Below are 113,306 nucleotides of genomic sequence, written 5' to 3'. Positions count from 1 at the left end.
GTACATCTGCCGCCGCGCGCGAATTGATCGCGGCGGTGGAGAAATCCGGCAGGCAAGCCCGGTTTCATATACCCGCACATTGGTAGAGCATGAGAAGAATCGCAAGAGAGACGTAAGTCATCCTGTCTAAATTAACGTCTTCGACCATTTCCGCTATTTGCATCAGAGCCGTTTGGCCTGCGGCGTGACATTGAAGTGAAAACAGATGGCGCAATCGCTTGAGAGACCGTGCTGCAGGTTGGCCGGTGTTGGCCACTACAGTCTCGAAGATGCACCCGATACCATCACCGCGCAAATCACGTCGTTCCTGCAGCAAACCTGACACCGGATCCTGCGTATCGTGTCGAAACGGACCGCGCTAGGCTGAAGCCAAACGCTCCTGACTTCGCGGCAATGGAGGCACCCGTTCACGCTCGCCTATAATGGCAAGACTGACAGTGATTTCAAGGCAGGAGCCCTACTTTATGAGTCAACCACGCGGGCGTTACTCGGGATCTCGCGACAAGGGCCAGCATCAGCCACGTCAACCTTCAAAAGCGACATCCCATCGGCAGAACAAGCCTTTTGCAAAAACTCAACCGACCCGGGACCCGGTTCAGACAGCATCCATTTTCAAAACACGTTCGTTCAAATTGCTGGTCGATGCAGCAGGGGCGGAGAACATTGCGCTCGGACTCGACTCCAACCTGACACGCGTAGCCGAATTGATAAACGGCGAGCGGTTCACGCCCGAGACAGCCTTTCACATTGAAACAACGCTTGGGCTACCCGATGGTTTCTTCGATGAACCCAATCCGGTCCTCACGCCTGAAATTATTGCGCGCTTGAGGTCACCACTGGACTTCATTGACACGCACGTTGAACCGGAAGCTGCCTACGAGGAAGCATCCAGGCCAACGTCCGTCATCCAGTTCAATCACCACCCCACCCCCACTGATCATTTGCCCAGGGAACCAGAAATGCCGAAGAAAACAAGTGGCGGATCGCCAAGGGCTGCCGCAAACAGCAAGACTACGACAGCCGCGAAGCCTGCTCCGGCAACCCGGCCGCAATCAGCCCCGGCGAAAGTCAAAGCGGCCTCGAAGTCAGAGTCTCAGCAATCCCTGGCGTTGAATGACGTTGCAACAGCGGAAAACATTCGTCGCGCCAACCTGCATGTCCTGACCTCCCTCAAAGGATCGAAGGTACGGCTCGCCGAGGTGATGGAAATCAGTGACTCCAACATGGCCAATCGTTTTTATGGACAGAAACGTATTGACGATCCCGAGGCAAACCGGTTCACGGAACGCCTCGGTTTGCCGGACGGCTGGTTGGACGTTCCACGTTCGGTAGCCGATATCCCCGGGCCGGTTTCGGCGTTGCTTGTTCCCGCGTCGCGTCGTCATACGGCCGCTCAGCACGAACTGCCGCCGGCGGTTGAGCCGAAAGCGACAGCCGCGAAGAAGCATGCCGTCACGAGCGTGAAAACTGCGAACCCTCAGCACGCTTCTCCCCCAGACACCGGCGATATGAGTGCCGCCGCCTTCAAAACGAGCGCGGTCGCGGGACAGCAAGATCAGGCGCTACCGCTCGTCGCCGAACCTGCGATTCGGCAATCTGCCGATAACGATGTTCCGTACTTCGCCAATCATCAGCGGTCGACGCCCGCTCCCTCAACGCAGGTCGTCACAGAGCCGCAGGATCAAACTTCGGCGACCAGTCTGAGCGGTCTGCATGGTATCGGCCCCATAGCGGAGGCACTTATCAAGACACTCGCCGGCAAGGCGCGTACAGGTCGGTTGGACGAATTGAAAGCCCTGGAGCTTTTACAACAGGCTGTGTTGCTTTGATCTGATTTCAATGTGGCGATCGATATCGCCAGAGGGACGCCGGGAAAGCTCCCGCGTTAACCCGCGAGGAGCAGTTTTCGCCGGCGTTTCGAATAGGCTTGCGGCATCGAAAATGTTTCGATGCCCGGAGCATAAGTACCGCAGCACTCGTTCGGATTTTGTCGCGATAGGGCAATCGGAACGAGCAAAAGAGATATTATCAGGATGACTTATCGATCCATGCTCTGCACCCGTGTGCTTACGGCTGTCGAGGTATCTACGGCCCAGACCGCGAAGAAGAAGCTGTATTCGAAGCATTCAATATGCCGTTCGGTCCGAACTGAAAGCTGATCGTGGTGCCACGGCCGTCCGTGCCACCACCAAACGTACCAATGATCGGAATCCATGTCACCGCGAGTGACTGTGGTTTTGTGAACGCATAAACCAGATAAGTCGATCCATCTGGTAAAGCAGACGTCTGCGATGGCGTGCCCAGTCTGGCAACCACCTGCTGCTGCGTCGTCACCCCGGGCCGGAAGTCCGATATATCCTCAGGTTTGATCTCCCGCCCCGTCGAGCCGCAGCCTGCCAGTAAGCACGCGCAAACGATCGACAGGGTCAGCGTGGTTCGCGAGCCTTTCATACGCTATCTCCTCCGGCGAATACCTGGTTCAACTTGATGCACATTAGAGGACCTGTTAGCACACGGGTGGGTGGCACGCCGCACTCGACGCCCCGTCCATTTCGTTTTAAATACATAATAATTACATTTATATTTCAACAATTCACCGGACGTCCTGACTTAGCGTCGTGACCTTTCTCCGCTATGGTTTTGACCTCATTACATTTAGTCAGAAAGCGTAGTCCCATAACAATTTCAGCAAATCCCTACCCCGGTAGCACTACAGAGATCGAGGTGCATCGCCGTATACCGGTACAACGGCCATGGCTATTGGCCCTCTCCTTTGGCTTTGCAAAGTCTCGCAAGACCGTTGGGAGTGCCGTAAGAGAAAGCGAGATTCGAATCTTATAGCCAGATGTCGCGGATTGGACTCGTTAGCGATAGATCTCAAGGATGCGTGATGATGGAGTTCATGAAATACCTGAAAGCCGCCAAGGAAATAGCGGCTATTCCCAAAAACGATTCCGATCTACTGATCGCTCAGTATAGAGCTTTCACGTTTCAGATGCCCCTCATGTATGTGATCTTGATGATCAACACATGGGGTTTGGCGGCGACCCACATGCACATGGCGCCGTGGTGGATGACAATCTACATACCGGTTGTCATGACCGTGATCTCGGCCGTGCGAGTGATCGGCTGGCTGCGTCGTTCGAAGCAGGATGCGACCCGTGATATTGCGTTAAAGGCGCTGTCCCGCACCCAGCGACTCTCGGGCATTATTGCCCTCGCTTTCACGCTGTGGGCATTCATGCTATTTCCCTACGGCGGCGCCTACGAAAAGGCTCATGTTGCCTTTTATATGGCGATCACCGTCATAGGTGTGATTTTCTGCCTGATGCACTTGCGCTCGGCCGCTTTCACGGTTGCTTTCATCGTCAACGGCTCGTTTGTCATTTTCTTCTCCCTGTCAGGGAACCTGGTCTTTGTCGCAATCGCCATCAACACGGCCCTTGTCTCCGCGGCCATGCTTGCCATACTGCTGGTCCACTATCGTGACTTTACCGGCATGGTGAGTGCACGCGTGGAAAATTTCCGGCTTGCAAACGTTGATAGCCTGACGGGTCTGGCCAACCGTCGTGCATTTTTTTCCTACCTTGACAACGCGTATGCGAAGGCCAGATCCGATGGAACCCGCCTCGCCGTCGGCATTATCGACCTGGATGGTTTCAAACCCGTCAATGACATTTATGGTCATGCGACCGGCGATAAACTGCTTCAGACAATCGGGATGCGCCTGGGAAAGGTATGTCCGGAAAACTACTATGTCGCAAGGCTCGGTGGGGATGAGTTTTCGATTGTGGCCTCAAATTTCGGCGATACGAGCGAACTCGTGGCAACCGGAGAACTCATCTGTTCTGCGATACGAACCGCTGCGCCGCTGGGAGATACGACACTGCGAATAGGAGGATCAATAGGATTCGCCGTCTATCCAGATATGGCGAGTGACACAGTGCAACTGTTTGCGAATGCCGACTACGCGCTCTATCACGGCAAGCGCACAGGTCGTGGCAGGGTGACACTTTTTTCAGTTGATCATGACGCCAAAATTCGATCCGACGCAAAAATTGAACAGGCGCTACATCATGCGAACCTCGAAGATGAACTGACTGTCATGTTCCAACCGATCATCGATGTTTCGAGTCGATCGACAATTGCATTCGAGGCACTTGCTCGTTGGTCCAGTCCGACATTGGGTTCCGTCACGCCGGCGCAGTTCATTCCTGTTGCTGAACGAACAGGGATGATCTTGACGATCACCCAGACGCTATTGAAAAAGGCGCTTGCGCACGCCTTGCTTTGGCCTGGTCACATCCGTCTTTCGTTTAACCTGTCCGCCCACGATCTTAGCTCGCCCGAGAGCGTCCACGACATCATCAGGCAGATCGAGAGGAGCGGATTCAATCCCGCCCGGGTCGATCTAGAAATAACTGAAACCGCCTTTATCCGTGATTTTTCGCAAGTTCGTAGTGCCACGGAAACTTTGCGATCGCTGGGATGCGGCATTTCCCTGGACGACTTTGGTACAGGCTTTTCGAGCCTGACGCACCTCCATGCGCTCCCGCTCACCAAGATCAAGGTCGATCGCAGTTTTGTAACGGGTCTGAACAAGAATCCCGCGAGCTATAAGATCGTCAAGTCTCTGCTCGCGCTCAGTCGGGATATGGGCCTTGATTGCATTGTTGAAGGCGTGGAGACGATAGCCGAATTAGCTATTCTCAAAACACTCGGAGACCTGACGGTTCAGGGATATCTCTATTCCAGGCCAATCCCGGCAGACGACGTTGTCAGCTTCCTTGAGCAACCGGCGACCGCTGCTTAGTGCTTTACTCATTCACCCTTTCCCGCGCGATCAAAGCGCCTGCGCCGCCCAGCCCGCGAGCGTATCGCCGAAACCGCCCTGCACGCGCGCCGCGACGCGGGCGCTGGTGACAACGCGCGGCGCGGCGCTCCACGCAATGTTGGCGCCAATCGCAATCAACCGTTCGACGAGCACCACATCTTCCCGGCATGCGAGCGGCGGGAAACCTCCGGCTCGCCGGTACGCCGACGCGCACACGCCGAGATTCGCGCCGTGTACATGACGGTGACCGTCCCTGTCGCGATAGAGACGGCCGAAGACCTCCCTCACCGCGGGTGGATGCGCGTCCCAATCGTCGACGCAGATCGAACCGCATACCGCCTCCACACCGAGCGAAAGCTGCACCGCGAGCCAGTCCGGCGAAACGCGGCTGTCGGCGTCGGTAAAAGCCAGCCAGCGCGCGCCGGCCGCGAGCAGGAGCGCCGCTCCGGCCGCCCGCGCGATGCCGACATTGCGCGCCGTCACGGTCAGGATTTCCACGCCAGCCGCGTACGCGATCGCTTCACTGCGATCCGTACAGGAATCAAGAACCACGACAATGCGCACGGTCTCGCCGGCAAGCGCGGCATGTCCGGCGGCGACCGCAAGCGCGGCAAGACAGCAGCCCAGCAGCGCCTCTTCGTTGTGTGCGGGAATGACGACGCCGATCATACAAGCGACTCCCTTTGTGCAACGGAACGTCCGTCGCGGGTCCAGACGTCGATCAGCACATCCGCGTCCAGATAGTGCGCCACCGGCAAAACACCGCAGTGCGAAGCGAAGCAGTCGTGCACCGCCTCGGCCGAGGCCTGCCGCTCGGCAAATGCATGCCGCCAGTCGCAGGCGAAAAGGCAGCCGTCGTCGGCCAGCGAATCTCCGATGCACCCGGCGAGCCGTTGCAGATCGTCCGAGCCGAGGTAGTACGCAAACTCGCTGACGACGATCAGGTCGAACGGCGCGTCGCCCCGCGGCCATTCCCGAGGCAGCGTGCACCGCTCGACACGCGCGTGAGGCCATGGCGCAACCCGCGTACGCGCTGCCCGGACCGCGCTCTCATGCAGGTCGACCGCGAGCAAGGCGTCGCAGCGCGGTGCGAGCACAGCGCTCAACTCGCCGTTCGCGCAGCCGGGCTCGAACACGTTGCGATAGCGTTCACGTGGCAGCATCGCAGCCGTCAATGCACGCTTGCGCCGCTCGTACCAGCGCTCACGCAAGCGCCAGGGATCGTCGCCATGGGCGTAGAGAGCGTCGAAATAAGGCTGTTGTTCATGCCAGTCCGGTGTGTCGACAAGAGGCGGCAGCGCGCCAGTGCGACCAGTCAAAGCTTCCATCGTTCACCCCCAGCCGTTGATGCCGTCCCCTGTGCCACGGCCTCGCCGAGCGCCGCCAGATCGCGCTCGGCATGACTTTGCCTGATGAACACGGGCAGGTCGGCAAGCGCGCGTGCGAACGCCGCATCCCGGCAATACGGCGCCGCTCCGAGCGCGCGCCCTACCGCTGCGAGCACGATATCGACCGCGGCCTCCACGCCGAGCCGGACTCGCAACGCAGCTTCCTGCAGACCGTCGTTCGGGTTGGCATCGATAAGCCGTGCGGTCTCGCGCAAGAGCGCTGCTGCGCCTGCCAGGGCGACATCGGCCGTGCCAAGATGGGCGAGCCGATAAGGATCGGGGCGCGCCGCCGTCGCCTCGCGCAAGCGCCGCGCAAGTCCGGCTGCGGCGCCGAACCAGCAAGCAGCAATGCCCGCGCCGCCCTGCCAGAACCCGGGGCGGTGGACGTAATCATGAGGCGCGCCAATCAGCACGGCCGGTGCATTCTCGAATCGAACATCGCCGCTCGCGGTGGCCCGCATGCCCACCGCATGCCAACGCCCGGTGCTCACTGCCGTCTGCGGACCGCCTATGGGAACGGCTGCGAGTATCGGCTCGCCGTCGAGCCACGCGATGACGAGTGCGTCGGTTACGGCGTGCGCGCCGGAGCACCACGACTGCATGCCGGAAAGCTGAACAATCCGGTTTTCGACACGTACTGCTGTCACGCGCGCATCGGGTGCCTGAGCGGCCCATACGGCCCAGCGGCTACCCCGGCGCGGCGCCGGGCCGTGCAGTCCGGCGAGAATCGCAAGCGCATCCGTATGTCCCTCGAACAGTTTGACGAGACCCAGATCGCACGCCGCGACAGCAGCGAGCGAGCGCCATCGTTCGAGCGTGGCGCCGCTGCCCGGCAGCGGCAGACGATCGAAACCGCTATCGACCAACGCGGCGAAGGCCTCGCCTAGCGAGCGTGGATCGTCGGGATCAAAGCGCAGTTCGGCGAGACAGGCATCGAGTGCTTGCGGCACGCGGTTAACGGTTTCCTGCATCGCTTCTCCTTGTCGGTGGTCCCGGGCAACGCGCCCATTGCGAATTGGCATCGCAAGGGCTATTCCCGTGCCGGCCGTCGATTCCGGCGGCGGCTTTGTCGCGGGCTACCAGTGGGTCAGCAACCGCCATGCCACGGCGGCACTAGCGCCGCACAAGGTGTTTGAGCAGGACAGATGGAGTGTTGTGTTTGATGCCGGTGCGATGCTTGAGCTTCCGATACACCGGCATGGCTCCGGCTATCGCGATGGATGCGACCGGCTTCTTGACCTTGTTGTTTGCGTGCTTCGGTTCCGTGACTCGATGACGATCACCGAGTCAGCCTTGGGAAAAAAGCCGCTGCGTGTCGTCTGCGCGCAAGGTCAGCACGGCGCGCTGGTTGACGTAACCCTTGTCGGTAATCTCGCCCGCCTCGAGCGAAGGCGTGCCGGAAAGAATCACGGCCTGTGCGGCGCGTTGCGACGTGCCGCTATCCGGCTGAGACAATCGGCCGCCGTGGATCACTAACGGCCTTGCACAGCTCAGTCGCTCGCACTCTGCGGTTCATGCGCGGGCTAAAGACCCAACGCTCAGGGCTCCGGGCCGATCTCCGTCGCACCTCCTGCTGACTCGGCCAGCCACACCAGCTTCTCCATGTTCGACTGGTGCATGCTCTTCGACGTAAGCCGGACATCGACCCGATTGACGACGACCAGATCGAGCGACGGCACAACGACCGCATATTGCCCGTGGTTGCCATCGGCCCAATAGGTTGCCCGCTGCAGGGCCACCTTCGGACCACGCGGCCCACTCGCGGGCGTGCTCGTCCACCACATGTATCCGTAGCCGCCGGTCGACGTATTGGAGTACGAACGAGTTGATTCCTCGACCCAGCTTGCAGGAACAATCTGCTGGTCGCGCCAGCGGCCATTGTTCAGGTACAGCAGCGCGAAGCGAGCCAGATCGCGGGCACTCATGTCAATTGGATAGGCCGGATATCGTGTAGCCAGTCCGCCCGACTCATACCTCCCATCAGAAGGACGATAGTCCTGCATGCCGATCGGATCTGCGATTTCAGTCTTCAGTGCGTCGAAGATTCGCTGATTCGTTGCCTTCTCGTAGATTGTGCCGAGCGTGTTGAAATCCCAGTTGTTGTAATACCAGAACGTACCCGGCGAATGACTGCCGCGCGGCGGTTTCGACGCCACCATTCCTGACGTTTCATAGACCGTGGGGTGATAGACACCCGAGCGGGCCTCGAGCATCATGCGCACGCTTGCCTGCTTCTCGGTCGGCGTCAGGGACGGCTCGTTATCGTCTATACCGAGTTGTTCCAGCGTCTCGTCCGGATGTATCTGGCCTCGTTCGACCGCAATTCCAATCAGGGCGCTCATGAAGCTCTTCCTCGCCGAATAGAGATTCGACCTCCTTGAAACATCGCCCCACTCAGCAACGACCAGACCATGCTGAATGATCATGCCGGATGTCGAGCCCTGCCGTTTTGCGTAGGCTACGGCCTGGTCAAGTCCTTGCTGCGAGAAGCCCGCTGTTGCAGGGTCGACGCGAGTCCATTCGACTCCGGGAAACGGCGACTGCGCACCCTGGCCGCCCGGAGCGGGAGCAGCGGTAGGAGCAGCAGCCGATGCCGGCGGCTGACCCGGCGCGCACGCGCCAAGCATCAATGCAATCGCGATTGAACCGCACACGCCCGATAAAGACCTGGTGAAGTTGCCCGTCATTCACGCCTCGCGATAGAGATGGAAACTGCCTTTCTGGTTTATTACCCGATGCAACCGGCGCCTTTACAAGGGCTTGATGGTGTCGCTCGTCATTCCCCGTTGCTCGATTTTTTTTATCCACCAGGGACCGCGCGTTCATTACCGGCCTTATTGCGTTTGTTGCGTTTGCGTCTGCGTGGCAGCGGGCTGACCGTTGAGCCAGCCGTTGATCGCATCTAGTACCTGCGCCTCGATTCCAAGGAAACCATGCGGCGAATGCCCGCCACAATCAGCCGCCCTGTTGCCTCCGCCCTCCGTTGAATCGACGGAGATAAAGTCGAAGTGGTTCCGCTCGGCGAGCCCCTTGGCACCGTAGAACAACGCTACCGGGCAGGCGTCGTGCTGGTTCGATACGACCAGCACCCGAATCTTCGTGCCGTCTGCATCAAGGCCGGAAACACCGGCGTTGCCGCGTTGAGCGATAGACACCGGCGAGGTCAGCACGAACGCATCGGCGAGGCTTGGATCACGCTCGATGGCATTGCCAACCGAACTGGTTCCCCGGCTTGTACCGACCAGTGCGACCTTTGACGACGGGAAGCGCTGCCGCAGTGCCTTTACAACCGCTTCCGTGTCCCTCAAGGAATCCTTACCAAGACGAAAGCTGTCGTCAATCCCGTTGGCATAGTCCGACGGCGTGTCGACCAGCACGGCGGCGTCGCCTTGCATGACCCAATATCGAGCGGTACGGATAAGGAAATTACCCTTGAGCGTGGTCGCGCCATCGGCGCTCAAATGCAGGGCGCCTTCGTTGCCGCCGAACAGAACGATGACCCACGGCGGACTACCGGTCCCGGTTTCGACATAGATACCTTGGGTGACGCCATCGCGGCTCGGCGAACTCACCAGTTCGGCCGCCGGCCCTGCGGGTTCGCTGGCCCGGGAACTGGCAGCCAGCAGCGCAATTGCAATGGCAAACAAGACACGCTTCATGTTTTTCCCTGTCTCCAAACTGGCGCGGTCATCGTGCTACGTTGCTGTCTTCGTCCTTGGCTTCGTTGCTGCCTGCCTCTGCTTGCGACCCCGTCGCCAGCGCACGCTCCCGGGCGGCAAGAACACTCATGAGCGGGTTGGCGTTCGACATCTCCATGTACGTGCTGACAATATGATCGGTCGGTAATCCCAGCATACAGTCCTCAACAACCCGGTTGCCGATACGGTATGTCTGGTGGTGGCTTCGCCCGGCACCGTGAACCATGATCTGATGGATCGGCAGGCCCGCCTTCGTGGCAGCCTGTACATAGTGGTCCTGGGAGCCGAAATCCACGTCTGTATCAGACGCATCGCTGGTCACGAACATGCGGAATCCCGGCATGGGGTGAACACGCGGCAGTTGGTCCAACGGGTCCCACACGTCAGAGAGTGACGTACCCGTATAGTCGTTCGACCGTCCCGCCTCGATGGCACGGTACCTGACCGCAGTGACCCCCGACGACGACACCGCGCAGAGAACGTCCTGCCGCTCAGCGATCAGGGCTGCAACCAGGCCGCCTCCGCCTGATTGCCCGACCAGCCCGAATTCCTTGATGCCGTGGCGGGCCTTGATCTTGTCAAGCGCTGCATTCATGGCGAGGGTCTCGTACTGCGTGCGCCGCCGGTTCTGGTTACCGCTGCTGCCGTCTGTACCAGGCCGGGCGAGCGTCAGGTAAGGCGTCCCGCCACGCTTCTGCTCCAGCTGCGCCATCTCGATCTCACGACGCGGCGACCACTTCGAGTAGTCGGCCCCGGCACCTTTGGTCGAGAGAACATCACCTTCCATGAACACGATCGCGCGGTTGACAGCGCCGCTGTCAAAGTCTTTGGACGCGAAGTAGCGGATGCACTCGTGATACGACGGGCCTTCGACCCATACCGCATTCGGGGTGCCGGCACACTGCTCCGACGTCCCGGTTGAGCCGGCGGACGCTTCCCCGCCGGAAAAATAGTCGTCGAGCCCATAATCTTTGACGGTCGAAGCGCAACCGGCGAGCCATACGACAACCAAGGCAACAGCACCACATCGAGTGCTTCGGGTAAGCAGTTTTTTTACGTTCATCTTTTCTCGATTGCTCTCTGTAAGAGTTCGTTGTTCGAGTTGTCATACGCCCCGGCCGGGCCCCCTATTTCCCCGACTTTGCACGATTCATGTGTTTTTGGCTATCGCGCTGACTCCGGCATGCATGGATCCGGTCAACACCCGCGTGCAGAGCTCCAGTTTCCAAGAGTGGCAAACCGATCGCCAGGAAAATCTTTCAAATTTCCTTCGACACGATAACCCCGTCCCTGACGCTCAACTCAACCGGGATCGGGCGATCACTTTCCCTGCACGCGCACCGCAATGCGAGCCTTGCCACCATGTCAACTCCCCGTTCACCACGACGGCTTCCACACCGGCGGCGGCTTCGGTCGGCGTGTCGTAGGTTGCCCGGTCCTTGATGGCGGCGGCGTCGAATATGACGACATCGGCGTGATTACCGGTCTCGAGCGTGCCGCGTCCCGTCAAGCCGAAGTTCCTAGCCGTGAGGCCGCTCATCTTCCATACCGCGGTTTCCAATGGAAACAGTCCGATGTCGCGACCGTAGTGTCCTAGCACGCGTGGAAACGTACCCCACAAACGCGGATGCGGCTTCTCGCCCAACGCCAGCCCGTCCGATCCGATCATGGTGTCGTCGAATGCCAGGATGCGCCGCACGTCGTTCTCGTCCATGCTGAAGTAGATCGCGCTCGCCGGTTGCAAGCGTCTCGACGCCTCGGTGCGGCTAACACCCCACTCTTGCGCAATCTCCCCCAGATCACGCCCCTCCAGTTCGGGATGGGGTTCGCTCGTCGCAATGCGCACCCGTCCCTGGAGTTTCGTTTCATCGGTGTGCAGCATGGTCGAACTGGCGTCGTAGGGGTAACAATCGAGCGCCACGCACTGGCATTGCATTGCCGCACGGATCAGCGGCAAGGTCAGCGCCGACTTGCCGAAGTTCGCCTCGCGTTGCAGCTTGTGATGTGAAATCACGACCGGCACGTCGAGCGCTCGGCCGATCTCGAACGTCTCGTTGAGCGAGTCGATGCAGCCGTCCGCTTCGTTGCGCATGTGCGTCGCATAGACCGCGCCGGTGCCTGTCAACGGGCGGCATACTTCGATCACTTCCTCCATTGGCGCAGCGGCGGCGGGCGGGTAGTACGTGCCCGTGGAAATGCCAATTGCACCGGCTTCCAGCGCTTCCGTCAGCAAGCCCTGCATCGCTTCGATCTCTCCGTCACCGGCTGCCCGGTCGAGCGAGTCCATTGTCATCACGCGCAGGGTGGTGTGACCGACCATCGCGGCCACGTTGACGGACGATGGCGAGCGGCGAACCGCGTCGAGATAGTCGGAAAAACGCGAAAATGCAGCGCGCGGCGCATGTTCGTCGCCCGTCAACAAGCTCAACGGCATCGGGCGCGGCGCATCCGGGCTCAGCGGCGCGAGGCTGATGCCGCAGTTGCCGGTCACGACCGTGGTTACGCCTTGGGAGATCTTGCAGATCATCTGCGGATCAAGGAGAACGGCAGCGTCGTCGTGAGTATGCGAATCGATGAACCCCGGCGCGACGATCTTGCCGGTTGCATCGATAATCTTCGCCGCTGTACGCGCACGCAGGTCACCGATCTCCGCGATACGGCCGTTGCGGATACCCACGTCAGCGTCAAAGCGCGGACGACGCGTGCCGTCGATCACCGTACCGCCGCGAATGATGAGATCAAATAAATCGGTATCCTGATTAATCATGAAAGATAGTCCATTTCGTAGTCATTTGGCATGTGGCCGGTTGTGAATGGGCCACTTGGGCAGCTTGATCTTTTTATACGGCAACGCAGACCAGTCGGGACTCGCGGAACCGGGCGCACCAACGTAGATGATCTCGTGAGCAATGGTGGAAAACGACGCGTGAAAATGCTGCGCCGACTTCACCACCACCATCTTCTTGCTGGCCAGATCGCAGCCAAGCTGCGTGAACAGGTCGATGTTGAGCGCCTGCGCTCGGCGCGTGCACAGCACGATCTCAATGCCTTGCAATTCGACCAGCGCACAGTCGCCAAGCGGCGATGGCGTGCCTGCCTGACCGGTCATTGTCATGTCCGGGAACACGGCGCGCACCAGACACCGCCCGTCGACCGGCGTGCCCGAGAGCGGCCCGATCTTGCCACCGATCCGCAGGTCGAGCGTAGCGCCAACGCCGGCATCCAAAGCGATGCCGGCCGCAACCGGATCCCACAACGGTCCGAGCGCGGCATTGCCAATTCGGCGCGCCAGCATGCGTTGAAGGATGAAGGTCGAGTCGCCGGCTGCGCCGCTGCCCGGATTGTCGGAGCGGTCCGCCAACACGACTGTGCCGCCGGAAGATGCCAGCGCGCGGTCCAGCGCTGTGTCCATGTCGAGGTAACGCACGAGCAACGCATCACGCAGGGTGATGACCTCATCGGCGAACCTCCTTGCAATGGTTTGCGCCATGGGCGCGTCGCCATCCGCATAGACCAGGACCTTGGTGCCCATGTCCCTGACGTCCCCGGTCGCGAAGCCCTGCACGATCGAGATCGATAACACGCCGTCGTGCCCCTCCAGCGCCTGGGCGCGATCCATCAGCGAGCGGCCGGGTTCGCGCGTGGTATGAATCGGCACGACCATGCCGCAGTCCACCACCGCCGCCACCGGATCGATTTCGCCCAGCGCAATGCGGTGACAGAGATCGGCCAGTTCAAGCGCCCGCTCCAGCACATCGGTATGCGGGTACTCCTTGAACGTGATGAGCACGTTGGCATGGCCGACCATCGCTTCACTCAAGTGCGCATGCGGGTCCAGCTCCGCACCGATCACCGCGTCAGGACCCACTATCTGCCGGACCTCGCGCAACAGGTCCCCCTCGCAATCGTCGTAACCGTCGGCCACCATTGCGCCATGCAGGCCGAGCAACACGATGTCGAGAGGCAAGGCCGCGCGCAGATCGGCCAGCAGTTCGTCTCGCAAGGTCTCATACGCCAGGCGCGTGACCACGCCGCCAGGATTCGCCGACGCGACGAGCCCTTCACTGAGCGTCCAGCCATAGGTCGCGGCGCGTTGACGTGCCGCCCACAAGGGACCGCCGAAGAAGGTCATTTCGTCGGGATGCTGCCCGGCCCGGAAATAACCACGATCATGGAACGCGCCCAGGCCGGTGGGGATTGGCGCGAAGGTGTTGGTTTCCGTCGCGAGGCTGCCGGTAAACACACGCATTGGGTCTCCTTTCCTGTTCAGGTTTGCAGGCTAGGCAGAGGCGGCTCGTTGGCCGGACTCCATGTCGACGCCACCAGCACCGCCAGGATTGCGGAAACCAGCAGCAGCCAGAACGCAGCAAAAAACGAACCGTTGAATGCAGCGATCAGCGTGCCCATTGCCAACGGTGCAATCGAGCCGGCAATCTGTCCGCCAAAATTCATCAGGCCCGTGGCGCTGCCGACCAGATGTTCGGGGAAGTGCCGCAGCGGTGCCGAAAAAACCGTCGCATAGACGAAATTGAACGCCAGCGAGAATAGCGTCCAGTAGATCAGCAGCAACGAAATCACGGTGGTCGTGATCATCAATGCAAGAAATACCGCGCTCATCGAGGCCCCCATCACAAGGAACAAACGTTCCTTGCTCTTGCCGTATTTGTCCAGCAACGCGCCCACTACATTCGTGCCGGCAAATGCGATCAGGTTCGGCACAGTCACCGCCAGACTGATGTGAAGCAGGTCGATGTGGTAGGTCTTCATCAAGTACGACGGCATCCACGACTGTACGCCGACATACAACATGCTAGTGAAGAACCAGATGGCGGTCAGCTTCCACGCCATCCGGATGCGCAGCAGCGAGCGCCACAAATGCCGCGGCCGGTTCGCGACGCGCGCCCTCTGCTGTGCGACGCCGCCACGCAGCGAGAGCCACAGGATCATCGCGACGAGTAAGCCCGCACCGGCAAGGATATGAAATGCCCCGCGCCAGCCGAGATGCACAACGGTAAGCGCAATCAAGCCTGATCCGGCGGCATTGCCCAGGAACGTGGTTGAAATCAGGAACGACTTGGCACGTGCCCGCTCGGGCTTTGGAAATACCTCGGCGACCGTCACCGAACTCGCCGGCGAGAAGCTGCCCTCGCCCATGCCGAACATGAAGCGGATAGCAAGAAGCGAACCGAACGACCACGCCAGGCTCGTCGCGCCGGTGAACACCGACCACATGACGATACATAGCACCACGATAATCCGCGAGCCGAAGCGGTCGGAGAGCCAGCCACCCGCGAGCTGCATGAATGCATAACTTAGGTAGAACGCACTTAGCAACATGCCTGCTTGCCGGGTATCGAGCGCGAATTCATGACTGATCGGAATGATCGCGGTGCCCATCAGGATCCGGTCCGCGTAGCCGACTGCCCACGCGAGGAACAGCCCCGACAGACACGTCATCTTTTGCGACCGGGAAAACACGTACCCCGCAGACTCCATAAACCCTCCACTTCACGTTAGCGCTACGACGCACTCGATACCCCGGCGGCCGCTCGGCGCGCGGGACCGGCCAGCAGACCGAATATGAGGGCGCGTCCAGGATGCGTCTAATGAAAATAAAATTCCAAAATATAACCCTGTGTTATAGGAGACCCATGGGAGTCTGGGCAGTTCAGGCCAAGAGCCGTGTTCCAAACGATCAAGGCCTGTCGTAAGCTGCATGGCGATGTCAATCCAGGAGACTCAGGTGCGTTTGCGACACATAGAAATCTTCAGCGCGATCATGCTCACCGGCTCGACCAACGGCGCGGCCAAGCTCCTGCACATCTCGCAACCGGCCGTCAGCAAGATGCTGCAGCATGCCGAGCAATCCGCCGGCTTCGCGCTGTTCCTGCGCAGCAAGGGCAAGCTGGTTCCCACCCCCGAGGCATTGCGCTTGCGCGAGGAACTCGGTCCGTTCGATGAACAGCTGAAGCGGATCCGGCGCCTTGTCACGAGCCTTGCGCACGGCGCTGTCCGCCCATTGCGGGTCGCCGCTACGCCGGCGCTTGCGCACCACGCGCTGCCGCAGGTCATGGCGCGCTGGTGCCGCGCGTTTCCGCAATCCAAGTGCGAGCTGAGCGTCGCGCACACGCGCGAGATCGAACACGCGCTGCTGCTTGACGAGATCGAGCTCGGACTGACCATGCGGCCCGTCTCCCATCCCAATCTCGTCGCCACGCCGGTATGCGAAAGCGCGCTGTGCGCCATTGCGCCGGCCGGCTGGTGGCCTGACGCCCTGCTTGACCAGCCACTGACGGCAGACGATCTGGCGGGTCAGCCGCTGATCACCATCGATCCGGATGACTACCTTGGGGCCATCATCTCCACGTGGCTCGCTGATGCTGCCGAGCCGCCCGTCAGCAATCTGTCGGTGCAGACTTATTCGCTGGGCAAGTCGCTGGTGCAACAGCGCATCGGTATTGCGATAGTCGATTCGTTCACGGCGAATTATCCTGAGGATCATCCGGACATCCAGATCCGGCCGATTGCGATCGATGAGACCCTGCAGGTTTATGCGGTGACCGAGCACTCGAGACCACCACCGCAAACAGCGGAGCGGCTCATCCAGTTCCTGCGTGACGATGCGCCGGGGGCATCGACGTGAGTCATCGCGGTCTTAGGGACGGCCCCCTTGGCCTCTATAACCGATGGCTATAGCGCGAGCGCTGGTCGATATTGGACGCCGTTGGCGAGCTGCAGAACAATGTCCTCCAGCTCAACCAACCATCGACCTATCCCATGCATGTGCTCGTACTCGGAGCCGGAGTCACCGGGCTGGCGACCGCCTGGTATCTGCGGGAGGACGGCCACACCGTCACCGTCGTAGAACGCAATGAGGACGTTGCACTCGAATCCAGCTTTGCCAACGGCGGACAGCTTTCCTACAGTTATGTCGCCCCGCTCGCCGGGCCGGGAATACTGTCAAAGCTGCCGTCCTGGCTGTTACGCGGTGACTCCCCGATCCGCTTTCGACCGCGTCTCGATCCCGACCAGTGGCGTTGGCTCGCGCAATTTGTCGGCGCGTGCACGCAGCGCCAAAGCGAGTTGTCCACCCGGCGCCTGTTAGCCCTCTCGTTCCTGAGCCGTGACTTGATGCAGCAACTGCAAACCAGTGAGCCAGGCTTGCACTTCAGCCACTCGAATGCCGGCAAGCTGGTGGTGCATCGCAAACGCGCCTCGTTCGACGCCGCGTTGCGCCTGCTCGATTACCAGCGCTCGCTCGGTTGCGAACAGCAAGCCCTCGACACCCGTGAGTGTGTGGAGAAGGAACCCGCGCTGGCGCATCTCGCCGGGCAGTTGCAGGGCGGTATCTTCACGCCTGGCGAAGACAGCGGCGACTGCTACCAGTTTTGTGTCGGGATGAGCCGCCTGCTACAGGCACGCGGCGTGGAATTCCGGCTAGGCACGAAGGTTACTGCCCTGCGTCGCGTGCAGAGCAGCGACCGGCGCGTCGAAGCATTGGCTGACAACCGCGCGATCGATGCCGATCAGATCGTGCTCGCAGCCGGCGCCGCCAGTGCGGCGCTGCTCAAGCCGCTAGGCCTGCGGGCGCCGCTTTATCCGTTGAAGGGTTATAGCCTGACCACCCAGGTCGACCCGCACGGCCACGCACCGCACATCAGTATCACGGACTTCGAACGCAAAATAGTCTATGCCCGTCTCGGTGACCGGCTGAGGGTCGCCGGCATGGCCGACGTCACCGGTCGCCGCGCCGATGTCGATCCGTCCCGCGTCGCCACGCTGCGCGCCGAATCGGTTGCGGCGTTTCCCGACGCCGGCAATTTCGATGAAGCGACGGTCTGGTGCGGCCTGCGTCCGGCAACGCCGCACAGCACACCCATTATCGATTCAACATGCTACGAGAATCTCTGGCTCAACCTTGGGCAAGGCGCATTGGGATTTACACTCGCGCTCGCAAGCGGCCGGTCGATTGCCGACCTGATCGCAAGACGCCGCCCGGCGGTACCGCTCGACGGTTTTACGCTGTAAGTAAAACCACGCCGGCACGCTAGAAAATCTTGCCGGGGTTCAGAATGCGCGCAGGGTCCAGCGCTTCCTTGATTGCGCGCATTGACGCTATATCCGCCTCCGAACGCGTCAGGTGCAAGAAGTGTTTCTTCTTGGTGCCGATCCCGTGCTCCGCGGAAATGGATCCCCGGAACTCTCGCGTCACGTCATAGATGACCTGGTCAATTGCGTCGTGACCGCTCTTCGGCAGGCCCGGTACATCCACCACGATGTGGATATTTCCATCGCCAAGATGGCCATAGACCATGATCGTGGCGTCGGGCCATCGGGCACGCAGTTGTGCCTCGCAGCGTGACGCGGCGTCGCCCACTTGAGCGATGGAAAAGCTCACGTCGTAAGCCGCGTGATTGGGGATGAACCGCGGATATTCGCCGGGTGCATCGCGGATGGCCCAGAACGCCTGCGCATGCGCCTCGGTCGAAGCCAGCGCGGCGTCGGTTACTACGCCCTCATCCAGCATCGCACCCAGGAACTCTTCGAACGCGTCGCCGTGCCGGACGGGGTCTGTTCCAACGCTTTCCAGCAGGACATGGAACGGGTGCGGTGAACCAAGCGGAGCACGCAGATTATCCAGGTTGGCAAGCACGGTATCGTAATAACCCGCCCACATGACCTCGAATGCCGAGACTCCTGGAGCAAGCCCTGCCTGAGCGCGCCGCAGCAGCGTGGTGACGGCGTCGAAGCTCGGTAATCCACACCACGCCGTGGCCGTTGCCGTGGGCTTCGGTCGCAGACGCAGCACCGCGCGGGTGATGACCGCGAGCGTCCCTTCGCTGCCGATCAGCAGGTTGCGCAGATCGTAGCCGCTGTTGTCCTTGATCATCTTGTTGAGGCCGCCCACAATCGCGCCGCTCGCCAGCACGGCCTCGATGCCCAGCACCTGGTCGCGCATCATGCCGTACTTGATGACCCGGTTGCCGCCCGCGTTGGTGGCCAGATTGCCGCCAATAGAGCAACTGCCACGCGCGCCCAGGTCCAGCGGAAAATAGAAACCGGCCGCGCCGGCCGCCTCCTGCACCACCTGCAGCGGCGTGCCGGCCTGAACCGTCATGGTGCCCGACACCGCGTCGATCTCCACAATCCGGTTCATGCGATCAAGGCTCAGGGCCACCTCGTCCCCGCGCAGATTGGCGCCGCCCACGAGCCCTGTCAGGCCACCTTGGGTGACGACCGGCTGGGAGTGGCGAGTGCAAATCTCGAGCGCTGCCGCGACCTCGCCGGTGTCGCGTGGCCTGATGAGCGCCAGCGGCACCGCGCTCGGCAGTCCGCTCCAGTCGTTGACGCGGCGATCGCCAAACTCATCCGGCAGCGCTACGACCTGAGCGCCCAGCGCTTCCCGCAAGGCGCTGACTGCAACGTTCACTTCCATGTCCTGTCTCCTCGATGTACGGCTTCAACCGCGCCGCCACACTCCGTATTCTGCTCACCAAATGGTTTGGCCGCCACGCTTTCCAGTGTCAATTCAGGCGCATGGGAACCGGGGCCGTGTGCGATTCACCCTACCATCCCGCAGGCAAAGCTGCTTACGAACCCTCGCAAAGGGCTTACCCCATATTGCATTTTGTATCGTCCGGTTAGTTCGCCGGCTGCGCGACGCCCTACGTAGAAGTCCACGCCGCTTTAGCTTGACGTCTGCGGCAAGGGTCCGGACGGATCTTGCAGCACAAGCTGTCGTTATCGTTTGGTTACTCGCTGTAGCAAGTGGCGTTGGCCGAAGCTGATAAGTTCGGAACAGTCACGCTGTTCATGCGACGTATCAAGTGTGTGAACGAGTGCACCTCACTGGAACCGAAGGAGAAGTATGAAGAAGATTGCAGCTATGGTGGCCCTCGCGGCCGCGACATCGTTACTTGGCGGCTGCTGGTGGGGACCGCCACCGGGCGGTGGTGGTTGGGGCGGTCCCGGTGGACATGGTGGTGGCGGTGGAGGTGGTCCGCAAGGCGCTGTTAGCGTGCCGCACACGACTTCCGTGACCTGAACATCAATCGCGGTCGGTCCTGCCAACCGGCGGGGCCCTGTCAGTTCACCCATGCTCAATGGTCTGGCGCCACCAGCGGCAAGGATCGAAGGACCGCTCCATTGGCCATACGCCACGCGATCTGCGGCGCCTTCAACGCGCCTTCGCTACCGGGCAACACCCTTGCCATCCGACCAGCTCTCGACATACTTGACGAGTTCAGTCATGTCGCGAGACTTGCCGTCCTGCATTGCCGCGTAGTTCCATACCTGACGTGCGGTGTTGCCTAACCACATTGGCACGCCAAGCGCCTGGCACTCTTCCACGGCGAGTCCGATGTCCTTGCATACGCTGCCGATCGGGAAGCCGAAATCGAACGTGCCCGGCAACACCTGCTTCGGGAATTTATCGAGCGTCGCACCGTTCTTGCCGCTGCCCGCGTTGAACACCGACATCATCACTTCCGGGTCGAGCCCGCCCTTCACTCCTGCCACGAACGCTTCCGAGGTGATCGCAAACGCCGTTGACGAAAGCATGTTGTTCAGCAGCTTGAGCAATTGCGCCTGCCCTGCCTTCTCCCCTACGATGAACACCTTCCCGAAGATATCGAATAGTTCGCGTACCTGATCAATGGCTTCCGGTTTACCCGCGGCCATGACGGCGAGCGTGCCTTTTTGCGCGCCTGCCGCCCCACCGCTGATAGGGGCATCAACGGTTTCGATGCCTTTTTCCAGCAGTCCGGCCGCCACTTCCTGTTCCGTGCGCGAGCCTACGGTGGACAGGTCGACCAGGATCCTGATCGTCTTGCCGAATACCAATCCGTCCGCACCCAATGCAACATCCTTGAAAATAGCGGGTGTAGGAAGGCTCGTGAAGACAACCTGCGCGCTATCCGCCACTTGACGCGCACTGCCCGCCACCTGTGCGCCGATCGCCGATAACTCCGCAAGCGCCTCCTCGTTGTGATCGTAGATCACCAGGGAATGACCGTGCTCGATCAGGCGGCGTGCCATGGGACGCCCCATGACACCGACACCCACAAAACCCAACTTCATTTGTTCCGACATGATGCTTCCTCGACAGTGTTGAATGGTGTACCTGCTGCATGTGTTCGCTTATGGACTCATGGACAGGCGAGACGCATGGGCATGGACGCATCAGGAGCGCTTTCCAGCGCCCACAGCGCGTCGATCAATGGGCCAGGCCTGCACGAGGACCCGCCGTATTCGGCCAGTTCCCTGAGCTTATTCTCCAGGTCAGTGTCCGCGAGCGGCGCTTGCAGGCTGCCGCGGGCTGCGTCGATACGGCGCGACATGGTCTCGCCCGAGCGCAACACGATCGTCACCCGCGCAGCTTCGACGGAATACGCCGCGTCATCGACGAAACCAAGCCGCCTGGCAAAGGCCCGCAAGAGTGGATCAGACACCTCTGCATCGGTGAATTCGGCGAGGCCCGCGCGGCCTCTGGCAAGCGCAACCGCGACGCTGTGTTGCGCACTGACCTGCGCTTCGCGCCCAAGCGTGATGTTCGGCCGGTCCGTTCGTGCGCGCAGCAGAGGGTGCCCCCTGAGCGTGACTCGTTCGACATCGGCGAAGGAAAACCCTGGAGTCGCCGACAACTCCAGGCACGCCTCGATCACCGGATTGAGTACAACGCCGCACGGGTAAGGCTTGAAGGTATTCGATAACAGTGCCCATTCTTTGCCTGGCGTGGTGAACGCTGCGTCGACATCGGCGTCGGTGGCTTCGCTCATCACGCGCAGGAAGCCGCGCTCGCCTTCAATGGGCCGTTCAGGTCCTGCAAAACCTTCTTGCGCGAGCAACGCCGAGAGCAGCCCGTTACGGGCCGCATTGCCCACGCTGATGCTCTTCGACATGCTGCCCAGCGTTTCGACCAGCCCGGACGATTGCGCCGATGCATTGCCGAACGCCCAGGCGATGTGTGCGGCGTCAAGACTCAGGGCCTTCGAAATGGCCGCCGCCGCGCCGAACACGCCGCAGGTTGAGGTGATGTGCCAGCCGCGCTGATAGTGCCCGGGCGACAACGCGTTGCCCAACCGGCATTCGATTTCCACGCCGAGTACAAACGCAAGCAGCCACTGCTTGCCGCTCAACGGTGACTTCTCCGCAAGCGCGAACAACGGCGCCGCGACCGGCGCGGTCGGGTGAATGATGGTGGGCAAATGCGTATCGTCGAAATCAAAGACGTTCGCGCTCATTGCGTTCAGCGCGGCCGCGTTCAGGATGTCGGTCTTCTCCCCCCGTCCGACGAGCCCCGCTTCACGCCCCGAACTGAAGCGGCCGTACACGCTCACGGCTTTACTGATGCCCGGGTCCGAACAACCCGCAAGCGCTACGGCAAAGTAATTCACCAGCGCACGCTTCGCTTCATGGCGGACCTTCGGCGGAATGTCTTCCCACTGCGTCTGCGCGACGAACGCGGCCAGCGTACGCGTGATGTCTTTCATGAACGTCTCCTCCGTATCACGATGCGTTCAGCCAGCGAGCCAGTGCAGCACGACGTTGCAACCCAAGCGGGCAAGACCTTCAACCATCGCCAATCCCAATCCGTTTGACGACCCGGTAACCAGGGCAGACTTTCCTTTCATGAAAAGTAATCCTAATGAAATGAGAAAATGCCAGTCTGAGATTAGCGACGACAACCCGGGCGCGAACGCCCGAGCCATGCCTATTCGCCCGCGGTCTCCTCCAGCATCCGCATGGCCGCCTTTTCTGCATTCGCCACATGCAGGCGCGCGGCAGCCTCGGCGGCCGGCGCATCGCGCGCCTTCAGCGCCTTGAACAGCTTGTCGATTTCCTTGAGACTCGACGGCAACCGGTCGGGATGCATCAGCGAGGTCGCGCGAAGCAGATTCACCCGCGAATACAGACTGGTCAGGATCTCTTTCACCAGAGCGTTCCCGCAATTGTCGAGCAACACGTCATACAGATCCGTCTTCGCGGCCAGCACGCCAGCCTGGTCGCCCGTCGCGGCCTTCGCCTTCAGCGCCTTCGCGGCTTCGCCGAACTGCACAATGGCGGCGTCACTCGCTACCCGCGCAAACTCGCCCGCTGCAAATCCCTCCAGCAGACCGCGTATGGCGTACAACTCCGACGCCTCGCTCTTCGAAATGACCGCGACGATAGGTCCTTTGTGCGGCACGCTGGAGACCAGTTTCTCGGCTTCGAGCCGGCGTAATGCTTCCCGAATCGATGTGCGGCTCACACCCAGTGTCTCGCACAACTCGCGTTCCACCAGCCGTGCTCCCGGTGCGAAACGCCCGGACATGATGGCCTGGCGAAGGACAGTCTCGACCTGATGCCGTAATGTTTCCGGTCGTATCAAATCCATATCGGATGCCATGATTGTATTCCCGTCGGACGATTTATCAGTGACCCATGATACTCGAAGTTCCGGCTGAAACCGCCATTGCGCAAGGCTCTCCGCGGCCGGGAGTTACCCCGGCATTCCAGGTTCGAACTCGTCCAGCGCAGCCAACAGGATCGGCGCGGCGAGTACGGCGCCGTGTATCCCGATGGTGCTTACAATCTCCAGCACTTCCATGATCTCCCCGGCCGTCGCGCCATAACGAAGGGCATTGCGCATGTGCAGTTTCAGGCCCGGCACGTAGAGGTGGGTTGCGGCGGCATCGAAGGCGCAGTACATGAACTCCTTGACCTTGGGTTCCAGTACGCCCTCGCGCCACGGCACGGAGGAAAACGCCACGTAGGTTTCGAACAGGTCGGGATCGAGTTCAAGGAAACCTTCCCACGACGAATGCCAGTACCCCCGGTTCTCGATGAAACTCTCCTTCAGCGCGGCACGGCGGGAATCGAGCGGTGCCGGACCCTGGCGTTTGCCCTCTTCTTCGAGCACCTCGATCAGCACGGGCACGCCAACGTTCGCAGCATGAATGCCCACGGTGCTCGCAAGCTGGATCACTTCGACCAGTTCCGCACGCGTGGCACCCGCGCGAAGTGCAGCATTGATGTGCTGCGCCACACCCGGCGCATAGAGGTGAGTCGCAGCCGCGCAGGCAGTGATTGCGACAAACGCTTCCACCTTGTCGTCGAGATGATTCTTCTTCGACGGCACCGCCGAGAACGCCAGATACGCCTCGAAGAAGCTGGCGTCGAGACGCAGCAGGCTCTCCCAGCCATCGCTCCATGTGCCGTGCACGCGCATGAAGGCGTCCTTCGCCTGCTGCTGCCGCTGCGTCAGGAAAACAGTCATGGCCCTAGCCCACCGCGTTCCGGTATACCGCTTCCGCGACCTCTTCTTCCCACATGGTCTTTCCGAGCGAGGTCGCTGTATGAACCATATAACTGTCACGTCCGGCTCCGTGCCAATGACGCTCATTGGCGGGAATCCACACCACGTCTCCGGTGCGGATCGCCTGCGGTTCACCGCCATCGACGCATACGAAACCGCTGCCCGACGTCACCTGCAGTATCTGCCCCTGCTCATGGGTATGCCAGAAGGTACGCGCACCCGGAGAGAAGAATACGTTCGCGATGGTGACCTTGTCGGTCGTCGGCATGATCGAATCTGCCCACACCACGCCGCTGAACGTAGCCGAGCGCTGCTCGGAAACCGCACCTTCAGCCCTGCCGCGAAACACTTTCATTACTGTTCTCCTGTTGAAGAGTTCCTGGTGTCCTTGAGGCGTACACCGCCCGACACGTCACCGATTGCATCGACCACGCGGTTGCTGATCACATCGCCGTAACCCAGCGCCGTTGCCAGCCCGAAACTCGCGAGAGGCCCGGATGAATTCAGCGAAGACACGCCCAGTTCGCGCACGCGGTCGATATAAAGCACGACGTCCTTCGTCATCAACTTGCTCGTCAGGCCGCCCTCCAGGTAGTCGCCATCGACAATCTTCGGAAAGCGGTTCTGCGTGGCGAAGTTCACGCCGCTGCTGCTGTTGAGCACGTCGAGCAGCCGGTGCAGATCGAGCCCGGCCTTCTTGCCCGCGACCATCACCTCGGCGGTGGCAGACAGACTTACCGCGTTCAGGAAGTTGTTGAGCAACTTGGTCGTATGGCCCGCGCCGCTCTCGCCCATGGTGATGACCTTCGTCGCGATCGGCTTGAAGACCCACTGGATTGCGTCGATGGCAGCGGCGTCACCGCCAACCATCAGCGTGAGCGTGCCCTTTTCCGCCGCGGCCACACCGCCGGAAATGCCGGAGTCGATGTACTGCACGCCGCGCTGCTTGAACAACGCGTTGAGGCGGATAGTGGAACTCGCCGCGGCCGTGCTTAGATCGATCACCGTCTGTCCTTCCCGGCACGAGGCAATAATGCCGTCCGTGCCCTCCACCACCGCCTCGACCACCTTGCTGTCCGGCAGCGACAGCAGCACGACATCCGCTAACCGGGTCACCTCCGCGATCGACGCCGCAGCTCGCGCGCCGGCTGCCAAAGCGCGTTCGGGCTCGGCATCGAAGCCCAGCACTTCAATGCCCGCCTCGACCAGGCGCCGTGTCATACGCCCGCCCATGTTGCCCAAACCGATGAAGCCAATGCGTTGCGTGTTCATGAGTGTCTACCGTAGGTTCAAAAGTCGACATGCCTGGTTTCCGGTCCCATCAGCGCGCCGATCGTACCGATCACGCCGCCGATGCACAGCAGGACCACCGGCGTGAGCCGCAACGGCATGAACGCACCCAGCCAGTTCATATAAAACGCATAGAACGAAGGGATGATCACCGAGAGGCTGAAGCCAACGCCAAAACCGGTGGCGCGAACATCCGTCACGAACCTCTCGTTGATGTAAGTCACGATCACGCCCCACGGCGAGGTGACCAGCACCGAGAGCATCATGACCAGCAGAATGATGACGGGCAGCGACAGGCCGTCCACGTTGGAAAGCACATAGAGAATGACGGCGCCGACCGTCGCGATCAACGGACCCGCCACCACGAAGAAAGTCCGTCGGCCGATTTTCTGCCCGAGCATCCCCGAGCCGATATAGCTGAAGAACAGCACGAAATAGGACAGCAGCAAAGTAAGCGACATCTGGAAACCCGACAGGTGCAGCGTGTGCACGAGCAGGCCCGTCGGCATGAAGATCGTGATGATGTTCTGCGTGAGCCAGAAGCCTGACATCATCAGCAGGACCTGCAGCAGGTTGCGTCCGCTCTTGCCGCGCAGCAGGTCGGAAAGCGGCAGCTTCTCCGGCTTCTTTTCGCCGGTTTCGCTCTCCCAGATCTCCGACTCGGAGACTTTATGAACGTAGTACAGCGCGAGAACACCCGCCAATACCGCGCCAATGACAAACGGAATACGCCAGCCCCACTGCACGTACGGCGAATGCAGGCCGTTGAGCGGAAACACGGCGAACATCAGCATGGCGACCAGGTTGATCGTCACATAAGCAGCCGGGAAACCCGCAATGATCAGTCCGCCGACAAAGCCGCGCTGCTCCTTCTTCGAATATTCGATGGCAAGCGGCATGGCGCCGGTGTAGCCGCCGCCGAGAAAAATGCCATCTATAAATCGTAGTATCACGAGTAGCCAGTAGGCGCCGATGCCCAGCGTTTCGTAGCCGGGCAGCAGCGCAATCAGCAGCGTGACGACGCCAAACCCGGAGACTGAAAGAATCGACGCCCGGCGACGCCCTACCCGGTCCGCGACCATGCCGAAGAGCAGCGCGCCGATCGGCCGGCCCAGCAAGGTAGTGATGAAAACGAGGGACGCGAGGATCGCCTCCGTGCCGGCCGCGAGATGCGGCGGCTGGAAGAAGAACAGCACCGGAGCAAGCACGACGACCGGCAGGTAAATGTCGAACATGTCGATGAATTCGGAGAAAAACGCGCCCTTGATCGCGTTCCGGCGTTTCTCATCGACGGACTGCCCGGTTGCCGCTCTTGCGGCGCCGTGTGTCGTGACTGCTTCCATGCTCGTCTCCATTGATCTGGTATTGCATCGCTAGCGGATGCATTGTTGAATTCAGGCCCCGGGAATGCAGGACCTCAGCCCTTGGCGGTGTCGGCCTCGTAAGCCCTGATTGCGTCGGTCGCCACCCGGAAGGCCGCGAGCGCCAGCGGCGCGCCGCAATACACGGCAGCCTGCATCAGCACTGCGCGGATCTCCTCCTTCGTGACGCCGTTTTTAAGTGCGCCCTTGACGTGCACGGACAGCTCGTGATGCTGGCTCATGGCGGTCAGCATGCCAATGTTGAGCATGCTTCGCGTCTTGAACGTCAAGGTCGGATCACCCCAGATCTCGCCCCATGCGTATTCAGTGACAAGCTTCTGCATCGGGCGGTTGAAGTCGTCGGCATTCGCCCAGGACTTCTCGACGTGCGACGCGCCGAGCACTTCCTTGCGGTTCTCGAAGCCCTTGTCAAAACGTGCGTTGTCTTCCATTGCTTGTGGTCCTCTCGTGTTACGTAATTTCCGTGAACGTCAGTCGTGACCGTAGCCGACCATGGCCTTGATTTCGAGGTATTCGCGCAGGCCCGCTTCGCCCCATTCACGGCCATTTCCCGAGCGCTTGCAGCCGCCGAAAGGCGCGTTGAAATCGGGTGCCGGATAGTTCAGGTGGACACCGCCCGCACGGAGCTGACGGCCGATGGTCCGGGCACGCTCAATATCGGCGGACTGCACGTATGCCGCCAGACCGTAGTCTGTTCCGTTAGCAATCCTGATAGCTTCGTCTTCGGTGTCGTAGCCCATGATGGACAGCACCGGTCCAAAGATTTCTTCGCGCGCGATGGTCATGCCGGGCGTGACGTCCGCAAAGATTGTGGGCTTGACGTAGTAACCCTTCGATAACCCGTCCGGCCGCCCCGTTCCTCCGGTAACGAGCCGCGCGCCTTCATCAATACCCTTCTGGATCAGTACCTGCACCCGCTCGAACTGGTTGCGATTGACCAGCGGCCCGAGGTGCGTGGTCTCGCTGTCCGTTGCCCCTACGACGTAGCCCAACGCCGCCGCTTTTGCGATCTGTGCAGCGTCGTTCATCATGTGGCGCGGCACGAGCATGCGGGTGGGGATGGAACAGGATTGTCCGGAATTGGTGAAGCACGCGGCCACACCGCGCGTGACGGCGTCGTCCAGGTTCACGTCGTCGAGCAGGATGTTCGCGGACTTGCCGCCCAGTTCCTGCGCCACGCGCTTGACCGTTTCCGCCGCCATCTGTGCGACCAGAATGCCCGCACGTGTCGAGCCGGTGAACGACACCATGTCGATATCCGGATGCGACGCGATCGCCGCGCCCACGCCCGGCCCGTCGCCGTTCACGACGTTCAAAACGCCCGGAGGCACCCCGGCTTCATGCGCTACCTCGGCAAACAACAGCGCGCTCAGCGACGAGTACTCGCTCGGCTTGAGCACCATCGTGCAACCCGCAGCCAGTGCCGGCACAATCTTCACTACGATCTGGTTGATTGGCCAGTTCCACGGCGTGATGAGTCCGCAAACACCCACGGGTTCGAGACGCACGCGCGTGGTGCCGCGCTGTTCCTCGAACTCGAAATTCTCGAGCACGCCGATCAACGCATTCAGGTGTGCCGGACCGCGCGCCGCCTGCGCTTTGCGTGCAAACGCGATCGGCGCACCCATCTCGATGCGCATTGCTTCGGCGAATTCATCGTAGCGCCGCTCGTAGACCCGCACAATCCTGCGGAGCAAGTCGATGCGCTCTTGCACCGAAGTCGCCGAGTAAGCGGCAAATGCTTTGCGAGCCGCGGCCACCGCGCGATCGACATCGGCCGCGTTGCCCAACGCCAGCCGATCGATCGTGCTTTCGGTTGCCGGATCGATCAGGTCGAACCAGGCCGGCGAGACCGGATCGGTCCATTGTCCATCGATATAAAACTGTGCCGCGCGAGACATGTGCATCCTCTCCGTTTGCGGTTTATTCGTTGTCTATTCGTCGCTTATTCGTCGCTCATTCGTCGTTCGCGAGCAGCCGGTACATCTCGGTGTGATCCGTGGTGGGCGTCGAGCGTTGCGACACCTCGTCCCAGACCGCGGTACATGTCATGCCAAGCTTCATGGGATAACCCACTGCTTCCGACAACGCGCGCGCGATCTTCAGGTCCTTGTTCATCAACTGCAGTGCAAAACCGGATGCATACGTGCCCGACAGCATGAACTGCCTGACCTTGTTCTCCGAGGTATTGCTGCGTCCCGTCGATGCATTCAGCACGTCCGTCATGGAGGCCGGGTCAATCCCGAAACGCTCCGCAATATGCAGCGCTTCCACCGTTGCCATCAGGCCTGCCGCCGAGACGTAATTGTTCAGCGCCTTCGCCGCGTGCCCCGACCCCGCCGTGCCAATATGCAGGACACTCTTTCCCATGGCGTCGAGCACGGGCTTGCAGATAGCCAGCACGGCGGCGTCGCCACCGGCGAGGATGGCGAGCGTGCCCTCCTTGGCCTTTTTCACCCCGCCCGAAACGGGTGCATCGAGATAGTCGAGTTCCATCTTCTCGAGCGTCGCACCGAGCTTGCGCGAGCGTTCCGGCTCCGATGAACTCATGTCGATCACAACCGCACCCTTGCGCAACAAACGCGCCCACGCCTTCGCGTCACCATCGAGCAGCACGCTCTCCACAATCGCCGAATTCGGCAACATGGTGATCAGTACATCGAGCGACGCCGCGTTGTCCGCAGCGAGCCGCGTGGCATCGACTTTCTTCGCCAGCGCATCCGCACGGGACACATCGGCATCGTCGAGAAAGAGTTCAAAACCAGCCTTCGCCAGGCACTGCACCATGGGCGTGCCCATCATTCCCAGCCCGATAAAACCAATGCGTTGCGGTCGCGTCATCTGTCCTGCCTTCGTGATGGAGCTCAACATTGAGAGGCGGCGATTCCTCGCCGCACTCATGAGATAAGTCTATACGATTGTATGACAATCAGTCGATAGACAACTAATACGGGTTTTCCCGGCCCTTACTTCAGCGCCGAGAAAGCTGTCGGCGTAAGGAACACGTTCTCGATCCGCTCGACAATCATCTTCTCCGCCTCACTCGCCGCGCGCTTGGCGATCCAGTCGGCATCGGCCTGGAACGCGTTCCACTTGGTCTCGCGTTCGGCGAGGCTCTCCCACTTCAACAGGTAGGTAAGCGCGTGATTGCTGGGGCCGATCAGCGTGGTCCAGAAACCGATCTGTTCAATGCCATATTTTTCGAAAAAGCCCAGGGTCGTGGTGCTGAAGCGTTCCTGAAGGGCGGGCAGACGGCCCGGCAGGCAGTGATAAACGCGCATCTCTACAATCATGGTGTTGCTCTCCGTCAGGTAAGAATCAATAAGGGACGATCAACGCGGCGCCACATCCAGGCGCGCGATCCAGCCTTCCGTTTCGTGGTCGTGAGGCGCATAGACCTTGAGAACTTCGGGGTCGTGACCCGGCACGACATGATCGGGAGAGTCCGCGAGGTGCATGACGGTCCTGAAGCCCTCCAGCATGTCGCCGACGTTGTAGACGATCGGGTACGGCCGGTTCTCGCGTATGTTTGCGTAGAAGTGAGAGGCGTCGGAGGCGAGCACGACCCAGCCGCGCTCCGTGTGAACGCGCACGACCTGCAATCCGTTCGAATGGCCGCCGACCCAATGCACGCTCAAGCCGGGCGTGAGTTGCGAATCGCCGTCGTGGAACTGCACGCGACCCTCGAACACCCGGCCGACCATAGCCTTGACGTCTTCCGACTCGAAGGGGTGGCTCAGCGCGTGGTGACACATGCAGCGGCCTGTGCAATAGGCCATCTCCTTGTCCTGCACGTGATACCGCGCCTTCGGAAAGAGCGAGCGGTTACCCGCGTGGTCGTAATGCATATGCGTCAGGATGACGTCATCCACTGACTCCGGCCGGATGCCGATCTGCTTCAGACCGGCTTCGACCGGGTGGGTGACGGTGCGTCCGCGCTGTTGCGCCATGCTGTTGTCGAACCCCGTATCCACGATGAATGCGCGCGACTCGCCGACGACCGCCCACACGAAATAATCGAGCGGCATGGGGACATCGTGCGAATCGCCGCCAATGAAGTTCTCGGTGGAACGGCGCGCGTGGTGCGCATACTTCACTGCGAAGATGCGATAGTTTTCGGGAGTTGGCATGAACGGGGATTCCTTTTTGCGGGTTGCTTGGGAATGGCGTCTGCGTGGCGACTATTCGAGTGTGCTGGCTGGGCTCGTGTCGTGAATCAGCGCGGCAAGCACCGAGCCGGCAATGCAAATGTCGAATGAATCAAAGAACATGCCAGCCGCAACGAGGCCGAGCAGCCGCCGACGAAAGCGCGAGAGCGGCAACCGGTCGAGACGATACCCAATACCTGCTACGGCTAGCATCGACATGTGTCTCCTGGATTTTCCTGCGGGAGCAGCCTGTTTTTTGGATACAGGTTTTGAACTTATTATATGTCGATCATACAATCCGTCAAGAAGGTGATCCGTGACGATGGTCGGATACGGGGACAGGAGGGTACGTTCGAGCTTGTGGTGCGCGGGCTTTCAGCCGGTCGCACACGGCAGGTGACCCGACGGCACCATAAGCGTTTCTTCTCACGCGAGACTAAAACCGTCTTGGCTTAAAGTTTCCTTCGCTTCTACTGTTATGGGTAATCCCACAGCCGATGCAAGGAATTCCGTGAGTACTTCCCGAATCGCCGCTCGCGTGCGACGCATCAAACCGTCTCCGAGCACGTCCGCGGCAGACCGCGCCAACGAATTGCGTCGCCAGGGCAAGTCGATCGTCAATCTCGTGGTTGGTGAACCCGATTTCGATACCCCGAAACATATCCGCGAGGCCGCCGCTGCCGCCATGGACCGTGGCGACACCCGATACACGCTGATGGCCGGCAAGGTTGAACTTCGCGAGGCTATCGTGGCGAAGCTGGCCCGCGAAAACGGACTGTCTTACGCGTCGAACGAGATCATTGTCACGAATGGCGCGAAAAGCGCGATCTATAGCGCGTTTTCCATCACGCTCGAACCGGGCAATGAAGTCATCGTGCCGGCGCCCTACTGGGTGTCGTACCCGGACATGGTGCTTGCCTGCGACGGGACGCCGGTGACAGTCGCGTGCCCGGAAGAAAACGGCTTCAAGATCACCCCGTCACAACTCGAGGCTGCGATCACGCCGCGCACCCGCTGGCTGTTGATCAACTCGCCGAGCAACCCGACCGGGGCCAGCTACACACTGGCCGAATACCGCGAGTTAGCCGATGTGCTTGCTGCTCATCCTCATGTACTCGTCATGACGGACGATATCTATGAGCACCTCCGCTACGACGGCCAAAGCACGCCCCACTTCCTGCAGGCCGCACCAGAACTGCGCGACCGTACGCTCGCGATCAACGGTGTGTCGAAGACTTATGCCATGACAGGCTGGCGGATTGGTTACGTGGCAGGCCCGCGCGACCTGATCGTCGCACTCGACACGCTGCTGTCCCAGTCCTCGGGTAACTGCTGCTCGATCAGCCAGGCGGCTGCGACCGCCGCGCTCAATGGCGATCAAAGCTTCGTTACCGAAAGCACGGCGATCTATAAAAAACGGCGTGACGTGACGCTCGAAATGATCAACGCCATTCCGGGCTTGCGCTGCCGTCAGCCCGATGGCGCTTTCTATCTCTACATCAATTGTGCAGGGTTGCTCGGCAAGAGCACCCCTGACGGCAAGGTGATTGCCAATGACACTGACGTGGTGATGTATCTGCTCGACAGTGCCGGCGTAGCTGTCGTCGCAGGCGTGGCTTACGGCCTGTCGCCCTACTTCCGCCTTTCAATCGCAACGTCGCTCGATGTCCTCGAGGAAGGCTGCCGCCGTATTGCCACGGCGGTCAAGGCACTGGTTTAAGCGACGCTCCCGCAACCATTAATCGTTCTGGTCGATCCATGTCCACCTATAAAGCCATTCGCAAGAATCCCTCCGCATCTCGGGCCGATGCTGCGATCCTCGCGTCATTGCACGACATCCCCGTGTCGGCATTGAGCGACAACATGCATCGCAATATCGGCACGGTGGGTCTTTCGCCCTACCATCGGCCGGTCGCTCCGACCATGGCCGGAACAGCCGTCACCGTGCGCTCCCGTGGAGGCGACAACCTGACATATTTGCGGGCCCTCGAGTTTTGCCGCGCAGGCGACGTGCTGGTCATTGACGCGGGCGGCGACCTCAACAACGCGGTCATCGGCGGCATTCTCACGTTCTATGCGGCAAGCATTGGCCTGGCGGGTATCGTGATCGACGGCGCGATCCGCGATGTAGCCGAAATCCGCAGCCGCGAGTTTCCCGTCTATGCGCGGGGCGTTACGCACCGTGGTCCCTACAAGGATGGTCCGGGTGAGATCAATGTACCGGTCTCGGTCGGCGGCATGGTGGTGAATCCGGGCGATATCGTGGTCGGCGATCAGGACGGCGTGCTGGCAATTCCCCAGGAAGACGCGGCAACCGTGATCGAGAAGGCGCACGCGGTGCTGGCAGCAGAAGCGCGCACCATGCAAGCCATGAGGGAGGGCAAGTGGGACCGCGCGTTTATCGATGCGCTAGAGGAACGGTGCAACAACTAAGCAATCTCAACAAAGACAAAAAGCGCGTTGTGGACCCTGTGACCACAACGCGCTTTTTTATTCAGTAAAGATTCGATAAAGCCGCTTCGTTAAAGCGTTGCCGTCACGCCGCCATCGACATAAAGAATGTGCCCGTTGACGAAGCTCGAGGCCGCACTGGTAAGGAATATTGCCGCCCCCACCAGATCCTCGACATCCCCCCAGCGCCGCGAAGGCGTGCGTCCGATGAGCCACGCGCTAAACGTCTCGTTGTTCACGAGCGCCTCGGTCAACTCGGTCTTGAAGTAGCCCGGTCCAAGCCCGTTCACCTGAATGCCATGTTTGCCCCAGTCGATCGCCATGCCCTTGGTCAACATTTTCACCGCGCCTTTTGTCGCGGTATAGGCGGCAATATCCGGGCGTCCCAGTTCGCTTTGAACCGAGCAGATATTGACGATCTTGCCCGCGCCACGCGTGATCATGAAGCGCGCGACCGCCTGCCCGACCAGGAACACACTGTCCACGTTCGTCTTCATCAACTCTTGCCACTGCTCGTGCGAAAACTGATCCAGAGGCGCGCGACGCTGCATCCCCGCGTTATTGACAAGAATGTCGATGGGTCCGTGCTCGCGTTCAATCCTCTCGATCGCCGCCGATACCTCCGACGGGGACGTCACGTCGAAACTCAATGCATCGGCGGTCAAACCTTCACCGCGCAAACGCTCCACCGCTTCGGCAAGGCGCGCTTCATTGCGGCCATTCAAGATAACCTGCGCGCCGGCGCCGGCAAGTCCGCGCGCGAGCGCAAAGCCAATTCCCGTACTCGACCCGGTGACGAGCGCCCGCTTACCCGACAAATCAAACATCTTGAGCATCTGATTCAAAATATCTCCTGGCTATTCGTATGTTGACGCATGCTCACGTAGAGTCACGTGTGTGCACGAGCGCGAGTCCCGGCATTTTTGCCGTGCCCGATAGCGCCGAGCCATGCCGATATCTTGCCTAGTTGCAGTTCCGTCGCATCGGATGCGAGGAGCGTCAGGACGTTCGATTCGCCCTCGGGCGACTCAAGCGCCTTGAACTGGTCGGCAACTAACGCGGGCGGAAATTCATGTGCCGTCCGGGCAATCACGCGTTGCATCGCAATGCCTGGAGCCACATCGAGAAAGACAAACTTGAGGTTCTCGACACGCCGCCGCAAGCTCTCGCGGTAACTCCGTTTCAATGCGGAACAGGAAAGGACGGCCGAGTCCTTCTCGTCCGCCATTTTACCGCCAAGCAGTTCGAGCCAGGGTTCACGGTCGGCATCGTCAAGTCCAATGCCGTTGCGCATTTTCTCGCGGCTGCTCGCCGGATGATGCTCGTCTCCCTCGATGAAACGAACACCAAGCACGCGCGCGAGGGCTTGTCCGAGGGTCGATTTCCCCGAACCTGATACGCCCATCACAACAATTTTATGCTTCATGTCATGCACTTCGCACGGCACGCTCAGGACACTGGCGTGAACTTGAGCTGGTCAATGGGCGTCACCTTGTCGGTACGCGAAAGACCGTAGGGCGTTTTCGGCCCGAGCCACTTGTTGAAGATCGCGTTCATTTCGCCGCTCGTTTCAAGCGACATCAGCGCTTTGTTCACCGCGCCAAGCATGGCGGGTTCGTTCTGGCGCAAGCCAACCGCAATCGGTTCGATCAACATGGGTTCGGCAGCAATAGCGACGGCGCCATCAGACCCTTCGACCTGCTTTGCGATCTTGATCGCGGTCATCTGGTTGGTGACGAAGCCCTTCACCTTGCCTTGCTGCAGCGCCAGGAACGCGGAACTCGTGTCATGGAAGGTCACCGCCTGGCCATCCTTGATGGAGAGCGGGATCGATTGTGCTGACGTCGAGCCATCGGCCGCGCTGATTTTTTGTCCGGAGAAATCGGCGAGCTTTTTCCCGGCATCGGCCTTCTTGACGACCAGCACTTCCTTGGTCGAATAGTATGCGTCGCTGAACGACACCTGCGTAGCGCGGGTCTTGGTGTAGGCCAGGTTCGCCACCACCATGTCCACGCGACCGAGTTTCAGTTGCGGAATGCGCGCTTCAACGGCCAGCGGTTCCAGACTTACCTTGACGCCAAGCTGCTTTGCGATGGCGGTGCAGATATCCACATCCATGCCTTCGAGCTGACGCGTCTGCGCGTTCGGATACGAGAACGGTTCCACATTGGAATACACACCGCAACTCAAGGTACCGTGCGCCTCGATATCGGACAATTGGTCCGCCTGGGCAGACGCGACGCACGCGACCCACCCCGTAAACGCCAGCATGCCCGCTAATCCTGCTTTTGAACGCATCGAAAAACTCCTGACCTGGATTGAGTTGAGAAAAACCTGGCTTTGAAACCATACTGGGAGCGCACTGGCCAACGGGTGTCAGTGCGTGCGCAAGTCCGACAAGAATCTCTGGGCCCGCTCATGCTGCGGATGCAGGAAAAACGCTTCCGGCTCAGCGGTCTCTATGATCCTTCCTGCGTCCATGAACCACACACGATCCGCCACTTCGCGGGCGAAGCCCATTTCATGGGTCACGCACATCATCGTCATGCCGTCCTGCGCGAGGCTCTTCATGACGCTGAGCACTTCACCCACCATCTCGGGGTCCAGCGCGCTGGTGGGTTCATCGAAGAGCATGGCCGGCGGGTCCATTGCAAGCGCACGCGCAATTGCCACGCGTTGCTGCTGGCCGCCCGACAATTGACCCGGGAACGCCAGGGCCTTGTTGGCCAGTCCCACGCGCGACAACAGGTCTGCCGCCTTGCGTTCGGCTGCGGCGCGCTTCATGCCGCGTACGCGCATGGGCGACAGCGTGATGTTGTCGAGCACGGAGAGATGCGGGAACAGGTTGAACTGCTGAAACACGAACCCGATCTTGCTTCGAAACGCATTCAGGCCGATTCTCTTTTCGTGGATATTCTGGTTGTCGAACGAGATATTGCCCTGGTCGATTTCTTCAAGACGGTTGACCGTGCGAATCAGGGTGGATTTGCCCGATCCGGAGGGTCCGCATACCACCACGACCTCGCCCTTGCGGACCTCGGCGTTGACGTCGACGAGCGCGTGATATTCGCCATACCACTTGTTCACGCCGGAAAATTTGATCATGTCGGATCCTTTGAACGATTAAGCGCTCAGTGCTCGCTCACTGCGGTTTCAAGGAGCGGTTGCTCGGCACCGGGACGCGTCTTGTTGCGCTTTCCTGCCCGCTTGCTGGTCACGCGCCTTTCAAGGTAATGGGCCAGTTGGGTGAGCGCGTAGCAAAGAATGAAGTAACTCAACGCAAGAATCAGATAGACCGGGAATGGCTTGGTCATCAACCGGTTGTTGATCTGGTCGGCTGCGAAGGAAATTTCCTGGACATTGATGATGTAACCCAGCGATGTCTCCTTGATAGTCGAGACAAACTGCGTAACCATGCTCGGGACCACGTTATAGAGCGCCTGCGGCAGGATCACCGCGCGCATGGTCTTCAGGTAGCTCATGCCCAGCGCTCTCGACGCCTCGGTCTGCCCCTTCGGCAAAGCCTCGATGCCTGCACGAATGATCTCGCCGAGATACGCCGAGTCGTAGATCACCAGAGCGCACAGCATGGTCACGAATCCGGTCACGGGATATCCCGTCAGTACCGGAACAAGGAAATAGACCCAGAAAATAACCATGAGCAGCGGCACGCCGCGGACCGTATAGACCAGTGCCGTTGCCGGTGCACGCAATACCTTGAAGTGACTGATGCGAGCCAGTGCCACGAGGATGCCCAACGGAATGGCAATGACAAGCGCCGATAAAGACAGCAGGATTGTCACGACGATACCGCCAATGGGACCATGCGGATACTGCCCGATCAGCAGCAACGTCCAGTTGTCGCGCAAGACATCGAACATGATCACCTGACTCCCGGAATTCGGTAGTGCGCCGCGATCCTGGCGCCCGCCAGCATGATGACCAGCGAGAGGGCGAGATAGAGCACGGTCGCGACCAGATAGGATTCAAACGACAGGAACGTCTCGTTCTCGACCTTGCGCGTGACGTACGTCAGTTCCGCTGCGCCGATCGCCATCGCGAGGCTGGTGTTCTTGAACAGCACGACCGCGTGGTTCACCATCGGCGGAATCGAGTTGCGCAACGCCTGGGGAAGAATCACGTAACGCATGCCGCTGACGAAGTTCAGCCCCAGCGCGCGCGACGCTTCGTACTGTCCGTAGGAGATGGCCCGCAACCCGCTTCGAATGTCCTCGGACAAGTAAGCGCCGCTGCAAAGCCCGATCGCGACAACCGCGAAGATGAACTGGCCGTTGTACTGGTTCAGCCAGTCTTGCACGGGCATGGGCAGCAGGGTCGAGATGCCGAAGTACCAGAACAGGATCTGCACGAGCGTGGGGACGTTACGGTGATACGCCACGAAGGTCGCCACGAACAGGGTGGCCGGCCGCCGGTTGGTCAGCCGGATCAGCGTCAGGAGAATGCCCACCACGAGCGACAGGCACCACGCCAGTCCGGCCATCGCGAGCGTGAGCTCCACGCCATGCAGGAACAAGGCGCCGTAGTCGCCTTGCAGCACCGTTGCCAGGTCGAAATGAAGTCTCATGTCACGCGTCCAAAGGGTTTAGAACACCCCGATCCAGGTGCCCGGGTGGGTCGACGAGATCCTCGTTTGACTGCCCGAAGATCCTGTCGACGTTCGCCATGAATTCATACTAGCTCGCAAAAAATTGACCATGCAGACGCCTTTCATCTGGTGCTATAAGTTTGCGGAATGGTCTCCGTGACAATGCGCGAAAGCCAGGCCAGGAAAGGACGTACGCCAGTTTTTCAGCCTTCCCTGAAAGCCATTTTTCCGAGTCGCTCAAGCCGGCGCGCAGGCCTGCGGCAAAACTTGCGGATTCACTGCGGTGAGCACCTGGCCGCCGTTGATCGCGGCGATCAGGTTATCGACGCAAAGTGACGCCATGGCACGCCGTGTCCTGATGGATGCGCTGCCAATGTGCGGCGTCAGTACCACGTTCTTGCAAGCCAGCAACGCGGGATTGACCTGAGGTTCGCCCTCGAATACGTCGAGGCCCGCGGCCGCAATGGCGCCTTCGGTCAATGCCTCGGCGAGCGCGAGATCGTCAACTACGCCGCCTCGCGCGATGTTCGTCAGCGTGGCTGATGACTTCATTTGCCTGAGCTCCGCGCGGCCGATCGCGTGATGCGAACTGGCGGAATACGGCACGACCAGAATCAGATGGTCGGACTCGCGAAGCAGCACTTCCTTCTCGACATAACGCGCACCGCACTCGGCCTCTATCTCCGGCGCCAGCGGCGTGCGGTTGTGGTAGATCACGTCCATGCCGAAACCGCGCGACGCACGTTTTGCAATCTCCTGTCCAATGCGGCCCATCCCCAGGATGCCGAGTTTGGCGCCGTACACGTCACCGCCCACGAACATGTCGAAGCGACCCGTCGTGACCCATTCGCCGGCTCGCAGGAAACGCTCGGACTCGGTCATTCGACGAGCGGCGGCCATCATGAGGGCAAAGCCGAAATCCGCCGTGGTCTGTGTCAGCACGTCGGGCGTGTTGGTGACGAGCACGCCGCGCGCAGTGCACGCGTCGACATCGACGTTGTTGTAACCCACGCCAATGTTGCACACGGCCTTGAGTTCCGGACACGCGTCGAGCAAGGTTGCATCGATCCGGTCGCTTCCCGCCGTCACTGCTCCGCGCTTGCCTTGCAGACGAGCGATCAATTCCTGCTGGGTCCACAAAGTGTCCGACGGGTTATCGGTCACGTCGAAATGCTCGCTCAGTTTTTCGACGATATCGGGAAACGATGCCCGCGTGACGAGAACGGAAAAGCGCATAGGGTGATCTCCGGATGATTCAATAAGAGTTGCGAATCAGATGCGCGAATGCGCCGGCATGGACATAAGCGCCGGGCATTCGTCGCGATCCGAGGCGGCCGGCGCGGCGCGCGTTTGCTACGGCGCCGCGTACATGGGAGCGGCTTAAAGTGGCTTGGAACCGCTTAAATCTGCTTTAAGCAGCTCAATCGCGCTTGATCGTCGTCAAGCCGCCCGGCACCTGCAGGGTCGGCAGAATTTCCATGTTGCTAATGTTGACCGCGAGCGGGGCCGCAATCGCGAATGCAATGGCGTCGGCAATATCCGAGGGCAAAGGCAGTTCGAAGCCGTCAATGAATTGCTTGCGCGCCGCCTCGATGTCGCCATGCACGTGCCCGAAAATATCGGTGGCCACGCGGCCGGGGCAGATCTCGGTCACGCGCACACGCTTGCCGGTCGCATCGACGCGCAACTGGCGCGACAGCGCGTGAATGCCCGCCTTGGTCGCGTGATAGATCGAGTTGCCGCCGAAGTTGTAAATGGCCGCGATCGAGCTGATGTTCACAATATGGCCGCGGTCACGCGCCACCATGCCGGGCATGGTCAACCTGACAATGTGCAGCACCGCCTGAAGATTGACTTCAACCTGCACGTCGATATCTTCAACGCTCGCATCGAGGATCGAGCCCTTGCGCGATACGCCCGCATTGTTCACGACAATATCGAATTGCACCTGCCCGGTCAGCCTGGTCACCGCGTCGAGATCGCAAACGTCAATAGCGTGCGGGATACATCCGGTGCGCTCCGCCAGTTCGTTCAGTCGCTCCGCATTGCGTGCGAGCGCATGCACTTCGAGCCCTTCGCGGCAGAAACGCTCGACAATCGCAGCACCCATTCCGGTTGAAGCGCCAGTGACCAACGCGGTCTTGTAGTCTGAAAACGGCATGAATTACCCCTGTTCCTGATTCACTAAAAATTGGCGCTTACTTGATAAGCCTCGATAGCGGCACGATCCGGCCGCCGGAGGATTCGATCGCGCCCCGCACCGTGCGCGCGAGTTCGACTGCCCCGGGCGTGTCCCCGTGGAGCAGGATCGACTGCACGGCTATCTTCAGACGCTCGCCGGTGATGGTCGTGACCGTGCCGTCCTGCAGCAGTTGCGTGACGCGGGCAAGCACCTCTGCACGATCCTTGATCACGGCTCCTTCGAGCTTGCGCGAGACGAGGTTGCCTTCGTTGTCGTAGGCACGATCGGCAAGAAAAGTATTCGCGACCCGCATGCCGATTTTATCGGCGGCACGTTCAATCTGCGTGTTCGTCGAGACGCTGACAATGATGCGGTTATCGAACTCGGCCACGGCGCGCACGAGCGGCTCGGCCAGTTCGTACGATGCCGCCGCCATGTTGCCGAGCGCGCCATGAAAACTCATGTGCGTGAGGTGTGCGCCGGCGGCTTTCGCAATGCCCGCGAGCGCGCCCATCTGGTAAAGCACGTACTTGGCAAGCTCAAGCGGATCAGCTTGAATGGGCCTGCGCCCGAAGCCCATGAGATCGGGAAAGCCGACATGCGCGCCAAGGTCGATATCCCGCCCGAGCGTCAAACGCACGGTCCGGTCCATGATTACCGGATCGCCCGCGTGATAGCCGCATGCCACGTTCGCCGACGAGACGATCTCCATCATCGCTTCGTCTTCGCCCATCCTGTAGGGACCGAAGCCTTCGCCCAGGTCCGCGTTAAGATCGATTTCCACGCTGTCTCTCCATTTAAATATTGCCGGCCGGCGCCAGGTTCATCAGTGCGGTCCCGTATCCCACGGTCGCGCCCGGGTCGACCAGCCACGTCACGACAACCCCGTCGCACGGTGCGGCCACCGGCAGGCAAAGCTCTGCAATACGCAGCAAGCCAAGCACATCGCCTTGCCTGACTTGCGCACCCGGTTCTACGAACGGCGTTGACCGCATCGGATGGCATGTCAGCAAGACACCCGGGGACGAAGCGATGACCTGTACCTGCCTCACGCTTGGCGCGGGTTGCGGATTCGCCGCAACACCGCCCTCGCCGTCGCGCTCGCCCTCACTTTCGAGCGTCAGCCGAACCAAAGTCCCTTTGCCGCCAATTTCGATAAACCCGATGCCCGCCGTTTCGAGCCATCCGGTGATCTGTCGAAGCTCGCTGATCTGCAATTCTTTTCCCTGTGTCATCGCGCTACGGCCTGTCACCGCGATGCAGCCCGACGAGGCTGCGCAACTTTGTCATATAGCGATCGAGTTCATCCAGCGCGTCGACGGCCTCTGCGTAGCTGGTCTGCACGAAGCGCAGATTCGTGCCAATGCGCGCCTGTGCCAGCCGCCAAAGGTCCGCCTCGATGACCGTGCCGATCTTCGGGTAACCGCCCGACGGCTGGGCGTCGCGCAACTGGATAATCGGCTGGCCACTGGGGGGCACCTGGATCACACCCGGCACAATGCCGTGCGAGCGCATCTCCACCGGACGTTTTGAATTCAGCACCGGGCCGCCAAGCCGATACCCATAGCGATCGCTTTGCGGCGTAACCTTCCAGCTTTTCCGCCAGAACGCTTCAATGGAATCCTGCTCGTAGGCCTCGTACTCGGCGGCTGGCAACACGCGCACCACGGTGTCGGTGGAATCGCTCACCGGACTCGTTTCAAGCCTGCCAAGCGTCCACGAAGGGGGCATCACGCCGAACCCGGCTGAGCTCCCGGCCTTCTCGCCGTGCGCCGGTTCAACTGCCGCTGCCTGAACGACATCGCCCTTCTTGAGTTGACGTCCGAGGAAGCCGCCGAACTCGCCGCGCAGTTGCGTACTGCGCGATCCGAGCACGACCGGCACGTCGACGCCGCCCTTGAGGAGGAGGTAACACCGCGCGCCGCTCGCCGGCACGCCGATAGTCAGCACGTCGTCCTTCTTTGCCTGCAAGGTCCACCACGGCAATACCGGACGCTCGCCAAGACGCGCCGGGCAGTCGGCTCCGGTCAACGCAAACGCGGTGTCTTCCGTAAAGCGGACGCGAAACGGGAACAGCGGGATTTCGATGCCGGCGGCATCGTCCGGGTTGCCCAGCATCAGGTTACCCACGGCAAGCGCTACGCGGTCCATCGCACCCGACGTGCCCACGCCGTATCGCAGATAACCCTGGCGGCCCTGATCCTGGATCGTCGCCAGGGCGGCGTTGGAAAGTACCTCGATCATCGGACAATCCTTTCGACGCTGAAGCGGATCATGTCGCCGGGCGCCAGCATGGCCGGATTCGTGCGGGACGGGTCGAAGAACGACATGTCCGTGTGACCGATCGTGTTCCAGCCGCTCGGCCCCGCCGACGCCGAAACGCCGGTCTGTACTCCGCCTATTGATACCGCTCCGCCCGGCAACCCAAGCACCGGCACCTTGCGGCGCGGCGCGGCAATGCGCGGGTCCATGCCGCCGAGATAGCAATATCCAGGGTGACTGCCCAACGCATAGACCGTGTAAAGCGGCTCGCTATGCAACGCGACAATCTCATCCACCTGCAGGCCGGTATGCGCGACCACGTCGCTCAAATGCGGCCCGAAATTGCCGCCGTACTGAACCGGCAGCACAACGGTCTTGCCTTCGAGCGACATCTCCTCGGCTTCTGCCCAGGCGTCGTGCAGCGCGGCGGCCAGCGAGGCTGGCTGGCGCGGCGGCCGGTCGAACGTGAGCATGAGGTTCGACATGCCGGGAACAGCCTCCCGGATACCCTCCCAGGCGGCGGCGCGGCGCCCGAGCGCCCAGATGCGGCGCTGCGTCTGCAGATCGAGTTCACCGGGTGCTTCAAACAACATCGCGCTCGTCCCAAGCAGGCTGATTCGCGGTCTTTGATCGGGGTCGATCGGGGTCATCGAGCGCACTTTTCCTTGCACATGTCGTGGAGGACCGTCGGAAGTCATCGCGCCCGCAGTCGTTGCGTCGGGCGCGAGCTCAAGGATCGGACTCAATTCGTTCTCCTTGCCAGCCAGCGTTCCAGATAATGGATGTCAACACCGCCCGCGCAGAAGTCTTGATCGTCGAGTACCGCGCGATGCAGCGGCACATTCGTTCGAATGCCTTCAATGCGCATTTCCGACAACGCAATCCGCATGCGCGCGAGCGCTTCCCCGCGAGTTGCCCCGTGAGTGATGACCTTGGCAATCAGGGAGTCGTAATAGGGCGGCACCGTGAGCCCCGCGCTCATGTGGGAGTCGACGCGCACACCGTTTCCGCCCGGCAGTTCCCAATGCGAGAGGCGGCCGGGGCAAGGCATGAAGGTCGACGGGTCCTCCGCGTTGATACGGCACTCGAGCGCGTGGCCGTGCGTCAGCACATCCTCCTGAGTGATGGAGAGCGCGTGACCTTGCGCGACGCGAATCTGCTCGCGAACCACATCAATACCTGAGGTCATCTCGGTCACCGGATGTTCGACCTGCAACCGCGTGTTCATTTCGATGAAGTAAAACTCGCCGTTCTCGTAGAGGAACTCGAACGTCCCCACGCCCCGGTACCCGTTCTGCCTGCATGCTTCCACGCAGCGCTCGCCGACCTGACGAATCCGCTCTGCATCTATGCCGGGCGCCGGCGCCTCTTCCAGCACCTTCTGGTGCCGCCGCTGCATGGAGCAGTCACGCGAGCCCAGCCAGAGCGCGTTGCCGTGGGTGTCGCACAGGACCTGGATTTCGACATGGCGCGGATGCTCGAGGAACTTCTCGACATAGAGCTCGGGTTTCCCGAACGCGCGACGAGCTTCCTCGCGTGTCACGGCCACGGCGTCAAGCAGTTGTGCGGCCTCAGGCACGACGCGCATACCGCGGCCTCCTCCGCCTCCGGCCGCCTTAACGATTACCGGATAACCAATCTCCTCAGCGGCCCTCAGGATAGCCTCAGCGTCCTCAGGCAAGCCGCCTTCGGGTCCGGGAACGCACGGCACACCTGCAGCGCGCATCGCACGCTTGGCGGCCACCTTGTCGCCCATGGTGCGTATGGAGCGAGGTTCCGGACCAATGAAAGCCATGCCCGCCGCCTCGACCTGTTCGGCGAAGTCCGCGTTCTCCGATAGAAATCCATAACCCGGATGCACGGCCTCGGCGCCGCTGACATGCGCGGCGAACACGATCGCCGCGGCATTCAAATAGCTTTGCCCCGGCGCCGCGGGACCAATACAGATCGCCTGGTCGGCGAGACGTACATGGCGGGCATCCGCGTCGGCTTCGGAGTAAACCGCGACGGTTTCCAGTCCCAGCTCGCGGCAAGCGCGCTGGATTCGCAGCGCGATCTCTCCGCGATTCGCAATCAAGACCCTGTTGAACATGATCAGCGTCCGATCCGGAACAACGGCTGGGCTGACTCGACTTCATCGCCTGCATTGACAAGAATGGCCAGGACCGTGCCAGCGACCTCGGACTCGATCGAATTGAACATCTTCATCGCTTCGATCGTGCAGAGGACCTGGCCCTGCGCCACGGTGTCACCAACGCGCACGAACGGCGCTTCTCCCGGCGCCGGCGTGAGATGCACGACGCCGAACATCGGCGCCTCGATCACATGGGTGTCGCTTTCAGCAGGACCGGACGATGCAACGGGAACAGGTGCAAGAGACTCTGCTTGCGGTCCAGCGAGCGGTGTCGATGCAGTTGTAATGCCGGCCGAACCTGCGCGGCCGCCCGGTGTCTTGACGAGCCGAACCTTGTCGTCACCTTCTATCAACTCGATTTCCGCCAGCGGCGACTGCGCGAGCAGGTCGATCAAGGCCTTGATTCTTTGTAGATCCATCATTGAGTCCAGCCCGGTTATTCATGCGCCGACGCTTGAAAGCTGTGCGGCAAACCGCGACGCCCGCGAGCCACGCTCACTGGCGAATAACGATGAACTCAATGTATCCGGCGCATAACATTCGCGCCAAGACGGTTTGGCTTTGTAGCAATAAGGCGCGCTTATGGTTCGGCGCTGACAGCTGGAGCGACACCCAGCGCAAGGTCCGCAGCCAGTTCGAGCAGGATGTCCTTGACCGCCGCAGCCGGCTCCGAGAGCGGAAGATGGTCGGACAAACACACCGAAAGCGGGATCTTGATGACGGGCGAAACAATCCGGCATTGAACGACATCGCCGGTCCCCGCCACCACGCGCGCGGTCGAATCCGGCAGGATCGTGGCGCCAATGCCGGCGCTCACGGCCGCAGCCAGCGTGGTGGCCGACTCGATCTCGGCGACCACCTTGGGCACCATCTGGACGCGAGCAAACCCTTCGTCGACGTATTTTCGAAGGTAATTGTAAGGTCTGGGCAGCAGCAACGGGACGTCGCGCAAGTCGGTGACAGCAATCTGGCCGGGGCTGATGCCCATGCTGCGCGGCGCCACGAGAAAGAGCTCCTCATTCAGCAACAGCTGAAATGAGAGGCCATGGACCGGCTTGTCGCCGTACAGCACGGCCATGTCCATGCGCCCATTCATGATGAGTTCGCTGAGCGTCGTACCGAAGTTCTCGTTGATGTACAGAAGAATGTCCGGATGACGCGCCCGCACGGACGTCAGCAACGGCAGCGACAACGCGGAAGCACCGGTCCCCGGCGCGAGCCCGACCGACACGGACCCGGACAGGGTCTGGCCCGCGCTCTTCACATCGGCCTGGGCTTGCTCGTATTGCCGCAGGATCAGTTGTGCATGCCTGTAGAGCGTCGCGCCCGCCTCTGTCGCCGTTACACCACGCTTGGTCCGGACCAGGAGTTGCTGCTGGAACTCGCTTTCAAGCGTGATCAGTTGCTGGCTGAGCGCCGGCTGGGCAATGTGCAGGACCTCGGCTGCCTGCGTGAGGCTGCCTATATCCACAATCTTCACAAAGTATCTGAGTCGCCGCAAATTCACGTTCGTCGCCTGAAAAGTCATTCGATTTCCAGATGATAGGGCAAGGTCCGCCCAGCCGACACCCGTCAAAAACCCCAGTCGCGCGGGTTCGACCCTCAAGTTCGTTATCCATAAGTGGATGTTATTGCGCCAGCGCAAAGACGTCTTGGCGCTAACTTTTTCACCCGCTTAACGTTGCGCATCAACAAAAGCCAGTGGTTACCGATCGTGCGATACGGCCATGCCGAAGCATCTTCACTGCTTCGCCGTGCCGGGCTTCGGATCAACGTATGTCTCGCAGCGGCATCTTCCGGAAGTGTGGTGCGACGTGTTCGTGCCAGGAAATGCCGCGCAGAGAACGCTGATCGAGTGCGCCGGTAATACACAAAAGCGTGCCAGGAAATAGAGGGTTTGGACTTTCGACAACAGGGGAAACAAATGAAAAAGCTTTGCTTCGGTATACTAAGTACGGCATGTGCCATGAACATCGCCCATGCGCAGTCGTCGGTCACCCTTTACGGGATTATCGACGAAGCCATTCGCTTCGATAACCACCAGACCACGTCCGGCGGAAAGCTTTTCACCATGGGAAGCGGCGGCGAACTCTCGGGCAGCCGCTGGGGCCTGCAAGGGACGGAAGACCTGGGCGGTGGCCTGAAGGCGATCTTCCAGCTTGAAAACGGTTTCACGCCCAACACCGGGGTGACGCAGCAGTCGACCCCGTCAGGCGCCGTCCGGCTTTTTGGCCGCACAGCAATGGTTGGGCTGGTGTCGCCCTTCGGCACTGTCACGCTTGGCCGCCAGTACACGCTCGTGCATGAGATGGGTTACACGCACGACATCTATGCGTTCTCGAACTACACCGGGACCACGGGCTTCCAGGGTGCGGGGGAAACCGGCGGTGGGCGCCTCGACAATACGGCGCGCTATACCTCGCCGACCTGGGCCGGGTTTACGCTGCGCAGCGCCTACACGTTTGGCCAGACCGCGGGCAACGTCCATCAAAACTCTTCTCCTGCGGTCAGCCTGTCTTATGATCGCGGACCGCTCAGCGTGGGCGCCGCTTATCAGGTCATCAACGATATCGGCGGCCTGACGCCGTCGACCACGGCTTATGGCAGCACGTATTTCGGCATCACGATCCCTGACAGTTCGCAGAAGGTATTTACCGCGGGCGCGACCTATACGCTCGGCAACGCCAAGCTCTACGGCTCCTACATCTATAGCCACGTGTATCCGGCTGACTACAGGAATGATTCGTTCTCTGTTGCGGCAAGCTACTTCATCACGCCCTCGCTGCAGGTGATGCTGCCGTTTTATATCGACTTCCTGCATCACGCGAATACCAGCGGAACGCGGATCACGACCGGCCCGACGCTTGACTACCTCTTCAGCAAGCGAACCGATGTTTATGTTGGCGCGGACTACAACCACCTGACCGGCGCGTGGACCACGCTGGCAGGCAGCGCAGGTTCGAACCAACCCTTCTTCGGCCATAACTCGCTGTTCGAAGCGACGATCGGCCTGCGCCACAAGTTCTGATCGACTGATTGGCTTGCTGTCAATGCGCGCGGCTGAAGCCGTGCGCATCCAATCATAAGGCGAGCCTATCGGTCCAGATCGAATCGATCTTGTTCAAGCTGAAGACCCGGCCGTAGAGTGGTGCACACTCTACGCACCGCTCAACAAGGGGTTTTCTCCATGCATGCACTCGTGATTCACGCGCCGCTGGATTTGCGAATCGAAGATGTTCCCACTCCCGAACCGGAAGCGCATCAACTGCTGATTCGCATCCGCGCCGGCGGCATCTGCGGTTCTGATCTCCATTATTTCAATCACGGCGGCTTCGGGACCATTCGCATCAAGGAACCGATGGTGCTCGGGCACGAGGTATCAGGCGTGGTCTCCCGCGCAGGCGCAGAGGTCACCGACATGCCCGTCGGCACGCGCGTGGCGATCAGTCCCAGCCAGCCTTGCGGACAGTGCGAGTATTGCCAGCAAGGTCTGCAGAACCACTGCCTCGACATGCGCTACTACGGCAGCGCAATGCGTACGCCGCACGTCCAGGGTGCGTTTCGCCAGGAGATTGTGATTAATAGATCGCAGGCACACGTTGTGTCGGATGCGCTGAGCGATGCCGAAGCCGCCATGGCCGAACCACTGTCGGTTGCGCTTCATGCGGTACGCCGCGCGGGACCATTGCTTGGCAAGCGTGTACTGGTCACAGGATGCGGTCCGATCGGCGGGTTGATTGTCGCGGCAGCGCGACGCGCCGGCGCCGCGCATATCGTGGCGACCGACGTCAATGAATTGCCTCTTGAAAGCGCGCGTGCGGTCGGCGCCGACCAGACGTTCAACATCTTGCAGACACCCGATGCGCTCCTGCCCTTCGCCGCAGGCAAAGGCACGTTCGACGTGCTGTTCGAAGCCAGCGGCAACGCGTCGGCATTGCGTGGCGCATTCGATGCAATCCGGCCGCGTGGCATCATCGTCCAGGTAGGTCTCGGGGGCGATGTGCCGCTGCCAATGAATGTGATCGTGGCCAAGGAATTCGACTTGCGCGGCGCATTCCGGTTTCATGAGGAGTTTGCCGTCGCCGTTGAACTGCTCAACAAACAGTTGATCGATACCAAGCCGCTGATATCCGATGTCTTCTCTTATCGCGATTCGCTCAAGGCTTTTGAAACCGCGAACGACCGCTCCAAAGCGATGAAAGTCATCGTGGATTTCGCATAACCCGAGGCTCCCCCACGCTCCACCGCTGCGGAACCTGGCGAAGCTCCCGGGTGGGCGCAATGTCCGCCCCAGGCCGCAGCGGCGAACTACAATAGGCCTTTGGCATGCTGGACAAGCTGTCCGGCGCCGTCTCAAGTGCTCAACCACTGAGACGGTGAACGCCAATCGAGCCCGGGAGCGTGTGAAAAGCCATGCCAGTTTCTTTAGATCACGATCTGCATTCCCTTAGGCTGTTCCTCGTCGTGGCAGAGACAGGCAGCCTGACCAAGGCGGCCGACCAGACATCCCTCACGCTATCCGCTGTCAGCAAGCGCATTTCGGACCTGGAGAAGAGGATCGACTGCCAGTTGCTGACGCGCATGCCGCGTGGAATCGAATTGACCGCGGCCGGCCGCGGTCTGGTTGTTCACGCGCGTCAGGTGCTCGATCGCGTCAGTCGCATGGTCCACGACATGAACGACTTTGCTGTGGGTGTACGGGGACATGTACGCGTTTGGGCGAATACGTCGGCCATTATCCAGTTCATTCCGCAAGACATGCACGCGTTCCTGTCGAACACGAGCGCCGTCAAGATTTCGATTGAAGAAAAACTGAGCGGAGAGATTATCAAAGCCGTCGGCGAAGGTACTGCCGACATCGGGATTTTTGCGGACAACGTACCCGCACCGGGTATCGACAAGGAAGTTTACCGGCAGGACCGGCTTGTATTGCTGGTGCCAGTGGGTCACCCGCTCGCAGCGTCCACCGAGGTATCGTTCGTCGAAACGCTTGATTACGAATACGTGGGCTTGAGCGACGGAAGCTCGCTGCTCGCCCGGCTAACCAACGCCGCGTTCGCGTACGATCGCGTCCTGAACCTCCGTATCCAGGTCAGGAGCTTCGACGCAATCTGCCGCATGATCGAGCAGGGTCTTGGCATTGGTATCCTGCCCGAGGGCGCGGTACGAGCCGAAATCCTCGAAGCGGGTTTGAGGGCGGTGTACCTGACCGACGCCTGGTCCAGGAGAACCCTTTTCATAGGCGCCAAATCCCGCGACCTGCTCTCACCCGAGGCCAGGCGATTCTTCGACTTCATGACAACAAGCGCCTGAGCGCATTTCCGCGAGGCTTTCCTAACCGGAAAGGGTCCTTGAAAATCAATTGATTCTCAACTTGCTCGATTTGTCCCAGGATGAACGCATAAAACGTTCAATCCGGAGACAGCACAGTGGAATCGCCCCTCGATAGCGTCCGTGTCCTCGCGCTGAGCCAACCGGCCGCGGCAGGATCCTTGCCGAGTTCGGCGCTCATACGATCAAGATCAAGCCATCCGCCGCGGGAAAACCGCTACCGGGCGTTGTATCCAGGTCAATGGGGATAGTTGGCCCGACCGAGCGCCCCGCACCCGAAATAAACGCGTGAATCAATGATGTTTTATCAATTTTAATATCATTCAGTATCACGAAATTACCAGCTTGAGATTATTGCTTACCCCTCGTGCTCCCCGCCACGCAGATGACGAGTTACCACCCAATGCGCGCTCTCTAACCGGTCTTTGCGAACCGGGGAGATCGCTGTTCAAATACCTGAGGAGACGGCATGAGCAGCAACAATATAGACCTTAGCGATGGCGCACCCGTCCATTCCGCAATTCCTTTGCCCAGCGCTCACGCCACCACCGGCGCAAACGCGACGCTTACATTGGGAGACTGGATGGACAATCTGCCGGTGGGCTCACTGCATCGGTTTGTGGCAGGCGTTATCGGCATCGGCCTGTTCTTCGACATGTATGAAATCTTCCTCGTCAGCTCGATCGGCGCGGCGCTGCAAGGCGAATACGGTATCGACAAACATAGTATCGGCTTCAAGCTGCTGCTCGCCTCAGCCTTTATTGGAATGTTCCTTGGTTCATTGTGCCTGGGCACCATGGCTGACCGCATTGGCCGGCGCAAGACGTTCTTGTTCAACCTGATCTGGTATAGCGCGTTTTCCCTGATCGGCGCGTTCTCCGTGAATGCCGGGATGCTCGTAATCTGCCGCGTCCTGACCGGCATTGGCGTCGGCGCAATCTATCCCGTTGCCGACAGCTTCTTATCCGAGATCCTGCCTAAGGAACGAAGGGGACGACTGGCCGCGTGGGCATATACCACGTCGTATGTTGCGGTGCCATTGGTCGGATTCCTGGCGGTGTGGCTGAATCCGCTGCACATAGGCGTAGTGGCTGGATGGCGTGTCATTCTGGTCATTGGCAGCCTGGGCGCTGTCCTCGTCTTGCTGGTCCAGCATAAGCTGCCTGAAAGCCCACGCTGGCTCCTTTCGCAGGGCCGGGTGCAGGAAGCCCACGCGATGCTCCGCAGATTCGCGGAAAGTGCCGGCGTAACCATCTCTTCAATTTCCCCCGAAACAACGACCAACCGGAAGCCGATGACATTACGCGAGCGCATGGCGTTGCTCTGCTGCCCTCCTTACAACAAGCGCTATGTAATGCTCACCATTTTTCATCTGCTCCAGGGATTTGGCTATTATGGTTTCGGCACACTAGCCAGCACGGTGGTCAAAAGCCGAGGTTATGACGTAACCGACGGAACACTTTTCATGGCCATTTCGTTCCTTGGTTATCCATTCGGATCCTTGCTTTCCATCCCTCTGCTCAACTGGATCGAACGCCGTACGCTGGTGATCACAGCCATATTGACCATCGCTGTCTTTGGGTTGGGTTTTGCTTATTCGAGAAACTCCGCATTGATCGTATTTTTCGGATTTTTGACGACGTGCGCCTCGAATGTGTTCAGCAATGCGTACCATGTGTATCAATCCGAGATCTTCCCGGCGAGCGTGCGCTCAACGGCTATTGGCAGTACCTATTCGTTGTCGCGGATCGTCAGCGGAGTATTGCCTTTCATATTGCTTCCAGTACTGAACCAGCAGGGCGCGGGGGCAATGTTCGGCATTATTGCTACGGCATTGTTCATCGTTGCGGTTACCGTGCGGGCGCTCGGTCCTTTGACCACACGCCGCAGCCAGGACGACATCAACCCGGTCTGAGCCGACTGCCCCTCCCCTTATCCTCATAAGTAACCCCTAACCGGTTGCGACAGGCTTTCTGCATGGGAAAGGGTTCTTGAAAATCCATTGATTTTCATCTCGCACGCTTTGTCGCAAGATGAGTGCATAAATCGTTCAGTATGGAGACAGCGTAATGAAGAAGCCTCTCGACGGAGTCCGCGTGCTTGAAATGGGCCAGCTGATCGCAGGGCCGTTCGCGGGCAAGATGCTTGCCGAATTCGGCGCTCATGTGATCAAGATCGAGCCGCCGGTCACGGGGGACCCCCTGCGCAAATGGCGCCTGCTTCATGAAGGCACCTCGGTCTGGTGGGCCGCTCAATCGCGTAACAAGGAATCGGTCACGCTTGACCTGCGTTCGCCGGAAGGACAGGACGTAATACGGCGCCTGGTCGCGCAATCCGATGTTCTTATCGAAAATTTCCGACCCGGAACGCTCGAAGCCTGGGGGCTCGGATGGGACGCGCTGCACGCGTTGAATCCGGGCCTGATCATGCTGCGCGTGTCGGGATATGGCCAGACGGGGCCCTACCGTGATCGCCCGGGCTTCGGCGTGGTAGCCGAGGCCATGGGCGGTTTGCGGCACCTTAGCGGCGAACCCGGTCGTACGCCGGTCAGGGTCGGGATATCGATTGGCGACTCGTTGTCGGCGTTACATGGTGTGATCGGCATCCTGCTTGCTCTTCGGCACCGCGACCAGAACGGCGGCGATGGCCAGATGATCGACGTCGCCTTGTATGAGTCGGTCTTCAACATGATGGAGAGCCTGCTCCCTGAGTTCTCGACGTTCGGCGTCGTTCGGCAAGCGGCGGGAAGCAGCCTGCCGGGCATCGCGCCAACCAACGCCTACAAGTGCCGCGACGGCAAATACGCGCTCATTGCGGGCAATGGCGACAGCATTTTCCGCCGGCTGATGGAACTGATTGAACGCCCCGATCTCGCCGCTGACCCGGTGCTCGCGCAAAACGATGGCCGGGTAAAGAACGTCGAGCGGCTGGATGCCGCTATTGGTGAATGGACCTCGATGCACAGCCTCGACGAGGTCCTCGCGGCCTTGAACGAAGCCCGCATACCCGCGGGCAAGATCTACGACATCGCGGATATTGCCGGCGACCCGCACTATCACGCACGCGACATGATCCTGGACTCCGAACTGCCCGACGGCACACCCGTCAAACTGCCGGGAATCGTGCCGAAGCTGAGCGAGACACCCGGAACAGTCGAACGCCGCGCACCCGAGCTGGGGCAGCATACCGACGAGATCCTGGCAACCGTCGGCATTGACACCCCCACTCGTGACGCCTGGCGCGAACGTGGCATCATTTAGAAAGGACTCCATCATGTCTCAGAGAAAACGTTTGTATATCCAGGAAGTCGCCACGCGGGATGGCTTCCAGAACGAAAAGCAGTTTGTTGATACCGATGCGAAGATTGCACTGATCGACGCGTTGAGCGAATGCGGTTATGCAAAGATCGAAGTGACGTCGTTCACCTCGCCGAAAGCGATCCCCGCGTTGCGCGACGCTGAAGCCGTCATGCACGGCATCGCGCGCAAACCCGGAATTGTCTATACCGTTCTCGTGCCCAATGTGCGTGGTGCGGAGCGTGCGCTCTCCAGCGGAGTCGACGAAGTCAACCTCGTGATGTCGGTCAGCGAAAGCCATAACCGCGCGAACCTTCGCATGAGCCGCGAGCAGTCATTTGCGCAGTTGCGTGACGTGATCAACGTCGTCAAGGCTACCCCTGTAGCAATCAATGTGTCGCTTTCGACTGCAATGGGTTGCCCGATGGAAGGAGACATTGCGAAAGAAGAAGTGCTCGGCTGGATGCACCGCTTCGCCGACCTCGGCGTGCATGGCATCACCCTCTGCGACACGACCGGCATGGCGTTTCCATCGCAGGTGGGCGACTTGTGCCGCAGCGCGCGCGACTCGTTCAGTGCGCTCGAGCTGACGCTGCACTTTCACAACACGCGGAGCATGGCGCTCGCGAATACGCTCGCCGCCCTCGACGCGGGCATCGACCGTTTCGATTCATCGCTGGGCGGTCTTGGCGGTTGTCCTTATGCGCCGGGTGCAACCGGCAACGTTTGCACTGAAGAGCTCGTGCATATGCTCGAACTGGACGGCTACGACACGAGCATCGACCTTGATCGTGTGCTGGTGGCATCGGCGCAACTGCCCGGGCTGATCGGCCACGATGTCCCGAGCCAGTTGCTGAAGGCAGGACGGCGCCTTGACCTTCACCCCATGCCCCCCGCCGAGACTGTGCCCGAACAACACGCGTTTGCAAAGGAAGGTAGCTGACATGCCGTTCATCGACCATCTGGATCATCTCGTCCTGACTTGCATCGATATTGAAGCGACAAAACGTTTTTACACCCATGTGATGCAAATGCAGTTGCAGACTTTTGGTGAAGGCCGCTACGCGTTGCGCTTCGGCAATCAGAAGATCAATCTGCACGAGCGCGGCCACGAGTTCGAGCCAAAAGCCCACTTGCCCGTCCCCGGCGCGCTCGACCTGTGCTTCATTGCAGGGGTACCGCTTGACGACGTGGTCGCGCACCTGAAGCAATGCGAGTGGCCGATTCTGGAAGGCCCGGTCGAGCGAACCGGCGCAACCCAAAAAATCCTCTCCGTCTATGTTCGCGACCCCGACCTGAACCTGATCGAGATATCGGAACTGATGGGATGACAACGACTCTTGAGACCGGACCGCAATGAACGTTGTCATTCTCGACGCCGGCACGCTCCCGGTCCCGGTTACTCGTCCCGCATGGGCAACAGGCTGGGTCGAACATTCATCGACGCAACCCGGTCAGGTGGTCAATGTTTTAAGCGATGCAACCATAGCGATAACCAACAAGGTTCCGATCCAGCGTGCAGACCTGCAGCGCCTGCCCCGCTTGCGCTTCATTTGCCTCGCTGCTACAGGCTACGATTGCATCGATATTGACGCATGCCGCGAACAGGGGATCGTTGTGTCGAACGTTCCCGGATATTCGGCGCAAAGCGTCTCCGAGTGGGTTATCGCTTCCATTTTCGCTTTACGTCGCAACTTGCTTGAGTACCACGCGCTTGCCCTGGAGAAGTGGGCATCCTCTCCATCATTTTGCGTGCATGGAGCGCCTATTCTAGACATAGCCGGGACAACGCTTGGCATTGTTGGACGAGGAGCGATCGGACAAGCAACCGCGCGCCTTGCCGGAGCGATCGGAATGAACGTGATTTACGCAGAGCACCGGGGGCGTGCTGAAGCGCGTGCGGGTTTTCTTCCTTTCGACGAAGTCATGAAACGCGCCGACGTCCTGTCATTGCACTGCCCGCTCACCGACCAGACGCGGAACCTCATTGGCCGGGACGGGATAGCTTTGCTGAAGCCCGGCGCAATGCTCGTCAATAGCGCGCGTGGCGGGCTTGTGGATACCCCGGCACTGCTGGATGCCCTCGCGAGCGGCCGCCTTGGAGGGGCGGCGCTGGACGTGCTGCCCCAGGAACCTCCGGACGTCATGGACCTTGTGCTTGATCGCTTCCATCGAAACCTGATCGTGACGCCGCATATCAGTTGGGCCGCAACGAACGGCGCACAACGACTGAACAAGGGCATCGCGGAAAACCTGAACGCTTTTGATTCGGGTACGCCGATCAATGTCGTGTCCGATACGCGCCCTCCCGATCAGGAAACGAGGCTCCCCGCACGGAAAATGTAATCGCGTCTTCCGCCTGTTTGGCCTTGATCGTTCCGGAATACGTGCCGGCGCCGAGCGTGGCCGCAACCCGCTGACCGCACCCGCCGGCGCATTCGGTCTTCCGATGCAATCCTAATGCTGATCGGCCTCTTCTGGCCTGGTTTAACGTTTGCCTGTTTGCAGAAAATGATTGTTCTGGCACGTCTCGGCACAGACCCGCTACCCCCTCCCGAATCGATTTTTTTGTTGCGCAAGCATCGCTAAAGAGTTTGAAAAAGAAGTCGATATTGCATCTGTAACACATAAATATTGGCGAAGCGCTTGCGCGCCTGAGAAATAGAATTCGGGGGGCTACATTGAATCAGGAATCGTTATCCAGACTGCGGACGGTCGCCCCGGGCGAAGTCATCTACTCGGAAGGCTATATCGGAACTTCGGCTATCTATGTCATTGCCGAAGGAAAAGTCGAGATCTCGGCGAAATGCGACGACAGGCGTGTTGTCCTCGCGACCCTTGGCAAGGGGGAGTGCTTCGGAGAGTCGGCATTGTTGCCGTCCGAGCCACGCGGGTCGACGGCGAAGGCGCTTAGCTTCTGCCGGCTGAGCGTGGTCGAAGCAAAGATCGTGGAAGAAGAACTCGAGCGCGTCTCGCCGCTCCTTCGCCACTTGATGCGCACGCTGATCCGCCGGAACAAAAGAAAGGACGAGCTTCTCGCGACCTACACGAACGCTGACTTCCTGCCCGGCATAGTCTCCTACGCTCACGTGCTCAGCTTGATGGCAGGCGGTGTAAATCGGGAAGCTCGCGGCCGCCGGCTGCAATCCGATGACGTGTCAATCGCACTTACCGAAGTCTGCAAGCGGTGCCAGGCAGTTGCAGGCCATCCTCGCGTGCATGTCATGGCCATGCTCAAACGCATGGAGAAACTCAACCTCGTCATACTCGAGTCGGGCCGCCCTGACTTTCTCGGCAACGCACCGGCTCCCGCCGCGGACGACACCATCAGCCGCCAGGTTGTCACCTTCGACCCCGTGCGGATCATTGAACGTGCTCAACGAGTGGGTGACCACGATCTTGATATTTCGATCGCCAGCGAACTGGAGCTGATAGAACTGTCAGATCTCGAAGCGCTGATCGGCGTCGAGAGACAGGTGATACTCGACAAGCTCTCGCGCGCGGAAATTGCCGATGACATCTTCGCTTTCCGGCGAACCAAGGTACTGACGTACATCGAAAAGAACGGCGTAGCTTACTTCTCCAAGAAGAAGGCACGACCGGTCACCGAACTCGAATCGCTTACGGACCTCGATCTCATTGACGACCGGACGCTGTTCGATGCCGTCAGCGCGTTCGATACCTACGATCTCGCGAAACTGCTCGCCTCGACGACGGACCATACGGTTTCCGAGCGGCTGCTTTCAGTCATGACAAAGGCACGGCAGAGCGAGACGGCGTGGATCATGCGTCGTGAACTCGTGACCAATCCTCTCGAGATACAGGACATTGAAGAACGCTTCATTCAACTGGTCAAGTCGATAAAAGCCGGGCCCGCAGCCGACTCCGCCGAACAGCGTTCGGTCGGAACCTGACTCATCGAACACAGTCACCGTCGTCAAAAAGATAAACGAGAGATCGAATGGACATCCTAACGCTGTGCGGAGCGCTGGTCGGTATCGTCGCCATCGTGGCCGGATTCACCCTGGAAGGCGGCCATTTCCTGACTCTATTTCAGGTAGAAGCCATTGTCATTGTGCTGGGCGGCACGATCGGCGCCGTGATGGTCCAGAACACGTGGGCCAAATTCTCGGCAGGGGTGAAGCAACTCGGCATGGTCTTCACCAAGGCCAAGCCGATAGACCGCGAAAACCTGACCATCCTGCTCGAATGGGGTCATAAAGCGAAAGTGGAAGGGATGCTCGCATTCGAAACCATCGATCCCGAAGGCATCAGCCCCTTCGCCAAGAGAGGACTCGAGCTGATCGCCAACGGCGTGCCGACTGCCGTGATCGAGGATGCGTTGCAAAGAGAACTCGACGCGTATGAGCGCAACCAGATGGCCGCCGCGCGGATATGGCTGCAGGCCGGTGGTTATGCCCCTACCTTCGGCATCCTGGGCGCGGTGCTGGGCCTGGTTCAGGTAACGGGGCACCTTCTGGAACCTGCTCTGCTTGGCCAGGGTGTCGCGGTCGCTTTTATCACGACGCTGTACGGACTGGCTCTTGCCAATATCCTGTTGCTGCCCATCTACGGAAAAATCAAGGCAAGAATAGATAGCGAATTGCGATTCAAGAAATTGTACTTTGACGGCTTGCTTGCGATCTCCCGCAAGGAGTCTCCGCAGTTGATCGAAGCCCGGCTGGTGGCGGATATTACTTAGCGGCACATGTGAGCCAGGTCGCTTAACCCACGCCACTTTCTATCTGAAGATCATGTCCTCAGTCACGACCAAGCCTAATCCCAAGTTCGACGACGACGCCGAGATACTCGCCGAGCGATGGTTGATATCGTACTCGGATCTCGTGACCACCCTGATGGTGCTGTTCATCGCGCTATACGCAATGCAGCTGGCTCAGCATCGGGAAACCGAAAGTAAAAGTCTCACGCTTACACCGGTCGAGAAGCAAGGCGCAAGCGACGCCCATGCTCAAGCATCCCAAACTGCAGCGCTGAAACAGGTCCAGGCGTCCAGGAGAGAATTGATCGCAGCTTTAAAGGTCCTGCGCGACAAGCAGGAAATCCTCGTTCACGAAACCGCGCGCGGTGTCGAAATCGAAATCAATGCGAAGATACTTTTTCGCTCGGGTGAAGCCCATTTGATGCAGGATTCAAACGCGGTGCTGGATCAGGTGGCGACGGCGCTCAAGGAGCATTCGGCACAGCAGATCCTGGTGGAAGGACACACGGATTCCGTACCCATATCCACGGCGAAATACGAGTCCAATTGGGAGCTTTCGTCCGCGAGAGCCGGCTCGCTCGTCCGGTTCCTGGTCGATCGGGGCATTGAGCCACACCGCCTCGCGGCTATCGGCCGCGCGGACAATATCCCCGCTGTGATAGGGGACGACGCCTATGCACGCGCAGCCAATCGTCGTGTGGTGATCGTCGTGCAATACGATGTTCCGGGTACACCTCAGTAGACCCGCGCGAATAGCGACTCGACGTCAACCACCCGGCGCCGGCAACGAACCGGCTCAGGCGTTGCCGATCCGCGGCCCTGGCAGTGGGCACTCCACCGGGCGATTCGTTATGGCGTGCGGCACGAATGCATTACCCGATTCGTGGAAACCGCGTTGTCCGATCATAGGGTCGTGCGCCTCGAATCTGCGGCGAATCATCCGTGGCACGAACACCATGCCGATCACATACATCATCGGTGCGCCTGCAATGGGTTGCGAGACCAGCGCGGTAATCAATAACGGTGCGCATGCTGCGATCTTCTTCCAGTCCCTGCCGGGTCCCAGCCTGAAACCGGAAAGCAGGAGCACCTTGCAGATGAACCCGAACAGCCCGATCATCCCGAGTTCCGCAAGCAGGCAAATGCCGTCATTCCTGCCAAGGCTGGAGTAGAGGCCATTGCCAAGCGGATTACGGCGCACATCTTCAAGACCCCGTTCAATCGACATGGAGCGGTCGGACAGCGAGGAACCGTGTGTGACCGCCTTGTCTTCCAGGCCAATATAAGGTGTGTACATGGAGACGGGATAAACGAGGGCAATCATCGCCGCCGTCAGCACGACACGCCAGGCCCGAACCCGCGTGCCCGAGAACAGGAAAATGGAGCCAATGGTCATCGCAAGCAAGGCGACACCCAGTGACGAGAACGCGCAGATCGTTCCGCCTGCAAGACCGAACATGACGACTTTCGAGCGCCGCGTAAAAGCCTCATAGGCCAGGCAAAAGCAGGCCACCCCTTGATAAATCCCGGCTTCCCGGAAGAATGCGCAATAACGGTCGAGCTTCACGGCGCCCGAAACATAGTCGCCGTACAGCATGGAAAACGGGAAGTAGACGGCGCCGGTCGAGGTCTGTTGATGCAGCGTGGCTTCGGTATAGCCCTTGACGTCGATCGAGAACAGGAACAACGATTCCTTGCCACCGAGTATGGCCGACAGCGCGACGGTGATAACGCTGGAAAGTCCAAGTAGCGCGATGACCGTGCACAAGGTCCTGAAAAACTTGCGATTAGCGTCCACGTCCATGAGAAACGCGCCGTAAGCCAGCACGATTATCCCGCTGGTAATGAACTCCTTGAGCACCCAGTCGAGTTGCGACTTCTCGAAGAAGATCGAGATTGGACAGATGTACAGCCAGTAAAGGCCCAGCAAGCTGAGCAGAGTCGCAATATCCCAGCGAATGGCCGAATTGGAGTAGCGCGTTTTCTTGAAGTTGTGCAGCAGGTGCAGGCCGACAAGAGGCAGCGCCAGCGCCATGCCCAGGGGTGTGTAGGTCTCCCCGAGCGCTGTCGGACGCATCAAGAACAGGTTGAGAACAAGGCCTATGCTCACCAGGCTGGTGACGTCTGGCATGTTTATCGAGAATCGTCGCATCGACATCTTTATTTGCCGCCATCGTTGGTTTCTTGAACAGTCAGGGGATCGGGCAACGGTGTCGATCGATACGTCAGATCATTAGCTGCGAGGTACGTCGCCGGGTCCTTTGGAGAACGAATGTCTTTACGTGCCCCGAATGCTAATGAGCTTTTTAATTAATCAACGTAGGCTGGCGTACGTAGAGCGCTCGAATAATGCCCTTACGCTCTTGGCGCGGCCTTGCCGGAAAAACCAACGGCTCTCTAGCACCAGTTGTTTGCACTGAGGAACCTTGGGCTTGCCGCACTATGTGCGGCAAGCAACAGACTGCTGATTGACCAGTCGTTCCTGAACCCGAGAATCGGGCGGAGGCATATAAGGGGATAGGATCGAGGACCTGCTTACGGATCCTCTTTTCACACCGTGGCAACGCCGGCCATGTCGGGCTGGACCGTTGTCAAATGCTTTGAGTAGCTCGCTCGCCGGAACGGCGTAGGCCAATGTGCCGCGACCATCCTCTTGTCACACGTTATTTCAGGCCGCAGCCGGCTAGATCCTTACGTCTGGACCACGGTGACAAGCCGAGCGCAGCGTTCATCCACGGCGCGCGGCTTCTCGGCACATCAAGGTCCAATGCTATTCAACGCGATGCGGCAACATCCGCATGCACCGGAGCGCGCCAGCAGAGACCGATGACGACACCAAGCACGCACAGTCCGGCGATATACCAGGCCGGCGCCATGACGATTCCCTGACGCCCCACCATATACGAAGCAACAGCAGGCGCGGTGCCGCCGAAGATCGCGTAAGCGGTGTTGTACGACAGCGCAAAGCCCGTGAAGCGCACTTCCGGCGGGAAGCTCTTGACAATGATGTACGGTCCGAGCGTGATGGTGCCGATCAGGAATCCCCCTGCAATATAGAGGGGCCACACAGCACTGCTTCCGGAACCCAGTGCGAAGTAGAAGGCGCCCGTCACCGCCAGCATCGCCACGCTGCCCAGTGCGTACGCGCGGCCACCGCCAATCTTGTCTGCAGCCCAGCCTGCGACCGTGCTGCCCATGATCAACCCGAAGATGGACCACGAGTTGTTCGTGAAGACGGCTTTCGCCTCGTAGTGAAACTGCGATTGCAGGAAGGTCGGCGTGTACAGGAAATAGAGTACGAAGATCCCGGAGAAGACCCACGTGGCCAGCAGCGATACCGCAATCGCACCGCGGTGATGCCTGAGGACGACGGACAGCGGCAAACGCGGGTCGGCGGCGCGCTTGGCGCGCAAGGCCTCGAAGACAGGCGTTTCGTGCAGATAGCGGCGCAGGTACACGGAGATCAGCCCAAAGACCCCGCCGGCAATAAACGGCATGCGCCAGCCCCAGCTCTTCAGGCTCTCGGCGTCGAGATTACCCATCAAGTACTTTGCACTCAACGCGCCGAGCAGGATGCCGGTGCAAAGCCCCGACATCAGGAGGCCACACGCAAGACCCACGCGGTCACGCCGGACATGTTCCGAGCAGAAGATCCACGCGCCTGGCACTTCGCCGCCCACTGAAAGACCCTGAAGAATCCGACATAGCAGGAACAGCAGCGGCGCGACCATTCCGAGCATTGCGTAACTGGGCAGCAGACCGATCAGCAGCGTAGGAAACGCCATCAGGAACAGGCTGAGCGCGAACATCTTCTTGCGGCCGATCTTGTCGCCGAAGTGAGCGAAAAAGATCCCCCCGATCGGACGAACAAGATAGCCCGCGGCGAAGATACAGAACACCTCGAGCTGAGCAAGCCACTCCGGTGTGTGCGGGGGAAAAAACACGGTGGCCAGCAACTTGGTAAAAAATACGGCGACGATGAAATCGTAGTACTCAAGTGCCCCGCCCAGCGAGGCGAGACCCAGCGTCTTGATATCGCTCCAGGACATTGACCGCTGCCCCAGGGCCGCCTCATTCGATCTGGCAGGTGTAGTACTCATTGTTGGCTCCAAACAAGTGAAACTTCAAAGTGAAAGTTCACGCCTGGCAAATCTGTCGTCCGAGAACTTATCAGCATACTGACGATATGGACATGGGTTCAGTCGCTGACGAGCACGCTGGTCGATATCCTTGCGTGACGCTTCTTAAGTTAACTCTTAAGCTGAGGGGAAAACCTGTCTTCGACGACGGTCCGGCAACTTGGCTGTAAAATCATCAGCGCACTGACAGATAACTTTTTATCCGGAAAAAAAACCAATTGCAACAGGGGTTCCCCTAAAGCTTGCACGGACCAGAAGGTAACGAAACAATCTCACTCGCTCGGAGCTTCACGGCATCATGCAAGTGCGAGTTACACTTGACCTGAACGACAGGATTTATTGGAAAGGATGAATATGGGCACAGTTACGGAGAAGAAAGCTGCCGTCTCGAATCCAACGATCGAGACCGGTCACTTATGGCAGCGCCCGGGCTTCCTGATCCGGCGTCTCAATCAGATCCACGTCGCGCTGTTCTTCGAAAGCTGCAAGGACTTTGCAATCACTCCGGTTCAATATGGCTTGCTGACGACGCTGAGCGAGCGTCCCGGGCTCGACCAGACGTCGCTGTGTGCGGAAGTCGGCGTCGACCGCACTACCATGGCGGACGTTCTCCGGCGCCTCGAAGAGCGCGGGCTGGTCAAGCGCGAACCCAGTCCTGATGACGGACGCCAGAAAATTGCAAACATCAGCGTCAAGGGCCGACGTGTGATGAACGAAATGTACGAGAGCATGCGCGACGCGCAGGTCCGGTTCCTGGCGCCGCTGGCCCCCGAAGAGCGCATTGAATTCGTCCGCATGATGATGCAACTGGTCGAAGGCAACAATCAGTACGGCCGCACGTTGCTCAAGCATTTTGACTGAAGAGCCGGCGTGGTTTCACGGCTGAACCTGCTTCACTGCGAGATATCCCGGCGAAATGTTTCGGGAACGAAGAGCACGCCGACGATTAGCGACACCCCTGCAATCACGATCGGGTACCACAGGCCGAAATAGACGTTCCCGCTTTCGACGGCCATGGCGGAAACCACAAATGGCAACATCCAGCCGAACCAGCCCGATCCGAGATGGAACGGCAGCGACAGTGAGGTGTAGCGAATTCGCGCGGGAAAGAGCTCGACCATGAATGCCGCCATCGGGCCGTAGATCATGGCGAGATAGACAATCAGCAACCACATCAGAAAGACTACCGCAGGCGCGTTGATCTGCGACGGGTCCGCGTGCCGCATCCAGCCCGCGGCCAGCAGTGCATGCTCCAGATTCTCCCGATCGCTGCCGTGCACGGTCACGTCGCCAATGGTCGTTGTTATCGACTCCCCTGCCTGCAACGGCACCTTCTTGTACGAGACTCCCGACGCACTCAGGAACGAGCGGATGCGGTCGCATTCGGTCTTTGGCGCGGCGAACAGGGAAAAGTGACAGTCGTCCGCATGAACGGTCACCGGCGAGGTTTTCTGGAATATCTCCAGTCGTGGGTTCGCGTAATGCGTCAGCGCGTGAAAGATGGGCTGGGTGGTCAGGGCAAGCAAAAGGCAGGCGCTCATCATGATCCACTTGCGCCCGATGCGATCCGAAAGCCAGCCGAATATCAGGTAGAACGGAAAGACGCATACCAGCGCAATAGCCAGGTAAAGGTTCACTGTGTCGGGTGCAACCTTTAACGTGTTCTGCAGGAACACCATCGAATAGAAGTGGCCGGTACCGAACACAACGCCCACACCGGACGCTGTGCTGAACAGCATGATAAGCACGTACTTGAGATTTTCCCACTTGCCGAAGCCCTCGTTGATCGGAGCTTTGGACAGTTTTCCCGCCTGTTTCATCCCTTGAAAGGTCGGAGACTCCGACAGCTTCGTTCTCAGGTAGATGGATATAATCAGTAATGCGATAGAAATTAGGAACGGCAGGCGCCAGCCCCAATCCTGGAATGATGCGCTGTCCATTGCGCTTCGGCTCGCGCTGACCACCGCAATGGACGAGAGCAAACCAAGCGTCGCGGTTGTTTGCAGCGAGCTTGTGTATAAACCACGGCGGCCTGCGGGAGAAGGCTCCGCGAGGTACGTAGCCGCTCCGCCCGTTTCGCCGCCCAGTGCAAAACCCTGCAATAACCGCAGGCATACAAGCAACAGCGGCGCCAGCATGCCGATCCTGGCGAACGACGGCAGCAGCCCGACACCAACCGTAGCGACACCCATCAGCACGATGGTCGCCATGAAGGTATATTTCCGGCCGATCCTGTCGCCCAGACGGCCGAAGAACAACGCGCCGAGCGGCCGTACCAGGAACCCGGCGCCGAAGGTGGCAAGACTGGCGAGCAGCGCTGTGGTGTCGTTACCACTGGGGAAGAAAAGCGTGCTGAATGTTCCAGCCAGCGCCGCATAGATATAAAAATCGTACCATTCGAGCAACGCCCCGAACGATGAAGCGACAATAAGCGTCAATTCGTGGCGCGTGACCGTGCGCCGCGATGGTTCTGACGTCGAGATGTCCATACTCACTCCTGGCGGCTCGGTTATCATCACGATTTAATTCAGTCATGCTTATTGACTGGCTCGACGCTTGCTACAGATCTCCGAGTACTTCCAATGCTTCGTCGCGGGTCATGACGGCGGCGTACTTCTGTGCCATGTCGAACAGGTTGGCGTCGTGAGGCGCAATGGCACGGTCACCAACACAGTCGGAGAGCACGAACGGACGAAAGCCATACTGCATGGCGTCCACCACGCTCGAGCGCACGCAGCCGCTCGTCACCGCCCCGGCAACCACCAGCGTCTGCACGCCACGCAGCGCAAGCCACGCGGCCAGTGACGTACCGAAGAACGCCGAGGGCACGGTCTTGCGCACCACCAGTTCACCATCACGCGGCGTGAGTTGCGGCACGATTGCACTGTTGTGCGCATGTTCCTTGAGCGCGAGCAAACCCGGCACCTTCAGCGTGAAGATATTTTCGTCCGCATCATCGTCAGAGAACACAATGCGCGTGTGGGCGACGGGCCAACCACGTTCACGCGCGTGCGCCAGCAGCGCGACGGTGCGCTCGATGGCCGGCGCGATGTTGCCCCCGCCAAATACCTCGGGGTCCGCGAAGCCGTTCACGAAGTCAACGATGAGCAGCCCCACTGGTGCCTTCGGCTCCAGCGCCGAACCGAAACTCTGGCGCTGATAGGTATCAAGTTCATTGGACATGCCGATTCCTCACTTATCCAGCACGCGGCCGTCGCGCACCACGGCTTCATCATCAAGGAACACGTCGCAGTGACGCAGCGGGATATCGATATGACAGGCCGTCGTGCGTTTGCCGCCCGCTTCGTTGTTGGGTCCAAGGGAAAACAGGAAGTTGCCTTCGAACGCACGCGCATCCATGCCTATAGTCGCCTCGCGATCGTATAAGCCCAGTGTCGACCAGTGCGCGCGCGGCTGCAGCCCCCAACCGATGTGCGAGATGGCGTAAGCCTCGGGATCCCTGAAGGTGCCCATGTATTCCTTTAGCAGGTCCGCGTCCATGCCGCCCTCTATGCGGGCGGCAAAACCATTCTCGATCGTCAGTTCGATACGGTCCTGGACATAGCTCTTCTGCGGCAGCAGGATGTCTCCCCTGTCGATCACGATGCGCCCATAGGCACGGCCTTCATCCGGGAACGTCAGCGCAAAGCCGCTTGGCCAGTGATCCCACCGCCCCGGTTCGTCGACGAAACCGTATTCCGCAATCGCCTCGAATTCGCCTATGGGGCAGTGAAAATCTGTCCCCGCGGCCGAGACAATGTGCATTTCGCGGGCCCGGTCGATACGGGCCTGCGCGGCCAATACCCGCTCGCGATCGGCAAGGCTGGGCACCAGCCGCGTGAGCACCTCGGGCGGCTCGACCGCAAGCAGGATCCTGGTCCCGGTCTTGAGGATCTCGAGCTGCTCGGGCGAGAACAGGAGCGTCATCAGGTCCAGCACAAGGTCGCTCGCCTTGAGTGCAGCGATGGCTGCGGGGTTACCCGTGAGCGGCGTCGTGCCGAGGTACGCGAGCGAATCGCGGCTGAGCGCCTTCTCGCCGTTCACGGGTGGCAAATCCAGCCGGTTGACGATAGCGCCCATCGACTGCGTGGCGATTAGTGCCGTCGAGAGTGTCTGCGGATGAGTCGCCGCGCTCGTGAGAATGGTGACGGTCTGACCCGCCTCCAGCCGCGAGAGCGTCAACACCTGCCTCCACGCTTCGATCATCTGGTAGTCGCTGACTGGCATTGTGGTCTCCTCGAGAAATGGGCATCAGGCCCGGGCGTCGACACCAACCGGCAACGGTGCGCCCAGGAAGTCACCGAACCCGCGATAGAAACCTTCCTCGTCATCCCACGGAATCATGTGGCCGGCTTCGGGAACATGCGAATGCGCGAGCTGGGGCACAAGCGTACGGATCTCGTCGACATCTTCCGGGCGTACCACGTCGCCGCGCCCGGCGGTCATCAGCATGACGGGCACGCCGATATGCGGCAGGTCCAGATGGATATCGTCGGAATGAAAGCCCTCGAAGCTTGCGATCACTGCGCGCTCGTCGCAGGTATGCAACCACTCGGCACGCAGCTGCCTCTGCTCATGTGTCCAGGTGGGACAGAACGCGCGCATACCTTCCGCATCCGTTCCCTCACGCGCGAGGCGCATGGAATCGACGTACCAAGGCAACTGCGAAGGATACGGACGGCGCCCCGGACCCGACACCGGCGGGTCGATCATCACCACCCGCGCCAGACCGGGCCGCTGCACGCGGGCGGCGCGCACGCCAATGCGCGCGCCCATCGAATGGCCCACCACACTATAGCGCTCGAGCCCGATTGCCCGAGCGAACGCGATCAGGTCCGCAGCCTGCGCATCGAGGCTGTAGTCGAGCGTATCCGACGCCGAGGACAGGCCCCGGCCGCGGACATCGAGCACGTAGGTGTCGAAGCTTGTACCGAAGCGCTCGCCGACGAAACCCCACGTGACGGCTGGACTGGTGATACCCGGCACGATGATCACGGCGTCGCGCCCGGCACGCTCGCCGGTGTCGCCGCCGAAGCGCAGGTAGTGCTGCCGGACCCCGTTCGCGTGGACGTTGCCGCCTTGTAGGAAAGTGGATGCTCTGCTCATGCCAATTCCGGTTTTATCAAACGCAAGCACGTCAGTAAGCCCCCGATAACAGCGCGCCTGCACCCGGCACCACAGTCTCCAGTCCGAGCGCCTTGAGCATGGCGTAGGTCGTTGCAATCGACGCGGTGATGACCGGCTTGCGCGTCATGGCTTCGACCTTCGCTACCGCCGCCAGCGAGGGCATCTGCACGCACGCCGAGAGCACGATCGCGTCGGCGTTCGATGTATCCATCTGCGCCACGATGCCCGGCAACAGGCCCGGGTCGTGACGGCCCACTTCGAGATTGTCGGGAATCTCGAGGGCACGGTAATCGAGCACCTCGTATCCCTCGTTGCGAATATAGTCGACCACCAGTTCCGTGAGCGGCTTCATGTAGGGCGCCACCACCACGATGCGCTTTGCACCGGTCACCTTCAGCGCATCCACCAGTGCGCCGGCGCTGGTGATGACCGGTGCCGCCCCGCCATTCTCAACCGTGCGTGAGCGCAGCCGCTCCTGCGACACGCGGTGGTACCCATGCCCCATCGCCATGATTGCGACCAGGCACGCGTAGCCCAGCACGTCCACGCGAGCATCGCTCAACTCAAGCGCGCAGCGGTCCGACTCCGCATCCATCGCGGCCAGTTCTTCCTTGATCACCTTCTTCATGCGCATGCGGCTGGAATGAAACGTGAAACGCTCGGGACGGATCGTCTGGCGTGCGAGCAGCATGGCCGGAATCTCCGTCTCCATCGTCGTGTTCGAACTCGGCACGATCTGACCAATTCGATATTGCTTCGTCATTGCTAACTCCAGATCCATTTGATGTGATGTACTCATGCCTGTGTTGGCAGGACCCGCGTCAGAGCTTGAAAATGCGCTCTGCGTTACCGTGGCAAACCAGCTCTCTGACGTGATCGTCGAGCGGCGCCTGCTCAATGAAATCAGCGGCAATCGCTGTCGATTCATACGGGTAGTCCACCGAGAACATCACGGCCTCCGGACCCATCTCGCCAATCGCACCCAGCAGCGAAGGTGCCGAGCACACACCGGATGTGGTGATCAGGATGTTCGTTCCGATGTACCCGGACGGCGCGCGCTCGAGGCGGATACCGTGCGAATAAACAGCGAAACGGCTATCGAATCGCCAGCGCAGGTAAGGCAAGCCTTCGCCCATGTGGCCCAGGATGACCTTCAGCGCGGGGAAGCGGTCGAAGACACCGCCGAAGAGAAGCCGCAGTGCATGGCTGGCCGTTTCCACGCCCCATCCCCACGCGGCGCCCGTCAACTCCGGATGGCCGTCGAACACCTTCGGCATCACATAGGCATCCGTCGGGTGCAGGTACAGCGGTACATCGAGTTCCTGCAGACGCGCCCAGAAAACGTCGTACGCCCGGTCGTCGTAATACGTTCCCAGCGTGTGCCCATTGACCAGCGCGCCCTTGAAACCGAGCTCCTGGACAGCGCGGGTCAATTCTTCAACAGCCCCCATGGGCGTGTGCATGGGCAACGTCGCGAAACCACCGAACCGGGTCGGATGACGCGCAATCTGTGTTGCCAGAAAGTCATTACTTTCCCTGGCGCGAACCACGGCCAGGGCCGGGTCGGCCTCGCCCTGCACGCTCGGCCCCGTCTGGGAGAGGATGGTGTAATCAATCCCCGCGCGATCCATCTCGCCAATGCGCTGCTCGTCGAAATCAGCCAGGCGGGCAGCGAGATCGGCGAGCACATCAGGGGCAATGTGCTGCGTAAAGCTTTTTGAATAGCCCTGGAAACCAGGCGTTGAAAAGTGTTCTTCCAGGGCGATTTTCCGAATTCGTTTAGTCACGAGAAAACTCCAGACGTTTATTCAGCATACTGATTGTTTGAGCAGAACGTAGCGGGGCGACGAACCCCAAAACAGGCCTCGAGTTACTGCCGCAATTGCTTTATTCGCCTCGGCCAAAGAGACGTTTCACGCGCCCCCAGATAACACTCCACACCAGACTGCCGACGTTCAACCGGGTCGACGGTCCTGCGGGTGCGGGCATGTCCGCACCCGCCAGTTGCGCGGTGATCCGCGCACCAAAGTCGGCGATCATCCGACGGACAAAATCTTTAACAAGGCCCGACCGTGAGAATTGCGCCAGGGGGCCCTGCAACATGTATTCGAGCGTGACTGCTACACGCGTGTGCGCTCCGTTCCCTTCATCACTCAACGCGTAGGTCACGTCGCCATTTGCCTTCGAGCGGCTGATGTTGTCCTGCCCGGCCCCACGCATCACGGCACGGTGCGCGGCGTCATCGCGTTCGAGCCGCGCCGCGCCGGCGAAATTCGCTGACATCGGACCGAACTTGATAGCAATCTTCCCCTTCACCTTTTCCGAATCGTGTTCGATCAATTCCGCGCCCGGCAGGCATGCGGTGACAGATGGCAGGTCGCCCATGAACGCCCAGACCTGGTCGAGCGGAAACGGCACGACAAAGCTGTCGTCAATCGCGGTCCAACCCTTGCGCGCGCCGGTCTGCTGGACGTTCGCAACCGGCGATGCCGTATCTTCACGCGATGAGCGAGCGGGCTCATCCGAAGGCGCAGTGGCGACAGCGGCGAAGGTCTGAAACTGGCCTGCCGCTTGCGGCTGGGCAGCCGTTGCCGCGGCTTGTCGAACCGGGGCCGGCGAAGCGTCCGTTATCGGGCTTTCCTTCAGGTCGGCAAGCACGGCTTTGATCGCGTTGACAATGCCGACGTACCCCGTACATCGACACAGGTTCCCCGACAACTCAAGGCGAATGCGCGCTTCGTCAGCGTCAGGAAAGCGCCGCACGATATCGCGCGCGGTAATGAGCATGCCGGGCGTACAGTAGCCGCATTGCAGCCCGTGATGAACCGAGAAGGACCGGCGCAGGCGCTTCATCAGCTCATCGCCGTCGAACCCTTCGATCGTGCGGATCTTCTGATGGTCGCAGGCTACCGTGAACGTGATGCAGGAGCGAACCGGTTCGCCGTCCAGAAGGACCGTGCACGCGCCGCACACGCCATGCTCGCAACCTAGGTGAGTGCCGGTCAGGTTCTGATTGTCACGAAGAAAATCGCCCAGATGGGTGCGCGCCGCAACGTCGCCGCGGATGGCCCGGTTGTTGATGGTGAGTTCGATGACAGACATGGAAATTCCTGGAATTCCTGTTAACGCGCATTCCTGTTAACGCGCATTCCTGTTAACGCGCGGATGAACCGAAGGCTTGTGCAAGACAGCGTTCGACGGCCGCTTCGTGCATGGACCGGTCGATAGCGTCAGCATTCGGCATTGCATTCGCCACGCCCGACGCAATCGCTTCCGGCGTTGCCGCACCGGGTCCGTGTTGCGCGATTGACTGAGCGAGTGCCTCCAGCGCTGCGGGGGGACCATCAAGTGCGCCAAGCACCACACGAGCCAAACCGGTTTGCGCGTCAAACGCCGCAGCCGCGCTTGCATGAGCGAACTCGCCCGTCTTCCTGCACAGCTTGTAGTAACCCCAGCGCAAGGTGAGTCCCATCTTCGGCAGCAGGACTGCCGAGATGATCTCGCCCTCCTCCAGCAGCGTCGTAAATGCACCGAGCATGAACTCGCTGGCCCGCACCCGTCGCGTACCGCTTGCCTTCGCGAGCTCGATCCGGGCGTCGAGCGTGGAAAGCGCCAATGGCCAGTCCGCAGCAGGATCAGCGTGCGCGAGGCTGCCGCCAATGGTTCCTCTATTGCGAATTGCTCTATATGCAATACCCGCAGCGACATACTGCATAAAACCATTGCGCAAAAGCTCGTACTTGCCATCCTCGATTTCCGCGTGAGTAATGGCGGCGCCCACACGAACGAGGTCACCCGCAACGGTGACGGTGCGCAGTTCGTCGACACGCGATAGATCGATCACTTTCGACGGCCTCGCCAGACGCAGATTCAGCATCGGCCCCATCGACTGGCTGCCTGCAATTGGCTTGGCGCCAACGGCTGAATCGCCGAGCTCGCTCAACGCTTGCGGCAACGTCCCAGCCCTGACGTAATCAAACGCGGCGGCCTTCATCGAATCACCTCGTGAACTTGTTCTGCCTCTGGTTTGCTGCGCGCGGCGGCTTTGGCCGCTTCAATGGCAGTGAGCAATCGCCGCGGTGTGAGAGGTGTCTCGGAGACGAGTGCTCCAAGGGGACTGAGTGCGTCGTTCACTGCATTGAAAAGCGCGGCCGGCGGTGCGATCGCGCCCCCTTCTCCTACGCCCTTCGCCCCGAACTCGGTATAGGGCGATGGCGTCTCCATATGGATGATCGTCAACGGCGGTAGCTCAGTCGGCCCCGGCAACATGTAGTCCGCAAGCGTGGAAGTCAGAGGCTGGGCGTTGTCGTCATACAGTGTCTCTTCGTAGAACGCCGTACCAATACCCTGTGCTGTGCCACCAATCGTCTGGCCTTCGACGACCATTGGATTGATCATTCGTCCGCAATCCTCAACAATCACGTATTCCAGGATCTCGACGTGGCCGGTCTTCGTGTCGACAGCAACGGCGGCCGCATGCGTTGCATAGCTGAACGCGCCGGTATCCACCTTCGGCTTGAAACCTTGAGTCGCCTCGAGTCCCGTCAGGTCGACGCCTGCGGGCAGACGTTCGGGCCGCAGGTACCATGCGTGACCAATATCCGCCAGGGAAACACGTCCCGTCGAACCGACGACCTCACCCGCCTCGAACCGGACAGCGTCCTCCTTTTCGCCAAGGATATGCGCGCCAATTTTCATGAGCCGCGGCACCAGTTCGCGGCATGTTGCAGCAACCGCCCCGCCGGCCATGACAATGCTGCGCGACGCATACGTGCCTGTTGAGTAGGGTGTGAGCGCGGTGTCACCGTGAACCACCTTGATCTTCTGGATGGGAACGCCCAGCACTTCATTGGCGATCTGCGCCAGAGTGGTTTCCATACCCTGCCCATGGGAATGAATGCCCGCGCGCACTTCAAGACCACCGTCCGCGGTGATGCGCACCGTTGCCAGGTCGTAACCAGGAACGACCGGCAAACCCCATGACGCGAACACCGCCGTGCCATGAGCCGACTGCTCGGTGAAGGTCGCAAACCCAATTCCGACCAGCCTGCCATCCGGCTCGCCCTCTTTCTGGCGGCGGCGCCATTTTGCGACATCGAGCTGATCGGCTGCGCGCTTCAGGCTCTCCTGGAAATCGCCGCTGTCGTAGTGCTTTTTGACAACGTTCGTGTAGGGCATGTCCGCCCCGCGAACCAGATTGTCGTAACGCACTTCCCACGCCTCGCGGCCAACCGCCCGCGCAATGGCGTCCATGGTCAGCTCGATCGCGAAACAAACGCCCGTACGCGCCACGCCCCGATACGGAAGAAAGCCCGGCTTGTTGGTCGCCGCACATTGCGTACGGCAGCGGTACCCGCTGAAATCATACGGACCGGGCAGGTTGCCAAGCGCCTGCCCGGTCTCCAGTCCTATCGTAAACGGCCACGCTGAATAGGCGCCGCCATCGATCAACAGGTTGCAGTCCAGCGCCAGTAGCCGCCCGTTCTTGTCTGCATAGGCCGTCAGCTCATAATGATGCTGACGCGTGTTGGCACCCGCGATCAGGTGTTCGCGACGGTCTTCTATGAACCGGAAAGGCCGCTTGTAGGCAAGAGCCAGCCACGCAATGCAAAGCTCTTCCTGCTGCAGGACGCATTTATATCCGAACGCACCGCCCACATCGGGCGAAATCACACGGACTTGAGCATGGTCGATTCCCAGGCATTGAGACAGCACCGTGCGGATCATGTGCGGAACCTGGGTCGACGTAATCACGACCAGTTGCGCCTGGGTATGATCCCAGTACGCCAGCACCGCCTTGCCTTCCATCGGGACCATGCATTGGCGCGCCAGGTCGACCTTCTGCTTCACGACCACGGGTGCATCCTTGGCGCGTTCGTCGAAATTGACGTCGGCCTTGAGATCGAGGAAGAGATTGTCGGTCCAGTGGTCATGCACACGGACATCGGTACGCGCGCGCGCCGCAAAGGCGCTTGCAAATGCGGGCAGTTCATCCAGATCCAGCTCAATTTCTTCCGCAATATCTTCAGCCTCGGCGCGGGAATTCGCAAAGCACATGGCTACAGGCTCGCCGACAAAACGGACCTTCCCGGACGCGAGCGGAGGATGCGCCGAAGGTTTATACGTCGCCAGGCTGGAGTCCGCCACGATGTCCGTGGCGGTATGCATGTCTTCCCGCACAATGACCTGGCTTGCGAAGCGCTCCGGCTTGCCAATACGCTCGATGCGCGCGTGCGCAAGCGGGCTGCGCAAGAACGCGACTTCCTGCAGATCAGGAAACGTATAGTCGGCGACGAACCGGCCCTTCCCATGCAGATGCCGTTCATCTTCGCGCCGCCTCACACGGGCGCCGACGCCGCCGCTTTCGACGGGTGCTTCCGTCGGTTCAGTGCTGCTCATATGCCTCTCCCACATTCGTAGCCCGCGAATGACATCGTCCGATCGCTCTCGTTCAAACAGGATAGGCCAGATCGTTTGCGATCATGGCCGTGTCATAAATTGCCTGCCGTTCCTTGAGGAGCAATTCACTGCCGCTGCGTGCAAAGCGGTCAAACAGCCGGCCGGCCTGATGCAACGTCGTTGCCCCTTCGACCAGCGTCTGCAGCAACAGGTAATTGCTCTGCGCCACGATCTCTTCATCGGTCACATCCAGGATGCGCACATTGCTCACGAAATGCAGCATCTGCCGGGGCGCAAACATCTGGGTTCTGGAAATCGCGATTGCACGGTCGCGGAGCATGTTGCGGCCTTCCGCATACACCAACCCTGCCGGGAAGCCATGAACAGCATTCTCATACTCGGTCACGCGGTAAAGACAGTTCTCCGTGAAAAACTCCGGCCACTGCTCAAGGTTGCCACCGTCGAGCACGGCGCAGTATTCAGCATGGAAATATTCCACAGCTGCGCGCGCTGCGAGCGCCTTGTCGAGTGCAACCGGTTTTTTCTCAAATCCTGGCAGCATTTAGAACCCCATTACTTCACGATAGTGCTTGTACATCGCACGAATGGCAGCTTCGGAGATCAGGCTATCCGCGGTTCCGATGTTTTCGCTGTCGAGCTTGAGCACGCTGCGGTCAGTCACCGAGCGCCGAACCCCTTCCTGCACAAACTTCATTGCTTCGTTATCCTCCAGACCCAGAAAACCCGATGGTCCCATCAGGTTCCCCTGGCGAAGCCGGTGACGCGTCGTCTCTTCGGTGTCGTCTTCGTAGCCAAACATGGTCCAGAGCATGATCATGCTGTTCGGACCGTTTGGGACAATATGACGTATGCCCAGGGTATTCATTTCGCGCTGGACGATCAGGTTCGGCCAGATCGTCTGCATGGTCACCGACCACTCGGAATCGAACTCCTTCACATACTCGAGGAAGCGTTCGTCCTTGAGGACCATGCCCTCATGGAACGAACGCATTTCCTTCTTCTTGTCAGCATCCACCGCCGCATAGAGCGAATCGCTTTTCGCCGATGCCATCGTGCCGTGAATGCCACGCTTGCTGTCGGCTACCATTGCCGACCGGTTGCCCGCGACCAGCAAGCCGAACACGACGAGGAACGAATGCAGCAATGTAGCGTGGTACGGGTCCTTCAGGTTCTCGTGGTACATCTTCCAGTTGCATGGCAGCTCGTTCTTGTAAAACCCGAGAATGCGCAACTTCTTGCCGTTAAAGACGGCGTCGAAGTCTTTCAGTATTTCGGGCGTCAGGTAATCTTCGATCGGCTCCATATCGTGCGTAAATGAGGCGAAGATCACACCATTGCGCGTGGTGACGGCAAGCTTCTTCAAGCCATGGTCCTCGTTGCGGAAGTCGCGCGGCATGCCACCGAGTTTGTTCACGCCGCGTTTGAACGGGATGCCTTGCAGGTTTCCTTTCAGGTCATAGGACCACTGGTGATACGGGCAGACAAACTCGGTATTGTTGCCGCGCGTGTGCCGGCAGAACTCCGCACCACGGTGGGCGCAGCGGTTCTCGAACACGTGGATAGACCCGTCTTCCGCGCGCGAGACGACCACCGGCGTAGGCCCCACATACGAACGTTTGTAGTCTCCGCTATTGGGAATCTCGGCCTCCAATGCAACGAAATTCCAGGTAGGACCTTGAAAAATCCGTTCCACCTCGCGAGCGTATACATCGTCACTCGTATAGACCCAGTCCGGGATGGCATGAAGTCCCTCTTCCGGCCAGACCAGCTGTTCGATGGGCTTGTTCTTGACACTCGGCGTACCGAGGCCGATGACTGTCTCTGACGAATACAAAATGCGCTCCTGAATACGTTATGAATGAGCTTGCCGTTCAAGTTGCCGCAGCTTGACGCCCGGGTCCGCGAGAGCCTCGGGATCGACCTGGGTCGCCTGCTCGACAAGACGACGAATCGCCCGCAGCTCGCCACCGTTATTTACCGCGAGGGCGTAGGTGATCGCGTTATCCCGCAGGCCCATGAGCAAGGTCTTGTCGATGGAAATCTGACGCTCGATCCATTGATCCACCGGACTGTCGAGAATTCCCAGCATCTGTACGTTCCAGTCGTACTGGTCTGTCCAGAACCAGGGACTTGGCCGGTACTCCACCGACTCGCCCAACATGTTGCGGGCCGCGACGATTGCCTGATCCTGAGCGTTCTGCCACGACTCCAGACGCAGGCGCCGGCCGGATGCGCCAAACGGAAAATTCGCACAATCGCCCGCGGCGTAAAAACCGTCGGCGGAAGTCCGGCAATATGTATCGACATGTATGCCGTTACCGGTCATCAGGCCGGATGCCCTGGCGAGCGCTTCATTCGGCTCTTGCCCAATCGCCACCACAGCGAATTCAAAGCGCTCTGACACATTCGGGGCGATTGAGAGGGTTACTCCTGATGCCTCCTCCGTTGAGGAAATCAGCTTGGCGCCCAGCATGAACCTGACTCCGTTCTGTTCATGCTTGGTCCGTAGACGCTCGGAGAATTCGCGCGGCAGTGCGCGCTCCAATAACTGTTCACCGGCTTCCACCACGGTGACGTCGATTCCACGCGCCCTGGCGCTTGCCGCAAACTCCAGTCCGAGGAAACCTCCCCCTATAACGGCCACGGAACGCGCGCCGACCATGCGCGTTCGCACTCTCATCGCGTCCTGCAGCGTGCGCAGCGTGAAGACATGACGGCTGTCCGGCGTTCCGGGAAGCCTGCGCGCTCGGCCACCTGTTGTGAGCAGACATTTGTCGAACCTGATGCTTCGGCCACTTCGGAGCGTTGCCGTGCGGTGTCTCACGTCGAGCAGTTCAACGCTATCCGCAGTCCAGTCGATCTTGTTCGTCTCGTAGAAGTCGCTCGAATGGAGCCACGCACTGAAGCAGTCGCTGTCGTCGGCCGCTGTCAGCACCGTCTTCGACAATGCCGGGCGTTCATATGGCCGGTGCTGTTCATCTCCCGCCAGAACGACCGAGCCGTCGAAGCCCTGCGCCCGTAGCGTTTCGGCTGCACGGCCCCCGGCCTGTCCTGCCCCGATGATCAAGATCGTTTCCACGTTTAAATTCCTGGCTTGGGTCAAAAGACCGCTCCCTCAGATCTCGACCATCACTGCACCCTTTTCGATCTGGACCTTGTAAGTCCTGATCCCCGCGGTCACGGGTGCGCAAAGGGCGGCACCGGTCTTCACATCGAATTTCCCCTGATGAAGCGGACACTCAATGCAGCCGTCTTCCAGAAAGCCGTCGCTGAGCAACGCGAACTGGTGAGTGCAAACGTTGTGAGTTGCATAAACCTCGCCGTCTACCAGATACAACGCTATCTGTTCATTACCGATGCTCGCGGCATAAGGTTCATCCGCGTTCAGGTCTTCAAGGTTTGCTGCGAATTGGAGTGTCATCGCTTTGCGCTGGAAAATTAATCAGTGTGCTGATGAATTAATCATAGCTCCAATTCATCCTGAGTCAATATTGTCAAAATTATCGTTTACCCTTTATGGGCATCTTTACGGGTAGAGGGGGAATTCCAGGCCGGTGCTAGCGCTGGCTATTAGGGAAGGAAGAGGATATAAGCAGACAAATCAACTGAACGCGACGCCTTGGGCATCGCCTCGCCCGAGCCCCCTTATTTTCGGCGAGGAGCGCTTTGGGCAACCAGTTGCCGGCGTGATAACTCCACCCGCTGACCTTCCTTCTCCGGACCATGCGGGGAGGTCGAAATGCTCGGACGGGTGTGGAGATGTCGAGATCGCTTTCGAGTAAAAAAACACAGGGCGAAACCGACCAGCCATAGTGAGAAATAGGCCATTGCAAACAGCCGGAGCAAATCAAGAACGTGAACCACATGGCCTCCCGGACTCCCGCCCAAGTGTAATGTGCGAACCGCTGACTCCGATTTGGTGCATAGCCGTTTTGCTCTCCTTCAGCTCACGGCTATGCGGACGTTCGTGTTCCATAACGTTGCGAGTCTTGTCCAGTCGATCAGCTATGCAAGCTGTTCGGGACGAAACAGAATGCGTTTGACAACGTATTGAACCACCAGGCCACTCGGGGGTCGACACTCCACCATCTGCCCCACCCGTGCACCCAGAAGCGCGAAACCGGCGGGCGAAAGAACCGATATGAATCCCCGTTCGTAATCCGCTTCATCCGGATAGACGAGCGTCCACTGATGCGCCTGGCCGCCGGCGACAGCCACACATTCGATCCTGGTATTCACCATGACGACGTCCGACGGTACTTCGGCAGCGTCCAGCAACATGGCTGCCCCCTCAAGCTCCTCCACAAGCGTACGCTGCTCGGACGAAGCACCGGGCACGCGTGCGCAACGCTTGAGCCGCTCCATATCGAGTTCGGACAGAATAGGCATGCCCGCAGTCTTGGATCTTGCCGCGGTAGATGGTTGAAATTTATCGAATGACATAGGTACCTCGGGTGTAAATGAAAATTGAAGGGGCTAATGCAATAGCCATCAAGTTATTTGTGAAACTGTTAGTTATCCTGCACGATAGGACACTCCAAAGCGCTGATTCGGAAAGACCCGGCACATCATAGGATCGCGTCCGTCGTCTCCGGGCAATCAATAGGAAACGACTTGTTTAACGGTTTAAACCGCCGCTCGAACTAGTTCACCGCATAGCCGAACAGACGGCCACACGTGCGTTTCCAAGCGCCGGCTCCTGACAGGAACCGGCACTGTTGCTGTGATGTGGGACGTGCGAGAGGAGAAGGCCCGGCTCGCGCGTTGACTCAAGATCAGTCGTTATGCGGGAGCCAGGCTCAGGGAAGTGCGGACTTGCCCGCCGGTCGTGCGCGGCTCCGGTTGAGCATGGTGATTCTCGATTTTCCGCTCGCGCACAGACACCTTCCGGTCGGGACCGGAAGACGAAACACTGCGAGCGAATGAAGCGAAATGAGAAACACGATGGTTACCTAAGTCGGAAGTGCTTGAGAAGAACTAAAGATGCACATGACCTCATTAAAGCTTGTTTGTCAGGATATTGCAAGCTTGTGCGCTGCAAGCATGCATTTCCCCGCCGGTTAAAGCCGGTTACCGCCGGATTGAGACCATTCCGCTTGCGTCGGCAGACGTTGCCGGGATAGGAAAAATCGCAGTGCAGGGGTCTCAACCGCGATACCGAACGTCAGGGCGAAGCACATCCCGATCCCACGGCTTATCGCAACAAATTCGGTGGCAAGTATGCGCACCGGACAATCAACAGCGGCATTGGCCATAACCTTCCGCAGGAAGCGCCAAAGGTCTTCGCTGACGCAGTGATCGAGGTCGCCGATTGACCTATTGAACTGAACGCCTCCGGACCGCGGCGGCTACCAGGCCCGCCAATGGTTGGTATCACGATGTATCCGCAACGCACATGGACACACAACGTTTCACGCGCGGTGCTTTCCGGACAAAAACCAGATACATCGACGCGGTTTAATCCATTCACGCCAGGCTTTGCTTCACGGCGTCGATTCAGCTTCAACCCCTTGGCACGCAAACCGCTGTTTGCAAACAACCCACTCTCCTGAGGTAGAAACCATGAAACTCGTTCAATCGCTGATCATTGGCGCTGTCGTTGCCATTCCGGCCGTATCGTTCGCTCAATCGAACGAATCGCTTACCCGCGCCGATGTGCGTGCCCAACTGATCCAGCTGGAAAAGACCGGCTATAACCCGGCTGGCGATCAGACGCAATACCCGCAGAACATTCAAGCTGCACAAGCGCGGGTCGACGCGGCGAACGGCGTGTCAGCAACGTCGTATGGTTCGTCGACCAGCGGTACGGCTGCGGCAGGTTCACGCACGGCCGGGTCTGATGTGACCGGTCTGGGTTCGATCTACGCGCGTCCCTAAGCTCGAGCCTGGCGCCTTTACGGGCGCAACGTGAATGCGCTTTCGCAGCAAAGAACGGGGCATGGCCTTAATGACGTTAGTTCGTATTCCTATCATTAAAGCCATGTCTTTTCCGGGGATGTGTTTATTTTCCGGTTCTCACGCCATTGCCGACCACCCCAGCCTGACATTCATGTCGCAATGTATCTGGCGTGTCGGCAGACACAAAACATTGCACCCACGCCCTTCGCCCAACACAAGCCAGATACGCGCGAGCGTTCCAATAGCACCATGCCAATCAACGGAACGCCCATCGTGCACAACCTCCTTGAAACTCCTCTCGCCTTGCTGGCCGGTCTGCTCACCATTGCATCGCCGTGCATCCTCCCGGTGATGCCGATCCTGCTCGGCACGTCGGTCGACCGGCCCGACCGGGTGCGCCCGCTCTTTATCATCGCCGGCTTCATCCTGAGCTTCGCGGCGTTCGCCATGCTGCTGGGCGCTGTCTCCAGCGGTGTTCACATAGCGCAAGGCGCGCTGCGCAACACCGCCACCGCGCTGCTTGCGCTCTCCGGACTGCTGCGCGTGTGGCCGGCGCCCTACGAGTGGCTGATGGCGCGTGTGGAGCACCCGTTGCAGCGCATTGGCACAGCGATCTCGCCCGGCGTGCCGGCGGGCAGCAGCAACACCGGCGGTTTTGTCCTCGGCATGTCATTGGGCGCGGTATGGACGCCATGCGCAGGACCCGTGCTGGCATCGATCCTCGTGCTGGTCGTCAAGGCCCAGGACCTTCAATGGTCCGCGCTGCTGCTTGCGCTGTATGCAATCGGCGCCTCGATTCCGATGCTCGCCATCATCTACGGCGGACAGTACATCACCCGCCGCGTACGCGTGGTGGCACGCCATGCGCCCCGTCTGCAACAAATTTTCGGCGTGCTGGTGGTGCTGACCGCACTCGCCATCTACCTGCAATACGACGTCCTGGTCTATGCCCGGATCGCCACGTTCCTCCCCTCCCTGAAAGGACTTTGACATGATCTCCCGACTCAAGACCGCCGCTGCCGCGATGCTGCTGGCCGCCACCGCCCTGACCAGTTCCGGGGCCAGCGCCGCCCCTCTGAGGAACAGCACGCCGGCGCCGGAATTCACCGGCATCGACACGTGGCTCAACAGCAAACCGCTAAGCATCAGCCAGTTGCGCGGCAAGGTCGTGCTGGTCGATTTCTGGACCTACACATGCATTAATTGCATCAACACCCTTCCTTACGTCAGGGAGTGGAATCAGAAGTACAAGGACCAGGGGCTGGTAGTGATCGGCGTACACACCCCCGAGTACCCATTCGAGCGCAATACCGTCAACGTCAAGACAGCCATCAAGCGATTCAATATCACGTACCCGGTTGCGCAGGACAATCGTTATGCGACCTGGAGCGCTTACAACAACCAGTACTGGCCGGCGTTCTATCTGATCGACAAGAAAGGACAGGTGGTCTATAGCCACTTCGGCGAAGGCGAGTACGACGAGACCGAGGCGCAAATCAAGGCGTTGCTGGCGCAAAAGGAATGAATCCGCTGGGCATGATTCGCGTCATCTTCCCTTCGCCGATAGACATTTCCGATCGCGCCGGATCGTCCATCCTCTGCGGGACGAGTATGGCCGGCTCTCGTGAAGCTTCACTCAGCGAATTTGTATCCCAACGTATCCGGGAGCCGCATCGATACAAAGCATTGGATTTACCCGGGTTCGCCGACACAAGCCAGATACCTGTGCACGTTCCAATGCATCAACGCCGGATTTCCCGGCGAAACAAAACAAGGAGTGGACCATGACACAGCTTGAAAAAGTGCTTTATACCGGCAAGACTCACACGACGGGTGGCCGCGACGGCGCGTCCCATAGCGATGACGGCCGCCTGGACATCGCCCTTTCCGTTCCCGGCAGCAAGGGCGCCGGCACCAATCCCGAACAGTTGCTCGCCGCCGGCTGGTCCGCCTGCTTTATTGGGGCAATGGGCCACGCAGCGGCCAAATTGAAGATTGTGCTGCCGGCGGGCACCGCAGTGGACACGGAAGTGGATCTCGGCACGACCGGGGGGGCATATTTCCTTCAGGCACGCCTGAACGTCAACCTGCCCGGGCTTGACCATGAAGTCGCCCAGTCTCTCGCGGACGCCGCTCACCAGACCTGCCCGTATTCCAAGGCGACGCGCGGCAACATCGATGTCGTGATCAAGGTGGTCTGAGCCGGAAGCGCTTTCGTCGCGGCATCGTTCCTGTTGTTCGTCCAGTCCGATTCCGCGTCGAAACTCATAGGGCTGCGCGACCCACGTGTCCAGCCGGCTTGCCGCCGAGTCCGCCGGGGTCACAGCCGGCTTTTGCTATATTCGCTGTTTCCCCTGGCAACCTTTCACCCATGCGCGTCGGCCGTCCGGTTCAAGCCCTACCCCATCCAAATTGCGACTATTGCGGCGCGAAGGCAACGCTCGCGCGGCCGGGAGAGGCGGCTTATCCGTATCAGGACGACCACGGTCCGCTGTGGTTATGCGCGCCCTGCGAGGCCTGGATCGGGATATTCGCGCGCAGTACGCGCAACCTCCCTCTCGGCCGGTTGGCGAACGCCGAATTGCGGGAATGGAAAGCGAAACTCCACGCTGCGCTGGAGCCCATGGCGGAGGCCAAGGCCCGGCGCGACGGCGTGAACATCTTCGAGGCAAGGTCGAAAGGCTATAAGTGGCTCGCCGGGGAACTGAAGATGGAGCCGAAAGCCTGCAACATCAATTTGCTCGACGTGGAGCAATGCAAGGCGGCAATCGATGTAATCGAGCAATTCGAACGAAATCGCCGCGCTGCGACCCCTTCAGAATAGTCGCGACTTGTACGTTAACCTGTGGACAACTCTCCCAATGACTCCATGGCCCGTACCCTACCGTTTAACCGCAGCGCACAAGCAACGCGTGTCCGCTTGTCGAAAATGCAGCTTCTTCCCATGCCCCGGTCAGAAGCGGACAAGCTTTCGTTGCATGCTCATTGCGCACTGCAGGCGCTGCGCGATGGCCATGGATGGATGGCCGGAACCCAGTCGCTCGCAGAAGTCCTGATCCTGACGGCGTACGTTGCGGAGGCGGGATACGGACAAATCACCCGCGAAGCCTGGCTCCAGAGCGAGTTGGCGATCAACGGCGCTTTTGCAGAGGGTCAGGCCACGGGAGTCTGGAAACTGGACGACGCGAGTTGTGAGCAACTCGCCGGCGTCGTGTGCGTGCACGATGCGCAACTTCACAACACTCCGTTAGGCATCCTCGCCGCAGCGAGCGAACGGCTTGAACGCCTCAAGACCGGCGAAGTGGACCCAATGCCGAGACTAAAGCGGGCGTGAACGGGAAATCCGGCGCGCCGGGATCGCCAGGGGCGGTATAGCCGCTTTCAGCGCACCACATGCCTCACACAGGCTGTGCTGGTTCTAATCGAAGGGGCTCCAACTGCGCCAATGCCGGAAACGCCTCATCGCGGGAGATTGTCTCCATCAGATGGTCGGCAGACATCGGGCGCCCGAGCAGGAAGCCTTGCAGTGAATCACAGCCGAGACGCGTCAGGAACTCCTGCTGCGCGAGGGTCTCTACCCCCTCCGCGACAATAATCAGGTTGAGCGTCTGCCCCAGCGCCACGATGGCCGAGACAATGGCGGCATCTTCGGTATCGCGTGCAAGCTCACGAATGAACCCGCGGTCAATTTTCAGTTCACTGGCCGGCAGGCGCTTCAGGTAGAGCAGGCTTGAATAGCCTGTGCCGAAGTCATCGATGGAAATACGCACGCCAAGATCGTGCAACTCCTCCAGGATTCGCAGGCTGGCATCCACGTCATGCATCGCGGTCGATTCGGTCACTTCCAGCAGCAGGCAGTGCGGCGCCAGTGCGTGGCGCTCCAGGGTGTCCCGCACGGTCTGGATCAGGCTTACGTGCCTGAATTGCAACGCAGACAGGTTGACCGCCATGGTCCAGTCCTCGCGGCCCGCGTTGCGCCACACGCTCATCTGCCGGCACGCCTCGTCCAGCACCCATTCGCCGATCGGCACGATCAGTCCCGTTTTCTCCGCAAGCGGAATGAACTCGTCCGGCGCAATCATCCCGCGAGTGGGATGCGCCCAGCGCACCAGCGCTTCCACCCCGATCACGGGCCCGACCGGCGCGGCGAACTTCGGCTGATACTGCAATACGAGTTCATGGCGCTCGACCGCGGCACGCAGATCCTGCACAAGCTGAAGCTGCTCGTGAACGTTGGCGTTCATCGATGCTTCGAAGAAACAGTAAGAATCGCGTCCCAGTGCCTTGGCGTGGTACATGGCCGCGTCGGCGTTGATCAGCAAGTCGTTCGGACTGAGTCCATCGCCGGGATACATTGCGATCCCGATGCTGGTCGATACCCGCAGCTCCCGGCCGCCCATGTGGAACGGTTCGCGGATGGCGCTCAATACCTTGCCCGCCAGCGTCGCGGCGTCCGCGGGTTCGCCTACATCCGCCAGCAGCACGAACTCGTCTCCGCCCACGCGGGCAATGGTGTCCCGTGTCCGGACGTTCGCCCGGATGCGTTCGGCGACATCCACCAGCAATGAGTCGCCAACGTGATGCCCGTAGGCGTCGTTGATGGCCTTGAAGCCGTCCAGGTCCATGAACATCACGGCGAAGCGGCCTTGCTCCCGGTCGGCGTCCTGTGCAGCACGGTCCAGCCGGTCTTCCAGCAACACCCTGTTGGGAAGTTTGGTGAGTGCGTCGTGCAGCGCCAGGTAAGTCAGTTCCTGATTGGCCTCGGCAAGCGACATCGCCAGGGTTGCGGTACGGGTTTCCAGACGCAGGTCGAATACCGAAATGACCAGTGCAATGGCGAGGATCGCCAGCGTAACGACAATGATCACCAGCGCCATCCATCCCGTGCTCACCCCGTTTTGCACCGCGCCGCACACGCTGCCGATCGGAAACTCCGCGGCCGCCATGCCGGTGTAATGCATCGCGACAATGGCGACGCCCATGACAACGGCGGCGCCGGCACGTATTGGCCGGACCAGCGGTGAATGCCGGCGCAGGCGGAAGGCTATCCATAGCGCCGCAGCCGACGCAAGGATTGCGATGACGATGGACAACGCGAACAGCGCGGGAACGTACTGGATTCCCGGCGTCATGCGCATGGCGGCCATGCCGGTATAGTGCATCGCCGACACCCCGGCTCCCATCAATACCGCGCCGCCGAAAAGACGCGACACCGGTAATTCGTTCTGGCCTACAAGCCATAACGCAAACGCGGAAGAAGCAATCGCAATCAGCAGCGACAGCGCGGTGAGCGAAAGGTCGTAGCCGAGAGGGATCGGCAAGCTGAAAGCGAGCATGCCGACAAAATGCATCGACCAGATCCCGGTGCCCATCGCGCAAGCCCCGCCGGCCAGCCACCAATAGCCCGCCCGTCCGTGCGCAGTCGCGATACGACCCGCCATGTCCAGGCCGGTGTACGACGCAAGGATCGCCACCAGCAGCGAGAACAGGACAAGCAAATTATTGTATTCACCAGCAAGCATGGGATACCCCGTTACGGTTGATTCGAACCACTTGGGGGCGCCCCAATTCGCCTGCGCATGAAGAAGTCATCGTACGGAGAGCACAGAACAGGCGCCGTGGCCCGTTTCGGAAGCCGTGCATGCTGAGGGAAAAAGTCGCGAACGAGACGTCGGAGAATTGAAGCCTCAGGCAGAAGCCGGAGGAACGCTGGAAGGAGTGAAAGCGGTGGAGCGACAGCCATGAAATTCATACCGGTTGGTTATAGCAAACACCGCTATCAACCAGCGCGGAGTCAGCCTATTTTTGGGCGCGTAGCAAAACATCGGGACGCCGGCCTGGCGAGAACTGCGCGCGCTGTTAGTTATATCGACTCATTATGGGGAAACTTGAAAGAATTGAAGAACGGGCGCACTTTCGGCCGCGCTTGCATCCGTACTTCCATCCGCGCTTCCGTGCTCTCCCCGCAATCCTGGCCCCGGACCGAGCTGTGCTAACCGCCGCCCGGCCGATCCGGCGCACGACCCGAGAGGCACCAGCGCGCTACAGCCTCGCCCGGACGAACGGGCCCTTTTCTACAGTGTCAAAACTTCACAACACTGCATGCGTCATTGATTAAATAAAGTGACATGAGCCGCAGCAAAATGATTAAATTGTCCCGGCTGCTCCCGTGTGACCGGACTTGCACCGCACACACGGAGCTGTCTCGTTGTGCATTGGCATCTGTAAAGATCGGCCGACGAAGTGCCGGTCAAATCTAGCGAGAGCACTATGTCGCCTTGGTTAGCCGTCGCCTTAGGCGCTGGAGTTTTCAGCGCAGTCGTCAACGTGGCTTGCAATACGGTTGCTCACAAGCGCGGTTCAGCGCGCAAGGCCGCCGAACGTGTCCATGCCGGTCGTCATACCGCATTGACCGTGGCCATCACACTCGAAGAATTTGCGCATCGCTGTCAAACCGCAATCGATCGCGCAGAACGCCGTGACCTGTCCGAGCAGCCGCACGTACAGTCAGGCGATGTAGAAATACCGCCCTTCGCATTTTCCAGTGATACCTCATGGCGTGATCTCGATCCCGGAAAAGCATCGTACCTCCGGGCCTTCAGCGCCGATCAAACACACAGCGCCGAACTGATCCAGTCGAACGATCGATGCTCGAATGTCGATGAGTTCGCCGCCTATATCAAGGGCCATTGCGCCGAATTCGGACGACGAGCCTGGTTGATGGCGGTTGAACTGCGCGAAGAAAATGAACTGCAGGCGGTCACGGATCACAACTACGTGATCGAGTTCGACGCAGCACTCAGCCGATACATCGCGTGGGAACAGCGCCAAAAGGTCCGCGGCGAGAGAGTCCCGTCGCCTTTGCCGGTGCCTCAAAGTCCGCACCGTCCACGAAACAGCGGACGCGGACTCGCTGTCGGCGGTCCGGCATAAATCCTGATTCTTCGCGGGTGACCAGAGCGGCGTGTGTCTGGTGAGCATGGGTGTGCGTCCCGTATATCCTCACCTTTTGCGAGAGCCGCTTACTTCGTTGGCGTCCAGCGCCGGTTGATTCATATCTCGATCCGGCTCGAAACACGATGCCATATTCATATGGATTCCAAATTAAATAAATCATGAACAACCTACCTGGCAACCGGCTGATTGCTGCCGGTAAAGCCACGGATCTCGACAAAGTTGTCTTCCATGAGCACCCCGCCGCTGACAAACCCCTTCCACCTCTCCCGCATCCGAAATTGTCGGCGTGAATGATCCGCGCTATTGTTGCGGCAAACCATTTTTATGAGGCGAATATGCTCACGCATCCCGACAATCACCTGATCCCCGCGAAACTCGCCGCATTGCGTCCCACACAGATGACGGTCGGTTACCGCGAAGTCATCGCCAAGCGCGAGCACTGGAAGACACTCAGCAAGAAAGCGCGTACCGAGGCCATTGCTTCGCACTGGTTTCCCGCCGTGCTCGGCCCGGAGAAACTCTATTACATCGTGGACCATCATCACCTTGGACTGGCGCTGCTCGAGGAAGGGGTCAAGGAAGTAAAGGTGGCAATGCTCAAGGATCTCTCGTGGCTGGACGAAGCGATCTTCTGGCGCATGATGGAACATAACCAGTGGGTCCATCCGTTCGGTGCGGACGGTTCGCGATACGACTTCGAGCATCTACCGAAGATCGTGACCGGGCTGACGGACGATCCGTATAGAAGTCTCGCCGGCGAACTGCGCCGGGTGGGTGGCTTCGCGAAGGACGCGACGCCGTTCAGCGAATTCCTCTGGGCCGATTTCCTGCGTCCACGGATCGCGGAAAGCAAGATCCGCAAGAACTTCACGAAGGCGCTGGATCAGGCGAAAGCCGTCGCGCACACGCCTGAGGCGCGGTATCTGCCAGGCTGGTCCGGGCTGATTGAAACCCCTGTGAGCTGACCTGCCCCGGCTCCGTAGACCGTGGACGCAATTCCATTGATAAACGGAATTCTTTGCCCCTACGGCGTTCCCTCGAGCCTGGCAAATCCGCACGAATGCCCGCTGCGGAGTAAACCACTCCTACAGGATCACGACTCCACGTCGGCCAGGCTGAAAAGTTCCGTCTTGTCGTTGTACGAGAAGATCTCGCCGTAACGGCCCCAGTTGATCACCGCGTCCAGCGTTTCCTTCGCACCGCTATCCGACAGAAAGTCCTCCAGTTCCTGCTCGAAACGCACGCGCGGCGCACGGTGCCCCGGGCGCTCATTCAGGACCTTCTTGATCTGCGTAGCAAGCGGCACATGGCGCAGCAAATGCTCGGCGAACATCGTCTTTCGGTCCTGCGTGCCGAGTTCGGCGAATACGCGTGCGGGCGGCGTCAGGAAGATATCGCCTTCGCGTATTTCCGCGAAAGCGAGATGCTGCAGCACCTCCGCTACCGGGAACAGATCGTCCACTTCGAGCTGCAGGGTACGGGCAATTTCCGGCATATCCGCGCGGCCATGGTACGGAGCGGCGGCCAACGTTTCGATCAGACCGGCCATCAGGTTGGTCGATACCAGCGGCAGCAGACTGCTTAATTCGAGGCCCTTTTTCGTGGCTTCGTCAGACTGGCGCGCGGTCATCTTGGCGTAGATTTCATCGACGAGACTGCGGAATGCGGGATCCAGGCGGTTGCGCGGATGCGCGAACGGCACCTTGATCTCTGCGATCACTCGCCCCGGATTCGATGACAACACCAGGATCCGGTCGCACATGAACACCGCTTCCTCAATGTTGTGCGTGACGATCAGCATCGACTTGATCGGCATCTTGCCCTGCGTCCAGAGATCGAGCAGGTCGGTACGCAAGTTCTCGGCGGTCAGCACGTCGAGCGCGGAGAACGGTTCGTCCATCAGCAAGAGGGTGGGATCCACGACCAACGCGCGCGCAAACCCCACGCGCTGGCGCATGCCGCCCGACAACTCGCGCGGATACGCGTTCTCGAAACCGTCGAGACCGATCAGGTCGATTGCCGCCAGCGCGCGCTCACGCCGCTTCTGCGCGCCAACGCCCAGCGCCTCCAGCCCCGCCTCCACGTTCTGGAGCACGGTCAGCCACGGAAACAGCGCAAATGTCTGGAACACCATGGCGACACCCTTGGCCGGGCCGTCGAGCGGTTTGCCGAGGTAAGTCACGTCGCCGCCGGTCGGCTCGATCAACCCCGCGATGATCCGCAGCAACGTTGACTTGCCTGATCCGGAGCGGCCGAGCATGCCGACAATCTCGCCTTCAGGAAGCGTCAGGTTCACGCCGTCGAGCACCAGCTGGTCGGGCTGGGTCTTGTCGAAGCCGTGACACACGCTCTTGATATTCAGGATTTCATTCCCGGTACGCACTGGTGCCTGGACTATCTCGACGGGTACAACTTTAGGATTTAGCATCGCATTCTCTCTCACTTCAAATTCAGTCGAGCCGGAGCTTGTTTTCGGCATAGGCATACAGCGGACGCCACAGCGTGCGGTTGAACAGTGTCACGAACAGGGACATCATCGCAATGCCCAGGATGATCTTCGGAAAGTCGCCGGCGGCGGTGGTCTGCGCGATATACGCGCCAAGCCCGTGCGCGACGACCCTGGTGTCGCCCCACTGGACGAACTCCGCCACAATGCTGGCGTTCCACGCGCCGCCGGATGCGGTGATTGCGCCCGTGATGTAGTACGGGAAGATGCCCGGCAGCATGACCTTGCGCCACCATTGCCAGCCATGAATGCGAAAGTTCGCGGCCACCTCGCGGTAGTCGTTCGGATACGCGCTTGCCCCCGCGATCACGTTGAACAGGATGTACCACTGCGTGCCGAGCACGATCAGCGGAGACAGCCAGATGTCGGGGTTCAGGTGAAAGCGCACGATCACGATCACGAACACCGGGAACAACAGGTTGGCCGGGAATGCGGCAAGAAATTGTGCGAGCGGCTGGATCTTCTCCGCCAGCGCCGGCCGCAGTCCGATCAACACCCCGACAGGCACCCAGAGCAGCGTGGAGAGCAGGATCAGCAGAGCAACGCGAAGCAGCGTGATCAGGCCAAGCACGAACACGTGGCCGACTTCATCGAGCGTGACACCGGTGCGCACATACGTGACCACGCGATAGATCACATACACGGTCAGCAGGATCACCAGCGAGCCCCAGACAATGTCGCCAATGCGCGATGGTTTCAGCCTGCGCGGCATGCTGAAACGTACACCGCCGAGTGACGGCAGGCGCAGTGGTATACGTGCGGCATTCGCGAAGATCCTGCCCATGGGCACCAGCACGCGATGAATCAGCCGCGTGCGGCGGATCAGGTCCAGCAGCCAGGACTCGGGCGCATTGCCGGAGCTGGTCGTTTCCATGCGGAACTTGTCGGCCCACGCGACCAGCGGGCGGAACAGCAGTTGGTCATAGGCAAGAATCACCACGGTCATCGCGAGGATCACCCAGCCGACCGCGTGAAGATTCTTGTCGGAAATGGCCTGCGCGAGATACGCCCCGATTCCCGGCAGCGTGATCGTGTTGTTGCCGACGGTGATCGCCTCGGAGGCGACCACGAAGAACCAGCCGCCCGACATCGACATCATCATGTTCCAGATGAGGCCGGGCATCGAAAACGGCACGTCCAGCTTCCAGAACCGCTGCCACGGAGTCAGGTGAAAACCGCGCGAGACTTCATCGAGATCGCGCGGCACGGTGCGCAGCGACTGATAGAAGCTGAACGTCATGTTCCACGCCTGGCTCGTGAAGATCGCGAAGATTGCCGCGAGTTCCGCGCCCAGCACGCGCCCAGGAAACAGGGCGAGGAAGAACGTGACCGTGAACGAGATATAACCGAGCACTGGCACCGACTGGAGAATATCCAGGATCGGCACGAGCACCATGGACGCCCGCCGGCTCTTCGCGGCAAGCGTGCCGTAAACCAGTGTGAAGACCAGCGACGCAACCATGGCTGCGAGCATGCGAAGCGTAGTGCGCATTGCGTACTCGGGCAGACTCGCTGGATCAAGCGAGATGACCTGGGTTTTTAAAGTGGCGATGGGCGCCATCGTCTCGTGAAAACCGATCGCGCCCATGGCAATCAGGCAGATGATCAGCGGGAAAGCGACGAAGTCCCAGCCGTTGGGGAGCAACCGCCATGCAGAAGCATTCGCAATGCGGTTTGGGTTAAAACTGAAATTCATCGGATGTCCCACCGGTCACAGATTGACAGATTGCAAAAACATGCGGGGTCTCACTCGAACGATTACGCGACAACGCGCTCGAAAGTCCCGCCTGAAAATTGAAGCGAATCATGACCGGCTACCGGCCACGAAAGGGAACAAGGAATCCACACCTCTTAAGAACCGCCACGAAACTTAAGACAGGCGTGTCTTGAGACGGCGCCAGAAGGTGGCCAGTCTGTTTGATACGGCGGGATCGCCCTCGAGGTGGGCATGCAGCGCGGGCACGGCATGATAGTAGACACGTGCTTCTTGCAGGACAGGCGGGTGCGACAACAGCAGACCGAAGTTCATGATATTTCTCCGAGCGTTTGGCTCAACGCGGTTCGTGGCAAGCCAGCAGACCCGGAGCTCGATCGCGTGATACGCGCAGCGGAGAACGTCTACTTGCTTGCCTTGGGCATGAGTAAGGTGCAACGAGTTATGGGACAACTATCAGGGTCCGGCATGGACGCTCCTTGTTGGCGTTGATACAGATACGAATACGGTTAGCCACCACACGTCCGCTTTGGCCGGCAGGCTGCACCGGCGCGGACGGACACTGTCGCCCAAGCTCATGCTTGCGACTCAATACCATCAGACGCGCATTAATGACTGCGTCCAAAGGGTGTTTTAAAGGTGCACGGAGAGAGTTACTACGGCGCGCACCGTCTGCCTGCTGGCAAGACGGCGGCTGAAAGAAAAAGCGCGGACGTCCTGCCGGTCAGGCAGCGAAATTCTTCGAAGGTCGACTACTACAGGTGTCCAAGGCATTAGCCCGATTTGTGGAGACTGCGGAGTTTAGTCATTCAAGGAATCAGAAGTCAACCTCATTTGCCACGTCCACCGATATAAATCGAAAATCAGGCATTCAGGTGATCGGAGGGTCCCACATAGCAACAGCACTCTTTCATATGTCACGTCACGATCGACCCTGGAAAGAGTAATGAAAGAATATAAGAAGGCCAAGCAGTGTTGCGTACGCCGCCAAGTGCCGCGCGTCTTTCGAGTACGTCCGCACGGCGCAAGCCGGCATGGCGGAAGGAAGCCCGCGAGATTATGAAAAAAGGGATTTGAAGCGTTGCCAAAACGTCGCGTGTTGGTGCAGGCCCGGGGTGCCCGGCGACAACATGGTGTCGTAGAAGATACGCGACTCCTGAACGTGGGGCAGTTGGGGCAAAAGCCAACCGAAGTTCATGATATTTCTCCGGACTACGTATGATTTCTACGCACCTGGCAATCCACGTGCTCGCCTGCGCCAGCGAATCGAACGGGCGTGAACGAACGCGGCCGCGAGTTCATGCTCGCGACGCATTGCCGCGTGACCTGCACGCACCCTTCCCCGCCTTGACGGGTGCTCGCCGGAGATGCGTGAGAAAAAGGGAAGCATCAGAAAGATATCCGGCGATGCATGCCTCTCAAACGGGGGACGAGGGGAACAAACCAGGAGAATGAAGCACGGAAATGAAAGAAGGGAGTCAAACGGGAATGAGACAATCGTGCATTATTCGTATTAAGCCAATGCAGATTACTGAATTGAAAGAATAGGCTATCGTTATTCTTGAATCTTCCTAGCGCATGATTCCACCTGACTTCGCCGCACCCCTTCCCGTAAAATAGAAAGCTGACTTTCGAAATGAATACCCCCATGAAGCTTTCACGTCGCGCAGTGCTTGGCCGTAGCCTCGCCATTCCCTTGAGTCTTGGTCTGTCACCATTTATGGCTCTCCGGTCTGAAATTGCCAACGCCGCCGAATCCCCGCTGGCCATCGTGATGAATTCCGGTGAAGCCAGTGTCTCGGTCATCGACATGACGTCGCGCAAAGTCATCCGTACGCTGCCTACGCTGCGCGAACCGAGCCACTGGGCGCTTTCCCAGGACCGCAGCAAACTCTATATTGCGGACGCCAGCGGCAATGCGCTGTTTATCGTCGATCCGCATACCGGTACCGCACTCGGCCACAAGGTGATTGCCGATCCGTACCAGCTTGGCTTCACGCCGGATCACCGTTACCTCGTTGTCAACGCGCTCAGGCTCGATTATGTCGATGTCTATCGCGCCGACGACCTGACCCTCGCCAAGCGTTTCTCGCCCGGCTCCATGCCGAGCCACCTCGATTTCTCGCCGGACTCCCGCTGGAGCTTCAATTCCATGCAAGGCTCGGGAACGCTTGTTTCGTTCGACCTGACGACCATGACGATACGCTGGAAGACGAAGCTGGGTTCGACCCCGGCGGGCGTGCTCTGGCACAACGGCAAGGTGCTGGTCTGCGTCATGGGCAGCGACCATGTGGCGGAGATCGACCCGGTGACGGGCGACATACTGCGGCGAGTCAAGACGGGAGTGGGTCCGCACAATATTTTCCTCTCGCCGGACGGCAGCACGCTCTACGTGTCCAATCGTATTGGCGGGTCTCTCGTCGCCATGGATCCCACCACCTTCGCCATACAACGCACGTATCCTTTCCACGCTGCCGGACCGGACGACATCGGCATCGCACCGGATGGCAAGTTGTGGGTCACGTTGCGCTTTCGTGAACAGGTCGCGGTACTGGACCCGAAAACCGGCGCTTATGAGACCATTAACGTGGGGCGCTCGCCGCATGGCATTTTCCTCAATTCCGAATTGAGCCGTAAGGGCCTGATCACCGCGGAAACCTTGTAAAGAACACCATGCTGATATTCCTCGACAGGTTGTTCAACGCTCTGGCCGGCGAGATCGATCAGTATCTCGTTCTGCCATTGCTTTATCACTTCGGCTGGATGCAGTGGGAAGAGCTGTCGTTCGACTGGGTACTCGTGTGCGTGTACGGGATGTTCGCGGTCATCGTCACCTACGCCGTGTGCTGGCCGCTCGAGGCGCTGTTCCCGATCGAACACTGGAAAGATCGAAAAGCCGTCGTGACGGACGCGTTCTACACGGTGCTCAATCGCGTTGGTGTATTGCCCGTCGTCAGTTTCCTGCTGTTCTATCAGGTGCAGGTTTGGGTGAACGGTTTTGTGGTCGCCCAAGGCTATATTCCGCCAACGCTGGAGACTGTCGTGCCGGCGCTGCTGGGGCATCCGGTCATCACGTTCTTCGCCTACGCACTGATTCTCGATTGCGCGGACTACTGGCGCCACCGCCTGTCGCACTCATGGCGCGGCTGGTACGCGTTGCATGCGCTGCACCACGCGCAACGGCAGATGAGCTTCTGGTCCGACGACCGCAATCACCTGCTGGATGATCTTGTCGCGGCAATCTGGTTTGGCGTGGTCGGTCTGGCGATCGGTATTCCACCGCTGCAATTTCCGCTGCTGTTCCTGTTCATGCGTTTCATCGAAAGCCTGAGCCACGCGAATATCCGCGTGTCCTTTGGCTGGCTCGGCGACCGGTTGCTGGTCTCGCCGCGCTTCCACCGTCTGCATCATGGGCTGCGTGCGGCGGGCCGTAACTCCTGCAATTACGGTGCTGTTTTCCCGATCTGGGACATCGTGTTTCGCACGGCCGACTTCTCGGCGGAGTATCCCCCGACCGGAGACCGGCGCGCGCCTGAATCCATGGCGAGCGGCGGTTACATCGCGCAGCAGGTGGGTGGCTTGCGGTTTTTCCTCGATGAAGTCCGGGCGTCATCGAAAAAGGTGCAGCGCGGCTCCTGATGGAATCAGGACTGTTGCATTGCCAGGCGCTTCAGCTTCAGGCTGGAAACAGGCATGACGTTCGGCCTGTGGCGCCAGCACCTGTGTGTTCGCGAGCGCCACGCTTTGCACCACCAGCAAGCCCTTCGCCCTCCTGCTAACATTGCGGATCGCCGAGGTTTGACACGGACGCGTCAAGCCTCTCTTACATACTCCGGCCTGCCATGTCTCTGCTCAACCTGCTCGTCCCATGGGAACCTTCGTTCGGGCTCGTGGCAGTTTTCGTGATTACTGCGCTGCTGTATGCGCGAGGATCGCGCCACGTTCGTATCAGCATTGCCCGGCGCATCGCCTTTTGGGTTGGTCTCGGGCTCTTCTACATAGCGCTCCACACGCGCCTCGACTACTACGCCGAGCATGAGTTCTTTGTGCATCGGCTCCAGCATCTGGTACTGCACCATCTCGCCCCGCTGGTCCTGATGGCGTCTTATCCAGGCAGTGTGCTCCGCGCCGGCCTGCCGTTGCGTTGGCGCAGCGCGCTGCGGCGGTGGCAATACCGCAAGCCCGCGCGTGTACTAGCCGCCGTCGTGCTGAATCCGACCTTTATCTCGGCCGCGTTTGTCATCTCGGTGGTCTTCTGGCTGATTCCGTCCGTGCAGTTCGTCGCCATGCTGGACTGGCGCATCTATACGTTCATGAACTGGTCCGTCGCGGTAAGCGGGCTGCTGTACTGGTGGATGCTGCTCGATCACCGGCCGCATCCGCCAAGCCGAACCCGGCCGGGCTTGCGGGTGTTATCGCCGGTCATCACCATGACGCCTCAGATCCTGGTTGGCGCGATCATCACGTTCTCGTCGCACGACCTCTATCCGATCTTTACGCTTTGCGGCCGCGCGTTCACGTCTGTTCCGGCAACGCTCGACCAGAGCCTCGGCGGCCTGATCATGTGGGTACCGGCCGGCGTGCTTGAGGCGATCGGCGCCATGATGGCCTTGCGCCATCTGCTGCGTCTGTCCGAACTCCCCGCCCGCGTGCCGCCCAAGGCAAGGCCTCAGAAACGGCGCGCAAAGCCGGCCCTCGAAAGCTGAGGACGCGGCCAGATACGCCCGGCCGCTTCGTCAGAAATCTTCAGCTGGCGGCGGCTAAAGCAACAGGCGCGGGATGGTTTCATCCCAGCGACGCTCGCGCACCGTCTGGCCGTTCTCCTCGGCCTGCAGCGAACCCTTCACGTAGAAGTGCTCCTTGTCTGCCGACATATGCGCTTCGCTGCGCACATGGATGTCCCAGCCTTCTCGTCCCATGCGCAGTGATTGCGTCAGCGTATAGCGAGCGCTAAGCGGATCGTTACCCTGGATTGTCAGGGAGCGCTTCAGGTTGTGCTCAACAGTCGTATCGATTTCCGTGAACCGCTGCACGCCTTCCCCGAAGAGCCCGCCGATACCCTCGGTCACATACGTCCACTCGCCCGTGGTCAGGTCATAAGATGAAGTGCGTGTCATGCTGCCGCCGCGCACCTGCTCGGCCGGCGTCGCGGGACCTCGCTCGGGGGCATCAAACTCGACCGGGAGTTCATCGCCGTGCGCCTCGCGCACCGGCAAATGAAGCGCGGTGTTACCGAGCGTGACCTCGAGTGTCGCGTCTTCCGGAGCCGGCCAGATCAGGGGCCAATAGGTCGTCGCCAACGACAAACGGATCCGGTTGCCCATGCCAAATTCATGCGCGCACGCGTCGAGCGCCAGCCGTACGCGGTATCTTTCGCCAGGCGTCAAAGCGACAGGTGCGGCGGACCCGTCGCGATGCGTCAGGTTGAATACGCCATAGGAAACACGGGTTGCCGAGCCGTCCGGCATCACCTCGGAAAGGCGTGCACACAGATACGCGACGGGACGGTCACTCGATACATCGATCTCGAGTTCCGGCATGCCCAGCAACGTCAACGGTTCGGTCAGCGGTGCGCCGTCGAACACTTGAGCGAGGCCATCGTCCATACGCTGGTCGGCGGGCGACTCGCCTGCCACGCCGGTCCCCATCCATTCGCCCGCGGCCGCGCCGTGGCCCTGCGGCGTGTGGACCAGAACAGGAGCCACAGTGTCGGGCCCAGTGCGGGTCAAAACGCCATTGCCCAGGTACAAGCGCTGCACGGTGACTGCCGGGCTTGGCCAAGCCGGCTCGGAGATCCATTGGCCCGGCGTGGCGGCGTACGTGGTCTGCGGTGCGCGCGGTGTCTCCATCCATACTCGCAACGCGGGACGCTCGGACGTCGAGCCTGGACGATCGCCATGGTCCGGACGCAGCCAGCGGTTCCACCACTCCACGGCTTCCTGCAGAAAACCCACAGCAGGCCCGGGTACGCCGTCGTGCGGATAGATATGCGCCCACGGTCCGATCAGACCTTGCCGCGGCACCTGCAAGCCTGCCATCAGGCGGAACACGGCATTCGTATAACTGTCGGCCCAGCCGCCGACTGCAAATACCGGGCACTGGATAGACGACCAGTCCTCGCATATCGAGCCGTGGCGCCAGTAGTCGTCGCGATGAGGATGCTCCATCCACAACGCGGGAAAGAACGGCAGCTTGTCGAGCCGTTCGAGCCATGCGGAGCGCCATTCGTCTCCGTACAGCAATGGGTCGGGCGGACGTCCCTGATAGGCGAGCATGATGCTGCCCCACCACAGGTTGTCGTTAAGCAGGCAGCCGCCTTTGTAGTGAATGTCGTCCGCGTAACGGTCGTCGGTTGAATAGACGGTGATGATCGCTTTGAGCGCCGGCGGCCGGCGAGCGGCGATCTGCAGCGCATTGAAACCGCCCCACGACTTTCCCATCAAACCAACCGCGCCGCTGCACCACGGTTGCCGGGCGATCCATTCGATCACATCCAACCCGTCGTCCTGCTCCTGCAACACGTATTCGTCGGCCATCAAACCGTCGGACTCGCCGCTGCCGCGCATATCGACACGCACCGCCGCGAACCCGGCCGATGCGAAGTAGTGATGCATCGGTTCGTCGCGCGAACGCGTGCCGTCGCGCTTGCGATAGGGGATGTATTCGAGGATCGCGGGCACGGGAGGCACGTCGGCCGCGGTATCGGCCGGCAGCCAGATGCGCGCCGCGAGGCGTGTGCCGTCCGCAAGCGGAATCCAGACGTGCTCGATCACGCGCACGCGTGCGGCGTCCTCATTGTTGCGCTGCATACTTCAAGTCTCCCGTGAACGTGTTCGATTCAGCCGGCCGCGTGCTCTGCAAGAGGTTTTCGTCGAGCCATCCGATCCGCAACTCGGGCACCGACGCCAACAGCCGTTTTGTATAAGCGTGAGCCGGCGCATTAAACACGTCGGCCGTAGCGCCTTGAGCGATGATCTCGCCGCGCAGCATCACCGCCACACGCTGCGCAATGCGCCTTACCGTACCCAGATCATGCGTAATGAACAGGTACGACAGCCCGATCCGTTTCTGCAGCGACTCCAGCAGCGAAAGAATGCCGTCCGCCACGAGGGGATCGAGCGCGGATGTCACCTCGTCGCAGATCACCAGATCAGGTTGCGCCGCCAGCGCCCGCGCAATGCAAATGCGCTGCTTCTGCCCACCCGACAACTCGGCCGGTTTCCGGTCGATGAACGTTTCCGGCAGCTCAGTCAGGCGCAGCAATTCCAGCACGCGTTCGCGCACCTTATCTCTATGGAGCCCGAAATAAAATTCCACGGGGCGTCCGATGATCTCGCCGACGGTGTGCATTGGATTGAGGGCGACGTCGGGTGACTGGTAGACAAGCTGGATACGCCGCTTCAGGTCACGGGAGCGCTCGGCCAGTCTATGGGGCAAGGGCTCACCGTCGAACCGCAACACGCCGGTCTGCTGTTCGATCAACCCGACGATCGCTCGTGCAACAGTACTCTTGCCGCTGCCCGACTCGCCAACGAGCGCCAATGTTTCACCGCGTGCCAGTTGCAGTCCGACATCCCGCACAATCGCCTTGCCGTGGTAACCCGCGTTAAGCCCTTCGATGCCAAGCAGCGGCTCGGCAACATGAGGCGGACTGGCTCGCAGCGTGTCAGCCGCGCTGCGTTCGGCGACCAGCCGCCGCGTGTATTCGTCGCGCGGTGCGTTCAGCACAGCATCCGTCGTACCCTCCTCCACCATCCGGCCGTGCCGCAGCACCATGATCCGGTCTGCGACCTGCGCGACTACTGCGAGGTCGTGCGTGATGTAGAGCGCGGCGGCGCCGAACTCCCGCACGATCCTGCGCAACACGACCAGCACTTCGATCTGCGTGGTGACATCAAGCGCCGTAGTCGGTTCATCGAGCACAAGGATTGATGGCTTGCATGACATGGCCATGGCGACCATCGCCCGTTGCAATTGCCCGCCGGAGACCTGATGCGGATAACGCCGCCCGAAATTCTCCTGGTCTGGCAGGTCGAGCGACGCGAACAGCTCGCGCGACCATGCGCGCGCCTCATCGCGATTCATCAATTTATGCCGCAACGGCCCTTCGCAAACCTGCTCGCCAATGGTCAACGCCGGGTTGAACGCAGCGGCGGCGCTCTGAGCCACATACGCCACCTTGGTCGCGCGCAGCGCACGTTGCCGTTGAGGCGTTGCGCCCAGGATGTTCTCACCGGCGAGCCACACTTCACCGCCCGTGATCCGGCAACGGCCTCGCGCATAACCGAGCGCGGCCAGACCAATAGTCGATTTACCCGCGCCGGATTCGCCGATCAGCCCGAGCACTTCTCCCTGCTCGAGCGTGACATCGACGTTGTCGACCAATACCTGACCGCTTGGCGCCTCGACCCGCAAACCCTGCATTCTCAGGACCGGGTTCATGCGATCACCCCCGCCTGCCCAACGGCCCGCACCGACAACAACCAGTCGACGATCAGGTTGATGCCGATCGTCAGCAACGCAATTGCCGCAGCCGGAACCAACGGCGCAATACCGCCGAAATTGATCACCTGCGCGTTGTCGCGGACCATGCCGCCCCAGTCGGCATAGGGCGGCTGGATACCCAGCCCGAGGAAGCTCAGGCCCGCCACGAACAGGATCGTGAAGCCGAAGCGCATGCCAAATTCAGCCAGCAGCGGCGGGACCGCATTCGGCAGGATTTCGCGGCGGATGATCCACGCGAGCCCTTCCCCACGCAGCCGCGCCGCCTCCACATATTCCTGCACGGCAATCCCCTGTGCGACCAGTCGCGCAAGCCGGAACACGCGCGTTGAATCCAGGATTGCGATCGTGCCGATCAGCACCGGCATGGACGTACCCAGCACCGAGAGGATCATCAGCGCGAAGATCAGGACCGGCATTGCCATGAGCGTGTCGACGATCCTGGAGAGCACCTGATCGACCTTGCGCTCCAGCACCGCCGCTGCAAACCCCGTGACAATGCCGAGGGAAAAAGACAGGAGCGTAATCGCCAGCGCAAGACCGAGCGTTGTACGCCCGCCGTACAGCAGGCGCGAAAACATGTCACGCCCGATGCTGTCCGTGCCAAGCCAATGGCCTGCGCCGGGCACCATCCATACATCGCCGACCGTCTCGGTTTCGCCGTGCGGCGCAATCAGCGGCGCACACAGCGAGGCCAGCGCGATGACCGCGACAAGCGACATCCCAACCGCCGCGCTTAATGGCACTTCCTTGCCGAACAGTTTCATGGCCCCTTACCTCGCATGCCGCAAGCGCGGATTTGCCCAGACCGCAAGCACGTCGGACACGGTATTCAGCCCGACATAGGCCGTGGCAAACAGCATCCCGCAAGCCTGCACCACCGGCAGGTCACGCTTCGACACCGCGTCCACCATCAACTGCCCGACACCCGGATACACGAACACGACCTCGACCATGATGACCCCGACGATCAGGTACGCGAGATTGAACGACACCGCGTTGATGATCGGCGCAAGCGCATTGGGCAGCGCGTGGCGCACGACAATCCATGACTTGGGCAAACCCTTGAGGATCGCTGTTTCGGTATAGGCGCTGCCCATCACGGCCAGCACGGACGCTCGCGTCGTGCGCAGCATGTGCGCGGCCACGACGAACAAGAGCGTGAGCGTGGGCAACGTGGTCGCGTAGATACGCTCGGAGATGGTCATGTCGGGAGACACGGAGGCCAGGCTCGGCAGCACCGGAAACTTGACCGCGAGCAGGAGCAGCAGCACATAGCCGACGAAGAACTCCGGCATCGATACGCTCGCCAGCGACAACACGCTGGCCGCGCGATCGAAGAGACTGTCCTGCCAAATCGCGGACGCTATGCCAATCAGCACCGACAGCGGCACCGCAACCACCGCCGCATAGCCCGCGAGAAACAGCGTGTTGTACAGCCGCGGCATCAGGTCCTCGCTCACCGGACGTCCGTTCGTCAGCGAGGTCCCCAGATCGCCATGCAGGAACTGCAGCAGCCATAACCCGTAACGTTGCAGTGCCGGGTGGTCGAGACCGAGCGACACCCGCAACGCCGCGACCGTTTCCGGCGTCGCCGACTGACCGAGAATGGCGGAAGCCACATCACCGGGCAGCAGTTCGGTGCCCACGAAGATCAGCACTGAAACGAGCCACAACGTCAACACACCACCCAGCACCCGCTGCAAGACAAGCCGCTTCATTACGACTCCAGCCAGACATATTCCGCGAGCCGGCCGCCCATGAAGTTGAACAGCGGATGCGGCGTCGCGCCTTGAAGCTTGCTGCTGGTTGCATCGATATAGTCGGCGAAGAGCGGGATCATCGCGCCGCCGTTGTCGCTGACCATCAACTGCATCTCGCGGTACAACTCGCGGCGCTTGGTGTCGTCGAGCATCGCGCGGGCTTGCAGCAGCAACGCGTCAAACTTCGGATCGCGCCAATGCGTGTCGTTCCACTTGGCGTCGGACTTGTACGCAGTCGAAAGCATCTGGTCCGCCGTCGGCCGGCCGCCCCAGTAGCCCATGCAAAAAGGCGCCTGCATCCATACCTTGTCCCAATAGCTGTCTGCAGGTTGGCGGCGGATCGAAAGCTGAATGCCCGCAGGCGCGCATTCGCCCTGGAACAGCGCAGCCGAATCCACTGCGCCGGCGAAGGCCGCATCGGATGTCGACAACTCGATCTTCAGTTCCGACAGGCCAGCCTTCTTCAGATAAAACTTCGACTTGTCGGGATCGTAGGCATGCTGCGGCAGATCAGCGGCATAGAAACGGTCGGTCTTCGGAATCGGATGGTCATTGCCGATCGACCCATAACCGCGCAGGATCGTCGTCAATTGTTTCTGGCGATCAATGCCGTATTTGACAGCGAGCCGCACGTTGTTGTCGGCGAAGGAAGAGGCAGCGCAGTCCATCAGGAAGGTGAAGTGCTGGCCGCCGGCCGAGCGCACTATGTTGACCGAAGGGCTCCGCTTGAGCAGGTCGACGGTCTTGAAGTCGACCCGGTTGATTGCGTGGACCTGTCCCGAGATCAGCGCGTTCGTGCGCGCCGTGGCGTCGTTGATCACGATCAGCTCTACTGCATCCACATACGCGGCATCGGGCTTCCAGTAGTGCGGATTGCGCTTGAACAGCGAGCGTACGCCCGGCGTGAACTCGCCGAATACAAAGGGACCGGTCCCTATTGGATGACTCCAGTCCTTGAAGCCGTTCGGCACCACCAGCAGGTGATAGTCGGACAGCAGGTAAGGCAGGTCCGCATTGCCGCTTTTCAGCTTCATCGAAATCTGCAGCGGGTCGATCTTCGTGATCTCGGTCACATCCTCGAGACTCGACTTGATCGCCGACTTCGAAGCATCGCCGCGATGCTGGTTGATCGAATAGATCACGTCGTCCGCATCCAGCGTCTTGCCGTTGTGAAACAGCACGCCCTTTCTTACCTTGAGAATCCATTCCGCAGCACCGGGTTTTGCCTCCCAGCTTTCAAGCAATTCCGGCTGCACGTGCATCTTTGCATCGATCTCGACCAGGCCGTTCATGAGCATGTAAGCCTGGTTGAGCGGCACCCAATCCGGCAGCAGCGTTGGATCGATCGAGTCTGTCGTATTGCCGCCGCCCATGCCGAGCTTGAGGAGACCGCCACGCTTCGGTTGCGTCGCCGCGAGCGCGCCGGACGGCACGATCAGGCCGAGCCCCGCGCTTGCACCCAGCGCCGCAACACCTTGCAAAAACTTACGGCGGTTCAACTGGTGATCCCTGCGCGGCAAGTCAAACAAGTCCCCTTGATCGTCGAACGGCTTCATGCTTGAACTTCTCCTCATGGTGTCAACGCGTGGGATCGGGATGCACACCGGCTTGGGTCAATGCCGGCGTTCCCTGACAGGACAACGGGGCCAGAGCAGCGACCTCGCGGCGAGTATCGGTAGGCAAAACTACGCGGTCAACGCACTTTATTTTCACGCTCGCATAACAACAGGTAATATGAACGCCAGCCATCCGGACGCGAGTTGCCGCGCGAGCAACTCAAGCGGGTTCCCGAAAAAAACTGGAAGTGCGAGACATGAAAGGATACCGACGCCTGATTCCTTCGCTAAATGCATTGGTCGACTTTGAAGCCGTTGCGCGGCTCAAGAGCTTCACCCTTGCAGCCGACGAACTCGGTGTCACACAGGCTGCCGTCAGCCGCCAGATCCGCTTTCTTGAAGACGCCATGAAGCTGCAGTTGTTTCATCGGCTGCACCGCTCGATCGCGCTCACGAAAGAAGGCGAAGACCTGTTTTTTGTCACGTCGGAATCGCTCCAGAAGATCGCGGGCACCTTCGACAGCCTCAGCAGCAACACGCGCGAACAGGAGTTCGCGATCCTGGCAACCGCCGCGTTTTCGCAATTCCGCATCTTGCCGAGGCTGCCGCTGCTCAAGCGCTCGCAGCCGCAACTCAAGCTACGCCTTACTACGCAGATGTTCACCGCGGACCTGCGCCACAACGAAGTCGATATTGCGATCCGCTATGGGTCAGGCAACTGGCGCGACGGTCACTCAACACTGCTCTTCAATGAGGACGTGGTGCCGGTTTGTTCGCCATCATGGCTCGAGGCGCATGGCGGTCCTCAGTCGGCGCAGGACTTGAGCGATGCCCCGCTCATTGCCTACGACTCCACGTCGGAGGGCTGGATGGGCTGGGAAGACTGGTTCGACGCAGTGGGCATCAAACGCAGCCGGCTGAACTATGTCCTGCGTTTCAGCCTGTACACCGATGCGATCCAGGCCGCGTTGCAGGGTCAGGGCGTCGTGCTCGGCTGGCGGCGAATGCTGGGCGACCTGCTGCGTTCGGGACAACTGGTGCCGCTCGGCGACGCCTGCGTGAAGATGACCGACGCGTATTACGCCGTCGTGCCGCACGGACACGCGGTTACGCCCGCGGTAGATGCCGTCATCGAATGGCTTCGCGAGGAAACGGTGGCGTGAAGCGAAGGCGTTTCGGCAACCTTCCGCAACCACCGCTCCCATTACTTATTGTTATGCGAGCGGGAAAATAAAGCGCGTTGACGGTTGGAATTGGCCTATCGATACTCCGTTCACTCCGCGACTCAGGTCGCGCCTGGCAACGTAGGGAATCTGATAAGGACCAGCGGATGTCGAGCATCGATGGCACTACGCACGGCGCTTTGTTTCGCAGTCGGGCTGCAGGTCACGGCATGCCCGGCGCGCTGTTCGGCCGGCAGGACGTCTTTGAGAACGACGTCGATATCTTCTTCCACAAGCATTGGATCATGGCGGGCGTCACCGCTGATATCCGCGAGCCCGGTGATGTCTCGGCAGTCGATATCGGCCGCGCCTCGATCATCATTCTCCGCGACGACGACAACGTCATTCGAGCGTACCGGAACGTGTGCCGTCATCGCGGCGCGCGTCTGCGCGAGCAAGGCAAGGGCTCCGTGGGCATGCTTGTGTGCCCCTACCATCAGTGGACCTACGGCCTCGACGGCGGTCTTAAACATGCCACGCACATGGGGCAGGATTTCGATCCGACCTGCCGCAGCCTGATGCCCGTCCCTATACGCGTGACAGGCGGGTTGATCTTCGTGTGCCTGAACGACGAAGCGCCCGCGGACATCGCTGCGTTCGACGAAATCATGACTCCCCGCCTCGCGCCGTTCGATCTGGCGCGCACGAGGATTGCCCACGAAACGGAGATCATTGAAAACGGCAACTGGAAGCTCGCAATCGAAAACAACCGCGAGTGTTACCACTGCGGCGCGACGCATCCCGAGCTCACTGTGTCGTTCCTCGCCGAAGATTTCGGTTTCTGCCCGGATGGGCTAAGCGAGGAATCAGAGCGCGCACTCGCTGAATATCGTGCGCGCAATGCGGCTTCGCTGGAGAGTTGGAGGAAGGATGGGCTGCTGAGCAAAGCCGTGGAGCGCCTGGATGATGTAACCACGCTGTTCCGAACGCAGCGCTTGGTCATTGCCGGCAACGGCGAGTCGCAAACAATGAATACGAAGGTTGCCAGCACCCGGCTGCTAGGCGACAACACGCGCCGCGATCTTGGCGACACCCATTTGTGGACGCACAACTCGTGGTCGCACTTCATGAGCGACCATGCGGTTGTCTCGTACCTCATCCCTCTTGCACCCGATCGAACGCTGGTGCGAACCAAATGGCTCGTTCACGAGGACGCGGTCGAGGGCGTTGACTACGTGCTGTCCGACCTTATTGAGGTATGGCAAGCGACCAATGCGCAGGACGCGCGCCTTGTTGCGATCAATCATCAGGGCACGCAGGACCCGGGCTACCGCCCAGGACCGTTCTCGCCTTTCACCGAGTCGTATCTGGAGCGGTTTTCACGCTGGTATGCGGCGCGGCTGGAGGCGCATGGTATCTGATGCCGTGTGTCGCGTTACGCTTGTGAGCCGGCGATCAACCGCGATTGCCGGCCGATATGCTTAGGGTGACGGCCGGATCAAAGTAGTCGACGAATATAATAAATTTTAATTAAGTCGCCCGTGTACACCGGCCTTTGGAAGGGACGCTCAGTGCGTCGCCAGGTCCTCCGAAAATTAGTGTGCAACGTCGATTCCTTGCGTGATCGGTTCGCGATGCCCGCGGCTTTGCCACAGGCGCAGCCATCCTTACCGAATACTTACTTCTCCTTTGCTTGCCCAACGCCACCCCATGACGTCAAGCGGCACGTTTTGCCTCGCGCTAAACTAGCGGGCTGATGCAAAGCGCGGCACGCGGCACTTGAGCAAACACAGGGATCATGGGAGACATTCGTTCAATGAACGGCGCAGACTTACCAGGCATGCTTCCCGAGATGCTGCCGCGGCTATGGGCATTCGCTCTTCGTATTTCAGGCGATCAGCATGACGCGGAGGATCTCGTCCAGCGAGCCTGCGTACGGGGGCTTGAGCGAGCGCATCAATTGCAGCCCGACACGTCCCCGCTAAGCTGGATGTTCTCAATTGTCCATTCCACCTGGATCAACGAACTGCGATCGCGCAGCGTACGCAAGCGTTCCAGCATGGAATGGGACGACGACTTCCTGGAAAACGTCGCCGACCCCGTCGACAAAGGCCCGGAAACGCAGCTTATGCATGGCCAGATCATCAGCGCCGTTGAACGGCTGCCTGAAGCGCAGCGAGTGGTCATGCTGCTGGTTGCGGTCGAAGGCTTGAGCTACCAGGAAGCGGCAGATGTGCTGGAAGTGCCCATCGGCACCGTCATGAGCCGGCTCTCGCGCGCGCGGCAAGCCGTCGGCGCGTTGTTCGGCACACCTGATCCGAAACCCAGGGCTTCGGCAACGCGCAAGGACTCCATCGCATGAAAGCCGACGACCTCATGCTCATGGCCTATGTAGACGGCGAACTGGCCCCCGACGAGAGCCACGAAGTCGAGGCGCAGATCCGCGCTTCGTCCGAAACCGCAGAGTTGGTGAGACTGCTGCAAGCGTCACGTCTCGACTACAAGGCCGCGTTCGCCCAGCAAGATTTGCCACCGGTACCCGAGTCGCTTACGCGGAAGATTGAAGCGATGGCCCGTGCACATAGCGCAAGGAACCCGGCTCCAGGTGCAAACGACCCCTCTGTCCCGACTCCCTCCGCTTCCTTACCGGTTCGATCAGGTTTGCGCACGGTTCCCACTTGGCTTGCGGCGGCGTGTGTCGCGGGTGCGTTTGTGGGAGGACTCTTTTTACGGCCCGGAACATTACCTCTCCTCAATCCGGACATGCCGAATTCCGGCAGCGCCGCCACGGCAAGCACCGGCGTCTCGCCATGGGTAACTGCAGCGGTTGGCTATCAGCAGCTTTACACGCGCGACACGGTGGCTTACGCCGACGAGAATCCGGCGGCGACGTCAAAAATAGTCGATGACATTCGTCACGATGATGGCCTCGCGTTGCGCATCCCCGATCTAAGCAGCGCCGGCCTGACTTTCAAGGCCGTGCGCCGCCTGAGTTTCAATAACAAGCCGCTGGTGCAGATTGTTTATCTGCCGGAGAAGGGACCGCCTGTCGCGCTATGCGTCACGAAGGGAGCGAAGGCGGATCAGGCGATTGCTTCACAGGTGGTCGACGCCATGCACGTGGTGACATGGCGGCAAGCGGAACTTAACTATGCATTGATCGGCAAGACTGAGGGTGTCGACTTGGACGCGCTCGGCAAGCGCATTTCCAACCGCGAGATGGATCAGTTATTTGGCGATGCGACAGCGGGGTTGTCCACGCCGGCGGGGTAAGCAATGCCTCACGTGTCGAAGCACGAAACACACGGCCTGCCGCTCAACGGTGATCGCAGATACACTTGTGACAAGCTTGATTGATCGATTGTCACCGGTTCTGGCAGCATGAATCGCGACAGTCGTTTAGCGGCACAGTGGCGGTCCGGAGTCCGGAAATCGGCGTACGAGACAAAGCGAGAATTTAATCATCAGCGAAAGTAACTGCCTGGTCTTATGAAATCGGACGATATCCTGCTAATGGCCTACGTGGATGGCGAACTGCCGCCGCACCAACGCGAGGAAGTCGAGCGCGAACTGCGCACGTCGCCCGACGTGGCAGAGCGCGTCGCGCTGTTGCAGGCATCCCGGCTGCCGTACCGCGATGCGTTCGCCGCGCAGAAGCTGCCACCGGTGCCGGCCAGCCTTAGCGCGAAGATCGAAGAGATGGCACGCGCGGCGAAGACAAAAGCAGCTCAGTCCGTCGCAGGTCCGACGGCGGGTCCGGACACCAGCGTCAACGACCCCGTCGTTCCCCGTGCACCGGGCAGTGCAGCTTCCTCAACCATCCGCTCACGGTTACGCGTTGCGCCGGCGTGGCTCGGCGTCGCTTTCCTGGCCGGCGCTTTTGCCTGTGGACTGGTGCTTCGTCTGGGCCCTGGCATGGGGCCGGCATCGAATACCGGTGCTTCGCTTGCATCGGTCGGCACGGGAGTGTCGCCGTGGGTAATGGCTGCTGCCAGCTATCAGCAGCTCTATTCCCGCGAGACCCTCGCGAACGTCGCCCCTGACACCGACCTGTCGATCAAGACCGTCAAGGAAATCCGTCAGGACGATGGTCTCGCACTGCGCGTTCCCGACCTGAGCGCAGCCGGCCTCACCTTCAAGCGGGTGCAGCGCCTGCGCTTCAACAACAAACCGCTCGTGCAAATTGTCTACCTGCCCGAGAAAGGCGCGCCCATTGCGCTGTGCGTGATGAAGGAGGTCAAGCCCGATGCCGCGGTGGCTGACCAGCGTGTCGACGCCATGACCGTTGTCACATGGCGGCAGGCCGATTTGGGCTACGCGTTGATCGGTCAGCCGCAAGGTGTCGACCTGACGGCGCTGGGCAAGCAGATATCGGCCGGCGGGACCGCCCCGCTGTTCAGCCGCGAAAACCCGTCGCCGGCAGAAGGCGCCCTGGCGTCGGCAAACGTGGCGCCCGGGTCCCGGCCGCTGGTCGTGGCTAGCGTGGAATAAATTGATCGCCAGGCTGTTCTGTTGAATGGGTCAGTGTTTTATCGGCACGTTCAACGCCTGGCGGCAGGCATGAAATCATTTGAGTGCGGTCGGATCGAATGATCCAACCGCATGGCGGCGGTGAGCCGCAAACCCTCTGCGTTACCTCTGCGCCTATCAGGCTGCTGCGCGCACGCGTTCAACCTCCGTGCCCTTCACATCATCGCGTTGCTTGAAGAGCGTGAAGTCGAAGTCGATCAGCACGAATTGACCCTCGACCCCATACGGCTTGCCTGCCGTTCCCTCTGCCTTCTTCAGCTCGGGCACCAGACCGTCGCGCGTGGCGAACGCGAAGTCATCCCACAGGTACAGATCGCCGTCGATGTTGATCTGCGTCGTCAGCTTGCGATAACCCGGCGCCGAGACAAAGAAGTGGATATGCGCCGGGCGATGACCATGACGGCCCAACTGATCGAGCAATTGCTGGGTCTTGCCTGCGGGCGGCACGCTGTAGCCCACTGGTACGACGCTCGTAAAGCTATAGTTGCCGGCGCTATCGGTACGAATGGTTCGACGCAGATTGAAGGCCGGTTGCGACGCGTCGAAGTATGAGTAGTTGCCCAGATGATTGGCGTGCCACACTTCAACCAGCGCATCCTTAACAGGCGTGCCGTCTTCGCCAGTCACCCGCCCGCGCATCACGAGCGTTTCGCCCGGATCCGTGCCGTCGTCCAGCCGCGCGTGCCCGACAGATTCGGGTGCGCCGGCTACATATAACGGCCCCTCGATCGTGCGCGGTGTACCGCCTTCTATTCCCGCCTTTGCCTCTGCCTCGTCCATCCGCAAGTCGAGGAAATGCTCGAAGCCCAAGCCCGCGGCAAGCAGTCCAAGCTCACCGCTCTTGCCTGCTTCGCCAAGGTAGTTGAGCGCAGTCCAGAATTCATCGGGTTGGACATCGAGGTCTTCGATCGTATAAAACAGGTCTCGCAGAACGCGACTCACGATCGCCTTCGTGCGCGGGTTGCCCTCGCTGGTGGCGCTGTCATCAATGGTCTTGAGCAGCGCGTCAATAGCCTGGTGGTTCATGTTCGTCTCCGTGTGTTATGTGGGGTCGGTGCGGGTTAGCGTGGATCAGTGCGGGTCAGCGCCGCAGTCGTTCGATACGTTCCCAGTCGAGCGTGATGCCCAGACCCGGGCCTTGCGGCAAGTGCAGCGAAAAGTCTTCGTAACGCAGGGGTTCCGTGAGGATTTCCTCGGTCAGCAACAGCGGACCGAACAACTCCGACCCCCACTTCAATGTGCTGAACGTGCTGAACAATTGCGCCGACGCAATCGTGCCGATCGCCCCCTCCAGCATCGTGCCGCCATACAGATCAATGGAGGCCGCGAACGCGATGGATGCGACGCTTGCCGCGCCCAGCAGTCCGCCGGACTGGGCAATCTTGACGGCGAAGACATCGGCGCAACGGTTGCTCGCCAGCGCGAATGCATCGGCCGGGCCATGCAGTGCTTCGTCAGCCATGATCGGCACGCGGGCGAGGTCGGCAAGGCGCTTCAGGCCGGCGTGGTTGGTAGCGGCTATGGGTTGCTCGACAAGACTGACACCGGCGTCGGCGAAGCGCGGCAACGCCCAGATAGTGTCCGACTCGCTCCACGCCTGGTTCACGTCCACGCGTACGTCGCCACGCTCGCCCAGTGCTTTCTTGATTGCCACGACATGCGCTACATCGTCGGCCACCGCATTGGAGCCAATTTTCAGCTTGAACACACGATGCCGCCGCCGGTCCAGCATCTGCTCCGCTTCATCGATGTCACGCCGGGTATCGCCGCTCGCCAGCGTCCATGCCACTTCGACCGAGTCCGTTACGCGGCCGCCGAACAACTCCGAAAGCGGCACGCCGATCCGTTGCGCCTGGGCGTCGAAGAGCGCCGTCTCCACCGCGCATTTCGCAAAACGATTGCCCTGGAACAGCTTGCGCAGCTTCGCCATGGCCGCGCCGGGCCGCGTTGCGTCCAGGCCTTTGAGCAAGGGTGCGAAGTAGGTGTCAATATTGACCTTGATGCTCTCGGGACTCTCCTCGCCATACGCGAGCCCGCCAATGGTCGTGCCCTCGCCGATGCCTGTTACGCCGTCCGAGCAGCGAATCCGCACCAGCACCAGGGTCTGGCAGTTCATGGTCGCGACCGACAGGCGGTGCGGCCGGATCGTTGGAACATCGACCAGCAGTGTTTCCACGCTTTCTATTCTTGCCGCTGCTGCCATTGTGCATTTCCTCCAGGAACACACATGGTAGAAACGAACACCCCCTGAAGTCCAACACCGCTTCCGACTAGTTTCATACCTTGAAGGTATGAAGGACGCCCCTCACCGCAAGTCGCGCGTGTTAGCAGGATTTGCCGGCCCGAACAGTCTCGATGGCGAAGATGCCGACCACCCCGTCCCTGCGGCAGGCCGTGACGACATTTCGACACTCGCTGAACGCTGCGTCGACCGCATTTCGGCAATTTTGCGCAGCTCTTCGCGCTGCTTAAGCGCACCTCGCCTGGGCGTTCTCCGCGCTGATTCGGCACCTCGCTGGTGGGGCGGCTGGCACGTCCCGTGCGATGGAGAAAGAGTCACCAACCGGAGGATGTCATGGATACCGACACAGCAGAAGGTACGTTGAGAGAAGCAGCAGGCAAGGTCCAAGACGCAGTAGGCGGTGTGGTTGGCGACGCGGCCACGCAAGTATCAGGGAAAGCATGCGAATTAAGCGTTAAGGCGCAGCAACTCTGTGCAGATACTACCAGCCTCTTCCGGGACAGTACGGTCGAGAATCCATTTGCGGTGTTAGGCATCGTCGCAGCTGTCAGCTTTATAGCCGGCATGATATGGGCGAACAGCAGAAATGTTCCCTCCCGGGCTTATGCGCAGAATTCGGGCGCTGATGATCGGGCGTATTAGGTCAACGAGGTCAACGAGGTCAATACCGTCGTAGTACCGGTCCGAGGGGTCCTATGAACCTCGGCGTCTTAAAACTGCACTTCGCCCACTAAAATGGGCCGCGCGGAATCGCCGGATTCACCATCATGCGGGAGCGTTAAATGTCGGTGCAGTCAAAAATCATGCGATGGCGCAATGTAGGCCGATTCTGTGCTCAGAGAGTTGCCGACTACGGTGAATCGTTCCGCATTGAACTCGCCGACACGAAAACGCGATTGCTGCACGAAGCGATTGCGCTGGTCGCATTGGCGGTCGGCGCTCTTTTCACACTTTCCTTCCTTTGCATCGCCATCATCGCGTCGGCCTGGGGGACCCCTTATTTCCTCAGGGTCGTGTGGGGCGTTGCCGCAACTTGGCTGGTTGTGACGATTGCCGCCTTCCTTGCCTTACGTGCTCAGCGACCTGGGCAATCATTTCAGACTTTGCAACGAGAACTCCACCGCGATGTTGAGTCGGTCAAGGAGGCAATCAAATGAAGCGCGGGATACACGAAAATACGGAGGCTCAAGCAGTTGTACTCGCACGCATGGCAGCAACGCGCGCGGAACTCTCGTCTGCTAGCCGGCTTTCGAAAGTAGGCGCTGGAGAAAACAGAATAGCAGGACCCGTCTCATGGGATGCCGGTCCCGTGCTCTTGCGCACGCCCAATGCGGCGCTGATCGCCCTGTTTCTTGTCGGATCGGTCATCCTCGGACCGAGGCAAATCCTGGCTACATTGTTTCGAGCGGGCCTGACCGCGTGGATCACGAGAACGGTTCGCGACCTCGCAGGCAGGTGAACTCGGAACGGCGGCACGGCGCCCCGAAACTACCCGTTCGGCTGCACCACGGAGGCGTTATGCAACGAATCTACGGCAGCACGTTTTGGACCATCGCGGGTCATCCGGCAACGTTCGTGGTGCAAACCTTGAAAGCGTTTCGCGCGAACCAAGGGATGCTGCTCGCAGGTGCGGTCGCCTACTACGCGCTGCTTTCGATCGTCCCGCTCCTCATCCTGGTCGTGATCGCGCTATCACACCTGGTCAACCAACCGGTGCTTCTTGATTCGCTGGCGCATCTGCTCGAGTGGCTGGTGCCGGGGCAAGCGAAGGCCATTGTTCGGGAGTTGACGAACTTTCTCGCTCACCGTGCGGTGATCGGTTGGGTACTCCTCTGTACCATGATTTTCTTCAGTTCGTTGGCGTTCACCGTGCTGGAAAATGCGATGTCAGTGATCTTTGTACATCGGGTGGCGATTCACCGACGACATTTCTTGATTTCCGCGCTGCTCCCCTATTGCTACAGCTTATCGCTGGGCCTGGGTGTGCTTCTCGTCACGCTCGTTTCCAGTGCCTTGCAGGCCGTCGGCGCCCGCAGCATTGACGCCTTCGGCTGGCACGTCTCTCTTGTCGGTGCCTCACGCGCATTGCTATATCTGTTCGGAGTTGCAGGAGAAATTCTGGTGTTGACGTCGATCTATCTCGTGATCCCAGTCGGTCGCCCGACGTTCAGGCACGCTCTGGCCGGCGCGATCGCGGCGACCTTACTGTGGGAAGCGACGCGTCACGTACTAGTCTGGTATTTTGCGACGCTTTCTCAGGTAAGCGTCGTATATGGATCGCTCACCACCGCGATCGTAGTTCTCTTCAGTCTTGAGGCCCTTGCGACGCTCCTGTTATTCGGTGCCCAGTTGATCGCCGAATACGAACGTCTCAGCGCCGGCTCAAAAGAAGTAGCCCCAAAACCATTCCGAACGGGCTGACAGATCGCCATTTGATATTTATGGCCGCACTTAACTACCGCCTGCGATCTGTTTATAAGAGCACAGTCGCTTCGATACCCCATGGAGTTCCCCATTAACTCGTTCAGATTGCACGTGAAATTTCACTGGGCTCCCGTTCGTCGCGGGAGTTTCAGAGGAAGGACGGGCGCATAGCGCCTCGGTACGCTATTTGCTGAGTAGTTGCCAATAACCCTTTAAAGGCCAGTTCAAAAAGAGCTCGGAAGGGCTGTTTACTTTTCCACGAAACGGTTAACCTTGGATACCTGAACAACGGATCAAGGAATGCCGGCACCTATCATCGATGACGAATTGTGGGCACTGATCGAACC

The 113,306-nt window shown here is 60.2% G+C and carries 109 protein-coding genes and 1 pseudogene (1 of these 110 running past the window's edge); 43 read left to right on the top strand and 67 right to left on the bottom strand.

Features of this window, described 5'->3' with window-relative positions; all coding sequences use genetic code 11:
* Positions 1 to 86 carry the 3' end of a LysR family transcriptional regulator gene (locus tag ABH944_RS19220; RefSeq protein ID WP_404608293.1) on the top strand. Its footprint begins 802 nt before the window's first position, so 86 of the gene's 888 nt are visible here — the last part of the coding sequence; its start codon lies off the left edge, out of view; its stop codon occupies positions 84 to 86.
* A 336-nt stretch (positions 87 to 422) separates the two neighbouring features.
* A complete protein-coding gene (locus ABH944_RS19215; protein WP_404608292.1) occupies positions 423 to 1,829 on the top strand; it encodes a hypothetical protein in 1,407 nt (468 codons plus the stop codon).
* Between the two features lie 256 nt (positions 1,830 to 2,085).
* Here the strand turns inward: ABH944_RS19215 and bamE are convergent, their stop codons facing one another.
* Positions 2,086 to 2,451 carry an outer membrane protein assembly factor BamE domain-containing protein gene (gene bamE / locus ABH944_RS19210; RefSeq protein WP_404608290.1) on the bottom strand — a complete coding sequence of 122 codons (366 nt, stop codon included), beginning with the start codon at positions 2,449 to 2,451 and terminating at the stop codon, positions 2,086 to 2,088.
* Positions 2,452 to 2,902: 451 nt separating this feature from the next.
* Between bamE and ABH944_RS19205 the strand changes: the two genes are divergently transcribed.
* Positions 2,903 to 4,813, top strand: a complete 1,911-nt coding sequence (locus ABH944_RS19205) for a putative bifunctional diguanylate cyclase/phosphodiesterase (protein ID WP_404659448.1) — start codon at positions 2,903 to 2,905, stop codon at positions 4,811 to 4,813.
* A 30-nt stretch (positions 4,814 to 4,843) separates the two neighbouring features.
* Here the strand turns inward: ABH944_RS19205 and ABH944_RS19200 are convergent, their stop codons facing one another.
* From ABH944_RS19200 to ABH944_RS19190, 3 genes are read right to left on the bottom strand one after another with little or no spacing between them, the layout of a single operon-like run.
* Positions 4,844 to 5,503 (bottom strand): glycosyltransferase family 2 protein, encoded by a 660-nt coding sequence (locus ABH944_RS19200; RefSeq protein ID WP_404608287.1) that lies wholly within the window; start codon positions 5,501 to 5,503, stop codon positions 4,844 to 4,846.
* A complete protein-coding gene (locus tag ABH944_RS19195; RefSeq protein WP_404608285.1) occupies positions 5,500 to 6,162 on the bottom strand; it encodes an SAM-dependent methyltransferase in 663 nt (220 codons plus the stop codon). Before ABH944_RS19195 ends, ABH944_RS19200 begins: the two co-directional genes overlap by 4 nt.
* A complete protein-coding gene (locus tag ABH944_RS19190; protein ID WP_404608284.1) occupies positions 6,150 to 7,193 on the bottom strand; it encodes an acyl-CoA dehydrogenase family protein in 1,044 nt (347 codons plus the stop codon). The genes ABH944_RS19195 and ABH944_RS19190 overlap by 13 nt, the downstream gene beginning before the upstream one ends.
* A gap of 67 nt (positions 7,194 to 7,260) precedes the next feature.
* On the opposite strand from ABH944_RS19190, the gene ABH944_RS19185 reads away from it, so the two are divergent.
* Positions 7,261 to 7,698 (top strand): hypothetical protein, encoded by a 438-nt coding sequence (locus ABH944_RS19185; RefSeq protein WP_404608282.1) that lies wholly within the window; start codon positions 7,261 to 7,263, stop codon positions 7,696 to 7,698.
* A 62-nt stretch (positions 7,699 to 7,760) separates the two neighbouring features.
* Here ABH944_RS19185 and ABH944_RS19180 read toward each other — a convergent pair whose 3' ends face one another.
* From ABH944_RS19180 to ABH944_RS19155, 6 genes are all read right to left on the bottom strand, one after another.
* Positions 7,761 to 8,909 carry a serine hydrolase domain-containing protein gene (locus tag ABH944_RS19180; RefSeq protein ID WP_404608281.1) on the bottom strand — a complete coding sequence of 383 codons (1,149 nt, stop codon included), beginning with the start codon at positions 8,907 to 8,909 and terminating at the stop codon, positions 7,761 to 7,763.
* Between the two features lie 147 nt (positions 8,910 to 9,056).
* On the bottom strand, positions 9,057 to 9,881 hold the full coding sequence (locus tag ABH944_RS19175; RefSeq protein WP_404608279.1) for an alpha/beta hydrolase family protein: 825 nt from the start codon (positions 9,879 to 9,881) through the stop codon (positions 9,057 to 9,059).
* Between the two features lie 28 nt (positions 9,882 to 9,909).
* Complete coding sequence (locus tag ABH944_RS19170; RefSeq protein WP_404608278.1) at positions 9,910 to 10,983, bottom strand: alpha/beta fold hydrolase; 1,074 nt, start codon at positions 10,981 to 10,983, stop codon at positions 9,910 to 9,912.
* Between the two features lie 234 nt (positions 10,984 to 11,217).
* Positions 11,218 to 12,687, bottom strand: coding sequence for an N-acyl-D-amino-acid deacylase family protein (locus ABH944_RS19165; protein ID WP_404608277.1), 1,470 nt, complete (start codon positions 12,685 to 12,687; stop codon positions 11,218 to 11,220).
* A 21-nt stretch (positions 12,688 to 12,708) separates the two neighbouring features.
* A complete protein-coding gene (locus tag ABH944_RS19160) occupies positions 12,709 to 14,169 on the bottom strand; it encodes a M81 family metallopeptidase (RefSeq protein ID WP_404608276.1) in 1,461 nt (486 codons plus the stop codon).
* Positions 14,170 to 14,186: 17 nt separating this feature from the next.
* The gene (locus ABH944_RS19155; RefSeq protein WP_404608274.1) at positions 14,187 to 15,416 is read right to left on the bottom strand and encodes an MFS transporter; all 1,230 of its coding nucleotides are present in this window, start codon (positions 15,414 to 15,416) and stop codon (positions 14,187 to 14,189) included.
* Positions 15,417 to 15,663: 247 nt separating this feature from the next.
* Between ABH944_RS19155 and ABH944_RS19150 the strand changes: the two genes are divergently transcribed.
* Together ABH944_RS19150 and ABH944_RS19145 are read left to right on the top strand one after the other, a co-directional pair.
* Entirely contained in the window at positions 15,664 to 16,563 is a 900-nt protein-coding gene (locus ABH944_RS19150; protein ID WP_404608272.1) for a LysR family transcriptional regulator, read from the top strand.
* A 134-nt stretch (positions 16,564 to 16,697) separates the two neighbouring features.
* On the top strand, positions 16,698 to 17,948 hold the full coding sequence (locus ABH944_RS19145) for a D-amino acid dehydrogenase (RefSeq protein ID WP_404608270.1): 1,251 nt from the start codon (positions 16,698 to 16,700) through the stop codon (positions 17,946 to 17,948).
* A 19-nt stretch (positions 17,949 to 17,967) separates the two neighbouring features.
* Here ABH944_RS19145 and ABH944_RS19140 read toward each other — a convergent pair whose 3' ends face one another.
* Entirely contained in the window at positions 17,968 to 19,356 is a 1,389-nt protein-coding gene (locus ABH944_RS19140) for an FAD-binding oxidoreductase (protein ID WP_404608268.1), read from the bottom strand.
* A gap of 432 nt (positions 19,357 to 19,788) precedes the next feature.
* Between ABH944_RS19140 and ABH944_RS19135 the strand changes: the two genes are divergently transcribed.
* The gene (locus ABH944_RS19135; protein WP_404608267.1) at positions 19,789 to 19,965 is read left to right on the top strand and encodes a hypothetical protein; all 177 of its coding nucleotides are present in this window, start codon (positions 19,789 to 19,791) and stop codon (positions 19,963 to 19,965) included.
* A gap of 146 nt (positions 19,966 to 20,111) precedes the next feature.
* Here ABH944_RS19135 and ABH944_RS19130 read toward each other — a convergent pair whose 3' ends face one another.
* The 13 genes from ABH944_RS19130 to ABH944_RS19070 form a co-directional block, all read right to left on the bottom strand.
* On the bottom strand, positions 20,112 to 21,011 hold the full coding sequence (locus ABH944_RS19130) for an NAD(P)-dependent oxidoreductase (RefSeq protein ID WP_404608265.1): 900 nt from the start codon (positions 21,009 to 21,011) through the stop codon (positions 20,112 to 20,114).
* 56 nt (positions 21,012 to 21,067) lie between these two features.
* Entirely contained in the window at positions 21,068 to 22,411 is a 1,344-nt protein-coding gene (locus ABH944_RS19125) for an MmgE/PrpD family protein (RefSeq protein ID WP_404608264.1), read from the bottom strand.
* 221 nt (positions 22,412 to 22,632) lie between these two features.
* The gene (locus ABH944_RS19120) at positions 22,633 to 23,307 is read right to left on the bottom strand and encodes a GntR family transcriptional regulator (protein WP_404608262.1); all 675 of its coding nucleotides are present in this window, start codon (positions 23,305 to 23,307) and stop codon (positions 22,633 to 22,635) included.
* Positions 23,308 to 23,400: 93 nt separating this feature from the next.
* On the bottom strand, positions 23,401 to 24,177 hold the full coding sequence (locus tag ABH944_RS19115; RefSeq protein ID WP_404608261.1) for a carboxymuconolactone decarboxylase family protein: 777 nt from the start codon (positions 24,175 to 24,177) through the stop codon (positions 23,401 to 23,403).
* A gap of 4 nt (positions 24,178 to 24,181) precedes the next feature.
* On the bottom strand, positions 24,182 to 24,571 hold the full coding sequence (locus tag ABH944_RS19110; RefSeq protein ID WP_097274895.1) for a cupin domain-containing protein: 390 nt from the start codon (positions 24,569 to 24,571) through the stop codon (positions 24,182 to 24,184).
* A complete protein-coding gene (locus ABH944_RS19105) occupies positions 24,571 to 25,488 on the bottom strand; it encodes an NAD(P)-dependent oxidoreductase (protein ID WP_404608259.1) in 918 nt (305 codons plus the stop codon). The genes ABH944_RS19110 and ABH944_RS19105 overlap by 1 nt, the downstream gene beginning before the upstream one ends.
* A 17-nt stretch (positions 25,489 to 25,505) precedes the next feature.
* Positions 25,506 to 26,849, bottom strand: coding sequence for an MFS transporter (locus tag ABH944_RS19100; protein ID WP_404608257.1), 1,344 nt, complete (start codon positions 26,847 to 26,849; stop codon positions 25,506 to 25,508).
* 74 nt (positions 26,850 to 26,923) lie between these two features.
* Entirely contained in the window at positions 26,924 to 27,319 is a 396-nt protein-coding gene (locus ABH944_RS19095; RefSeq protein WP_404608255.1) for a carboxymuconolactone decarboxylase family protein, read from the bottom strand.
* Between the two features lie 39 nt (positions 27,320 to 27,358).
* Complete coding sequence (locus ABH944_RS19090) at positions 27,359 to 28,789, bottom strand: aldehyde dehydrogenase family protein (protein WP_404608253.1); 1,431 nt, start codon at positions 28,787 to 28,789, stop codon at positions 27,359 to 27,361.
* A gap of 55 nt (positions 28,790 to 28,844) precedes the next feature.
* On the bottom strand, positions 28,845 to 29,729 hold the full coding sequence (locus ABH944_RS19085) for an NAD(P)-dependent oxidoreductase (RefSeq protein ID WP_404608251.1): 885 nt from the start codon (positions 29,727 to 29,729) through the stop codon (positions 28,845 to 28,847).
* Between the two features lie 125 nt (positions 29,730 to 29,854).
* Positions 29,855 to 30,181 carry an NIPSNAP family protein gene (locus ABH944_RS19080; protein WP_097274905.1) on the bottom strand — a complete coding sequence of 109 codons (327 nt, stop codon included), beginning with the start codon at positions 30,179 to 30,181 and terminating at the stop codon, positions 29,855 to 29,857.
* Between the two features lie 39 nt (positions 30,182 to 30,220).
* Positions 30,221 to 31,018 carry an N-acyl homoserine lactonase family protein gene (locus tag ABH944_RS19075; protein ID WP_404608249.1) on the bottom strand — a complete coding sequence of 266 codons (798 nt, stop codon included), beginning with the start codon at positions 31,016 to 31,018 and terminating at the stop codon, positions 30,221 to 30,223.
* Positions 31,019 to 31,069: 51 nt separating this feature from the next.
* Complete coding sequence (locus ABH944_RS19070) at positions 31,070 to 31,255, bottom strand: hypothetical protein (RefSeq protein ID WP_404608248.1); 186 nt, start codon at positions 31,253 to 31,255, stop codon at positions 31,070 to 31,072.
* Positions 31,256 to 31,547: 292 nt separating this feature from the next.
* On the opposite strand from ABH944_RS19070, the gene ABH944_RS19065 reads away from it, so the two are divergent.
* Positions 31,548 to 32,756 (top strand): aspartate transaminase, encoded by a 1,209-nt coding sequence (locus tag ABH944_RS19065; RefSeq protein ID WP_404608246.1) that lies wholly within the window; start codon positions 31,548 to 31,550, stop codon positions 32,754 to 32,756.
* 38 nt (positions 32,757 to 32,794) lie between these two features.
* Complete coding sequence (locus ABH944_RS19060; protein ID WP_404608244.1) at positions 32,795 to 33,469, top strand: RraA family protein; 675 nt, start codon at positions 32,795 to 32,797, stop codon at positions 33,467 to 33,469.
* An 89-nt stretch (positions 33,470 to 33,558) separates the two neighbouring features.
* Here ABH944_RS19060 and ABH944_RS19055 read toward each other — a convergent pair whose 3' ends face one another.
* From ABH944_RS19055 to nac, 15 genes are all read right to left on the bottom strand, one after another.
* Positions 33,559 to 34,323 (bottom strand): SDR family oxidoreductase, encoded by a 765-nt coding sequence (locus ABH944_RS19055; protein ID WP_404608459.1) that lies wholly within the window; start codon positions 34,321 to 34,323, stop codon positions 33,559 to 33,561.
* A gap of 53 nt (positions 34,324 to 34,376) precedes the next feature.
* On the bottom strand, positions 34,377 to 34,913 hold the full coding sequence (locus ABH944_RS19050) for a gluconokinase (RefSeq protein WP_404608242.1): 537 nt from the start codon (positions 34,911 to 34,913) through the stop codon (positions 34,377 to 34,379).
* A gap of 23 nt (positions 34,914 to 34,936) precedes the next feature.
* Positions 34,937 to 35,785, bottom strand: coding sequence for a transporter substrate-binding domain-containing protein (locus ABH944_RS19045; protein ID WP_404608240.1), 849 nt, complete (start codon positions 35,783 to 35,785; stop codon positions 34,937 to 34,939).
* Positions 35,786 to 35,863: 78 nt separating this feature from the next.
* A complete protein-coding gene (locus tag ABH944_RS19040; RefSeq protein WP_404608238.1) occupies positions 35,864 to 36,592 on the bottom strand; it encodes an amino acid ABC transporter ATP-binding protein in 729 nt (242 codons plus the stop codon).
* 26 nt (positions 36,593 to 36,618) lie between these two features.
* Positions 36,619 to 37,368 carry an amino acid ABC transporter permease gene (locus ABH944_RS19035; protein WP_062091165.1) on the bottom strand — a complete coding sequence of 250 codons (750 nt, stop codon included), beginning with the start codon at positions 37,366 to 37,368 and terminating at the stop codon, positions 36,619 to 36,621.
* Between the two features lie 2 nt (positions 37,369 to 37,370).
* On the bottom strand, positions 37,371 to 38,072 hold the full coding sequence (locus tag ABH944_RS19030) for an amino acid ABC transporter permease (RefSeq protein WP_062091164.1): 702 nt from the start codon (positions 38,070 to 38,072) through the stop codon (positions 37,371 to 37,373).
* Between the two features lie 258 nt (positions 38,073 to 38,330).
* A complete protein-coding gene (locus ABH944_RS19025; RefSeq protein WP_404608237.1) occupies positions 38,331 to 39,329 on the bottom strand; it encodes a 2-hydroxyacid dehydrogenase in 999 nt (332 codons plus the stop codon).
* A gap of 184 nt (positions 39,330 to 39,513) precedes the next feature.
* The gene (locus tag ABH944_RS19020) at positions 39,514 to 40,254 is read right to left on the bottom strand and encodes an SDR family oxidoreductase (RefSeq protein WP_062091162.1); all 741 of its coding nucleotides are present in this window, start codon (positions 40,252 to 40,254) and stop codon (positions 39,514 to 39,516) included.
* A 37-nt stretch (positions 40,255 to 40,291) separates the two neighbouring features.
* Positions 40,292 to 41,059, bottom strand: a complete 768-nt coding sequence (locus tag ABH944_RS19015) for a LamB/YcsF family protein (RefSeq protein ID WP_404608235.1) — start codon at positions 41,057 to 41,059, stop codon at positions 40,292 to 40,294.
* A gap of 13 nt (positions 41,060 to 41,072) precedes the next feature.
* The gene (locus ABH944_RS19010; RefSeq protein WP_404608233.1) at positions 41,073 to 41,510 is read right to left on the bottom strand and encodes an acetyl-CoA carboxylase biotin carboxyl carrier protein; all 438 of its coding nucleotides are present in this window, start codon (positions 41,508 to 41,510) and stop codon (positions 41,073 to 41,075) included.
* A 4-nt stretch (positions 41,511 to 41,514) separates the two neighbouring features.
* Entirely contained in the window at positions 41,515 to 42,519 is a 1,005-nt protein-coding gene (locus tag ABH944_RS19005; RefSeq protein ID WP_404608231.1) for a 5-oxoprolinase subunit C family protein, read from the bottom strand.
* Positions 42,516 to 43,187, bottom strand: coding sequence for a 5-oxoprolinase subunit PxpB (gene pxpB / locus ABH944_RS19000; protein WP_404608458.1), 672 nt, complete (start codon positions 43,185 to 43,187; stop codon positions 42,516 to 42,518). The genes ABH944_RS19005 and pxpB overlap by 4 nt, the downstream gene beginning before the upstream one ends.
* A 92-nt stretch (positions 43,188 to 43,279) precedes the next feature.
* Positions 43,280 to 44,629, bottom strand: coding sequence for an acetyl-CoA carboxylase biotin carboxylase subunit (gene accC / locus ABH944_RS18995; RefSeq protein ID WP_404608230.1), 1,350 nt, complete (start codon positions 44,627 to 44,629; stop codon positions 43,280 to 43,282).
* A 2-nt stretch (positions 44,630 to 44,631) separates the two neighbouring features.
* Positions 44,632 to 45,090 (bottom strand): acetyl-CoA carboxylase biotin carboxyl carrier protein, encoded by a 459-nt coding sequence (gene accB, locus ABH944_RS18990; RefSeq protein WP_404608228.1) that lies wholly within the window; start codon positions 45,088 to 45,090, stop codon positions 44,632 to 44,634.
* 161 nt (positions 45,091 to 45,251) lie between these two features.
* Positions 45,252 to 46,199, bottom strand: coding sequence for a nitrogen assimilation transcriptional regulator NAC (gene nac, locus ABH944_RS18985; RefSeq protein ID WP_404608227.1), 948 nt, complete (start codon positions 46,197 to 46,199; stop codon positions 45,252 to 45,254).
* Between the two features lie 199 nt (positions 46,200 to 46,398).
* Here nac and ABH944_RS18980 point away from each other — a divergent pair, with 199 nt between their 5' ends.
* From ABH944_RS18980 to ABH944_RS18925, 12 genes are all read left to right on the top strand, one after another.
* Positions 46,399 to 46,563 carry a hypothetical protein gene (locus ABH944_RS18980; protein WP_404659445.1) on the top strand — a complete coding sequence of 55 codons (165 nt, stop codon included), beginning with the start codon at positions 46,399 to 46,401 and terminating at the stop codon, positions 46,561 to 46,563.
* 74 nt (positions 46,564 to 46,637) lie between these two features.
* Complete coding sequence (locus tag ABH944_RS18975) at positions 46,638 to 47,699, top strand: porin (protein ID WP_404608225.1); 1,062 nt, start codon at positions 46,638 to 46,640, stop codon at positions 47,697 to 47,699.
* Between the two features lie 159 nt (positions 47,700 to 47,858).
* On the top strand, positions 47,859 to 48,893 hold the full coding sequence (locus ABH944_RS18970) for an L-idonate 5-dehydrogenase (RefSeq protein WP_404608223.1): 1,035 nt from the start codon (positions 47,859 to 47,861) through the stop codon (positions 48,891 to 48,893).
* Positions 48,894 to 49,084: 191 nt separating this feature from the next.
* Positions 49,085 to 49,984, top strand: coding sequence for a LysR family transcriptional regulator (locus ABH944_RS18965; RefSeq protein ID WP_404608221.1), 900 nt, complete (start codon positions 49,085 to 49,087; stop codon positions 49,982 to 49,984).
* 487 nt (positions 49,985 to 50,471) lie between these two features.
* Entirely contained in the window at positions 50,472 to 51,917 is a 1,446-nt protein-coding gene (locus tag ABH944_RS18960; protein WP_404608220.1) for an MFS transporter, read from the top strand.
* A gap of 154 nt (positions 51,918 to 52,071) precedes the next feature.
* Positions 52,072 to 53,262 carry a CaiB/BaiF CoA transferase family protein gene (locus ABH944_RS18955; protein WP_404608219.1) on the top strand — a complete coding sequence of 397 codons (1,191 nt, stop codon included), beginning with the start codon at positions 52,072 to 52,074 and terminating at the stop codon, positions 53,260 to 53,262.
* Positions 53,263 to 53,275: 13 nt separating this feature from the next.
* Positions 53,276 to 54,241, top strand: coding sequence for a hydroxymethylglutaryl-CoA lyase (locus tag ABH944_RS18950; RefSeq protein WP_404608217.1), 966 nt, complete (start codon positions 53,276 to 53,278; stop codon positions 54,239 to 54,241).
* Between the two features lies 1 nt (position 54,242).
* Positions 54,243 to 54,629 carry a VOC family protein gene (locus ABH944_RS18945; protein ID WP_404608215.1) on the top strand — a complete coding sequence of 129 codons (387 nt, stop codon included), beginning with the start codon at positions 54,243 to 54,245 and terminating at the stop codon, positions 54,627 to 54,629.
* A gap of 25 nt (positions 54,630 to 54,654) precedes the next feature.
* Positions 54,655 to 55,644, top strand: a complete 990-nt coding sequence (locus tag ABH944_RS18940; RefSeq protein ID WP_404608214.1) for a D-2-hydroxyacid dehydrogenase — start codon at positions 54,655 to 54,657, stop codon at positions 55,642 to 55,644.
* 335 nt (positions 55,645 to 55,979) lie between these two features.
* A complete protein-coding gene (locus tag ABH944_RS18935; RefSeq protein WP_404608212.1) occupies positions 55,980 to 57,212 on the top strand; it encodes a cyclic nucleotide-binding domain-containing protein in 1,233 nt (410 codons plus the stop codon).
* Positions 57,213 to 57,259: 47 nt separating this feature from the next.
* Positions 57,260 to 58,000: a motility protein A gene (locus ABH944_RS18930; RefSeq protein WP_404608211.1), complete on the top strand. Its 741-nt coding sequence runs from the start codon at positions 57,260 to 57,262 to the stop codon at positions 57,998 to 58,000.
* A gap of 52 nt (positions 58,001 to 58,052) precedes the next feature.
* Positions 58,053 to 58,760: an OmpA family protein gene (locus ABH944_RS18925; RefSeq protein WP_404608210.1), complete on the top strand. Its 708-nt coding sequence runs from the start codon at positions 58,053 to 58,055 to the stop codon at positions 58,758 to 58,760.
* Positions 58,761 to 58,814: 54 nt separating this feature from the next.
* Here ABH944_RS18925 and ABH944_RS18920 read toward each other — a convergent pair whose 3' ends face one another.
* Together ABH944_RS18920 and ABH944_RS18915 are read right to left on the bottom strand one after the other, a co-directional pair.
* Positions 58,815 to 60,149 carry a hypothetical protein gene (locus tag ABH944_RS18920; RefSeq protein ID WP_404608208.1) on the bottom strand — a complete coding sequence of 445 codons (1,335 nt, stop codon included), beginning with the start codon at positions 60,147 to 60,149 and terminating at the stop codon, positions 58,815 to 58,817.
* A gap of 643 nt (positions 60,150 to 60,792) precedes the next feature.
* Positions 60,793 to 62,118: an MFS transporter gene (locus tag ABH944_RS18915; protein ID WP_404608207.1), complete on the bottom strand. Its 1,326-nt coding sequence runs from the start codon at positions 62,116 to 62,118 to the stop codon at positions 60,793 to 60,795.
* 393 nt (positions 62,119 to 62,511) lie between these two features.
* Between ABH944_RS18915 and ABH944_RS18910 the strand changes: the two genes are divergently transcribed.
* Positions 62,512 to 63,018, top strand: a complete 507-nt coding sequence (locus ABH944_RS18910; RefSeq protein ID WP_404608206.1) for a MarR family winged helix-turn-helix transcriptional regulator — start codon at positions 62,512 to 62,514, stop codon at positions 63,016 to 63,018.
* A 32-nt stretch (positions 63,019 to 63,050) separates the two neighbouring features.
* Here the strand turns inward: ABH944_RS18910 and ABH944_RS18905 are convergent, their stop codons facing one another.
* The 14 genes from ABH944_RS18905 to ABH944_RS18840 form a co-directional block, all read right to left on the bottom strand.
* Positions 63,051 to 64,646, bottom strand: a complete 1,596-nt coding sequence (locus ABH944_RS18905; RefSeq protein ID WP_404608204.1) for an MFS transporter — start codon at positions 64,644 to 64,646, stop codon at positions 63,051 to 63,053.
* Between the two features lie 70 nt (positions 64,647 to 64,716).
* Complete coding sequence (locus tag ABH944_RS18900) at positions 64,717 to 65,340, bottom strand: isochorismatase family protein (RefSeq protein ID WP_404608203.1); 624 nt, start codon at positions 65,338 to 65,340, stop codon at positions 64,717 to 64,719.
* Positions 65,341 to 65,349: 9 nt separating this feature from the next.
* A complete protein-coding gene (locus ABH944_RS18895; RefSeq protein WP_404608201.1) occupies positions 65,350 to 66,384 on the bottom strand; it encodes a 2,5-dihydroxypyridine 5,6-dioxygenase NicX family protein in 1,035 nt (344 codons plus the stop codon).
* Positions 66,385 to 66,408: 24 nt separating this feature from the next.
* Positions 66,409 to 67,263, bottom strand: coding sequence for an alpha/beta fold hydrolase (locus tag ABH944_RS18890; RefSeq protein WP_404608200.1), 855 nt, complete (start codon positions 67,261 to 67,263; stop codon positions 66,409 to 66,411).
* A gap of 31 nt (positions 67,264 to 67,294) precedes the next feature.
* A complete protein-coding gene (locus ABH944_RS18885) occupies positions 67,295 to 68,047 on the bottom strand; it encodes a maleate cis-trans isomerase family protein (protein WP_404608199.1) in 753 nt (250 codons plus the stop codon).
* A 58-nt stretch (positions 68,048 to 68,105) separates the two neighbouring features.
* On the bottom strand, positions 68,106 to 69,071 hold the full coding sequence (locus ABH944_RS18880) for an amidohydrolase family protein (RefSeq protein ID WP_404608197.1): 966 nt from the start codon (positions 69,069 to 69,071) through the stop codon (positions 68,106 to 68,108).
* A gap of 100 nt (positions 69,072 to 69,171) precedes the next feature.
* Positions 69,172 to 70,386, bottom strand: coding sequence for a xanthine dehydrogenase family Fe-S subunit (locus ABH944_RS18875; RefSeq protein ID WP_404608195.1), 1,215 nt, complete (start codon positions 70,384 to 70,386; stop codon positions 69,172 to 69,174).
* A gap of 52 nt (positions 70,387 to 70,438) precedes the next feature.
* Positions 70,439 to 71,278, bottom strand: coding sequence for an FAD binding domain-containing protein (locus ABH944_RS18870; RefSeq protein WP_404608193.1), 840 nt, complete (start codon positions 71,276 to 71,278; stop codon positions 70,439 to 70,441).
* Positions 71,275 to 73,683, bottom strand: coding sequence for a xanthine dehydrogenase family protein molybdopterin-binding subunit (locus ABH944_RS18865; RefSeq protein ID WP_404608191.1), 2,409 nt, complete (start codon positions 73,681 to 73,683; stop codon positions 71,275 to 71,277). The genes ABH944_RS18870 and ABH944_RS18865 overlap by 4 nt, the downstream gene beginning before the upstream one ends.
* Positions 73,684 to 73,735: 52 nt before the next feature.
* A complete protein-coding gene (locus tag ABH944_RS18860) occupies positions 73,736 to 74,245 on the bottom strand; it encodes an aromatic-ring-hydroxylating dioxygenase subunit beta (RefSeq protein WP_404608189.1) in 510 nt (169 codons plus the stop codon).
* On the bottom strand, positions 74,246 to 75,538 hold the full coding sequence (locus tag ABH944_RS18855; protein WP_404608187.1) for an aromatic ring-hydroxylating dioxygenase subunit alpha: 1,293 nt from the start codon (positions 75,536 to 75,538) through the stop codon (positions 74,246 to 74,248).
* 18 nt (positions 75,539 to 75,556) lie between these two features.
* Positions 75,557 to 76,783 carry an NAD(P)/FAD-dependent oxidoreductase gene (locus tag ABH944_RS18850; RefSeq protein WP_404608185.1) on the bottom strand — a complete coding sequence of 409 codons (1,227 nt, stop codon included), beginning with the start codon at positions 76,781 to 76,783 and terminating at the stop codon, positions 75,557 to 75,559.
* Between the two features lie 36 nt (positions 76,784 to 76,819).
* Complete coding sequence (locus ABH944_RS18845; RefSeq protein ID WP_404608184.1) at positions 76,820 to 77,125, bottom strand: non-heme iron oxygenase ferredoxin subunit; 306 nt, start codon at positions 77,123 to 77,125, stop codon at positions 76,820 to 76,822.
* 584 nt (positions 77,126 to 77,709) lie between these two features.
* Entirely contained in the window at positions 77,710 to 78,093 is a 384-nt protein-coding gene (locus ABH944_RS18840; protein ID WP_404608182.1) for a GreA/GreB family elongation factor, read from the bottom strand.
* A gap of 779 nt (positions 78,094 to 78,872) precedes the next feature.
* Between ABH944_RS18840 and ABH944_RS18835 the strand changes: the two are divergent.
* From ABH944_RS18835 to ABH944_RS18805, 7 genes and pseudogenes are all read left to right on the top strand, one after another.
* A pseudogene (locus ABH944_RS18835) lies at positions 78,873 to 79,019 on the top strand (alpha/beta hydrolase); the annotation flags it as partial.
* Positions 79,020 to 79,266: 247 nt separating this feature from the next.
* Positions 79,267 to 79,581 (top strand): DUF4148 domain-containing protein, encoded by a 315-nt coding sequence (locus tag ABH944_RS18830; RefSeq protein WP_404608180.1) that lies wholly within the window; start codon positions 79,267 to 79,269, stop codon positions 79,579 to 79,581.
* A gap of 294 nt (positions 79,582 to 79,875) precedes the next feature.
* A complete protein-coding gene (locus ABH944_RS18825; RefSeq protein ID WP_404608457.1) occupies positions 79,876 to 80,592 on the top strand; it encodes a cytochrome c biogenesis CcdA family protein in 717 nt (238 codons plus the stop codon).
* A 1-nt stretch (position 80,593) separates the two neighbouring features.
* On the top strand, positions 80,594 to 81,127 hold the full coding sequence (locus ABH944_RS18820) for a thioredoxin family protein (RefSeq protein WP_404608178.1): 534 nt from the start codon (positions 80,594 to 80,596) through the stop codon (positions 81,125 to 81,127).
* Between the two features lie 259 nt (positions 81,128 to 81,386).
* Positions 81,387 to 81,803 carry an organic hydroperoxide resistance protein gene (locus ABH944_RS18815; protein ID WP_404608176.1) on the top strand — a complete coding sequence of 139 codons (417 nt, stop codon included), beginning with the start codon at positions 81,387 to 81,389 and terminating at the stop codon, positions 81,801 to 81,803.
* A gap of 170 nt (positions 81,804 to 81,973) precedes the next feature.
* On the top strand, positions 81,974 to 82,426 hold the full coding sequence (locus ABH944_RS18810; protein ID WP_404608174.1) for a zinc-finger-containing protein: 453 nt from the start codon (positions 81,974 to 81,976) through the stop codon (positions 82,424 to 82,426).
* 120 nt (positions 82,427 to 82,546) lie between these two features.
* Positions 82,547 to 82,936: a hypothetical protein gene (locus ABH944_RS18805; protein WP_404608172.1), complete on the top strand. Its 390-nt coding sequence runs from the start codon at positions 82,547 to 82,549 to the stop codon at positions 82,934 to 82,936.
* Between the two features lie 64 nt (positions 82,937 to 83,000).
* On the opposite strand, the gene ABH944_RS18800 is transcribed toward ABH944_RS18805, so the two are convergent.
* Positions 83,001 to 85,124: a putative bifunctional diguanylate cyclase/phosphodiesterase gene (locus ABH944_RS18800; protein ID WP_404608171.1), complete on the bottom strand. Its 2,124-nt coding sequence runs from the start codon at positions 85,122 to 85,124 to the stop codon at positions 83,001 to 83,003.
* Positions 85,125 to 85,872: 748 nt separating this feature from the next.
* Between ABH944_RS18800 and ABH944_RS18795 the strand changes: the two genes are divergently transcribed.
* Together ABH944_RS18795 and ABH944_RS18790 are read left to right on the top strand one after the other, a co-directional pair.
* Positions 85,873 to 86,535 (top strand): hypothetical protein, encoded by a 663-nt coding sequence (locus tag ABH944_RS18795; RefSeq protein ID WP_404608169.1) that lies wholly within the window; start codon positions 85,873 to 85,875, stop codon positions 86,533 to 86,535.
* A 359-nt stretch (positions 86,536 to 86,894) separates the two neighbouring features.
* On the top strand, positions 86,895 to 87,524 hold the full coding sequence (locus ABH944_RS18790; RefSeq protein WP_404608168.1) for a ParB-like protein: 630 nt from the start codon (positions 86,895 to 86,897) through the stop codon (positions 87,522 to 87,524).
* A 128-nt stretch (positions 87,525 to 87,652) separates the two neighbouring features.
* On the opposite strand, the gene ABH944_RS18785 is transcribed toward ABH944_RS18790, so the two are convergent.
* The 4 genes from ABH944_RS18785 to ABH944_RS18770 all read right to left on the bottom strand — a co-directional run bounded on the left by ABH944_RS18785 (position 87,653) and on the right by ABH944_RS18770 (position 91,977).
* A complete protein-coding gene (locus ABH944_RS18785) occupies positions 87,653 to 88,987 on the bottom strand; it encodes an ABC transporter ATP-binding protein (protein ID WP_404608167.1) in 1,335 nt (444 codons plus the stop codon).
* A 22-nt stretch (positions 88,988 to 89,009) separates the two neighbouring features.
* On the bottom strand, positions 89,010 to 90,761 hold the full coding sequence (locus ABH944_RS18780; protein WP_404608166.1) for an ABC transporter permease: 1,752 nt from the start codon (positions 90,759 to 90,761) through the stop codon (positions 89,010 to 89,012).
* 174 nt (positions 90,762 to 90,935) lie between these two features.
* Complete coding sequence (locus ABH944_RS18775) at positions 90,936 to 91,094, bottom strand: hypothetical protein (RefSeq protein ID WP_404608164.1); 159 nt, start codon at positions 91,092 to 91,094, stop codon at positions 90,936 to 90,938.
* Between the two features lie 742 nt (positions 91,095 to 91,836).
* Complete coding sequence (locus ABH944_RS18770; protein WP_404608163.1) at positions 91,837 to 91,977, bottom strand: hypothetical protein; 141 nt, start codon at positions 91,975 to 91,977, stop codon at positions 91,837 to 91,839.
* Between the two features lie 450 nt (positions 91,978 to 92,427).
* On the opposite strand from ABH944_RS18770, the gene ABH944_RS18765 reads away from it, so the two are divergent.
* The 3 genes from ABH944_RS18765 (at position 92,428) to ABH944_RS18755 (ending at position 95,485) form a co-directional block, all read left to right on the top strand.
* On the top strand, positions 92,428 to 93,444 hold the full coding sequence (locus tag ABH944_RS18765; RefSeq protein WP_404608161.1) for a YncE family protein: 1,017 nt from the start codon (positions 92,428 to 92,430) through the stop codon (positions 93,442 to 93,444).
* Positions 93,445 to 93,452: 8 nt separating this feature from the next.
* Positions 93,453 to 94,418, top strand: a complete 966-nt coding sequence (locus ABH944_RS18760; RefSeq protein ID WP_404608159.1) for a sterol desaturase family protein — start codon at positions 93,453 to 93,455, stop codon at positions 94,416 to 94,418.
* Positions 94,419 to 94,621: 203 nt separating this feature from the next.
* Positions 94,622 to 95,485 carry a cytochrome c oxidase assembly protein gene (locus tag ABH944_RS18755; RefSeq protein ID WP_404608157.1) on the top strand — a complete coding sequence of 288 codons (864 nt, stop codon included), beginning with the start codon at positions 94,622 to 94,624 and terminating at the stop codon, positions 95,483 to 95,485.
* 54 nt (positions 95,486 to 95,539) lie between these two features.
* Here the strand turns inward: ABH944_RS18755 and ABH944_RS18750 are convergent, their stop codons facing one another.
* The 5 genes from ABH944_RS18750 to ABH944_RS18730 are packed head-to-tail and all read right to left on the bottom strand — an operon-like array spanning position 95,540 to position 102,600.
* A complete protein-coding gene (locus ABH944_RS18750; protein WP_404608156.1) occupies positions 95,540 to 97,588 on the bottom strand; it encodes a CocE/NonD family hydrolase in 2,049 nt (682 codons plus the stop codon).
* Positions 97,572 to 99,221 (bottom strand): ABC transporter ATP-binding protein, encoded by a 1,650-nt coding sequence (locus ABH944_RS18745; RefSeq protein ID WP_404608155.1) that lies wholly within the window; start codon positions 99,219 to 99,221, stop codon positions 97,572 to 97,574. The genes ABH944_RS18750 and ABH944_RS18745 overlap by 17 nt, the downstream gene beginning before the upstream one ends.
* Positions 99,218 to 100,048, bottom strand: coding sequence for an ABC transporter permease (locus ABH944_RS18740; protein WP_404608153.1), 831 nt, complete (start codon positions 100,046 to 100,048; stop codon positions 99,218 to 99,220). Before ABH944_RS18740 ends, ABH944_RS18745 begins: the two co-directional genes overlap by 4 nt.
* A gap of 6 nt (positions 100,049 to 100,054) precedes the next feature.
* A complete protein-coding gene (locus ABH944_RS18735) occupies positions 100,055 to 101,002 on the bottom strand; it encodes an ABC transporter permease (RefSeq protein WP_404608152.1) in 948 nt (315 codons plus the stop codon).
* Positions 101,002 to 102,600 carry an ABC transporter substrate-binding protein gene (locus tag ABH944_RS18730; RefSeq protein ID WP_404608150.1) on the bottom strand — a complete coding sequence of 533 codons (1,599 nt, stop codon included), beginning with the start codon at positions 102,598 to 102,600 and terminating at the stop codon, positions 101,002 to 101,004. Before ABH944_RS18730 ends, ABH944_RS18735 begins: the two co-directional genes overlap by 1 nt.
* Positions 102,601 to 102,857: 257 nt before the next feature.
* Between ABH944_RS18730 and ABH944_RS18725 the strand changes: the two genes are divergently transcribed.
* The 5 genes from ABH944_RS18725 (at position 102,858) to ABH944_RS18705 (ending at position 108,254) form a co-directional block, all read left to right on the top strand.
* Positions 102,858 to 103,763 (top strand): LysR substrate-binding domain-containing protein, encoded by a 906-nt coding sequence (locus ABH944_RS18725; protein ID WP_404608149.1) that lies wholly within the window; start codon positions 102,858 to 102,860, stop codon positions 103,761 to 103,763.
* 167 nt (positions 103,764 to 103,930) lie between these two features.
* Positions 103,931 to 105,184: an aromatic ring-hydroxylating oxygenase subunit alpha gene (locus ABH944_RS18720; protein WP_404608147.1), complete on the top strand. Its 1,254-nt coding sequence runs from the start codon at positions 103,931 to 103,933 to the stop codon at positions 105,182 to 105,184.
* 395 nt (positions 105,185 to 105,579) lie between these two features.
* Complete coding sequence (locus ABH944_RS18715; protein ID WP_404608145.1) at positions 105,580 to 106,125, top strand: RNA polymerase sigma factor; 546 nt, start codon at positions 105,580 to 105,582, stop codon at positions 106,123 to 106,125.
* The gene (locus tag ABH944_RS18710) at positions 106,122 to 107,036 is read left to right on the top strand and encodes an anti-sigma factor family protein (protein WP_404608144.1); all 915 of its coding nucleotides are present in this window, start codon (positions 106,122 to 106,124) and stop codon (positions 107,034 to 107,036) included. The genes ABH944_RS18715 and ABH944_RS18710 overlap by 4 nt, the downstream gene beginning before the upstream one ends.
* Before the next feature lie 216 nt (positions 107,037 to 107,252).
* Complete coding sequence (locus ABH944_RS18705) at positions 107,253 to 108,254, top strand: anti-sigma factor family protein (protein WP_404608142.1); 1,002 nt, start codon at positions 107,253 to 107,255, stop codon at positions 108,252 to 108,254.
* A 156-nt stretch (positions 108,255 to 108,410) separates the two neighbouring features.
* Here ABH944_RS18705 and catA read toward each other — a convergent pair whose 3' ends face one another.
* Positions 108,411 to 109,319, bottom strand: coding sequence for a catechol 1,2-dioxygenase (catA, locus tag ABH944_RS18700; RefSeq protein ID WP_404608141.1), 909 nt, complete (start codon positions 109,317 to 109,319; stop codon positions 108,411 to 108,413).
* A 55-nt stretch (positions 109,320 to 109,374) separates the two neighbouring features.
* A complete protein-coding gene (locus ABH944_RS18695) occupies positions 109,375 to 110,496 on the bottom strand; it encodes a muconate/chloromuconate family cycloisomerase (protein WP_404608139.1) in 1,122 nt (373 codons plus the stop codon).
* Positions 110,497 to 110,868: 372 nt separating this feature from the next.
* Between ABH944_RS18695 and ABH944_RS18690 the strand changes: the two genes are divergently transcribed.
* The 4 genes from ABH944_RS18690 to ABH944_RS18675 all read left to right on the top strand — a co-directional run bounded on the left by ABH944_RS18690 (position 110,869) and on the right by ABH944_RS18675 (position 112,956).
* Positions 110,869 to 111,177 carry a CsbD family protein gene (locus ABH944_RS18690; protein WP_404608138.1) on the top strand — a complete coding sequence of 103 codons (309 nt, stop codon included), beginning with the start codon at positions 110,869 to 110,871 and terminating at the stop codon, positions 111,175 to 111,177.
* 140 nt (positions 111,178 to 111,317) lie between these two features.
* Positions 111,318 to 111,692, top strand: coding sequence for a phage holin family protein (locus tag ABH944_RS18685; protein ID WP_404608137.1), 375 nt, complete (start codon positions 111,318 to 111,320; stop codon positions 111,690 to 111,692).
* Positions 111,689 to 111,994: a hypothetical protein gene (locus ABH944_RS18680; RefSeq protein ID WP_404608136.1), complete on the top strand. Its 306-nt coding sequence runs from the start codon at positions 111,689 to 111,691 to the stop codon at positions 111,992 to 111,994. The genes ABH944_RS18685 and ABH944_RS18680 overlap by 4 nt, the downstream gene beginning before the upstream one ends.
* 59 nt (positions 111,995 to 112,053) lie before the next feature.
* Positions 112,054 to 112,956: a YihY/virulence factor BrkB family protein gene (locus ABH944_RS18675; protein ID WP_404608135.1), complete on the top strand. Its 903-nt coding sequence runs from the start codon at positions 112,054 to 112,056 to the stop codon at positions 112,954 to 112,956.
* The last annotated feature ends 350 nt before the right edge of the window (positions 112,957 to 113,306 follow it).

Origin of the sequence: Caballeronia udeis, assembly GCF_044909315.1 — a bacterium.
Taxonomy (GTDB): Bacteria; Pseudomonadota; Gammaproteobacteria; order Burkholderiales; family Burkholderiaceae; genus Caballeronia; species Caballeronia udeis_A.
The sequence above is the reverse complement of the archived record's forward strand: the minus strand, read 5'-3'. Positions and strand labels throughout refer to the sequence as shown.

What these genes read in the sequence shown, in the direction of transcription:
- nac (WP_404608227.1), bottom strand. Translation starts at nt 46,199, where the DNA reads ATGACTTTTCAGGCGACGAACGTGAATTTGCGGCGACTCAGATACTTT.
- catA (WP_404608141.1), bottom strand. Translation starts at nt 109,319, where the DNA reads ATGAACCACCAGGCTATTGACGCGCTGCTCAAGACCATTGATGACAGC.
- ABH944_RS18810 (WP_404608174.1), top strand. Translation starts at nt 81,974, where the DNA reads ATGCGCGTCGGCCGTCCGGTTCAAGCCCTACCCCATCCAAATTGCGAC.
- ABH944_RS18885 (WP_404608199.1), bottom strand. Translation starts at nt 68,047, where the DNA reads ATGACGAAGCAATATCGAATTGGTCAGATCGTGCCGAGTTCGAACACG.
- ABH944_RS19050 (WP_404608242.1), bottom strand. Translation starts at nt 34,913, where the DNA reads ATGAAGCATAAAATTGTTGTGATGGGCGTATCAGGTTCGGGGAAATCG.
- ABH944_RS18755 (WP_404608157.1), top strand. Translation starts at nt 94,622, where the DNA reads ATGTCTCTGCTCAACCTGCTCGTCCCATGGGAACCTTCGTTCGGGCTC.
- ABH944_RS19075 (WP_404608249.1), bottom strand. Translation starts at nt 31,018, where the DNA reads ATGCCAACTCCCGAAAACTATCGCATCTTCGCAGTGAAGTATGCGCAC.
- ABH944_RS19060 (WP_404608244.1), top strand. Translation starts at nt 32,795, where the DNA reads ATGTCCACCTATAAAGCCATTCGCAAGAATCCCTCCGCATCTCGGGCC.
- ABH944_RS19105 (WP_404608259.1), bottom strand. Translation starts at nt 25,488, where the DNA reads ATGAACACGCAACGCATTGGCTTCATCGGTTTGGGCAACATGGGCGGG.
- ABH944_RS18865 (WP_404608191.1), bottom strand. Translation starts at nt 73,683, where the DNA reads ATGAGCAGCACTGAACCGACGGAAGCACCCGTCGAAAGCGGCGGCGTC.
- ABH944_RS19070 (WP_404608248.1), bottom strand. Translation starts at nt 31,255, where the DNA reads ATGTCGATGCTAGCCGTAGCAGGTATTGGGTATCGTCTCGACCGGTTG.
- ABH944_RS18900 (WP_404608203.1), bottom strand. Translation starts at nt 65,340, where the DNA reads ATGTCCAATGAACTTGATACCTATCAGCGCCAGAGTTTCGGTTCGGCG.
- ABH944_RS18680 (WP_404608136.1), top strand. Translation starts at nt 111,689, where the DNA reads ATGAAGCGCGGGATACACGAAAATACGGAGGCTCAAGCAGTTGTACTC.
- ABH944_RS18945 (WP_404608215.1), top strand. Translation starts at nt 54,243, where the DNA reads ATGCCGTTCATCGACCATCTGGATCATCTCGTCCTGACTTGCATCGAT.
- ABH944_RS18940 (WP_404608214.1), top strand. Translation starts at nt 54,655, where the DNA reads ATGAACGTTGTCATTCTCGACGCCGGCACGCTCCCGGTCCCGGTTACT.
- ABH944_RS19160 (WP_404608276.1), bottom strand. Translation starts at nt 14,169, where the DNA reads ATGCGTGTGTTTACCGGCAGCCTCGCGACGGAAACCAACACCTTCGCG.
- ABH944_RS18980 (WP_404659445.1), top strand. Translation starts at nt 46,399, where the DNA reads ATGCCGAAGCATCTTCACTGCTTCGCCGTGCCGGGCTTCGGATCAACG.
- ABH944_RS18685 (WP_404608137.1), top strand. Translation starts at nt 111,318, where the DNA reads ATGTCGGTGCAGTCAAAAATCATGCGATGGCGCAATGTAGGCCGATTC.
- ABH944_RS18805 (WP_404608172.1), top strand. Translation starts at nt 82,547, where the DNA reads ATGCCCCGGTCAGAAGCGGACAAGCTTTCGTTGCATGCTCATTGCGCA.
- ABH944_RS18675 (WP_404608135.1), top strand. Translation starts at nt 112,054, where the DNA reads ATGCAACGAATCTACGGCAGCACGTTTTGGACCATCGCGGGTCATCCG.
- ABH944_RS19145 (WP_404608270.1), top strand. Translation starts at nt 16,698, where the DNA reads ATGCATGTGCTCGTACTCGGAGCCGGAGTCACCGGGCTGGCGACCGCC.
- ABH944_RS18840 (WP_404608182.1), bottom strand. Translation starts at nt 78,093, where the DNA reads ATGCCTATTCTGTCCGAACTCGATATGGAGCGGCTCAAGCGTTGCGCA.
- ABH944_RS18790 (WP_404608168.1), top strand. Translation starts at nt 86,895, where the DNA reads ATGCTCACGCATCCCGACAATCACCTGATCCCCGCGAAACTCGCCGCA.
- ABH944_RS19195 (WP_404608285.1), bottom strand. Translation starts at nt 6,162, where the DNA reads ATGGAAGCTTTGACTGGTCGCACTGGCGCGCTGCCGCCTCTTGTCGAC.
- ABH944_RS19155 (WP_404608274.1), bottom strand. Translation starts at nt 15,416, where the DNA reads ATGGAGTCTGCGGGGTACGTGTTTTCCCGGTCGCAAAAGATGACGTGT.
- ABH944_RS19055 (WP_404608459.1), bottom strand. Translation starts at nt 34,323, where the DNA reads ATGCTCAAGATGTTTGATTTGTCGGGTAAGCGGGCGCTCGTCACCGGG.
- ABH944_RS18795 (WP_404608169.1), top strand. Translation starts at nt 85,873, where the DNA reads ATGTCGCCTTGGTTAGCCGTCGCCTTAGGCGCTGGAGTTTTCAGCGCA.
- ABH944_RS19170 (WP_404608278.1), bottom strand. Translation starts at nt 10,983, where the DNA reads ATGAACGTAAAAAAACTGCTTACCCGAAGCACTCGATGTGGTGCTGTT.
- ABH944_RS18915 (WP_404608207.1), bottom strand. Translation starts at nt 62,118, where the DNA reads ATGAGTACTACACCTGCCAGATCGAATGAGGCGGCCCTGGGGCAGCGG.
- ABH944_RS19010 (WP_404608233.1), bottom strand. Translation starts at nt 41,510, where the DNA reads ATGACACAGGGAAAAGAATTGCAGATCAGCGAGCTTCGACAGATCACC.
- ABH944_RS18830 (WP_404608180.1), top strand. Translation starts at nt 79,267, where the DNA reads ATGAAACTCGTTCAATCGCTGATCATTGGCGCTGTCGTTGCCATTCCG.
- ABH944_RS18815 (WP_404608176.1), top strand. Translation starts at nt 81,387, where the DNA reads ATGACACAGCTTGAAAAAGTGCTTTATACCGGCAAGACTCACACGACG.
- ABH944_RS18735 (WP_404608152.1), bottom strand. Translation starts at nt 101,002, where the DNA reads ATGAAGCGGCTTGTCTTGCAGCGGGTGCTGGGTGGTGTGTTGACGTTG.
- ABH944_RS18820 (WP_404608178.1), top strand. Translation starts at nt 80,594, where the DNA reads ATGATCTCCCGACTCAAGACCGCCGCTGCCGCGATGCTGCTGGCCGCC.
- ABH944_RS19200 (WP_404608287.1), bottom strand. Translation starts at nt 5,503, where the DNA reads ATGATCGGCGTCGTCATTCCCGCACACAACGAAGAGGCGCTGCTGGGC.
- ABH944_RS18725 (WP_404608149.1), top strand. Translation starts at nt 102,858, where the DNA reads ATGAAAGGATACCGACGCCTGATTCCTTCGCTAAATGCATTGGTCGAC.
- ABH944_RS18950 (WP_404608217.1), top strand. Translation starts at nt 53,276, where the DNA reads ATGTCTCAGAGAAAACGTTTGTATATCCAGGAAGTCGCCACGCGGGAT.
- ABH944_RS18870 (WP_404608193.1), bottom strand. Translation starts at nt 71,278, where the DNA reads ATGAAGGCCGCCGCGTTTGATTACGTCAGGGCTGGGACGTTGCCGCAA.
- ABH944_RS18895 (WP_404608201.1), bottom strand. Translation starts at nt 66,384, where the DNA reads ATGCCAGTCAGCGACTACCAGATGATCGAAGCGTGGAGGCAGGTGTTG.
- ABH944_RS18930 (WP_404608211.1), top strand. Translation starts at nt 57,260, where the DNA reads ATGGACATCCTAACGCTGTGCGGAGCGCTGGTCGGTATCGTCGCCATC.
- ABH944_RS19125 (WP_404608264.1), bottom strand. Translation starts at nt 22,411, where the DNA reads ATGAAAGACATCACGCGTACGCTGGCCGCGTTCGTCGCGCAGACGCAG.
- ABH944_RS18690 (WP_404608138.1), top strand. Translation starts at nt 110,869, where the DNA reads ATGGATACCGACACAGCAGAAGGTACGTTGAGAGAAGCAGCAGGCAAG.
- ABH944_RS18715 (WP_404608145.1), top strand. Translation starts at nt 105,580, where the DNA reads ATGAACGGCGCAGACTTACCAGGCATGCTTCCCGAGATGCTGCCGCGG.
- ABH944_RS19035 (WP_062091165.1), bottom strand. Translation starts at nt 37,368, where the DNA reads ATGTTCGATGTCTTGCGCGACAACTGGACGTTGCTGCTGATCGGGCAG.
- ABH944_RS18960 (WP_404608220.1), top strand. Translation starts at nt 50,472, where the DNA reads ATGAGCAGCAACAATATAGACCTTAGCGATGGCGCACCCGTCCATTCC.
- ABH944_RS19025 (WP_404608237.1), bottom strand. Translation starts at nt 39,329, where the DNA reads ATGCGCTTTTCCGTTCTCGTCACGCGGGCATCGTTTCCCGATATCGTC.
- ABH944_RS18760 (WP_404608159.1), top strand. Translation starts at nt 93,453, where the DNA reads ATGCTGATATTCCTCGACAGGTTGTTCAACGCTCTGGCCGGCGAGATC.
- ABH944_RS19100 (WP_404608257.1), bottom strand. Translation starts at nt 26,849, where the DNA reads ATGGAAGCAGTCACGACACACGGCGCCGCAAGAGCGGCAACCGGGCAG.
- accC (WP_404608230.1), bottom strand. Translation starts at nt 44,629, where the DNA reads ATGTTCAACAGGGTCTTGATTGCGAATCGCGGAGAGATCGCGCTGCGA.
- ABH944_RS18780 (WP_404608166.1), bottom strand. Translation starts at nt 90,761, where the DNA reads ATGAATTTCAGTTTTAACCCAAACCGCATTGCGAATGCTTCTGCATGG.
- ABH944_RS19080 (WP_097274905.1), bottom strand. Translation starts at nt 30,181, where the DNA reads ATGATTGTAGAGATGCGCGTTTATCACTGCCTGCCGGGCCGTCTGCCC.
- ABH944_RS18740 (WP_404608153.1), bottom strand. Translation starts at nt 100,048, where the DNA reads ATGAAACTGTTCGGCAAGGAAGTGCCATTAAGCGCGGCGGTTGGGATG.
- ABH944_RS18890 (WP_404608200.1), bottom strand. Translation starts at nt 67,263, where the DNA reads ATGAGCAGAGCATCCACTTTCCTACAAGGCGGCAACGTCCACGCGAAC.
- ABH944_RS18695 (WP_404608139.1), bottom strand. Translation starts at nt 110,496, where the DNA reads ATGGCAGCAGCGGCAAGAATAGAAAGCGTGGAAACACTGCTGGTCGAT.
- pxpB (WP_404608458.1), bottom strand. Translation starts at nt 43,187, where the DNA reads ATGACCCCGATCGACCCCGATCAAAGACCGCGAATCAGCCTGCTTGGG.
- ABH944_RS19135 (WP_404608267.1), top strand. Translation starts at nt 19,789, where the DNA reads ATGAAGAAGATTGCAGCTATGGTGGCCCTCGCGGCCGCGACATCGTTA.
- ABH944_RS18800 (WP_404608171.1), bottom strand. Translation starts at nt 85,124, where the DNA reads ATGCTTGCTGGTGAATACAATAATTTGCTTGTCCTGTTCTCGCTGCTG.
- ABH944_RS18910 (WP_404608206.1), top strand. Translation starts at nt 62,512, where the DNA reads ATGGGCACAGTTACGGAGAAGAAAGCTGCCGTCTCGAATCCAACGATC.
- ABH944_RS18860 (WP_404608189.1), bottom strand. Translation starts at nt 74,245, where the DNA reads ATGCTGCCAGGATTTGAGAAAAAACCGGTTGCACTCGACAAGGCGCTC.
- ABH944_RS19130 (WP_404608265.1), bottom strand. Translation starts at nt 21,011, where the DNA reads ATGTCGGAACAAATGAAGTTGGGTTTTGTGGGTGTCGGTGTCATGGGG.
- ABH944_RS18765 (WP_404608161.1), top strand. Translation starts at nt 92,428, where the DNA reads ATGAAGCTTTCACGTCGCGCAGTGCTTGGCCGTAGCCTCGCCATTCCC.
- ABH944_RS19110 (WP_097274895.1), bottom strand. Translation starts at nt 24,571, where the DNA reads ATGAAAGTGTTTCGCGGCAGGGCTGAAGGTGCGGTTTCCGAGCAGCGC.
- ABH944_RS18730 (WP_404608150.1), bottom strand. Translation starts at nt 102,600, where the DNA reads ATGAAGCCGTTCGACGATCAAGGGGACTTGTTTGACTTGCCGCGCAGG.
- ABH944_RS18750 (WP_404608156.1), bottom strand. Translation starts at nt 97,588, where the DNA reads ATGCAGCGCAACAATGAGGACGCCGCACGCGTGCGCGTGATCGAGCAC.
- ABH944_RS18955 (WP_404608219.1), top strand. Translation starts at nt 52,072, where the DNA reads ATGAAGAAGCCTCTCGACGGAGTCCGCGTGCTTGAAATGGGCCAGCTG.
- ABH944_RS18965 (WP_404608221.1), top strand. Translation starts at nt 49,085, where the DNA reads ATGCCAGTTTCTTTAGATCACGATCTGCATTCCCTTAGGCTGTTCCTC.
- ABH944_RS19175 (WP_404608279.1), bottom strand. Translation starts at nt 9,881, where the DNA reads ATGAAGCGTGTCTTGTTTGCCATTGCAATTGCGCTGCTGGCTGCCAGT.
- ABH944_RS18770 (WP_404608163.1), bottom strand. Translation starts at nt 91,977, where the DNA reads ATGAACTTCGGTTGGCTTTTGCCCCAACTGCCCCACGTTCAGGAGTCG.
- ABH944_RS19020 (WP_062091162.1), bottom strand. Translation starts at nt 40,254, where the DNA reads ATGCCGTTTTCAGACTACAAGACCGCGTTGGTCACTGGCGCTTCAACC.
- ABH944_RS18710 (WP_404608144.1), top strand. Translation starts at nt 106,122, where the DNA reads ATGAAAGCCGACGACCTCATGCTCATGGCCTATGTAGACGGCGAACTG.
- ABH944_RS18785 (WP_404608167.1), bottom strand. Translation starts at nt 88,987, where the DNA reads ATGCTAAATCCTAAAGTTGTACCCGTCGAGATAGTCCAGGCACCAGTG.
- ABH944_RS18875 (WP_404608195.1), bottom strand. Translation starts at nt 70,386, where the DNA reads ATGTCTGTCATCGAACTCACCATCAACAACCGGGCCATCCGCGGCGAC.
- ABH944_RS19120 (WP_404608262.1), bottom strand. Translation starts at nt 23,307, where the DNA reads ATGGCATCCGATATGGATTTGATACGACCGGAAACATTACGGCATCAG.
- ABH944_RS18775 (WP_404608164.1), bottom strand. Translation starts at nt 91,094, where the DNA reads ATGAACTTCGGTCTGCTGTTGTCGCACCCGCCTGTCCTGCAAGAAGCA.
- ABH944_RS18745 (WP_404608155.1), bottom strand. Translation starts at nt 99,221, where the DNA reads ATGAACCCGGTCCTGAGAATGCAGGGTTTGCGGGTCGAGGCGCCAAGC.
- ABH944_RS18845 (WP_404608184.1), bottom strand. Translation starts at nt 77,125, where the DNA reads ATGACACTCCAATTCGCAGCAAACCTTGAAGACCTGAACGCGGATGAA.
- ABH944_RS19090 (WP_404608253.1), bottom strand. Translation starts at nt 28,789, where the DNA reads ATGTCTCGCGCGGCACAGTTTTATATCGATGGACAATGGACCGATCCG.
- ABH944_RS18705 (WP_404608142.1), top strand. Translation starts at nt 107,253, where the DNA reads ATGAAATCGGACGATATCCTGCTAATGGCCTACGTGGATGGCGAACTG.
- ABH944_RS19045 (WP_404608240.1), bottom strand. Translation starts at nt 35,785, where the DNA reads ATGCGTTCAAAAGCAGGATTAGCGGGCATGCTGGCGTTTACGGGGTGG.
- ABH944_RS19165 (WP_404608277.1), bottom strand. Translation starts at nt 12,687, where the DNA reads ATGATTAATCAGGATACCGATTTATTTGATCTCATCATTCGCGGCGGT.
- ABH944_RS19030 (WP_062091164.1), bottom strand. Translation starts at nt 38,072, where the DNA reads ATGAGACTTCATTTCGACCTGGCAACGGTGCTGCAAGGCGACTACGGC.
- ABH944_RS18720 (WP_404608147.1), top strand. Translation starts at nt 103,931, where the DNA reads ATGTCGAGCATCGATGGCACTACGCACGGCGCTTTGTTTCGCAGTCGG.
- ABH944_RS19085 (WP_404608251.1), bottom strand. Translation starts at nt 29,729, where the DNA reads ATGACGCGACCGCAACGCATTGGTTTTATCGGGCTGGGAATGATGGGC.
- ABH944_RS19095 (WP_404608255.1), bottom strand. Translation starts at nt 27,319, where the DNA reads ATGGAAGACAACGCACGTTTTGACAAGGGCTTCGAGAACCGCAAGGAA.
- ABH944_RS19215 (WP_404608292.1), top strand. Translation starts at nt 423, where the DNA reads ATGGCAAGACTGACAGTGATTTCAAGGCAGGAGCCCTACTTTATGAGT.
- ABH944_RS19205 (WP_404659448.1), top strand. Translation starts at nt 2,903, where the DNA reads ATGAAATACCTGAAAGCCGCCAAGGAAATAGCGGCTATTCCCAAAAAC.
- bamE (WP_404608290.1), bottom strand. Translation starts at nt 2,451, where the DNA reads ATGAAAGGCTCGCGAACCACGCTGACCCTGTCGATCGTTTGCGCGTGC.
- ABH944_RS19180 (WP_404608281.1), bottom strand. Translation starts at nt 8,909, where the DNA reads ATGACGGGCAACTTCACCAGGTCTTTATCGGGCGTGTGCGGTTCAATC.
- ABH944_RS18970 (WP_404608223.1), top strand. Translation starts at nt 47,859, where the DNA reads ATGCATGCACTCGTGATTCACGCGCCGCTGGATTTGCGAATCGAAGAT.
- ABH944_RS19040 (WP_404608238.1), bottom strand. Translation starts at nt 36,592, where the DNA reads ATGATCAAATTTTCCGGCGTGAACAAGTGGTATGGCGAATATCACGCG.
- ABH944_RS18975 (WP_404608225.1), top strand. Translation starts at nt 46,638, where the DNA reads ATGAACATCGCCCATGCGCAGTCGTCGGTCACCCTTTACGGGATTATC.
- ABH944_RS18905 (WP_404608204.1), bottom strand. Translation starts at nt 64,646, where the DNA reads ATGGACATCTCGACGTCAGAACCATCGCGGCGCACGGTCACGCGCCAC.
- ABH944_RS18920 (WP_404608208.1), bottom strand. Translation starts at nt 60,149, where the DNA reads ATGCCAGACGTCACCAGCCTGGTGAGCATAGGCCTTGTTCTCAACCTG.
- ABH944_RS19190 (WP_404608284.1), bottom strand. Translation starts at nt 7,193, where the DNA reads ATGCAGGAAACCGTTAACCGCGTGCCGCAAGCACTCGATGCCTGTCTC.
- ABH944_RS19005 (WP_404608231.1), bottom strand. Translation starts at nt 42,519, where the DNA reads ATGATCGAGGTACTTTCCAACGCCGCCCTGGCGACGATCCAGGATCAG.
- ABH944_RS18925 (WP_404608210.1), top strand. Translation starts at nt 58,053, where the DNA reads ATGTCCTCAGTCACGACCAAGCCTAATCCCAAGTTCGACGACGACGCC.
- ABH944_RS19140 (WP_404608268.1), bottom strand. Translation starts at nt 19,356, where the DNA reads ATGGAAGTGAACGTTGCAGTCAGCGCCTTGCGGGAAGCGCTGGGCGCT.
- ABH944_RS19115 (WP_404608261.1), bottom strand. Translation starts at nt 24,177, where the DNA reads ATGACTGTTTTCCTGACGCAGCGGCAGCAGCAGGCGAAGGACGCCTTC.
- accB (WP_404608228.1), bottom strand. Translation starts at nt 45,090, where the DNA reads ATGGATCTACAAAGAATCAAGGCCTTGATCGACCTGCTCGCGCAGTCG.